Genomic DNA, 113,860 nt, shown 5'->3' with positions numbered 1-113,860 from the left:
GCCACCCGCTCGGCCGCCTCCGCGTCGTCCGGGTAGTCGATCTGGATCCCGATGACGTACGGCCCCCACGGCTGATCCCGCAGATGCGTGCGCACGCGCGTGAGCGGGGAGATCGATATGCCGACGTACAGAAGGCCTTCGGGGCCGTACAGCCGGTACAGTGCGGTCCGGCCCGCGGTGTGCAGACTGCCCTCCTCGTCGAACAGACCACGCAGGAACTGCGAGTCGACGTTGGTCATGACGCGGCCTCCCTGGGACCGGCGACGATCGCGGTGCGTTGTTCCGCTCCCACACTCCCACTCGGGTATGACATCGCCCCCGGGGACCGATGGCTGCCAGGCCCTCACCACGCGCCCGCGAGCGACTCATCCGGACATTCGGCGCCGGTCGCGCGCTCAGGCGTCCCGCACGTGCGTGACACGACCTGTCCGGGTACTCGGGTGAGCCACCACCACCGGCCGGAGGCCGCTCGCCGATCCGGGGCCCGCCACCGGCCACCAGCCGAAGGAGCCCGCGATCATGACGGACGTATCCGGTACCGGCGCCGCCCCGGGCGACGACCGCAGGGTACTCACCAACCGCCAGGGCCACCCCGTCCACGACAACCAGAACCAGCGCAGCGTCGGCGCCCGTGGCCCCGCCACGCTGGAGAACTACCAGTTCCTGGAGAAGATCAGCCACTTCGACCGGGAACGCATCCCGGAACGTGTCGTCCACGCACGCGGCGTGACCGCCTACGGCTTCTTCGAGGCCTACGGCACCTGGGGCGACGAGCCGATCAGCCGCTACACCAGGGCCAAGCTGTTCCAGGAGCGCGGCAAGCGCACCGACCTGGCCGTCCGCTTCTCCACGGTCATCGGGGGCCGGGACTCCTCCGAGGCCGCCCGCGACCCCCGCGGTTTCGCCGTGAAGTTCTACACCGAGGACGGCAACTGGGACCTGGTGGGCAACAACCTGGGCGTCTTCTTCATCCGGGACGCGATCAAGTTCCCGGACGTCATCCACGCCCTCAAGCCCGACCCGGTCACCTTCGAGCAGCAGCCGCGCCGCATCTTCGACTTCATGTCGCAGACACCGGAGTCGATGCACATGCTGGTCAACCTGTTCAGCCCGCGCGGCATCCCCGCCGACTACCGCCATATGCAGGGCTTCGGCGTCAACACCTACAAGTGGGTGAACGCCGAGGGAAACACCGTCCTCGTCAAGTACCACTGGATGCCCAAGCAGGGCGTACGCAGCATGACCGAGGAGGACGCCGCCAACGTGCAGGCCGACGGCCTGGGGCACGCCACCAAGGACCTGTACGAGGCGGTCGCCCGCGGTGACCATCCGGAGTGGGAGCTGCTCATCCAGATTATGGAGGACCACGACCACCCGGAGCTGGACTTCGACCCGCTCGACGACACCAAGACCTGGCCCGAGCAGGAGTTCCCGCCCAAGCCGGTGGGCCGGATGGTGCTCGACCGGATGCCGGACAACTTCTTCGCCGAGAACGAGCAGATCTCCTTCGGCACCGGCGTCCTCGTCGACGGCCTCGACTTCTCCGACGACAAGATGCTCGTCGGCCGGACCTTCTCCTACAGCGACACCCAGCGCCACCGGGTCGGACCGAACTACCTCCAGATCCCCGTCAACCAGGCCAAGAACGCCGAGGTCCGCACCAACCAGCGCGACGGGCAGATGACGTACCACGTGGACGGCGGTGGCGAGAACCCGCACGTCAACTACGAACCGTCCATCACCGGCGGACTGCGCGAAGGCCAGTACCCGACGCACGACGAACAGGGCCCGGAGATCCGTGGCCGGCTCACCCGCAAGCGGATCCCCCGCACCAACGACTACCTGCAGGCGGGCCAGCGCTATCTGCTCCTGGAGGAGTGGGAGCGCGACGACCTCGTGAAGAACTTCACCGACCTGCTCGCCCAGTGCGACCGGCCCGTGCAGGAGCGGATGGTGTGGCACTTCCTGCTGGTCGAGAACGACCTGGGCCTCCGGGTCGGCGAGGGCCTCGGCATCAGCCCCGAGGACGTCGCGGGCCTCGAACCGCTGGCGTCCCAGGACCTCACCGACGAGGACCGCACCCGGCTGTCCGACCTCGGCAAGAACCCGCCCCGCGACGTCGAGGGACTCACCATGACCCACTGCGTCCCGGACGAGCGGCACGTCGTGACCCGCTGAGGACGGCGGGGGCCCGGTGCGGGGGCGTCCCGCCGGTGCTGCCCCGGGCGTGAGATCGTTGGGTCACCATGCCGCCTGGATCATGAAGGGGAGAGGCGGGGCAGGTTCCGGAGCATGGGGGCGAGAGCGTCACGCGCGCGGGACACGCCTCCTCGGGGACCGCCCGACGCATCATGAACACGACGAGAGCGAAGGACGAGGCCGTACCCGACGGCTCCCGCGCCCAGGCGCGGAACCTGGCCCGGCTCGCCCTGCTCTGTGTGGTGGGCGTGGTCGTGGCGGTGGTGGCGGCGGGCCAGTGGCTGCTGCTGTTGCTGGGCCTCGCCGGGATCGGGCTGGCCGGCGCCGGACTCTGGTGGGCCGTGGCGCACCGAGGCATCGCGCGTGCGTCCGGCGCGCTGCTGGCCTTGGCCGCGCCGGTCGCCGTACTGGTTCTGTACGCGGTCTCCGGCCTGTGGCCGTACGCGGCGACGGCGCTGGGACTGTGGGGTGCGGCGCTGGCCTGTGCCAGGAGCGCGCTGCGCCGGTTGCGCGCACCGAGAGGCAGGCATTCCCGTTCGGTCCGGCCACCGCGCAGACCGGTACTGATCATGAACCCGCGGTCGGGCGGCGGCAAGGTCGGTGAGCACGGGCTGGTGGAGCGGGCCGAGGCGTTGGGGGCCCGGGTGATCCTGCTCGACCTCGACAGCGGCCCGGATCCGGCGGCCCTGGCCCGCCAGGCGGTCGCGCAGGGAGCGGACCTTCTCGGCGTGGCGGGCGGCGACGGCACCCAGGCCCTGGTGGCCGCGGTGGCCGCCGAGCACGGGCTGCCGTTCATGGTGCTGTCCGCCGGAACCCGCAACCACTTCGCGATGGACCTGGGCCTGGACCGCGACGATCCGGTGAGCGGCCTTGACGCCCTCACGCACGGGGTGGAGATCCGAGTCGACCTGGGCGACGTGGCCGGGCGGCCCTTCGTCAACACGGTCTCGTTCGGGACGTACGCGGAGATCGTGCAGAGCCCCGAGTACCGGGACGCCAAGACGTTCACCGCTCTCGACCGACTGCCCGACCTGCTGGTGGGCGGGGCGGGCGCGCGCCTGTCGGCCAGGGTGGACGAGCAGCGGATCGAGGAGCCGCAGGCGCTGCTGGTGAGCAACAACCCCTACGCGCTGGCCGACCCCCTGGGCGCCGCGCGCAGACCACGCCTCGACGGAGGCGAACTCGGCGTGATCGCCGTACGGATAGAGGGCGCCGCACAGGCCGCCGAACTGGTGTTGCGGGGTGAACGGGCCAGCGGCATCACCGCGTTGACCTCACGACGCGTGATCGTCGAGGCGGACGCGGAGTCCATCCCGGTGGCCGTGGACGGGGAGGCGTTGACGCTGCCTCCACCCGTCGTGTGCACCGTACGGCCGGGAGCACTGCGGATGCGGGTACCACGGCACCGTCCGGGCGCGCCGTACACCGCCCCGTCGGTGGACTGGCGCCGTGTCGTCCGGCTCGCCCTCGGCCGCACTTCCCATTCGACCGACAAGAACCAGGAGCAGAGCGATGCTTGACCGACCCCAGTGGGACCAGCGGGCCGCCCAGGACCTGTTGCGCGACCTCGCCGCCCTCGACCAGGCGCTGTACGAGGCCGTGACGGTCACCCGGACCCCGACCCTGGACTACGCCCTGCGGCAACTGTCCGCGGCGGCGGATCACTCCAAGATCTCCTTCACGGTCGCCGGACTGCTCGCACTGTTCCCCGGCAGGCCCCGGCGTGCCGCCGCCCTCGGGGTCGCCGCCATCGGGGTCGCCTCGGCGAGCGCGAACCTGCTCGGCAAGCGCCTGGTGCGTCGGCCGCGTCCGCACCGGGCCGTGGACTCGCCGTTCCCCGGACGCCATGTCCCCATGCCGGAGTCGGCGTCCTTCCCCTCGGGGCACACCGCGTCCGCCGTCGCCTTCGCCGCGGCGGTGGGTCCCGCCCTGCCCGTCGTCACGGTTCCGCTCGGCCTGCTGGCCTGTGCGGTGGGCTACTCACGGATCCACACCGGGGTGCACTATCCGGGCGATGTGGTCGCCGGCGCCCTCCTGGGCACCGGCGCGGCGGCCGCGGTCCTCGCCGCGGCCGGGGGACGGGGGTTGAACAGGCGCGGCTGAACATCGGCGGGAGCACGGTCGGTCGTGAGGGGGTAGCCGTGGCGGTGGTCCGGTCGCGGGTGAGCGGGAAGCCGAGGGCGGACGCCGAGCAGTTCGGCACCCGCAACGGGAGCTCGACGAGTCGCTTTTCGAGGGGATGACGCATGAGGATCGTCGTGACGGGGGCGTCCGGTTTCCTCGGACGCCTGCTGGCCGGGGCACTGTCGCAGGCGGGGGTGTTCGCAGGTGTGCCGATCAGCCGGCTGGTGCTGGTCGACAGGGTCGCCTCGCCCGGTGAGCCGTGGGCGGACGACGACCGGGTGGAGACGCTGCCCGGTGATCTGGTCGAGCGCCTCGACGCGGTGTTCGCCGAACCGGTGGACGTACTGTTCCATCTCGCCGCCGCGGTGTCGGCCGAGTGCGAGGCCGACTTCGATCTGGGGATGCGCACCAACGTGGACGCCACGCGCGCGGTGTTGGAGGCGGCCCGAGCACAGTCGGCGGCGGGCGGACCGGTGACGCGGGTGGTGTTCGCCAGCAGCCTCGCCGTCTACGGCTCCCCACCGGAGCTGCCCCTGCCGCCCGTGGTCAGCGAGACGACCCTGCCGGTACCGCGGTCGAGTTACGGCACGCAGAAGCTGATGTGCGAGCAGTTGATCGCGGACTGCACCCGGCGCGGGTTCGTCGACGGCCGCGTGGCCCGACTGATGACCGTCGCGGTGCGGCCGGGCAAGCCGAACGCGGCCGCCTCCGGCTTCCTGTCCGGCATCATCCGGGAACCGCTCGCGGGCCTGTCGGCCATCTGCCCCGTCCACCCCGACCTGCGGGTGGCCCTCGCCTCACCACGCCGCACCGTCGAGGGAATCCTCCGCGTCGCCGAAGCCGAGCGCGGCACCGGCCCGGGACACCTGAACGGCCCGCTGCCCGTCAACCTGCCGGCCCTCACCACCTCGGTGGGCGAGATGCTGACCACCCTGCGGCAGGTGGCCGGCAACGCGGCCGCCGATCGGGTCACCATCGCACCCGACCCGTCGATCGAGGCCATCGTCGGCTCGTGGCCGGCCGACTTCGACCATCGGCGCGCAGCCGCCCTCGGCCTGAAGCCCGACGACAGCTTCCTGTCGGTACTGCGGGACTACCTCGCCGACCATCCGGATGCGGTCACCGCTGCCACCGACTGACCCGGTCGGCCGACCGTGATCGCGGACCGGATCGCCACGTACCGGCTCGCGTCCTTCTTGAGGAGGTGTCACTGGTTGGGCCCGCCCCATACGGGCACTCGGGGCGCGGTCGACGGACCACCCGGTCCAGGCAGCCCTTTGGAGGTATCCGTGGCCGTTCGCCATCGTCTGATCAAAGCCGGCCCGAGCGACGTCTGGGCCGTTCTCGCCGACGGCCACCGTTACGCGGAGTGGGTGGTGGGAACCTCCGAGTCCGAGCCGGTCCGCGGGAAGTGGCCGCAGACGGACGCGGCGATCCGCTTCCAGGTCCCCCTCGGCCCGCTCCGGCTGGTCAACGAGACAGTGGTGCGGCGCTGCGAGGAAGGCGTCGCACTGGAACTGGAGGCCTACGCCGGCATCCTGGGCACGGCGCGCATCGCGATCGAGCTGCGGCCGTGGGGCGAGCACTGCCTGGCGATCGTGGACGAGCACCCCCTCCAGGGAGCGGGTGGCCGACTGCACAACGCCGGCTTCGAGGCGCTGATCCAGCTGCGCCACCGCACCATGCTGGCCCGGCTCGCCCGGCTGTGCGAGAACGAGGTGGGGGAGGCCCGCCAGGCCTCGCACCGGCAGCCGACACAGTCTTCGGCCCAGGGCGTGGCGGGAGCCGGCCATGCCTGACGCCGTGGTGATCGGAGCGGGCCCCAACGGTCTGGTGGCCGCCAACATGCTGGCCGACGCCGGGTGGAGCGTGGAGGTGCTGGAGGAGCAGCCGGAGCCGGGCGGCGCGGTACGCCACGATCAGGGAGTCGATCCCGCCTACGTCAACGACCTCTTCAGCTCCTTCTACCCGCTCGCGGCCGCCTCGCCCGTCCTCTCCGCGCTGCGTCTGGACCAGTACGGGCTGCGGTGGAACCACGCACCCAGTGTGCTCGCCCACCCCCTCACCGACGGCAGCTGCGCCCTCCTGGACCGGAACATCGACACCACCGCCGCGTCCCTCGACGCCTTCGCGCCGGGCGACGGGGCGGCATGGCGGCGACTGCACGAGGTGTGGCAGTCCCTGCGCCCCGATCTCCTGGACGCCCTGTTCACCCCTTTCCCGCCCGTCCGCGCGACGGCACGGCTCGCGCTGCGCCTACGGGCCGCTGGCGGCCTGCGCATGGCACGCACCCTGGTCCTGCCGGTGCGCCGCCTGGGGGAGGAGGAGTTCCACGGCCAGGGCGGCCGGCTCCTGCTGGCCGGCAACGCCCTGCACGCCGACCTGGCCCCCGAGTCCGCGGGCAGCGGCGGCTTCGGCTGGCTCATGGCCATGCTGGGACAGACGTACGGCTTCCCGGTCCCCGTCGGCGGCTCCGGCGCCCTGACCCGGGCGCTGACGCTACGCCTCGAAGCCCGGGGCGGGCGGATCCGCTGCGGGCAGCGCGTCGAGCGGATCGTCGTGCGGGGCGGGCGGGCCGTCGGCGTGCGGACGGCTGCCGGAGACCCGGTGGTGGCGCGCCGCGCGGTGCTGGCCGACGTGTCCGTCCCCGCCCTGTACGGCGACCTCCTCGACCCCGAGCACCTGCCCGCGCAGGTCCAGGAGGACCTGCGCCGGTTCCAGTGGGACTTCGCCACCTTCAAGATGGACTGGGCGCTGAACGGACCGGTGCCCTGGGAGGCCGAGCAGGCCTCCCGGGCCGGCACCGTGCACCTCGCCGACGGCATGGACGAGCTCACCCGCTTCGCCGCGCAGATCGCCATGCGGGAGGTCCCCGACCGGCCCTTCCTGCTGTTCGGCCAGATGACCACCGCCGACGTCACCCGCTCCCCACAGGGCACCGAATCGGCCTGGGCCTACACCCACGTCCCCCACGAGATCCGCGCCGACGCTGCGGACGAGGGCATCACCGGCAGCTGGGACACCAAGGACCAGGAACTCATGGCCGACCGGGTCGAACGCCAGGTGGAACGCTTCGCGCCCGGCTTCCGCTCCCAGATCCGCGCCCGCCGCATCCTGGCACCCCCGGCCCTCGAGTCCCTGGACGCCAATCTGCACGGCGGCGCCATCAACGGGGGTACGACCGCCATGCACCAGCAGCTCGTCTTCCGCCCCGTCCCCGGCGCCGGACGCCCCGAGACACCCGTCCCCGGCCTCTTCCTGGCCTCCTCCGGCGCCCACCCGGGCGGCGGTGTGCACGGCGCGCCGGGTGCCAACGCCGCCCGGGTCGCACTGCACCGCCACCGGTCTCCCGGCCTGGCCCGCGCCCAACGGCTGCTGACCCGCCGCGACCGCACCGGAAGCAGACGCTGACCTCAGGCACCGAAGACCTGAAACGCATCCGAACACGACTCTTGCGAGGAAGTAGCCGACAGGACGCGCATCCGAAATCGAAAGGAAGGTCAGCCCGTGCGCAGCAGCCCGCTCGCCGGCCGTACGGTCGTCGTCACCGGCGCCGCCCGCGGCCTGGGCGCGGCCATGGCCCGCGAGGTCGCCCGCCGCGGCGCGCGGGTCGCGCTGCTGGGCCACGAGAAGGCCGCCCTGGAGGCGGTGGCCGCGACCCTGCCGGGCCCGGCGCTGGCCATCGAGGTCGACATCACCGACCCCGGCGCGATCGAGGCGGCCGCCCGCGCAGTACGGAGAGGTCTCGGCCGTCCCTCCGCCGTCGTGGCGAACGCCGGCATCGCGGAAGGGGGCCCGTTCCTCGACTCGGACCCGGCCGCCTGGGGTCGTGTCGTCGACGTCAACCTCACCGGCAGCGCCCACACGGCCCGGGCCTTCCTGCCGGACCTTCTCGACTCGGCGGGCTACTTCCTCCAGATCGGCTCGCTGGCGTCGCTCGGTGCCGTCCCCCTGATGAGCGCCTACTGCGCTTCCAAGGCAGGCGCCGAGGCCTTCGCGCACGCCCTGCGGGCCGAGGTCGCGCACCGGGGCGTCGCCGTGGGCATCGCCTACATCAACTGGACGGACACCGACATGATCCGCGACGGGGACCGGCACGTCGCGCTGCGCGAACTGCGCGCCCACATGCCTGCCCCGGTCCGCCGGGTGCACCCGGCGGACACGGTCGCAGCACAGGTGGTCAAAGGCCTGGAGCGCCGCCGTACGACCGTCTACGCGCCGGCGTGGCTGCGGATGGTCCAACCGGTGCGCACGGCCCTGCCGCCCGTGGTGCTGCGCGTGTCGCGTCACGCGCTGTCCCGCATGGCGGCCGGGCCGCCCGTCGAGTACACGGGGCCACTCGGCGCGGGCGGCCTCGCCGACCTCGCCGCACGCACCGTGGACGCCTCACCCGACGACCCGCGGTACAGGAGGTGAGCCGTCCCCGATGCAGACGTTCCTGCCCCAGCCCGACTTCCGGCAGTCCGCGCTGCTGCTGGACCGGCGACGCCTGGGCAAGCAGCGGGTCGAGGCCCTGCAGATCCTGCGCGGTCTGACCGTCCCCGGATACGGCTGGCGCCATCACCCGGCCGTACGGATGTGGACGGGGTACGAGGAGGCACTCGTACGGTACGGCCTGGAGATCTGCCGGGTCTGGTGCGAACAGGAGCACCAGGACACCTGCGCCGCCTCTCTGATCGCTGGGCTGTCCGCGCACCGGCCCGGCGCCGAGGTGCGCGAGCAACCGGAGCTGACCGCCGACGGCGAACTGCCGCCCTGGCTCGGCGACGAAGCCTTCCACGAAAGCCACCGCTCGGCACTGGTCCGCAAGGACCCGCAGACGTACGCCGCTCTGTTTCCCGGCACGCCCGACGACCTGCCCTATGTGTGGCCCGCCTCGGACCGTGACCCGCGGCCCGCGCCTGCCGAGCGGTAGAGCGAGAGGAGGCCGACCATGCTGACCGCGGTCCGTGAACAGATGGGACAGGCCCTGTTCCGCCGCGTCGCGGGCCCCGACGGACCGGCGACCCGCGCCCGCATCCACGACACCCCAGGGCCGCGCTGGTTCGCACCGGACCGCCCGATCCGCACGGTCCACGGCGACGCCTCGATGTTCATCGGCGGGCTCGGCGCACTGCTCCTGCAGTCCCTGCACCCGCTCGCGATGGCGGCGGTGGCCGGTCACTCCGGTTTCCGGGGCGACCCGTGGGGCCGGCTCCAGCGCACCAGCACCTTCCTGGCCGTGACGACGTACGGCACCGCAGAGGACGCGCAACGGGCCGTCGACCAGGTCCGGGCCATTCACGACCGCATCCGCGGGACGACGTCCGAGGGAGTGCCCTACCACGCGGCCGACCCGCACCTGCTGGCCTGGGTCCACGCCGCCGAGACGGACAGTTTCCTGCGCGCCCACGAACGGTACGGAGCCCATCCGCTGGACGCCGCCGGCTACGACGACTACGTCGCCGACACCGCCCGCGTGGCCGAGGCGCTGGGCGTCATCGACCCACCGCGTGATCGCCGTGCACTGTCCGAACGCCTGACCGCCTACCTTCCCGAGCTGCGAGCCACCCCCGAGGCCCGATCCGCGGCCCGTTTCCTCCTCTTCCGGCCCCCACTGCCGCTCGCGGTGCGCCCGTTCTACGGCGGCCTGGCCGCCAACGCCGTGGCCCTGCTCCCCGCTTGGGCCCGCCGCATGCTGTGGCTGCCCCGCCTCCCCCTCGTCGAGAGCATCGCCGTGTTCCCCACCGGCCAGGCCCTGACCCGGACCATCCGCTGGGCCATGACCCGACCCGGAGGTCCGTGACGTAGGGCGTGTACGGCGTCTTGCCGGACGAGGTCGAAGCGGCCCGGGAGCAGTGCGGGATCCTCTTCGCCGACTTCCCTGCCCGAGCCGACGCCGAGCGGGCTCTCCGCCGAGATGGTGCGCGAGTGGACCGAGTACGACACGGTCGGCTTCGCGGGCGGCAGCCCCGTCGCCGCCGCCACAGTGGACCGGGCGGAGTCCAGCGCGTCCACCCGTGAGGCCGTGGCCTCGGCGTTCGCCACCTGGACGGGACCGGTGGCCCGGGCCCTTGCCGACATGGGCGTGCCCGAGGAACGAGCCGGTGCACTGGCGACCCTCATGGTCAGCGCCCTGGAGGGAGCGATCCGCCTGGCCCGCGCCGAACGGGACGTACGGCCGCTGACCGCCGCGGCGAGGAGGGGGCAACCCCGCCCGCGCGGCCGGGCACGACGGGGTGGCACCCATGTGACTGCTTGAACGGCTGTGAACGGAATCCGTCCACTCGGTCGGTTCAGTCCTGGCGGGCGGCCGCCGGGATCTCCCCCGAGCCCCGCTCGATCAGCCGGGTCGGCACGGTGACGGTCCGGGTGGGTGCCTCGTCGCCGTCCAGCCTGCGGAAGAGCATCTCGGCGGCCTGCTTGCCCATCTGTTCGACGTCCTGGGCGATGACGGAGACACCCGGGCTGAGGATGTCGGCCAGCGGGAAGTCGTCGAAGCCCACGTGGGCGACGGAGTCCTGGAGCCCCAGCGCGCGCAGAGCCCGAACGGCCCCGATGGTCACCAGGTTCTGACTGGTGAACAGTGCCGTCGGTGGGTTCGGCAGCGACAGGAACTCCTCGGTCGCGGCCATGGCGGCAGCCTCACTGGCCTCCACATGACGCACGATCTCGTCGTCGCACTTGACGTGCGCGACCTCCAGCGCGTGCCGGTACCCCTCGAAGCGCAGCGCGGCGGTCGGGATGGAGGCCCGGTCGCCGAGGTAGGCGATACGGCGGTGGCCCGCCCGCAGCAGATGTTCGACGGCGGTGACGGCGCCCTGGCGGTTGTCGGAGACCACGGCGTCCGCGTCGAGCAGACCGGCCTCACGGTCCACGAAGACCATGCAGGTGCCCGACCGCTGCTCGCTGATCAGATAGCTCTGGTCGCGCCCCGCCGGCACGATCACCAGCCCGTCGACCCGGCGGTCGACGAGCGCCTGCGCCAACTCCCTTTCCCGGGCCGGGTCCTCGTCGAGACTGCCGACCAGCACCAGCACACCGCGCTCCCGCGCCACGTTCTCGACGGTGCGGGTCAGAGCGGCGGAGAAGGGGTTCGCCGCGTCCTCCACGAGCATGCCGATGGTGGCCGTACGACCGTCCCCGCGCCGCAGGCTGCTGGCCGTCAGGTTGGGCCGGTAGCCCAGTTGGTCGGCGGCCGCACGGACCCGGGCGACGATCGCTGGGTCGACGGTGGGAACGCCGTTGACCACGCGCGAGACCGTCTTGATGGCCACGCCGGCCAGGGCCGCCACTTCACGCATCGTGGGGCGGCTGCGGGGGGACCGCGGCGGAGGTTCGCCCTGAGTCATCGTTGTCTCCAGCCGGGTCGCGCGTTACTCACTCGTTGCCGACGTATGTCTACCAGCCCCTTGACGCCCTCGTCCATATGGGTCCAGCATCCCCGTCAGTCAACGTTGTCTCAGCGTCGGCCAAGGGACGGCTCCGAAAGGGATCAGTTATGAACTTCTCCAGCAGCCAGGTGTCGGGCCGCCGCAGTCCGCGCGTCCGTGCGGCAGCGATCGGCGTCACCATGTGCCTCGGCGTCACGCTGGCGGCCTGCGGTTCCTCCGACAGCGGCTCCACGGCGGGCAGCGGCGACAAGGTCGGGGTCTCGCTGATCCTGAAGACGCTCACCAACCCCTACTTCGTGAGCATGCAGAAGGACGCCAAGGCCCAGGCCGCCAAGGACAACGTGAACCTGACGGTGGCCGCCGGCAGCTCCGACGGCGACACCCAGACCCAGATCACGGCCGTCGACAACGCCATATCGCGCGGCGACAAGGGCATCCTCATCACCACCAACGGCGACGCCGTGAACGCCGCCCTCAACCGCGCCAAGCAGGCCGGCCTCTTCGTGATCGCGCTGGACACCGCGCTCAACCCGGCGAGCACCGCCGACATCACCTACGCGACCGACAACGAGCAGGCGGGCAAGCTCGACGGCCAGTACGCGGCGGCGGCCCTGGACGGCAAGCCCGCGGTCATCGCCATGCTCGACCTGTTCAACAACCAGGTGGTCTCCGTCGACATCCAGCGCGACCACGGCTTCCTCAAGGGCATGGGCATCGACCCGGGCAGCGAGACCGAGAACGGCAAGGAGGCCAAGTCCGGCAAGTACACCGGCGGCAAGGGCGGCACGTACACCATCGCCTGCCACCAGCCCACCCAGGGCGCCATCGACGGCGGACGCACCGCGATGGAGAACTGCCTGTCGGCCAACCCGGACATCAACGTCGTCTACGCGATCAACGAGCCCGCCGGTGAGGGCGCGTACAACGCGCTGAAGGCCGCGGGCAAGGAGAAGAACGTCGCGATCTACGCCATCGACGGCAGCTGCTCCGGCCTGAAGAACGTCACCAGCGGCAAGTTCGCCGCCGACGCGGTGCAGTACCCCGGCAAGATGGCGGCCCTCGGCGTCAGTTCGATCGCGAAGCTGGCCCGCGGCGGCAGCAAGCCCAGCGTGACCAACGGCAAGTCGTTCTACGACACCGGAACCGCGCTCGTCGCGAACAAGGCCCTGGGCGGCCTGACCGTGCAGTCCCCGGAGCAGGCCGCGTCCGCCTGCTGGGGCAGCTGACACCCGACACCGGTGCGACGCCGGAGGCCGTCAGCGCGCCGGCGTCGCACCCGCACCACCCGAACCATGAGCCGTACCGGGGAAGACAGCGGAAGGACCCCCTGTGACCACTCACGTGGACAGTCAAGCCACACCGGCACCGGCGGAGGAGTTCCTCAACCGGCCCGCCACCCTCAGCCAGCGCGTCCACTCGGTGCTGCACCGCCAGCCGGCGCTCAGCCCGGCGATCGTGCTGGTGCTCGCAGCCATCGTGTTCTCCCTGGTGAACGACCGCTTCTACGCGCTGCAGAACCTCTCGCTGGTGGCCCAACAGGTGGCCGTCATCGGCACGCTCGCCGTCGGCCAGACGGTGATCATCCTGACCGCGGGCATCGACCTGTCGATCGGCGCCGTCATGGTGCTGGCCTCGCTGCTGATGTCGAAGCTGGTCGCCGACAGCGGCTGGCCCGGCGGACTCGCCCTGCTGGCCGGAGCCGTCGTCGCGGTCGCCGCACAGGCCGTCAACGGTCTGCTGGTGACCAAGGTCAAACTGCCGCCGTTCATCGTCACCCTCGGCACCCTCAGCGTCTTCACCGCGATCACCCTGATCTACGCCAAGGGCCAGACCATCTCCCTCCAGCCGGGCAACCTCCTGATGTGGAGCGGCCAGACCATCGCCATCGGCCAACTGAACCTGACGTACGGCGTCCTCCTCATGATCGCCCTGTACGCGGTGGTCGGCTACGCCCTGCGCTACACCGCCTGGGGCCGTCACCTGTACGCCGTGGGCGACGACATCGAGGCCGCCCGGCTCGCCGGCATCTCCGTCAACCGGGTGCTGCTGAGCGCCTACATGCTGGCCGGCGTCACCATCGCGGTGGCGGCCTGGGTCCTGGTCGGCCGGGTCGGCGGCGGTGACCCCAACAGCGGTCTCAACGCCAACCTCCAGTCCATCACCGCCGTGGTCATCGGCGGCACCAGCCTGTTCGGCGGACGTGGAGTGGTGTTCGGGTCGCTGATCGGCGCGCTCATCGTGCAGGTGTTCGTCAACGGCCTCGCGCTGGCCGGGATCGACCCGAACTACCAAGTCCTCGCAGTCGGCCTCCTGGTGATCGCCGCTGTCTCCGTCGACCAGTGGATCCGGAGTGTGAAGTCGTGACGACCGCCACCGCCCCCGTTCTCGAGGCCAAGGGCCTGGTCAAGGTCTTCGGCCGGGTCGTCGGCCTGAACGACGTCGACCTCACCCTCCACCCCGGCGAGGTCCTCGCCGTCATCGGCGACAACGGCGCCGGCAAGTCCACCCTGATCAAGTGCCTCTCCGGGGCCCTCGTCCCGGACCGGGGCAGCATTCGCGTCGAGGGCAAGGAGGTCACCTTCAAGCGGCCGCAGGACGCCCGGGACGCCGGCATCGAGACCGTCTACCAGACCCTCGCCGTGGCCCCCGCCCTGGACATCGCCAGCAACCTCTTCCTCGCCCGCGAGATCCGCCGCAAGGGCATCCTCGGCTCGGTGTTCCGCATGCTCGACACCGGCGAGATGAAGAAGCAGGCCGCCGACCACATCAAGCGGCTCGGCATCGGCACGCTCCAGAACATCAACCAGGCGGTGGAGACACTCTCCGGCGGCCAGCGGCAGTCCGTGGCCGTCGCCCGGACCGCGGTGTTCGGCGGCCGGGTGGTCATTCTCGACGAACCCACCGCCGCCCTCGGCGTCCGCGAGACCGGCCAGGTCCTCAAGCTCGTCCGCGACCTGCGCGACCAGGGCCTCGGCGTCATCCTCATCAGCCACAACATGCCGAACGTCTTCGAGGTCGCCGACCGCATCCATATCCAGCGCCTCGGCGGCTGCGCGGGTGTCATCACCCCCGACGCGTACTCGATGGAGGACGCGGTCGCCATCATGACCGGCGCGAAGAAGATCACCCGTGAGGGCGCGGCGTCATGACGAAGACCTTGTACGCAGAGTTCACCGCCCGCGAGGGAGCGGCGGCCGAAGTCGCCCGCCTGCTGCGGGACTACGCCCTGAAGGTCCGTGCGGAGGAGGGCAACCTGGCCTTCGACGTCTACACCAAGGCGGATGCGCCGCGCGCCTTCTGGATCTTCGAGGTGTACCGGGACGAGGACGCCTTCCGGACCCATGTGAAGGCCCCGTACGGCGTCCCCTTCAACGCCGCCCTCGCCCCGCTCATCGAGGAGGACGCCTCCGTCCTGACACACCTCGATCCAGTGGGCTGACTGTCCTGTTACTGCTCGTCGCGCGCGGTGGAGTGTTCGGCGACCGCGGCCCTGACCGTCTCGTGCAACTCGTCCGGCGTGAAGCCGAGGTTGCGCAGGATGTCGGCGGCCGTGCTGTTGTCGGTGCGGATCAGGCCCAGCAGGGTGTGTTCCGTGCCGACCCAGTCGTGGCCGAGGCCGGCCGAGGCGCGGTGTGCCTGTTCGATGGCCTTCTTGCTCTCCTCCCGGAACGCGATGTGGCCTCGCAGCGCCTTCGCCCCGGCCGGCGGCAGCGCTTCCTCGATCGCCTCGCGGACGCGTTGCTCCGACCCGGTCTTCGCGACCAGCAACTCGTACGCCAGGCCCTGTGGTTCGCCGAGCAGGCCGAGCAGGAGGTGTTCGGTGCCGATGGAGTCGTGTTTGTGCGTGCGGGCGGCCTCCTGCGCCAGCACGATGCTGTGCCGGTTCAGCTTGGTGAACCGTTCGAAGGGGGCGGGGGTGTGGCGTTGCTGGGCGGCCTGCTTGGAGACGCCGATGGCGTCGCCGATCTCGGTCCACGACGCCCCGGCCTGCTTGGCCTTGATGACGTAGTGGTCGATGAGCTGGTCACCGAGCACGTTCAGGGTCTGTGCGCGGACGTGGGCTTCGCTGATGCGGGCCAGGTTGTCGGCGCCGGGGAGTTCCTCGTCGAGACGGGCGATCAGGTCGGCAAGGCTGATGTCGAGTGGGCTCATGCGTCAATCGTAGGTTGACGATTGGCGTGCGTCAACCTGTAATTGACGCTCGTTTCTGCGATGGCTCTTCCGCGGTCTCCTGGCACTACGGCGTCCCGGTGCGCGACCGGTCGGGCCGGTCAGGGGAGAATGAGGGCCGTACGCGACGGTTGACTCTTGCGGAGGAGCGGGGAGATGCAGGACGCACGAGCGGGGCAGGTCGCCGGGCCCGAGGACCTCATCGATGTGGCACGTCTGGTGACGGCGTACTACGCGCTGCACCCCGACCCGGCCGAGCCAGGGCAGCGGGTGGCGTTCGGCACCTCGGGCCACCGCGGTTCTTCGCTCGCGGCGGCGTTCAACGAGGACCACATCGCGGCCACCAGCCAGGCGATCTGCGAGTACCGCACCGCCCAGGGCACCGACGGCCCCCTCTTCCTCGGCGCCGACACCCACGCCCTGTCCGAGCCCGCACGGATCACCGCGCTGGAGGTCTTCGCGGCCAACGACGTGACGGTCCTCATCGACCAGGCCGACGGCTACACGCCCACCCCCGCCGTGTCGCTGGCCATCCTCACCCACAACCGCAACCGAACCTCCGGTCTCGCGGACGGCGTGGTGGTCACCCCCTCGCACAACCCGCCCGCCGACGGCGGCTTCAAGTACAACCCGCCGAGCGGCGGCCCCGCCGGTTCCGAGGCGACCTCCTGGATCCAGGACCGCGCCAACGAGATCATCACCGGCGGCCTGAAGGACGTACGGCGCATCCCCTACACCCGCGCCCTGGCCGCACCCGGCACCGGCCGCCACGACTTCCTCGGCGCGTACGTGGCCGACCTCCCGAACGTCCTCGACCTGGAGGCGATCCGCTCCGCCGGCGTGCGCATCGGCGCCGATCCGCTGGGCGGCGCCTCGGTCGCGTACTGGGGCCGCATCGCCGAGCAGCACCGGCTCGATCTCACGGTGGTGAACCCTCTCGCCGATCCCACCTGGCGCTTCATGACGCTCGACTGGGACGGCAAGATCCGCATGGACTGCTCCTCGCCGTACGCCATGGCCTCGCTCATCGAGCGGCGCGACCGGTTCGACATCGCCACCGGCAACGACGCGGACGCCGACCGGCACGGCATCGTCACGCCGGACGCGGGCCTCATGAACCCCAACCACTATCTGGCCGTGGCGATTTCATACCTCTTCTCACACCGGGAGCAGTGGCCGGCGGGTGCCGGGATCGGCAAGACCCTGGTGTCGTCGAGCATGATCGACCGGGTCGCGGCGGACGTCGGCCGGCCGTTGGTCGAAGTCCCGGTCGGCTTCAAGTGGTTCGTGGACGGCCTGTCCGACGGCTCGCTCGGCTTCGGCGGCGAGGAGTCGGCGGGCGCGTCCTTCCTGCGCCGGGACGGCTCGGTGTGGACCACGGACAAGGACGGCATCATCCTGGCCCTGCTGGCCTCCGAGATCACCGCGGTCACGGGCAAGACCCCCTCCCAGCACTACGCGCAGCTGACCGACCGCTTCGGCGCCCCCGCCTACGCGCGCGTCGACGCCCCGGCCACCCGCGAGGAGAAGGCCCTGCTCGCCAAGCTGTCCCCGAGCCAGGTCACCGCCGACACACTCGCCGGTGAGCCGGTCACCAAGGTCCTCACCGAGGCCCCGGGCAACGGCGCCGCTCTGGGCGGGATCAAGGTGGCCACCGCCAACGCCTGGTTCGCGGCCCGTCCTTCGGGCACGGAGGACGTCTACAAGATCTACGGGGAGTCGTTCCTCGGCGCGGACCATCTGCGCCAGGTCCAGGAAGAGGCCAGGTCAGTGGTGCTGGCGGCGCTCGACGCCTGACGCGAAGCGGAACTGCTCGCCCGCGCAACGGCGTAGGTTGGCCGGGGCCCGGCGAGGGCCCCGGCCGCAGACGGCGTCAGCCGTTCAGCGGTGCGACCGTGATCCGGTCGATGTCCGGCGCGTACGCCGAGTCGTTGCCGAAGGAGACGGTGTTGACGCCGGCCTTGAGAGTGACCGGAACCGGCAGGTACCAGAAGTTGGACCAGCTGTAGCTGTTGCGGAACATCACTGTCCGGGTGGTGCCGTTGACGGTGATGTCGGCCGCGCGGGAGACGACGTTGGTGTTGTAGTTCCCGGAGCCGGAGACCTGGTTGTTGGCGTAGCGGACGCTCATCACGTACCGCCCGGCCTTGTCGGCCTTCACCGGGAAGCTGAGGGTGTTGCCGGGGCCGTTGCCGATGTCACCGACGTACTTCCCGCCCGAGGTCCAGGAGTTGGCGGCGACGGCCGCACGCCCGGCGAGGGTGCCGTCCTCGGCCTCGTAGGCGGTCACGCCCTGCGTGCTCGGCGCTCCGGTGACGCGAAGATCGCTCAGTGAGAGCCGGTTGTGCCCCTGGGCGGCCGCGGTGATGCGGTTGTTGCCGGCCGACAGGTACAGCCTGAGGGTCCGGCCCTTGCCCTTGGCGGGTGTCAACTCGGCCGCGGTGGCGCCGTCCAGGCTCAGGGTTCCGCTGCCGCTGTAGTCGGCCCGCACCGAGTAGTAGCCGTCCGCCGGCGCGTTGACGTCGAGGACGGCCTTGTCGCCCTTGCCCAGCACCAGGGCACCGGCGCCGCTGACACCCGAGGCGGAGTAGTCGTACGACGGTGATCCGGTGATGTCGGCGTACGTCGCCGGGTAGACGGCCTGCGGGGTGGCCGACGCGGTGAGGTCGATCTTGTCGAGGGTGACCTCGCTGATGCCCTTGGCCAGGGACAGGGTGTGGGTGCCCGCCGTCAGGGTGACCGGGGTGCGCACGATCGAGCGGTACGTCCAGTTCAGGGTGGACCCGTAGGTGAGGGTCACCGGTGAGCCGCCGTCCACGGTGAGCGTCTGGGTGGAGGGGGTGCCGGACTGGTTGCCGTAGAAGACGTCCAGGTCGTAGGTGCCGGTCTTCGGGACCTCGACGGTGAAGTCGACCTTGCTGGTCGGCTGGTTGAGGCTGCCGACGTCCTTGGTGCCGGAGGTGGCGAAGCCGTAGGGGTTGGAGCGCGAGCCCTGGGAGTAGACCGTCCCCGCGGTGATCGCGGCGTTCTCGGCCTCGTACGACGCGGACCAGGGCAGGCTCGCCGCGGCGGGCGTGCCGTCGCCGGCCGGGTTGACGGTCACACGGTAGGCGGACATGGGGTCGAGGCCGGTCAGCGGCACGGTGACCGCGCGGTCCTTGCCGACGGTACGGGTGGTGCGGGAGACCGCGCTCGGCGTGGCGGCGGCGCCCTCGTAGCCGCTCCAACCGACGCGCTCCACGGTCACGTTGACCTTGCCGCCGAAGGAGGAGGGGATGTGCCGGAGCACGGTGTCGACGGCGCCGGAGGTCCCGCCGCCCAGGAGCACCTGGGCCTGCTTGCGGCTCGTGTCCAGTGACCCGATGCCCTGCAGGGTGTCGGTGGTGTTGGCCTGCGGCGGGGTCGTCTCGACGGTCTTGCCGGTCAGGCCCGCGTACCAACGCAGCAGCCACCAGGTGCCGTTGGGGATGTTCGTCTGGACGGCGTTGTCGTTGAGGTTGCCCGCGATGTTCCAGTACGCCTGGTCGGCGTAGACCTTGTTGCGTTCGAACATCGACAGCCACTGGACCATCTGCCCGGGCACGGACTGGTCGCGCCGGTTGGCGTACTCGTTGATGCTGACCGGGCGTGGGGAGATGCCGGCGTTCTTCTCGATCGTCCGGTAGGCGGCGAGGTTGGACTCGAAGTCCGCGAGCGAGCCCGGGTCCAGCTCGTGCCACGTGGTGACGTCGGGGAGGACGTCGTTGGCCTTGGCCCACGGGTAGAAGTCGCGCATGAGGCGGGCGTCGTAGTGGGTCTCGTTGGGGCCGGCTATCCGGGCGTTCGGGATGATCGAGCGGATCTTCTTGAAGACGGTGGCCCAGTCGCTCTCGAACCTGTCACGCGTGCTGGTGTACGTGGCGGTGTCGGAGCTGCCCAGGCCCTGGTACCAGATGCCGTCCGGCTCGTTGAACGGCACCCACACGAAGTCGTCCACGTCGGGGCGGGCGGCGACCTTGCGGACCATGGTGTCGACCTTGGCCAGGTAGTCGTCCAGGCCGAGGTTCTCGTAGGGCCACTGGGTGTAGTAGTCCTGCATGTAGATCTGGACCTCGCCGCCGCCGGCGCGGTCGTAGGCGGGCTTGACCGTCAAGGCGTCCCCGTTGGGATGCTGGAGTCCGTCGGGTGCCTTCTGCACGATCGAGGTCTGGTGCAGCGGGACCAACAGGTTGTCGCCGGGGACGCCGTCGTCGCTGAGGCCGTAGAGCGTTCCGTTGGCGCCGTGCAGAACGGCGCCGGTGGTCCGGCCGAGGTCCACGGTCAGCTGGGGCGTCGCCGCCTGCGCGGCGGGGACGGTCAGAGCCGTGCCCACGAGGGCCGCGGTGACGGCGCCCGCGCCCATGAGGGTGCGGAAGCGTCTGGACGTGCTGGATGTGCCAGGCATGGAGGTCCTCCTCCTCCCGCGTCGTTGCGGGAGGCCTACGGGGTCTGGGTGGACCGGATGACGCCAAATGGTGTGACCGGTCACATGCATGCCAGGATTGTGAGCGGTCACAACGTGGGCGTCAAGAGACCGACTCATGGAATTCACTTTTCGCGCCTTCGTGGTCGGCGAGGTGGTTGCCCGGCCTGACGCCAATTCATGGGATGTGTTCTGCGGGAGAGTTGGAGTTCTTCCGAGTGGGGTCGCGAAGTCGGTGTGGCTGGTCCACCGGTGAACCCCTCACCGGAGGAGCCGACCACATGGAAGTCGCCGTAGCCCGGGAATCCCGCCAGAGAAGCGGAACTTGAGCACGTGGGCGTGCTCGTCCGAGGGCGCCGACAACGGAAGCGTCACCACCGGCAGTGGCGGCAATGTCGCCTCGGGAGTGAATCCCAAGCCAATGGCAAGGTCAGGTACGCGAGCAGAGCCGCGGAGACGGTGAGGGGCGTCAAGGAAGCGCGGGCGTGCATGGGGTGGTTCTCCTGTCGAGGTGGCGCCCCGGCGGCTCAGGGGGCGACGATCTTGATCGCGCTCGCCCAGCCGTGGCCCGCCCCGCGGGTCTGCAGGGCCATGTGCGGCAGCTGGAAACCTTCGGGTTCAGTCCGCCGGAGGGGACCAGGTCCGTGACCTGCTTGCGGGCGGCCTCGTCGGCGCCGGCGACCCGGCCACCACGGTCGTGGCGAACGTGGTGTTGTCTCTTCGGCCCCGCGGCCTCCGTGATTTGCTCGGCGGCAGCTGTCCGAGATGGTGACCGAGTGTCTGTCGGCCCGGGCGCGGGTGGCGAGGGCGCGGGCCATGTTGCCGACGCCGACGATGGTGATCTGCGTGGGAGGGTGTCTGTTCTGGTGCTGTGCCTGGTGGCTGTCAGGGGTGGATCAGCCCGACGGCGTTCAGTTGCCGACCGGGCCTGCTGGGAACAGGGACCGGTTGGCGATGTCGATGATGAACGGGCCGACGTGGGCCGGGTACTTGTCGACGATCGCCCTTCTTGTACTCGTCGCCGTCGCCGTCGTCGCCGAGCAGCGCGCGGCGTCGGTGAGGTAGCGGCGCACGTCCGCGTAGACGTCCGGGCCGGAGGGCAGTCCGTGGCCGGCGGGGATCGTGTCGTATACGGGCTCGGCGGCCAGGGCGTCGACGGCCTGCTGCCAGCCGGTGATGTCGTTGTTGCCCAGGTAGAGGTGGACGTCGTTGTAGACGAGGTCCTGGGCGATCAGGACGCGCTGCTCGGGCAGCCTGATGAGCAGTTCGTCGGCGGCCTCGCCGCCGGAGACGGCCTCGAAGACGAACGGGACGCTGTCGATGACCTCGGTGCCGGGGTTGACGGCCACGGCTGGGGTGAGGTCGGTCAGGGGGATGACCTGTTCGGTGGGCAGGTTGCTGTCGCCGCGGGCGATGATCTGCTCACGCACCTGGGCCAGTGCGTGGACGGGGACACCGAAGCCGGCGGCGCCGTTGTAGTGGTCCGGGTGGGCGTGGGTGACGATGAGCCGGTCGATCGGCTTGCCGAGGCCCTTGGCGTAGGCGATGGCTTCGTCGGCGTAGGCGGGGAGCAGTTGGGCGTCGATCGCGATGAGGCGGGCCGGGGTCTCGATCAGCTGGGTGGTGGGTGGAAGGTGTCCGCCGGTGACATGTAGCTGTGGATGCGCACCGCGCCCTTGTTCACCGTCAAGACCCTCACCCGCGCCTGCACGGCCGCCACCGGGCAGTCCGCCAAGCACGTCATCGACGGCCGCAATCGGCAAGTTCTTCGCCCGTCACGCCGGCGTGACTCCGGGCGCCTTTCGGCAGACGCACCAGGTGCGCCAGTGACCGGAGGCGCCGGGCGCCCGGTGCTCAGAGCAGTCGTCCAGAGGAATGCAGTACGTCGAACACCATCCGGTCCACCGGTGAGACCCGCACACGATCGCCGTAGCCGAACCAGTCCGACTCGGCGATCTCTCTGGAGGCGACCAGCGGTCCGGTGTGCTCGGCGGTGTAACAGATCATCCGGAACTCGACGGATCCGTCGGACTCCCTGTGCGTCTCGAAGGTGCCGACGTGCACCATGGTCGCGGTGTCGATCCGGGACCTGAGCTCCTCCATGATCTCGCGCGCAAGGGTCTCGGCATCGGACTCACGCGGTTCCCTCTTCCCGCCCGGGAAGTAGAAGACATCCAGACCGCGGTTGCGTGTCACCAGCACCCGCCCGTCGCGCACCAGAACCCAGGCCACCTTCTCCGGAACGTGCCCGCCCATGCCCATGCCGGGACCTTACCCAGGCGCTTCGGGGTCGATGAGGCGAAACCGCTGACGGCTGCCGGGCAGTGCCTGCTCGGTCCTTCGCCGATGTGTCTCCGAGACAACCTCAGGGCTCCTGACTGCTGGGTCTCTTTATCGGATGGACTCGTATGCTGGCGTCATGAGACGGACGTCGTTCGCGAACTGGCCCTGTTCGATCGCTCGCACGATGGACCTGCTGGGTGACTGGTGGACACCGCTGGTGCTGCGGGAGGCCGGGTACGGCATCAAGCGTTTCGACGAGTTCCAGGAGTCCCTCGGGATCGCCCGCAACACCTTGACCGACCGGTTGCGGCGGCTCGTGGACGAGGGACTGATGGAGAAGCGCCCCTACCAGACCGAGCCGGTCCGGTACGACTACGTCCTCACCGAGAAGGGCCGCGACTTCCATACCGTGCTGCTGGCGATGAGCAGCTGGGGAGATCGCTGGCTGGCCGGTGAGGAAGGACCGCCGGTCGTGATCCACCACGACGTGTGCGGACAGGAGAGCCACGCCGAGGTGGTGTGCGCCGCCTGTGGTGAGCCGATGACCGCCGACAACACCCGATCCAGGATGGGGCCGGGTTATCCGCCGCGCCTGGCCGAGCGCCCCGACATCCGGCAGCGGTTCTCCGCCTGAGGAAGGGACCGGCGGAATGTGCCGCTACCGCGTTCCCGAGGGCGCCAAGGAGGCATGCGCTGCGCGCGATGGCCGGCGGCCGCAGGAAGGAACCGGCCTTCAGGCTCGGCGGGATGGGCTCGAAGAACGACGGATCACACCTCGTCGTCCGTGCCGGAGTGCCGGGTGACGGCGCTGTCAGCGCCGCCGTGCCACGACCAGCCAGGCGCGCGAGTCGAACCACACGCCGTCGCCGGTGTCGTGTGCTGCGAGTGTCGTCCGAAGCCGATCAAGTGTGGCTTCGGCCGACGCGGCATCCAGATCGGTGACCGCTTCTCTCGTCATGCGCAGCTGGAGCACGGCAGCGAGGGCGCTCTCGGCGTCCGGGCCGTAGCAGACGGGCTCGCGCACATCGGTGACGTGCACCGCTGTGAAGCCGGCCGAATTCAAGTGGCTGACCACGACCCGCGGATCGGCCAGCGCGAAGGCGTCTTCGGCCGCCGGAGCCGACGCTGTCGGCGCGTGCCCGCGAGAGAGCGCCGCGCGGATCGAGACATGCCATTCCTGAAGGTCGGCGGCCTGCCAGACAAGTTGTACGAAGCGTGCGCCAGGACGCAGGGCGCGTGCGATGTTGGCGAACGCGGCGACCGGGTCGGAGAAGAACATCGTGCCGAACCGACTGACGGCCAGGCTGAAGTGCTCCGGAGGGAAGACATGGTCCTGGGCGTCGGCCTGCACGAACCCGACATTGCGGAGCCCTTCCCCCTCTGCCTGTTCGCGGGCCCGCGCCAGCATCGGCCCCGAGACGTCGATGCCGAGCGCGGTACCCGGCGAGGCGGCCCGGGCCGCGTCCCGGGTGGTCCGGCCGGTGCCGCACCCGATGTCCAGGACATGATCGCCGGGCTGGACGCCGAGCGCCTCCCACAGCCGCTCGTGATAGCGAGCGAGCTCCGCGTCGTAGTCGAACAAGGTGGCCGCCTCCTCACGCCGCCGGGCCGTCGCGCAGCACGCCCCGCACGGTGTCGAGCCGTACGCCCGGGTCCACCTCCGGCAGCCACCAGGTCGCGCCCGCCCTCGCGTACGGTCCGGGGTCGACGCCGACCGGCAGCCCGACGGTGATGTCGTACGACGCCATCTCACCCCGGCGCAGTTCGGTGAGAGTACTGACGACCTCGGCGAGCTGGTCCGGGTGCTCCAGATTGGCCGGGAAGAAGCCGTCGAGCCGGGCGGCACGCCGGATCGGCCTGGCGTGGCCCGGGAATCCCGCGGCCCACACCGGCACGCCCGGCCGCTGGACCGGCCGCGGCAGGAAGGTGATGTCGTCGACGGTGTAGTGCTCGCCCCGATGGCGCACCGGCTCTCCCGACCAGGCGGCGGCCAGGACGGCCAGGGACTCGTCGAGCATCCTCCCGCGCCGCCGGTCGTCGAGCTCCTCGCCGGTCCTGGACAGTTCACCGGCGAACCGGTCGCTGCCCAGACCGACGCCGAGGGTCAGACGTCCGTCGCTGAGCAGGTCCAGCGCGGCCGTCTCCCGAGCGACCTTGGCCGGTCGTCTGCGGGCAGGCACGCACACCATGGGGCCGAGCCGGATCCGCTCGGTCGCCGTCGCGACGGCCGCCAACGCGATCCACGGGTCGCCGACCTGCCGGACGGGCGCACGCCAGCACAGCTGATCCCACACGAAGCAGCCGTCCCACCCGGCTTCCTCCGCGTCGGCGGCGAGCTGTGCGACCACCCGCGGATCGGCGAGTTCGTCGAAGAGCGGCAGCCACAGCGCCGAGCGCAGCCGGTTCATGAGAGGCCTTCTTCCGTGTGCCGCACCAGCGCCGACACGAAGTCGTCCCACACCGGCCTCGGCAGGTCATGTCCCGCCCCCTTGAGGACGAGCAGGTTTGCACCGGGGATCGCGTCGCGCAGCGCCTCTCCGTGCGGCAGCGGCAGCAGGGGGTCGTGGTCGCCGTGGACGACGAGCGTCGGCGTCACGATGTCACCGAAGCCCCCTCGCGCCGGACCGTCGAGCTCGATGGAGTAGTGGTTGACGAGGGTCGACGCGTAGTTCCTGGCGCGCGCCACGTCCTGTTCGACCAACGCGCGGATCGTGCCCTCGTCGAAGTGGGGGGAGCCACCGGCGTAGGCCCTTGCGCCGGCGACCACATGGTCGACGACCTCGGCCGCGTCGGAGGTGTCCGGCTGGGGCGTCATGGCCAGGTCGCTCGACGGCGGCGGCAGGTCGTCCGCACCGGTGGAGGTCGACACGAACGTCAGCGACGCGACTCGCTCGGGATGGTCGACGCCGAGGACGAGCCCGATCCCGCCGAACATCGACTGACAGACCAGATGGGCGCGTTCGACGCCCAGGGCGTCCTGGATGCCGAGCACGTCCCGGGCCAGGTCCGTGAGGGAGTAGCCCGGCTGTCCCGCCGGGTAGCAGGTGGACCGGCCGGTGTCGCGGTGGTCGTAGCGGATCACGAACCGCCCACGGGCGGCGATCCGTTCGCACAGGTCCGCTTCCCACCACAGCATCGAGGCAGCCGCTCCGGCGATCAGCACGATCGCCGGGTTCGTGCGGTCCCCGAAGGCCTCGGTGCACAGCTCGACGCCGTTGATCTCCAGTAGCCGTTCGCCCTGAGGCTGATGTGAGGTCATGTCGCCACGCTAGATTCGCCACTCCATTGTGAAAAGCGATGATTTCCGATCGCCTCGATCGTTCATGCAAATGGACCTCGCTACTCTGGAACGCGTGAGCAATGTCGAACTGCGCCATGTGGCGGCGATGGCCGCCATCGCCGAGGAGGGCTCGTTCGGGCGGGCGGCCGCGCGCCTCGGGTACACCCAGTCGACGGTGAGCCAGCAGATCGCCGCGCTGGAAAGGGCCGTCGACGGCCCGGTGTTCGAGCGACCGGGAGGCCCCCGACCCGTGCGGCTCACTCCGCTCGGCAGCGTGGTGCTGGAGCACGGGCGCGCACTGCTGGCCAAGGCGCAGGCCCTGGCCGACGCCGTGGACCGGTTCAAGGCGGGCGACGGCCGGATCGACATCGGCACGTTCCAGAGCGTGTCCAACGTGATCCTGCCGTTTGTCGTAAGCCGGCTGCGCGACGAGCACCCCGGCTGCGACATCAGGCTGTCCGAGGCAGAGCCCGAGCAGCCGCAGATCGGCGACCTCGACCTGCTCTTCTACGACGGCCGTATCGAAGGAGACGTCGAGCACCGCAAGCTGCTCGACGACCCCTACCTGCTGGTGGCCAGGGCCGACACCTTCCCCGAGGGACCGGTCCCGCTGGAACGGCTGGACGGGGTACCGATGGTGGCCTGGCCGCTGACCTGCGATCAGCCCTTGATGGAGCAGGCGATCGCCCGAGGCGGCGCCCGTCCACGGGTCGTGTTCCGAACCGCGGTCAACGACACCCTGTTGTCGATGGTGCGGGCCGGCCTCGGATCGGCGGTGCTGCCGTGGCTCGCCGTCCGCGGCGCCGAGATCGCGTCCGACGACCGGCTCCGCATCCACGAGCTGCGCCCGGCCCTGCCGGCGCGGGAGGTCTACCTGCACTGGCGGGCCGGCCGGATCCACTCGCCACTTGCCGCCCGCGCCGTCCAGATCGCCGTGCAGGTCGCGGCGGACCTCGTGCCGCCGACGTCCGGTGCAGGAGCCAGATGAGACCTGGGTTCCGGCACCTCGCCCCCGGGGCGACCTGTACGACCATGGCGGCGCTCACGACCGACAGGCCGACGGCGACACCCTCCACGGCGGACGAGGGCCCCTTTGGAGGACCCGCAGCCCAGTACACATAGGGCATCCGGCCATGGACAGCCGTGTCCGAGCCGGTGACCGTCAACCCGTTCAAGCCTCCCGGTCGCCTGCGAGAAGCCGGACCGAGCCCGATTCCAGGGCGACGCCGAGGCGCCGGCCTCCTACGAGCACCCGCACTTGGGGCGCTGGCCCGCCGTCGCCACCCGCGAAGACGGCGCCGGCCGCGTCACCTGCGTGGCCAATGTCCCCGGTCGTGGCCTCGCCCGGTCACTGGCCGCCTGGATGGCGCCCGGCCCCCGAGGCGGCTGGCGGGACCTGCCCGAGTCCGTGAGGTCACGACCGGAACCTCACTGGAAAGGCGTCACGTCCACGTCGTCCACAACTGGAGCTAGGAGCCCCGACGGGTCCCGTCCCCGGTGCACCTGTCCGACGTCCTGAGCGGCGACGGCATCCCGGCCGGTGCGGAGGTGGACCTGGGCCCGTGGGACGTCCGGGTCCTCGTCGTCGAGGGCGACGGCACCGCCCCGGACGCCTGAGCGGGCGTCTGTTTCTGACCGGGTCGCCGGACGGCCCTACGGCGCAGTGCACCGCTCCGGCGACCGAAGCCCCCGCGCACCACGGTGATCGTTCTTGAAGGAGGAGTTATGCAGAGAAGAACCCTGGGAAGGGCCCTGGGCACCTTCGGCGCGGCGGCCGCGCTGCCGGCCATCCCCGCGTCCGGCGCACAGGCGTACGACCCGACCGGCGGGATCCGGCACACCTTCGAGCACTGGGGCGGCGGGGCCAACACCCGCTACGCCATCGCCGACGACCCGCTGAAGTTCTTCCGCGGCACGCAGACCGGCATGTCCGTCGGCTCACTCCCGGTCGTCGCCGGGTCCCGTCCGCTCGTGGGCGGCGGCAGCCCGGTCCTGGTCCGGCTGCCCGACGGGCGTCTCGTCTGCAACGCGGCGAACAGCGGCGACGTGTGGGGCAACGAGAGCGGCCGCAGCGACGGTGTGTGGACGGAGTACCAGACGACCTCGCCGGCCGGCTACAGCCGCAACCTCCAGTACGTCGACAGCACCGGCCGCGTGGCGATCCTCAACAACCAGGGCACCTTCACGATCGCCTGTGCCGAGGTCGACCTCGGGGACTCGGCCGGTACCTACTACCGGCTCGTCAACCGCAGGACCGGCCAGGTGATCGGCACCGGGAACAAGACCAACGAGGGCAGACCTCGGCAACGGGAACACGCCGGACGTGGTCCTGGAGGACACCGGCGCCGCGGCCGACCCGGAGACCCAGTACTGGCACGTGGTGACCGAGCCGAACAGCGGAACGACCCTGCTGAACAGGTCGGGCGGACGCGCGGCGGCCATCTGGACGGGCAACGCCACGGTCGGTCAGCGCATCGGCCAGTGGGTCGACGACAGTGCGACGGGAAGCTGGAACCTCGTGAAGACGTCCGACGGCTACTACAAGCTGCAGGCCGTCAAGAACACGAGTGTCTACCTGACCGGGGCGTCCGCGGGAGCGCCGCTGACCCTCCAGAAGCGGCCGACGACGGCTCACAGGAGTGGAAGCTCGTCTGCTAGGCCTGCTGCCTTCCAGATTCCGACGGGGGCAGCGGTCAGGGTCGGGCGATGACGCCGGACCCCCACCGGGCCCGGTCCCGGGGGAACTCCGTTCGCCCGCCCGTCGACCCGAACGGCGCAGGTCGACCGGATCACGGAGCTGGCCGCGGCGCGCACGAGGCGGCCGACGGGATCGGGGGGCGGCTGTGCGGGACGTACGTCCGCAACGCGTGCACGGCCGGTTGGGCTTCGTCGCTTCGTGAGGCAGTCATTCCTGAGTGACCGCGTAACCGGCCACAGACGGCCATCGAACCGTCAACAGGACGGATTCCTCTTCCGCAAACCACGAATGGTCGACTCCGCGACCCCAGACGACATAATCTCCCTGCTTTTCGAGAACAATGCTGCGGCCTGGAAAGTCCACACGAAACCGGCCGCTGATGAGGACCAGGAGGGCAGTGCGCTCTTCCCCTCGCACCCATTCCAGCCGCTCATCGCCACGTGGATGAATACCCCATTTGACCTCCACCGCCTGGGTGTGCCGAGGGTCACTGACCTCCTTGAAGTGGCCTAGTATCCATCCTCGGTCCAACGGGGCGTCGTGGCCCGCATTCCCTACGTAAATGCCGTCGTTCATGAAAGAGAATCTTACAGGCGGCTCGCTGAATCACGGTGCGAAAAATGTCTCGGTCAATTACGTACCAAAATGTCTGCGAGTATCCCGGGCATGACCTAATGAGCTCGTGCATGATTGGTCTTCATGCGGGCAATGCCGTGCTCGACGCGGATGCGGCGTGAGGAGTGCGCTGTGCGCTGGTGTCATCACGCGTCCGCCAGTCTGAGCCCGCGCAGCTTCCGGGTTCGGTCGGGCTGCAGAACAGTACCCGGCCGTCCTCGTCCGTGACCACCATGGATTTGACCCAGCAGGTCTTCGGCATGGCGGAGGGCCTGCTGAACTACACCGAGACGGACGCGCCGGAGCAGGTCGTCCTGCACACACAGGGCCGTCCGTTGTCCCCCGACGACGAACTGCGCATCGTCGACGAGGACGACCGGGACGTCCCGCCCGGCACCCCCGGACTGCTCCTCACCCGCGGCCCCTGCACCCTGCGCGGCTACTACAAGGCAGCCGCCCACAACGCCACCGCGTTCACCGCCGACGGCCACTACCGCACCGGCGACCTCGTCAGGCGCACCCCCACCGGCCACCTTGTCGTCGAGGGGCGGGTGAAGGAGCAGATCAACCGGGGCGGCGACAAGGTGGCCGCCGCCGAGGTCGAGGAACAACTCGTCCACCACCCGGCAGTCCTGGACACCGCCGTCGTACCCGTCCCGGACGACCTGCTCGGCGAGCGCACCTGTGCCTTCGTCGTCCCCAGGCCCGGAACCGCCGCCCCCGACAGGAACGAGGCGGCCGTCTTCCTCCGCGAACGCGGACTGGCCCCCTACAAGATCCCCGACCGGGTCGAGAGCGTCGACGCCCTCCCGGTGACGGCCGTCGGCAAGCCCGACAAGAAGGCACTGACGGCGCTGGCGCGCGAATTCGCGACCGAGGGCGCGCGGCGCAACGAAGGGAACTCCCGTTCATGACCGGCATGACCGACCCTCGACGGACCGCCCTGCTGTCGGACCCGGCTCGTACGTCCGGGCCTCCGTCCGAGTCCGGGACCTCCCGGATTCCCCTCACTTCCCGGACCCCTTGGGCCTCCTGGGCCGACGCCCTGCCCGCACACGGTCCTGAGCACACCGTCGAGTCCCCTGGGGACCCTGCGGAGGCAGCGGTCCGGCTCGCGCGCGCCGGGCTCGGCGACGAGTACGTCGTCTACGAGCGCGCCGGCGTCTGGCACTACGCCTGCGGACCCGCGGCGACCGTCACCCTGGACGCCGAAGGGATCACCGCACGCTGCGGCGACCGCTCCGTGACCCGGCCCCTCGACGCGGCACCGATGTGGCAGATCGCGGAAGCTCTGGCCCAAGTGCCGTACCGGGACTGGCGGGTGTACGGCTGGGCGGCCTTCGAACTGGCCCACCTGCTGCACCCAGACACAGGGGACACGGGACGAGACCCGCTGCTCCACCTCATGCTGGCCACGACAGAGGTCGCCCTCCCCCCCGGGCACGGCACGCATCCGGACAGCGGATCCGGAACACCTGCGCCTCATGGCCAAGGCCCTGGCCGGTCCGACCGGGCCGGTCGGCGACGGCCCGGACGACGTGGAGGGGCTGCTGGGGTCAGGGGAGGGAACGTACCGGCACGCCGTCACCCGCACCGTGGCGGACATCCGGGCCGGCCTCCTCCAGAAGGCCGTACTGTCCCGGCCCCTGCCGCTGCCCGCGCACACGGCTCACGACCTGCCCGCCACCTACCTGGCGGGCCGCCGCGCCAACACCCCCGCGCGGTCCTTCCTGTTGGACCTGGGCGGCTGGCGGACGGCGGGTTTCAGCCCCGAGACCGTGGTGGAGGTCGAGGGGGGGTACCCGCCGCGTCTCCACCCAGCCGCTCGCCGGTACCCGCGCCCTCGCCTCCCACCCCGAGGAGACCGCGCGGCTCCGCGCCGACCTGCTCGCCGACCCCAAGGAGATCCATGAACACGCCCTCTCCGTCCGCCTCGCTGTCGACGAACTCACCGGCATCTGCCGGCCGGGCACAGTCGTGGTCGAGGAGTTCATGACGGTCCGGGAACGCGGTTCGGTGCAGCACCTCGCCTCGCGCGCCACGGGACGCCTGGGCGACGACCAAGGCCCCTGGGACGCGTTCGCGGCGCTGTTCCCCGCGATCACCGCGACCGGCTGCCCGAAGCCGGAGGCCCTGCGCACGATCAGCCGGTACGAGAACGAACCTCGCGGCCTGTACGCCGGAGCCGTGTTCACCGCCGACGACCAGGGCTCTCTCGACGCGGCGCTCGTCCTGCGCACCGTGTTCCAGCGCGACGGCCGCACCTGGCTGCGGGCGGGAGCCGGAGTGATGGGCCAGTCGACGCCGGAACGGGAATGGGAGGAGACCTGCGAGAAGCTCCGCAGCGTGGCTCCGCATCTGCGCCCCGGCTCCGGCATGGGGGCTTCGGAGCCACGATGAGCGATCAGGTGACGGTGGGCGATGCCGGCCTGGCGGCCTTCGCGGCGGACCAACAGCGGCGGACCGCGCCTCACAGACCGGACCAGCCCGCCCGGATGGTCGAGCACGGCGACCTGGGCGACCATTCCGCCGACGCCGATCCCCGCGAGGTGCGCGGGCCTCCCGCCGAGCGCGTCGGCAAGGGCTGCCGCGTCGGCGGCGAGGTCGCGCAGATGTAGCCGGGCGCCTCAGGGTCCCTCGTGGTCGACTCCCCGCTGTCGCGCAGGTCGCGTAGCGCACCACACGGCGCCCGCCGGCGGCGAGCCGCTCGCACAGCGCGTCGGGCCAGGAGAGCATCGTCGTCCCGCCCGCGAGCAGGACGAGCGGGGCGTCCTCCGCACCGAACGACTCGATACCCAAGTCGATCCCATTGACATTGCTGTGGTCATCGGGTCACCCCAGCACCTCGTAGGTCAGGTGGGTCGCGGTCGACGTCGGGATCACGCTTCGCTGCACCAGCGTGCGCGGTGCTCCACCGGTGAACAGTGGTGTCCCGGCGCCCAGCACGACGGGCGCGAGGTGCAGCGTCAGCACGTCGACCAGCCCGGCCTCCAGCGCCGAGCGGACCGTGGCGCCGCCGCCCATGAGGATGACGTCGAGGTCCTTGCCGCTGTCCGAGGACGCCGTCTCGGCTCGCTCGCGCGCGACGGTGACGGCGTCGGGCAGACCGGTGGTGACGAACGTCCAATCGAGGTTCGCTGTCCGCACCGACCCGGGGAGCGAGCTCGTCACGACGACGAACGCGGGCTTACCGACCTCCCCTGCGCCGTAGCCGACGGTGTCGTCCCAGCCGTTCGGCCCGTCGACCACGTCGAAAAGGTGCCGGCCGAGGACGACGGCGCCCGAGCGGACGGTCCCCTCGCGCAGAAGTCGACGGTCGTCGGGGTCGTCGGAGAACGCCCACGTGTGCAGGGCCTCGCCGCCGGTGCCCAGGCCGTTGTCCGGGCCGGGGTCGGGTCCGGTGACGAAGCCGTCGAGAGAGACCGAGATGTCGGCGATGATGCGAGTCATGCCAAGGTAGACCCGATCCACCGCCCGAACTCATCGCTCGGTCCCGTGATGGCGCCGCGGCCGCACCCACAGCCCGTGCGCGTGTGGCCGAGGGTCACAAGACCCGCCGAGCCATGAAGGCGCTCCTCAAGCCCTGACCCGAAAGCCTTCAGCGGCTGAGCCGCGCCAGGCACCATCGACAAGCCGGCGGATCCATCCCGTCGCCGCGGCGGTGGTGCGGCGCGGAACCAGGGTGGGGGAGGGCTTGACCTGGGCGGACGGCCTACGGCGGTCCGCGATCCGTTCCAGCAACAGGCGCGCGGCGTTGTCGCCCATCGCGCGGCCCACCTGGTCGACGCTGGTGAGCGAGATGGGTCCGAGCGCGACGAACGTCGTGTTGTCGTAGCCGGCCACCGAGATGTCCCCGGGGACGGTGAGCCCGGCTTCGGCGACCGCCTCCAGCACGCCCATGGCGACGACGTCCTCTCCGGCGAACACGGCGGTGGGCCGCTTGGGGCGTGCGAGCGGTTCCTGAGCGCCCCGGTATCCGCCCTCCGGGGTGTAGCTGGTGGAGACGATGTCGATCTCCTCCGCGAGGGCGTGGTCCCGCATCGCGCGCCGATACCCTTCGGCGCGCTGCGCGTTGGGCATCTCCTGGATGCGTGTCGGGTCGGTCTCGTGGTGCTCGATGTGGGGCGATCCGACGGTGCCCGAGGGCGGCGAGGTGGCCGACGACCAGGGCGGCCCCGGTCAGATCGTCGTCCGTGACGGTGTCGTACGCCGCGGAGGCCCCGGGCCGGACCACCACCACGGTCGGCACGCGCGAGGCGACGTGTTCCAGATGGGAGCGCGGTGAGACGGGCGCGACCAGGACGAGGCCGTCCATGCCGCGGTCGATCAGCGCCTCGGTGACCCGGCTGGTGACGCCGTCGAGGATCTCGGGGAAGAAGGGGTTGCGGATGCCGGGCAGCATCACACCGATGGTGTACGTCTGCCCGCGCAGCCCTCGCGGGTGACCTCTGGCAGAGGCCGTTGCCTGGAGGGGAGGGGCGAGCCGGGGCCGGTTTCGCCGTCATGTGCGAGCAACCGGCCCACTGCTGGATGACCCGGCACATGGTCGCCGCCTCACCGGCGTAGCCACCGGCAGCCGCGTGCAGCGGTTTGTCCCCCGCCCCGTGCACACCGCGAGGCACACTGTTTCAGCCCTCAACGCCCCACCCGTACAGGGAAGATGGCCCCTCACAGGCTTCGGTACAGGCTTTACGGACTGGCAGGCGTGCCCCCACGCGCCCAGTACCCCCTACACCGCCGCCGACCAGCCATTGCGCCGTGACACCGAGCGCAACCGGGAGCGGAGCATCGCCGCCGCGCACCGTATTCGCGCGGGACGGCCAACGCCGGCGTCGTCAACGCCACCGGCGACGCCGCACCGGTCGCCTGGCGCCGCATCGTCGCCCTGCTCGTCCAGTCCCTCGAGACCCCGGTCGCACGCCCCCTGCCCGCCTCGCCCGAACATGGCGCTGTAGGTAGAGCCATGGTCCACGCCAGCCCGACGGGCCTCGCCGCACGCGGAACCGCGTCCGCGGTAACCACTGACCTCCAACTCCGGAACCACACACCGCAGCGCACTGAGACGCGACACACAACAGCAGCAAGTGCCTGCTCCTGATCCTCGTGGGGGGCGTTCCGCGAGCGCGCCAAAATCTGTCGACAAGCACATGTGCGATGGAGAGAATCCGGGGCCATGGTCTCTGTCATCGAACCCGCGCTTCCGGAGCTCAGGGCACGTCGCCCCGATCTGGCGGCAAGCCGGTGAGAGGCGCTGGGTTCCCCGTGCTGTGGCTCTGCGGTCCGCCAGGAGTCGGTAAGACCACGGTTGCCTGGGAGGTGTACTCCCACCTCATACGGGCGGGGATCGAGAGCGGTTTCGTCGACATCGACCAGTTGGGGATCTGCTACCCCGAGCCTGCGGGGGATCCAGGGCGGCACCGTATGAAGGCACGCAATGTTGATGCGGTGGTGACCGGTTTCCGGGCGGCAGGCGCCCGGTGTCTCGTGGTTTCGGGTGTCGTCGATCCCGCCTGCGGAGTGCACGTCGACCAGATTCCGCAGGCCGCGGTGACGGTCTGCCGCCTGCGTGCCGACCGGGAGGTGCTTCGGCAGCGGTTCACCGGTCGCGGCGGTCCTGCCGAGTTGGTCGACGAGGTGCTGCGGGAGGCCGACGCCCTGGACGCGAGCACCTTCGCGGATGCCTGCGTCGACACCAGCGGATTGCTGGTGAACGAGGTGGTGCGGCATGTTGGGGAGCGAACCGGTGGATGGCCGGCCTCGGCTCTCGGCCGGTCAGCTGACGGGCCCGAACCGGCAGTGGTCAGCGCTGCGGGCAGGAGCTCAGCCTTGGCGCAGGCGGCGCCTTCCGCTGATCTTCCGGTTCTGTGGCTGTGCGGCGCCACCGGCGTCGGCAAGTCGACGGTCGGCTTCGAGGTCTACCGAAGAGTCCTGGGCGCTGGTGTAACCGCCGCGTATCTCGACCTCGACCAGCTCGGCTTCTACCGCTCGGTTCCGGACGATCCCGCCAACCACCGAGTCAAGGCCCGCAACCTGGCCGCGGTGTGGCGGACTTATCGTGAGGCCGGGGCCCAGTGTTTGATCATGTCCGGCCCGGTCGAGGACGAGGCCACGGTCACGGCGTACTCCGACGCGCTGCCTGCGGCCGAGCTCACGCTGTGCCGACTGCACGCCGGACGGCAGCACCTGACGGAACGCATCATGTCCCGTGGACAAGGCGGAAGTTGGGCCCAACCGGGCGACCCCTTGCGGGGGCAGTCCGTCACACGCCTGCTCCACGTCGCCGATCAGGCGGTGGCATCGGCCGCCAGTCTGGAAGATGCCGGGATGGGTGATCTGCGCATCGACACCGACGGATATACAGTCCAACAGGTAGCCGATGCGATCACTGCCGATGCCGTCTTGCCAGAGCTGTGAACCTGGTGATTTCGCCCTGGAGAACGCCCGGCATAGCCGCCGCCCCGCTGAGGGTTGCGGGCCATACCGTTGGTGACGCCCACGAGATCAGGGGACGACCGCCGGCCTGCTCGGAGCGCGTCCGTGGGCCCGCCACCCGCCGCCGTCGGGGTCGAGGAACCGGCGGTGGTCGATGCCCGGGCGCGCCGGCCACCGGCCCACGGCGCGCTTGCTGATCCGACTCCCTGGTCTGCGAGTTCGAGGGTGATCCGGCGGGCGGACCTTGCCCCGCGTCGTGCGTGTCGTACCGGTTGTTCCATCGGGACAGGCATGCCCGGGAAGGACCGGCGTCCCCGGTGGGGTTGTGCGCGGGACGGGTGAGTCAGGGCTCCACGAGCCTTCGGTGTCCCTCGATGTTCAAGGGAGGGTTCGCATCTGTCACCGGAGCACCTCGGTGCTGAGGGTGGTCGCAGCGAGGACGGGGCCGACGGCGGCGCCCACGTTGAGCGCCGCTGTCGCGTACGAGCCGGCCATGGTGGGGGGCTCCCGCGGCCTCGTAGGGGACCCGCGTGATCAGCGTGCTGCCCAGCGCGAACGACAGGGCGCCCTGAACGAACACGAGGATGAACAGGGCGACCGGCTCGTTGGCCAGCATCGCCAGGGCCGGCCAGCCAATGAGCAGCAACGGACCGCCGACTGCGATGACCGGACCGGGACGCCGGTCGGACAGCCGCCCGGCGAGGGTGACGCCCACGAAGGAACCGGCCCCGAAGAGCACAAGAGCGGCAGAGATCCACAACTTGCCCAGCCCCGCGCTGTCGGTCACCACGGGGGCGAGGAAGGTGAGGCTTCCGAACGTCGCCGTGTTCACCAGCGCACCGAGCATCATCACCAGGATCAGCTTTGGCCTGGTGAGCTGAGCGAGCTCGGCTCGCAAGGCTGGCCTGCCCGTGGCCTCATCCTCAGCACGTCCTGCTGGGATTCCCTTCAGGACGGAGAACGTGGTGACCCAACCCGGTAGGGGGCTGCACGGCCAGGCGGTGGAGGAGCTGGGCCGGCGCATCATCCGCGGCGACTACCCGCCGGGTTCCGTCGTGGACCCGGTCAAGTTCGAGACCGAACTCGGCGTCAGCAAGACCGTCGTGCGCGAGGCGATGCGTGTGCTGGCCGCCAAGGGTCTGCTGGAGTCGAAGCAGAAACGCGGTACGACCATCCGGCCCCGCGTCGACTGGAACCGGCTCGACAGCGACCTGCTGCGCCGGCAGGGCAGCAGCGCCCCCACCGACGGGTTCCTGGAGGACCTCGCCGAGGTCCGCGCGATCGTCGAACCCGCCGGAGCCCGGCTCGCCGCGGCCCGCCGCACGCCCGCCGACCTGGACGCGCTGCGGCAGGCGCTCGACGCGAGGGCGGCGGCCGGCACGGACGCGGAGGCGATGGTCGAGGCCGACCTGGCCTTCCACCGCGCCCTGCTGGAGGGGCACACAACGAACTGCTCAGCCGGATGGAGGTCGTCATCGAGGCCGGTCTGCGCGTGCGCGACCGGATCGTGCACGGCGCCCGGCACTTCTCCGACTCCATCCCCGTGCACCAGGAACTGCTCGACGCGGTCGAGGCGGGCGATCCGGACGCGGCGGCGGTCGCCGTGGACTCCCTGCTCGCCCGGGCGTCCCACGACCTGGCCGCCGTACAGGCCCGGCAAGACCGCGACGACATCGCGACCGCCCCGCTCCCCGAGGAAACTCCTTGAAGATAGCCGGACTTGAGACGTTCCTGGTGGCTCCGCGCTGGCTGTTCCTGCGCATCGCCTCCGACGAGGGAGTCACCGGATGGGGCGAGCCCGTGATCGAGGGCCGCGCCGAGACCGTACGCGCAGCCGTTCACGAACTGGCCGACTACCTTGTCGGCCGGGACCCGCTGCGCATCGAGGACCACTGGCAGGCGCTCACCAAGGGCGGGTTCTACCGCGGCGGGCCCATCCTCTCCAGCGCCGTCGCCCGCATTGACCAGGACCTGTGGGACATCGCCGGCAAGACCTACGGCGTCCCCGTGCACCGCCTCCTCGGCGGCCCCGTACGGGACCGCGTCCGGATGTATGCCTGGATCGGCGGGGACCGGCCCAGCGAGGTCGCGGAGCTGGCCGAGGAACAGATGAAGGCGGGTTTCACCGCCGTGAAGATGAACGGCTCGGCCGAACTCGCGCCGATCGACACCCCGGCCCGCACCGCCGAGGTCGTCGCCCGTGTTGCCGCCGTCCGTGAGGTGCTGGGAGACAAGCGGGACATCGCCGTCGACTTCCACGGCCGGGCCTCCACCGCCATGTCACGCCGACTGCTGCCCCAACTGGAGCCGCTGCACCCGCTGTTCGTCGAGGAACCCGTCGCACCGGAACATGAGGAAGTAGGCCGCCATGTAGCGGCCCTTGGGCAGCTCGATGCGCTGACCGAGCGCGACGATGTTGTTCTTGGTACCAGCGGCCGAGGACGGGAAGACGTAGGGAACGCCGTCCACCACGACCTGGCCTGCCGGGAGTCCCTCGCCGGGGAACGTGTAGCCGGAACCGTCGTAGTCACCGCCGCGCGCGGAGGCGGTGTCGATGCCGTCGTTGTCGTAGAGGCTGTCGAGCGGGACAGGAACAGGAGCGCCCGGCAGCCCACACGCCGCTCCGCTGTTCGACTTCCTGAGCAGCTTGGGCGTGGGTCGCGGAGGCGAATGAAACAGCGGCCGAGGCAGCAACTCCCGCCGTCACACCGAGGACATGACGTCTTGGATACGTACTCATGGCGGCTCCTGGTCATCGGATGTCTTGATGATTTGAGAGGCACAGAGGAGTGTCAAATTGGAGCGCATGCTTATGAGTTGCATCAGAGGTCGGATGGCTGAGCTGTTCGCCGTCGCAGCGTGAAGTGGCGGACGGGTTGTCCACGGCCGATCTGGTGGGGCCGGTGTGGCCGCAACGTCTGGGAGGCACCGCCGCGGGGGGCGGCGGACCCGGTGGCGACCCGGACATCGGGAAGCGAGGTGAACGCACAGGCCGGGGCGTCAGCCGCGTCGGCGGGCCACCGCCCGGACAACAACTGCCCGAACCTGCCCCCGTCCTGCACCGCGACCGGGTGCAGCCCACTTCCCCGGGACCGCGCGGTGGGCCCGCCCCGTCGATCCCCGTCACGGAGACCGGCGACGTGCCCGGCAGCCCCACATACGTCCGCTGCGGCACCCGGCGAACACCCGCTCCGCGGCGGCCCGCACATCTCGATCGGCAACGGCCATTCCTCCCGCCCGGAACGACGCGCTGATGCTCACCTGCGCGTTCGAGGTCGGCAGCCGGCCGCCGCACGGCCCCCCGGCCTGGGCCGAACTCCCCGCAGGCGCCGCGAGCGCGGCCAACGCCGGCGCACACAGCAGCACGGTCACCGCGACAGCGGCCAACACCAGCCCGTGCTGCGTGGCCCGCCCGACAACGACGGGAAGCCGCTGCCGGGCCGGGCGCGGCGCCTCAGGGCGTCGCCGCGGCGAAGACGTGAAGGCCGTTGCGATCACATGAACCCCCGCAGAATCGAACATGTGAGGGTACGGCGCGGCACAGTCCTACCGGCCGGCCGGCGGCACAAGAATTGCTGATCTCCGACCCGCCGTACGAAGGCACTCCCAGGTGCGAAATACTCACCCGATGAGTCCACGCACTTCCCCGATCAGCCAGCCCATCACGATACGGAGGGCAATCGCGCGGGATGCCAAACGGCTCACGCGGATCGTGCGTGGCTCATCCGCCTACGAGGGCAAGTACGCAGCCGCGGTCGCGGGCTACCGGGTCGGCCCTGATTACATCGAGGCCCACCGCGCCTTCGTGGCCGTCGGTGCCGACGAGCACGGAGGCCGGGTCCTCGGGTTCTACTCGCTCGTCCTCGCTCCGCCGGAGCTCGACCTGCTGTTCGTCGCCGACGACGTGCAAGGACGGGGTATCGGACGGCTCCTCGTCGCGCACATGCAGTCCGAGGCTCGTGCCGCCGGGATCGACCGTCTCAAAGTTGTGTCGCACGTTCCCGCCGAGGACTTCTATCACCGTGTCGGCGCGGTGCGGACCGGGACCGTGCTCGCGAACCCGCCCGCCGTGCCGTGGGACCGTCCTGAATTCGAGTTTTGCATTTCCTCGGGATGACGTGGTGCCACCGGGCGCTCCGCTGAGCTCATGCGCCTGTGGATCGGGCTCGCCGCGGCCGTGTCCTCAACCCTTGCCCGGGCACACGTCCCGGTACGACGCGTCCGGAATGTACGTGTGCCACTCGGCCACTGACAGCGTCCTGTTCGTGTGGGCGCAGATCCAGGTGGCGGCGTAAGCGGGGGTCACCGGGTAGCGCTGCACCGGCGCGTGGCGGCTGGTGGCGTAGAGCGAGGTGCCGTCCGTCGAAAAGGCGAGGGAGGCGATGGCGTCGCCCGGTGTGGTGAGGCCGCTGCCGAGGGGCTGCCGGTTCGCGGTGTCCCAGAGCTGGAGGGTTCCGGAGTCTCCCGCGACGGCGAGGGTGGCGCCGTCGGGGCTGAAGGCGAGCGCGGCCACGGCTTCCGGGGCACCGCCTCCGACGGGGTCCGGGAAGGTGTTGGGCAGGACGCCGAGCCGGTGGTCGAGACTGCCGTCCCACAGGGCGACCCGGCCGGAGGCGTCACCGACCGCCACCCGGGAGCCGTCCGCGCTGAACGCCACCGCCTCCGTCTCCTGCCCGAGCCCCAGGGTCCGGGACGTGCTGCGGCCGGAGGGCGGGGCCGCCACCCGGTCGCCGCCGACGAGCAGGCCGCCGTCGGGGCGCAGTGCGAGGGCCGTGGTGCTGAGGTCTCCGAGATGGGCGGGTCTGCGGTGGCCCGACGTGTCCCACACCTCGGCGTCCGTCGTGCCGTCGGGGGTGTCGCGGACGGCCACGACTCGGCGTCCGCCGGGGCCCAGGGCGAGTTCCTCGACGGCGGCGGACGGTGAGGAGGGGGCCCCGAGGTCCAGCGTCGTCCGTATGCGGGCGCGGCGGACGTCCCACAGCGTCAGCGGCTGTGCCGAGGTGCCGCGGCCCAGCGCGGAGAGGCCGTAGGCGAGGGTCGTGCCGTCCGTGCCGAACGCCATCAGCGGCTGGGTGTCCGCGGCCGTCACCGGCCCGGCGCCGTCGGCGGGCACGGGGAACGCGGCGGTGGGAAGGGTGTGCAGGGTATGGCCGGTGGCGGGGTCCAGGAGCCGGAAGACGTAGCCGTCGGGCCGCTGTTCGGCGGTGGCGAGCGTACGGCCGTCGGGGCTGAGCAGTGTGTCGGCCAGTGCCGTGTCCCGCCAGGCGGCGGTGACGGCCGGACCCAGGTCGAGGGTGTGGACCGTGCCCCCTTCCAGATAGCGCAGTGCGGATCCGTGCGGGTCCCAGGCGAGGTCGCCCCGTATGCGGCGGCCGTCGAGGGAGTGGCGGAAGACGGGGGTGTCGGGTGCGGACAGGCGCCAGACGGTGAGTTGTGCCGGGCCGGCGGCGGCGAGGAAGGTGCCGTCCGCGCTGAACGCGACGGACTCGGAGTCAGGGGCGTCGAGGGTGGCGGCCTCCCGGCCGGACGCGATGTCCCACACCCGCACGTCCGCGCCGGAGACCACCGCGAGCCGGTGTCCGCCGGAGTCGAACATGAGACGGGAGGTGTCGTCGCCGCAGCTGCCCGCCCCCGGGTTGTTCGTCCAATCGCCGGACAGCGTACGGTCATTGGCCGTGTCGTGGATCTGGACGGCGCCGCGGGTGGGGCAGACGGCGACCAGGCGGCCGTCCGCCGTGGTGGCCACGTTCGTCTCGGCTCCCGCCGACGCCCGGAACAGTGGCCGGCCGTCCGCGAGGGCGCGCAGCTCGACGCGCGGTTCGTCGACGGAAGTGAGCAGATAGGCGTCGGCAGCGGCGTCGAAGGTGGCGATCTCCGCACCCGCGTCCATCTCCGCCCCCGCGTCCATCTCCGCCCCCGCGTCCATCTCCGCCCCGGCGTCACTCTCCACACCCGCGTCACTCTCCACACCCGCGTCACTCTCCGCACCCGCGTCATTCGCCGCGGTTCCGGTCCACCGGCCGGTGGCCAGGTTCCACAGCCGTACGCCCTGGTCGTCGTCGAGGGCCAGGACCTTCCCGTCGCGGCTCGCCGCCTCGATGCTCAGGCTGCCGACGGGCAGCCGACCGGAGGCGATCGCCCGGTGGGTGACGGTGTTCCAGGTGTGCCAGGTGCGGCCGCTGACGCTCAGCAGGACCCGTCCCGAGCGGACGAGGAACCGTTGGGCACTGCCGCCCCCGGGCCCGGGATCCGTGAACGCGTCGCGCTCGGGCTGGGTCGGTGCGGCGAGCAGTGCCGCCCGGCTCTCGGGGAGCGCGGCGATCCGCCAGGCGGCCAGACCCAGCAGCATGGCGGTGCGGGGATCGGTGGTGCGCATGCTGTCGGCCACCTCGGCGACCCGCTGGGCGGCCGCGGCCCGCTCCTGCTGCAGCTCGGTGTCGTGCTGCTGCCAGGCGACCAGCCCGATCACCAGCGCGACCGCGAGCAGCGCGGCGGCGGCGGTGACCAGCCGCCGGGTTCTTCGCCGGGTACGGCTCACCGCGTGCCGCTCTTCGTCGCGGGACCGCACGGCAGCGGTCAGGAACGCGCGTTCGGGAGCGGTGAGGGCCTGACGCCATCCGGTTCCCGGCGTCCCGAACAGCTCCACCGCCCGCTCCAGCCGCACCCCGCGGTACAGAGCCCCTCCGTCACGTCCCAGGTCCAGCCATGCCCGAACGTCCTCGCCGAGGCGCCGATGGGCGATCAGCCGCCCCCGGTTCTCGTCGATCCACCGGCCGAGCCGCGGCCAGCCGCTGATGAGCGCCTCATGGGCGAGTTCGACCGTGTCGCCGTCGAGGGCGAGCAGCCGGGCGGCGGCCAGCCGCTCGACGACGGCCGGGAGTTCGGGGTCGCCCCAGTCGTCCAGTTCCGCGCGCGTGACCGAGCGCCGGGTGTCGGGTACCCCCTCGCCGGGCGTGATCAACCGCAGCAGCAGTCTCTGCGCGATGTCCGCCTGGCCGGGTGACAGCGCTCCGTACGCGTTTTCCGCGGTCGCGGCGATCGCGCCCTGGACACCGCCGGCCGCCTCGTACGCGGCGAGGGTGAGGATACGGCCGCGCCGGCGCCGCCAGGTCTCCAGCAGGGCGTGCGAGAGCATGGGCAGCGCGCCGGGCCGGCCGACGACTTCCTCGACGATCCGGGCGGTCAGCTCACGTTCGACGACGAGCCCTGCGACGGTGGCGGGCCCGGTGACCGCCTCCCGCAGTTCGGTCGCGGACATCGGCCCGATCAGCAGCCCGCAGTGGCGCAGCACGTCGGCGAGCCCGGGGTGGTCGGCGCACTGCCCGTAGAAGTCGGCCCGCATGGCGATCACCACGTGCAGCCGGGAGTCCGGCTCCGTGGCCGCCAGCAGCAGGTCGATGAACCGGGTGCGCTCGGCGCGGTCCCGGCAGATCGTGAAGACCTCCTCGAACTGGTCGACGATCAGCCAGCTGTCGGGGTCGCCGTCCCCGGGCGTCAGCAGGTGGCCGTAGGTGGCGGCGGGCGTCTCACCCGGTGTGAGGATCCGTACGACCGCGGGGCGCCCGCGCTCCCCGGCGGCCTCCTGGACGGCGGGGATCAGGCCCGCCCGCAGCAGCGACGACTTGCCGCTGCCGGACCCGCCGAACACGGCGGCGAACCGGCGCTCGCACACGAGGCCGAGCAGCTCGGTGACGAGCCGCTCGCGCCCGAAGAAGAGCTTGCGGTCGTCGGGTTCGAAGCGGGCGAGGCCGCGGTACGGCGAGGTGGCGTCACCGTGGGGTTCGGTGGGGGACGCTTCCCGCGTCTCTGCGGCCTCCTCGGCAGCCGCGCTGCGGCGCGGTTCCCACACCTCCGGGTCGCCGTCGCACGCCTCCACGTAGGCGCGGACCACAGCGGCCGAGGGCAGCCGCTCACCCGCGGCGGCGCGGGAGAGCGCGGACACCGACAGGCCCGTGCGCTGGGCCATCGCGCGGTATGAGGGACTGCCCGCCTTTTGCCGCAGCAGGCGCAGTTCATGGGCGAACAGCTGCACCGGACCGGCGCCTGGATCGACCGGACGTTCTGGACGACCCAATGGAACTCCCGGGAAATCCCCTTAAAAACAATCTTGGTCACGAACTATGACCGACCGAGCGAGGAGACGACAATGCCCGGCCCGGTGACGTTGGTCACCGGGCCGGGCACCGAACCGCGGGGGCTTACGCGTGCTCGTACACCGAGATGTGGCTCTTCCAGTTGAAGACCGTGTCCGGGATGTAGGTGCCGCCGGGCGGGGTGATCAGGAACTGGTCGTCCTTGTTGCCCGGGTTCGCGGCGTAGGTGAGTCCGTCGCAGGAGACCGCCCACCGCTGCTGGTGGGTGCCGTCCTCGGACAGGCACTTGCCGTTGGAGGACATGAGCTCGTCGCCGTCGGCGTACCACCACTGGCGGGAGTCGTTGTAGTTGCAGGGCTTGAGGGCGACGTTGTAGCTGGTGTTGGTCAGGCAGTTGCTGCCCTGGCCGATCAGGTAGCCGATGGCGCCGTCACGGTTGATGTGCGGGGTCTCGGCGACGGTCCAGTTGTAGTACGGCCGGTTGTAGCTGCCGGAGTACAGGTCGTCGTGCACGTCGCTGCCGGAGGCGTGGGAGGGGACGCGGAACTGCACTCCGCCGGCGATCGGCTGGCCGCGCTTCTCGGCGATGACCGGCTCGATCGAACCGCCGCCGTTGTAGGCGACCGGGAAGGCGCCCCAGTTGTGGATCATGATGTAGTTCAGCGCGTTCTTGATGCTGCCGACCATGCCCGGGCCCGCGCTGCCGATGCGGGCGCCGACGGACTTCAGGGCCTGCCCGGCGCTCTGCAGGGTGGCCCGGACGCCCTTGCCGACGTAGGACTCGTCCAGCTTGTCGAGTCCGGAGAAGGTCAGCATGGAGACGGTCGCGTCGAAGAAGGCACCGCCGACGCTCTTCCAGTTGAGGTAGCCGTCGGTCAGGTACTGGAAGGCCAGCGCGCCGACGAACCCGCCGACGAAGGACGCGAACCGCACGCCCCACTTGCAGCCGACCGGACCGGTGAGCGAACAGATCAGCGTGGAGCCGAGGATGGTGATGACCGCGTCCGCGGCGATCTCCACCGCCCGCGCCGACAGGTACGACCACTTGGCCTGTGCCACGTTGTGCAGCTTGCCCTTGCAGTCGATGACGGCCTCGTTCTTCTTGGCGGCGAGGACCGTCACCTGGTGCGGGGTGAGCGCGTACGAGGTGGCGGAGACCGTGGCCGTGGAGGAGCCGGAGTCGTAGGCCGCGCTCTGGATGACGGGCCCGTTCGCCACCGGTCGTGCCTGTGCGCGGTAGGCGGCCTCGACCGCGTCGACCGTCCCCTCGCAGAGCTGCGTGACCGAGGTGGACGTCTTCCGGGCCGCGTCGGACAGGCGGCTGCCGAAGGAGGCGTCGAGGAGGGTGGCGGCCAGAGCGGTGACGAGCACCGTGATGATCAGTGTGCGTATCGGCACCCGTTGAAGCGGACGCCCGGTGAACCAGGTCAGCACGAATAAGCTCCTTATGTTTGCTTTGTCCGGATCGGGGGCGAGGCGGTGTGTGCGGGTGCCGCGCGGGGAACCGTCACTGCCGGGGCCGGCGCACTGGGGACGCCGGATCGCCGGGTGGGGACGGAACACTCCTGATCCTGAGGCGCCCGATGTTGGTGCTCAATCCCCCTTCCGGGGCGGCAACAACTCGGTGACCTGGTCGAATGTCGAGCGTCACGGGTCCGATCCGCAGCACGGTCGCCAAACCGGCGGGCGGTGTCCGAGGGCGGAGCTGCCGGTTTCCTGCGGCATCGGCGGACGCAGCCGGCACCGTCCGGCGGTGGCATGTTCGTCGGCCGACGTGACCGTCGGACTGCCGATCCCCGTCGAGGGGTATGTCTGGGAAGGCCCGTCCACGCCCGTCCTGAGCCGCTGGAGTTGAGCCTCACCGGGAGCGGACCGAGCCACCGGCACCGTGGGAGGGGGACCAATGGCGCGCGGCGACAGGGCGGGTCCGCACCCGCCCGGTGTGGAGAACCGGCTCGACGGACGGGCAGGCGCCGTAGTACAGACGGGAGTGATCCGCGGCGACGTGCACATCCATGCCGAGCGCACCGTGGCTCCGGTACCCCGACAGCTCCCCATGGGGACGGGGAACTTCACCGGCCGGACAGCGGAGTCGGCATGGCTCGACGCCGTCGTGGCGGACGCTTCCGCACTGCCCGCCCTGGCCGTGCTGTCGGGCACCGCGGGCGTGGGCAAGACGGCGCTCGTCGTCGACTGGGCCCACCGGGTGGTCGACGCGTTCCCCGACGGACAGCTGTACGTCGATCTGCGCGGATACGGTCCTGAAGAACCGGTGTCGGCCCACGCGGCGTTGGCCGGGTTCCTCCGGGCGCTGGACGAGACGGGATCCGAGAGCGAGACGACGCTCGAGGACCGTGCGGCGCGCTACCGGACCGCCGTCAGCGGTCGCCGACTGCTGATCGTGCTGGACAACGCGGCGTCCGAGGAGCAGGTGCGCCCCCTGCTGCCGGGGGCGTCCGCCTCGGTCGTGGTCGTCACCGGCCGCCGGCCTCTGACGGGTCTGGCGGTGCAGTACGCGGCGAAACTCCTCTCCGTGGGCCGGCTGCCGGCCCACGACGCGCTCGAGTTGCTGGAGAAGAGCCTGGGCGAGCGGGTCTCCCGGGAGCGCCGGGCCGCGGAGTCACTGGCGCGCCGCTGCACTGGCCTTCCCCTGGCCCTGCGGATCGCGGCGGAGCACGCCGCCGACCGGCCGACGCTCCCCCTGACCGCGCTCGCCGCGGAACTCGACGACGAACGGACCCGGCTGGACGTGCTCGATTCCGGCGACGACCCACGCTCCGCCGTGCGGACGGTCTTCTCCTGGTCCTATCACCGGCTGGGGGACGAGGCCGGTGGCCTCTTCCGCGCGCTGGGACTCCATCCCGGGTACGGCGTCGACGTGTACGCGGCGGCGGCCCTTATGGGCATCGGCACAGACACCGGCCACGGTGCGGGCACCGGCCACCGCACGGCCGTAGCCCTGCTCATGCGGCTGACGCGGGCCCAGCTGATCGCGGAGTCCGCCTGCGGCCGTTTCGACATCCATGACCTGCTGCGCGTCTACGCCCGTGAACTCGGCGAGGCCCTCGACGACGACACCGCCCGGCAGGCCGCGCTGTGCCGCCTGTTCGACTACTACCTGCACACCGCCGACCGGGCCGACCGCGTCCTGAACAGACATCGGTACCGAATGCCACTCGACGGCGTGCCCTCACCGGGGCCCCGGATCGACGACTACGGCGACGCGTTGAACTGGCTCGACGAGGAGCGGCCCAACCTGGTGGCCCTGTGCCGCCTGGACCGACCGGAGCTGGACGCACGGCGCTGGCAGCTGGCCTATGTTCTGCGCGGCTACTTCTTCCTGACGAAGCGCTGGGACGACTGGATCGAGACGCACTCGCTCGCCCTGGCCGCCTGCCGGCGTTCCGAAGACCGGGGCGCGGAGGCCACCACCCACAACAACCTCGGACGAGCGATGCTGGAGAGGGGCCGGCACGACGAGGCGGCCGAGCACTACGCGTGCGCCCTGCGGCTGTACGAGGAAGTGGGGGACCGGCACGGACTCAGCGACATGCTGGCCAACCGGGCCGTCATGCTGCGGGGGCAGGGGAAGTACGCGGAAGCCCTGCGGGACAACCACCGGGCGCTGGACTTCTACCGGCAGGAGGCGGCAGCCCGGAAGATTGCCATCACCTTGCGGGCCATCGCGCTCAACGAGTTGGGACTGGGCCGCTTCGCCGACGCCGTACGCCATGTCGAGGAGGCACTGGACGGCTTCCTCGATCTGGACCTCCACCAGGAGGCGGCCAAGGGCTTCAGCACTCTGGGTCTCATCCTGCACCGGGCGGGCGAGGACGACCGGGCTCGGGAGGCATACCTACGGGCACTCGACGTCGCCCGACGCTGCGGCAGCACCTACGAGGAGGCCCGGGCACTGCACCGGCTCGGTGCCGTGGCCGCCGCCCGCCACGACACCGAGGCGGCACGCAGTCACTGGACGCAGTCCCTGGCCCTGTACCAAGGGCTCGGCACGGCGAAGGCCGACAGGGTCGCGGCGGACCTGGCGACGCTGGACCAGTAGGGGGACGGGTCACTCGTCGGATTCATCGGATTCGTCGCCGTCCTCGATCCGTCCGTGGATCCACCGGTGCAGCGCCTCGGCGATCCGCACGGCGTCGGGGTCGACGGCTCCCGGGGACATCGCGAGTTCGACCAGTCCGTCATGGGCATCGTCGATCAGCACCTGTGCCGCTTCCAGCTGTCCGTCCAACTGATCCGCGGCGGCGAGCGCGTGCGCGAGCAGACAGGTCGCCAGCAGCGCCCGCGGGTGATCGGGCCCATGGCTCGCCGTCTCCTCCTCCTGCAGCGCTACGGCCCGTTCGAGCGCCTCCGCCAGCAGGTCGACGTGATCCCCCTCCAGCCTGACCCCCTCCGGGCCGGTTCCCGGCGGTAGTTCGCTCGGCACCGGTCGGTCCGCCGCTGTCGCGTCCTGGCCGGCGGAGTGGGACAGCCCATGTCCCAGCACGTTCAGCAGCGTCGCCACGGTGCCGGGATGTTCGGCGCCCTGCACATCGAGCCGTCGTGCGTAGACGGCCACAAAGGGGTTCCCGCTCCCGGCGACACCGTTCTGTTCCGATGTCACGACAGACCTTCCTCCGCGATGATCGTGTTCTCCCAGGCGTCGAGGGTGTCCGGGTGGTGTTCCCCCAGAACCGCTCGCCGCCCCTCCCACACCGTGCGGAAGGCGTCACGCGCCTCGTCCTTCTCACCCAGCGCCAGAAGGTTCTTCCCGAGGGTGTTCATGATGTCGAGCGCGCCCAGTGCCTCCCAGGACTCCGGCCCCTTGGCCTTCGCGGCGCGCCGCCACAGGACGTGGGCCCCACGGGCGTACCGGACGGCGGTCAGCCGCATCCGCCGGCGTGCCGCGTCGGTGTCGCCGCACCTTCCGACGGCGATGACCAGGTTCCCCAGGACCCGCAGCGTGTCGAGGTCTGTCGGTCCCGTCCCGTCCCGCAGCGCCCGGTAGGCCTCGGTGTGCAGCAGGCGCGACGCCTCGTGCTCGCCGAGGGCGCCGAGGGTGTTCGCCAGGTTGTCCTGAGCGGTGAGGGTCTCCCGTGCCGCGGGCCCGAGCAGGTCTCGCATCCGGGACACGACGTCCTCCTGGAGACTGCGCGCCGCCGAGAACTGCCCGTACCGGAAGTGGGCCGACGCGAGATGGAGCCGTACGACGAGCCGGGTGTACTCGTCGCACTCCGGTGCTTCCTCGCAGGCCTCGGCCAGCGGGGCGTAGAGCCGCAACGAGGCTTCCCCGTCGCCCAGTTGCTCGTACGCCCGACCGGCCTCGTCGAGCAGATACGTCTCGTCGGAGCCGATACCCCACTGGTCCGAGCCCGCCAGCAGTCCCGTCACCGCTCGTACGTGCGGCAGACTGCGCGCGACCGCACGGTGGGTGAACGAGTGCCGCGTGGCACTGAGGGCCTGCGTCAGCGCCACCACGGCCGCGTCGCGAAGCTTTCGCCGTGTCGGCGGTGGATTCAGCACCCGGGTCGCGCGGGCGACCAACGGGTGCACCGTGCAGGCACGGGAGTCCGGTGTGGCGTCCGGACCGGCCGTCCGTTCCGGCGATTCCGTCAGTTCTGCCAGTCCGTGGCGCACCGCGTGTGCGAGGCCGTCGGCCACGCTCGCCGGTCCGCCGGAGGTGCCGGCCCCGGCGATGATCTCGTCGAGCAGCGGGAGCGGCACCGGTTCGGCCGCCAGGACACCGGCGGCGGACAGCACGTCGCGGCCCGCGTCGGTGAGTCCCCGGAAACTGCGCAGCATGGTCGCCGCGAACGGCCGCGCGTACCCGGCGGGGAGTTCCGCCCTCAGGTACTGGACGAGCTCAAGAAGGTCGTCCTCCGGATCCGGCGTCGCGAGCTGTCGGTACAGCTCGGCGTATCCCTCGAAGTCGTCCCGCGTCGTCAGCCCCGCCGCCAGCGTCAGGCCGAGGGGGTGCCCGTGCAGGAGTTCGGTCAGGAGCCTCGCGGCCCTCGTCTCCGCACGTGCCGCCGGCGGACGGTGACCGGTCAGCAGGGACAGTCCGTCGCGCGGATCGAGGCCGCCGAGCACGATCTCCGCCGACACTTCCTTGAAGAACCGTCCGCGGGTGGTCAGCAGCGTCCTGCCGTCCCCGGTCGGCGCGCACAACTCGGGGAGCAGTTCCTCGTCGAAGCCGGAGGGGATGTCGTCCACGATCCACAGATACGGCTGAGCGAGCTTCTTCAACCTGGATCGCAGCGCCCCGGGCAGACGGTCCGCCCCCAGTTCGTCGGCGCTCAGCCCGAGCTTGAGCCCGATGGCACGAAGCCCTTCCGTGAACTGGGCGCGCACCGCGTCCGGCGAGGCCCGAACGCGCCGGTCGCTGCCGGAGAGCCGGACGAGGAACACACCGCCAGGGTGGTCCAGGGCGAACAGCCGGGCGTACTGAGCGCACAGGGCGGTCTTGCCCTGCCCGCCCACACCGCTGACCGACACCACGGGATGGCCCATGTTCCGGGCCTTTTCCTTTGCCCGCAGCCCCTCGTGGATCTCCCACAGTTCGGCGTGCCGGCCGTGGAAGTGCCGGCTGCCCGGCAGGTGTTCGGGGAACCAGTCGGGGGACGGCGGCAGGGGAGCGTCGCCGAAGGTGCGGTCGTCCTCGGCCGCCAGCGCGCGCACCCGCTCGGCGATGCCGACGGCCAGTTCCCGGGCGCTCCTGCCCTGGAGCGGAGTGCGGTACCGGCTGACTTCACTGGGCCGGATGTCGTCCGGCCGGACCCCGGACGTCACGGCCATGACCCGGTCCGTACGCCCCAGCCGGAAGGCGCAGTCCAGCGCGAGGTGCACTTCCTGCCGGCAGTGCGGGCTGCGCGGAAAACCCGGACTGACCAACGGGAGCAGCGTGCGCGAGGAGAGGAGCGCGGCCCGGATCTCGGCGGCCATCTCGTCCCAGTCGTCCATGCTCGGTTGGTCCTGGAAGACGTTGAGACCGACCTCGGTCAGCGCCTGGTGAAGCTCGTCGGCCAAGTGCTTGGAGTCGTCCCACGCGTAACAGATGAAGACGTCGTACGGCGGTTCGCCGGCGCCCGGCGACGAGATGCTCATGGCGCGGGCCGGGGCGGGTCGGTGAACCGGATCGAGCCGCCGACCGACAGGGACAACACCTCGGCGGCGGTCGCGACCGCGGTGGCGAACTCGGCGTAGTCGCCGGGGTGGACGTCATGGGCCAGGTGGTCCGGCAGCGGGCTCGCGTCGTGCCGTTCGAGGACGAAGTACAGCCCGGTCGACGCGCTCTCGCTGATCGATTGGACGGAGAGTACGCCGGTGAGGACGCGGGCCACCCAGGCGGTGCTGCGGGGGAGTCCGAGGGCGTCCACCAGCGCGGCCGCCGTCACGGCGTGGAGCAGTCCGCGCCGGTTCTCGGCCCCGGACGTGTCGATCCACCAGTTCTGGCCGTGGATCTCGAAGTAGCCCGGGGGTCTGGTGCGTTCGTCGTCCCACGACAGGGCGCAGACCTGCGTGGCGGCGTCGATGAACTCGTCCGGGTCGAGTCCGCTGACGGTTCGCCCGACCGCTTCCAGCTCGGCGCGCCGCAGCAGCTGCGCGTCGACGTCCGCACCCTTGAGGATCGGGTCGAGCGGATCAGACATGGCCGCTCCCCGCGTCGAAGCTGACGAACGATTCGGTGGCGAGCAGATGGCCGATCACCGCGGTGGCGGCGGCACGCACCGGTGTGAACGGTGCGAGGTCGCTACTCAGCCGGGGACCGAGCCGCCTGCCCAGGTACTCGACCATGAGCGCCACGGTGACGTCCTCGGCCAGCACCAGCCACCAGGCGGTGCCCGCGGTGAACAGGAGTGCGGCGCGGCGGCGGCCGGAATCCTCGACGGTGATCGTGAGGGCGTTGACCTGTCTGTCGTCCCTGACCCAGGCCGGGACGTACCGGTCGGGCTCCACGTCGGCCAGTACGAACAGCGGGCCGAAGGCGCCGAGCGGTTCCACCCAGCGCCGCGTCCAAGCGGTGTCGAGCAGACAGCTCGCGCTCACACAGGCGGCGAGGAGGCCGCGACCACCCCAGCGCTCGGCCAGTTCGGGCAGCGCGTCGGGCTCCGGCACGAGCGCGTGTCCGACGACCCTGTCCGGACCTGTGCCGTCTTCTGTGCCGTCCTCTGTGTCGTCTTCTGTGTGGCCGACGACAGCGCGTACGGCGACCAGCGGCTCGCCCGAGGGGTCCGGCAGGGTGTCGTCCGGCCACCGGTAGAGAGCCGCGAGCCGTCGGACCGGTCGGGCGTCCACGATCAGCGCCGGCCGGTCGCCGTGGACGGGCCGCCGCGCGAGTACGTCCACCAGGTCGGCCGGCGCCCGTTTCAGCAGCAGCGCTCGGTGCCGGTCACCCGCGGAGAGGTCGTGCCGTACTTGTTGGAGCACCGAACTGGCCACGGCGGCGTCGTCCTGCCGTTGCTCGTCGCTCATCGGGACGCGCAACCCGATGTCGCCGTGGACCGCCTCGACCGAGCTGACCAGCGCCTCAGAGCTCTCCCGATGGCCGTTCAGGTCCAGCGTGCGGGCCCCCGTCGCGCCGATCAGGGACCGGAGATGTTCGTACGCCGCTTCTTCCCAGGCGTCCCACGCGGCATCGTGGACGCTTGCCGTCGACTCGTACAGGTCGCCGTCGGGCCCGTCGGTGGCGAGCGCGGCCGGGCCGAAGCGCTCGGCAAGCATGCGATCGGCGGCCTCGGCCGCAGCGGCGAGCGCGGCCGGGCCCTGGCGGACGAACCATCTCCAGCGGCTGTCGGGCCGGTCCGCGTCGGGTACGTCGGCAAGGCGGAACGCGTCGAGACCAACCTCGTCGACGGTGTCGAGCACCGGGGTCTGCATGCACAGCCGCGCCAGGGCGCTCACCGCCAGTTGCTGGCGACCGGGCCCCGGAATCTGCCGGACCAGACGCGTGGCCGTGTCGTACAGCCCCACATAGTCCGGATACGCGGCCAGCACGCCGTCCAGCACGCCGTGCCGGGCGGCGGCGAGGCGCACGCTTGCGAACGTGGCCAGCGATTCGTGGGTGGTGCGGCAGGCGTCCAGCAGATGGACGAAGGCATGTCCCGTGGCTGCGGGGAGGCGTGCGTAGACGTGTAGCGCGCTGCCCCAGGCGGTGACGTCGTTCAGCGTCGCGTGATGCACCTCGTGCAGGTAGACCACGTGGTCGGTGGACTGCTCGACACCCTGGAGCCGCAGGGTGTAGGCGTGCGGGGTGTAGCGGCCGGTGCTGCCCAGCCCCTCGAAGCACAGCCGGGCCAGATGGTCAGTCATCGTGGTCCGCCTTCCGACGGTGGAGGTGGGCGCGGACACGGTCACGCGGCTCGTCGTAGTGCCCCGGCCGACGAACGGACAGAGCATCGTAGATCGAGAGCGACTCGTCCCACAGTTGTCTCGCTTCCGCCCCTTTTCGCTCGTTCTCGGTGAGGAGGAGACCGAGATTGAACAGCGTGCCCGCCAACTGTGATCGGTAGGCATCCGGCCGGGCTGCTTCCAACGCGCGGCGCAGGGCGAGGGTTTCGCGACCGAGCCGTTCAGCTTTTCGGGGGTCGCCCGTCAGATGGGTGACGATCGACAGGTTGTCCAGGACATCCGCGTACAGCGACCGGAATCGCGTCGGCCGTTGCGCGTGCAGGGGCTCGACGAGTCGGCGGGCCTCGGTCGCGGCCGCGAGGGCCGCCGGCATCGCGCGGGCCCGGCGGAGCCGGATCGACTGGTTGTGCAGGGCCGTTGCCAGCGCCGCGTCGTGCCGGTCCCCGCCCGGCAGCGCGCGATACAGGGTGACGGCCGTCTCACCGACCGCGACAGCCTCCTCCCTGGACGACGGATCGAGATCGAGCGCCAGCGCCAACGCGGCGTGCGCCTCGGCCAGTTCGGCGTCGACCGATCCCGCGGTCCCGAAATCCGCGTGTGCGGACTTGCTGACCGTCAGCGCGCTCAGGGCTTCTACGGCCGAACGAGCCGCTTCCACTGCGTCCGAGGGGCGCTCCCCGAGGTAGGTCAGCCGCACCGAGAGCCGACGGGCCAGCCGGGCGGTGGTGAAGTCGCCCGCGTCGGCGTCCCGTGCGCCGAGGGCGCGCTCGGTCGCGTCCACGGCGAACCTGGCGAGGGTGTCGCTGCGCAGTGGCAACGCATCGACCACGGCGGGCAGTTCGCCCTGAGGGGTGCGGTCCAGGGCGCCGGACAGGGCCGAGACCAGGAGCTCGGGTTGAGGTACGGAGGGCAGCACCGTCAACGCCAGGGGCAGCAGTCGGCCCGGGGCCGCGGCGAGGAAGTCCTCGACGGGACCACTGATCCGCGGATGACGCTCCAGACACCGGCCCAGGCTCCGCAGCGCCCGCCGTGCCTGCTCGTCGGAGACACCGTCCAGGACGTCCGCGAGCCGGTGGTCGGAGTCAAGGAACTCCGCCACGAACTCCTGAGCCAACTGCTCCGGCTGCAGCGGATTCAGCGGAGCCGGCCCCGGCAGCACCGTACGCAGGAGGTCGCGGCAGGAGTCGACGGCATGCACCGGCCCGCCCCGGAACGCCCGCAGGGAGGCCAGCAGGCCATCCGCCTCCGGCTCGGAGTCCGCACCGAACAGCGTCACCGCCGCCATGACCTCCGCCAGGACGCGATCGCTCGACACCGGCAGCCCGAACGCTGTCCCAGCCCTGCGCCAGTACGCCCGCTCCAACCCCAGAATCCGGCGCAGAGGCCGGTCCAACGGCGTGTCGGGGGACAGGACATGGGTGAGGGCGGCGGCCTGCAGTTCGAGCAGGGTGGATGTCTCCGGCCGATCGGAGGGGAGGGGCGGGAGGGGCAGTCCGAGATACCGGGCGAACGCGCCGCAGGCTGTGGCGAAGTCCTCCTCGGCCGGCCGCAGCGGTGCCAGCGACAGCGGCACGATGCTGTCCACGAGGTCCGCGACCGCGTCGTCGGCGTCGTTGCGCAGGTCGTCCAGCCAGTCACCGCCGGAGCGCGCCAACAGCAGCAGCCGCGCTGGGGCTTCGGGCGCGGCGGCGAGCGAGCGCAGCGCCGCGCGGACCTGTGCCGGACGCGCCTCGGCATCGTCGAGGACGACCAGGCAGGGACTGCCGATCTCGCCCAGCCGATCGAGACTCTCCGCCGGAGCGGTCACCGACAGCAGCCCGCCGGGTCGGCCCGACCCGCGTACCTGTGCGGCCAGGCGGAGCCCGAGCCGGGTCTTGCCCGCGCCCAGGGCACCCACGACCAGCTTGACCGGGGGCCCGGCCGACGCCGAGCACCACTCGGCCAGGAGGTCGAGTTCGCCGCGGTGCCGGAACGGGAGAACCTGGTGCTCGGCGCGGAGCAGGGCAGGCCCGCCGACGCTCTTGGGCGGGGCCGGGTCCATGAGGGTCACCAGGACGAGTTCGGGTACCAGCCGCTCCACCTCACCGATCAGCCGCAGCAGATCGGTGTCGACGGTACGCGGACGCATTCGCAGGGCGATTCTCCGCGTCAGGGCCGCGATGTCGGCGGGCAGCTCGGCCGTCCTGGGCATCTCAGCCCCGTCCAGCAGCACGGGCAGCACCTGCTTGCCCTGCGCCAGCGCGCGGGCGATTTCCCTTCGGACCCAGTCGCCGGGCTCCCGCAGCAGATGCAGGTCCTCGCCCACCCACGGCCGGTCGATGAGGGCGATCAGCAGGTCGCACTCGTCGACTCGGCGATCGATCTCGGTCGGGAAGTGGACGGCCGGCAGATTGGACCGACCGGCCTGGAACACGTTCTGCGGGCCGAACCGGCGGGAGAGTTCACGATCGACCAGCATCGGCGCGTACGACCGCTCGATGTTGCGGTAACTGAGGAAGATTCCCGGCATGATCCCGTCAGTTCCCGTGGTCCACCAGGGCGCGCAGATCGACGTACGACTCGGTCCGCAGCAGGTCGTGCAGGACCAGTCGGAGGGCGGGCACCGCGCCCGTCCAGTCGGCGCCCGTCATCCGCAGATCGATGCCCGGCAGATCCGCCAACTGCCCGGTCAGCAACTGGATGCCGACGTCATCGGCCACCGCGAGCCACGCCCCGGTCTGCCCGGTCACCTTGAAGGCCACCGCCCGTCGCGCACCGGTCGGGTTGGCCCCGAGATCCAGGTAGATGCCGTGCACGGTCCGGCCCCCGGTGAACTCATCGGCCAGGGACGCCACGGGGACGTCGATCAGCCAGATCAGGGGTGCCGCGTCCTGGAGGACGGGCAGCCACCGTGCGCGCCACTGCTCGTCGGAGAGACAGCTCGCGGCCACGCAGCACGTCACATCCGCGCCGCCGTCCCAGGCGGCGGTGAGCTCCGCGACATCCACAGGATCGGTGAGCCGGACGTGCCAGACGGCGTCGGTGTCGCGGTCGGTGCCGTCGTCGGCGAGGGTACGGATGGCGAGTACCGGCCCGTCGAGACCGGCGAGGCGCGCGCGGTCGTCCTCCGGAAAGGCATAGCCGGCCAGCAGCCGGGTCGGCAGGCGCGCCCCGAGCACGACGTTCGGACGCCCGGCTACCCGGGTGGTGGCGTCCACGACCCGCACCACCTCTTCCGGATCGACGTCCTGCCTGAACGTGATCAGACGCGCAGGCCGCGGTTCCGTCGTCAGCCACAGTCGGGCCTGGCGCAGCACCTGGGCGACCATGCGCCTGTCCGGCGGGTCCGGATCAAGTTCGACAGCCAGCCGTAGCCCGGGAACGGTCACGGCGACGCGTGCCACCAACTCGGCCACGGAGGGCAGATGTTCGTGACTGCCGAGCACCGTTGCTCCCGCCTCGGTCAGCCGGTCCGCGAGCCCGGCGAACACGGTGTCCTCCCACCGGGCCCATGCCGCGTCGAAGCGGTCGTCGAGCGCGGTCGCCCCGGCACCGGGCAGGTCGGCGGACAGGGGCTGCGGCCCGAACTCGGCCACCACCGCTTCGTCGGCAGCCGCCACCACGTCGGCGGGCAGCCCGACCGGGTCCCGGTACAGGGTGCGAAGACGCCCGTCCGGCACGTCGATCTCGCGCAGCTCGCCCGGTGTCAACGCCCGCGGCCACGCCGCGGCCATCTGTCCGATCACCGGCGTCTGCATACAGGCCCGCGCCAGGGCCGTCGCCGCGAGGGAGCGCCGGTGTTCTCCCGGAATGGCGGCGAGGTAGCGGTCGAGCCGATCCACCAGACCCACGTAGTCAGGGTACGAGGCGAGCGCCACCTCGGGTGTACCGGTGCTCGCCGCGACCACGCTGCAACTCATGTACGTCGCGAACGACTCGTGCGTGGCGCGGCACAGCTCCAGCAACTGGTTGAACAACTGCGCCCATTGAGGCACCCGCGAGGTGAGGACGAGAGCGGCACCCCACGCGGTGGTGTCGGTCAACAGCACGTGCTGTGCTTCGTGTTGATGGACCAGTCGCTCGGAGTCGTCGCCCCGGCCGCGCAGATGGAGGTCGAAGCCACCCGGCAGATACGCCCCACGACTGCCCCCGTGGAGCGGACCGAGGAACAACCTCGCCAGGTGTCCCGCTGCCTGACCGTCCGCTGCCGGATGCTCCGATCGCCGCTGCTCCACGACCCGCCCCTTTGTGCCCGTGTCCCCGTCAACAGTGCGTGCCTCGTGGCCTGTTGTGGCGATCAGCCGAAGTGCAGATCACCGGTGATGGTGTGGGCCTGGATCACCGGGCCTCGCACCTTGGCGCCGGTGATGACGTTGTGCACGGAGCCCGGCTGCTCGGTCGCGTCGGCCACCAGTGCCCGCAACTCCTCGGCCAGCGCCGGTTCCTGTTGCAGCAGCACGAGCAACCGCTCCCGCCAGTCGGAGGTGAGCGCGACCAGGCGGGGATCGTCGTCGCGGCCGCCGCTCGACGCGACAATGATCCGCGCCTCGTCGAGCGCGGCACTGACCGACTCCGTGCTGTCCGGCGCCCCACGGCCGAAGAGCGCCAACACCCGCTCCCTGACGGTCGTCCAGGCGTCCTGAGCCATCAACTGCACGACCGTAGTGGCCCCCGACGCGGCCAGCGCGGCCAACTCCGCATCCATACGGCCCCCTTCGCCACTCGCACGCTCCGTGACCAACAGAGTACGTGGCAACGCGACACACGGCTGTGCGTTTCGTCAACCGGTAGGGGACCCTCGCTGGCTGTCTCGGTACTGTGACGTCGCATGACCGACATCGAGATCGCGATCACGGCTGACCTGGTCCGCGACCTGCTGCGGGAGCAGCATCCAGATCTTGCAGGGCTGGCCATCCGGGAGGTGGCGGGCGGCTGGGGCAACCAGATGTGGCGCCTGGGGGACGAGTTGGCCGTGCGCATGCAGCGCATGGACCCCACCCCTGAGCTCCAGCTGAAGGAGCGGCGGTGGCTACCCGTACTGGCCCCGCGCCTGCCGCTGCCGGTCCCGACCCCGGTGCGGTTCGGTGAACCGTCCGAGCGCTTTCCCAAGCACTGGACCGTGATGACGTGGGTTCCCGGCGAGCCGCTGGACCACGGCTCGATCAGCCGTGGCGCCCACGCGGCCGACACGCTGGCGGGCTTCCTGCGGGCGCTCCATGTGGAAGCGCCCGCCGAGGCGCCGATCGCCACGGACCGCGGTGCCCACCCCAGGAACTGTACGGACGGCTTCGAGAACTTCCTGCAGGCCGTTGCCTGCGCCGACGTCGCCGCCGACGTCCGGGCCGTCTGGGACGACGCCGCTGCGGCCCCTGGGTGGGAGGGCCCTCCGGTGTGGGTGCACGGCGACCTCCATCCCGCGAACGTCGTCGTCTCGGACGGAACGCTCTCGGGCATCGTCGACTTCGGTGACATGTTCGCCGGCGATCCGGCATGGGACCTGGCCGCCGCATGGGTGCTGCTGCCCGCAGGCACAGCCTCACGGTTCTTCGATCTGTACGCGTACGCCGACGAGGCGACCATCCGGCGTGCCCGCGGACTGGCCGCCATGAAGAGCCTCTTCCTGATGCTCATGGGGCAGAACGGAGAGCGGGGAATTCCCGGTGGCAAGCCCCACTGGGGGCCTGCGGGCCGGGCGGCACTCGATCGTGTACTGAGAGACAGTGCGAGGTGACGCGTGTGGGGCGGCGCGATCGCGGGGCTGATGCGGGCGTGCGCGAGGTGTCGGGGTGAGGTGTGATGCAGAACACGCTGAGTGTGCGCAGGGGTGTTCGGCGCGCACTTCGGGTGGGTTACGCCTGGCCAGAGGGCTACAGAGGGTGACTAGCGACGCTTGTTGAAGGTTGCACAGCACCGGTGTGCGGGCCTGTCGGGCGTCTTTTTCAAACGGGCGTGAGTGTTCCGGCGGGCAAGTCACTTAGCTAGGTCACAGGCCCAACGGCCTTTCGGCGCGAGCGAGTTGGCGCCGGGTCCCTGATTGCCTCGATGGAGAGGATCTTTGCTCATGTCCCCTGCCGACAGGAGCCGGTCGTGAGGTACGACGACGCCCCGGAGGGCGCCTCGCCGGCGGAACACAGTGCCGCCGGGCTCTCGCAGTCCATGTTCGTCCCCCTGGACCTGGAAGTGGACTTCGAGGCCTTCTACCTCGGGCACCACGAGGTCTTCCACGCGTACGCGGAAGTCCACTTCGGTAACCGGGAGACCGCGGAGGAGGTCATCCACGAGGTCTTCCTGGAGATCCACGCCGGCTGGTCGCAGCTGCTGAGCGCGGGCAACCTCGAACAGGGCGCGTGGGCGATCGTGCGGCGGATCGTCCACAACCGCCTCGATGCGGAGGGGCGCGGTCCGGCGTTCGTCATCAACGGCCCCATCGCCCAGGCCCTGGACACGGCGCTGGTCACGGCCCGCGACAAACTCCAGAAGATGGAGTCCACCAGCGGCCTGTACGAGGCGATCGCCGAACTCCCGGACCGCCAGTTCGAGGTGATCGTGCTGCGCTACGTCCTCGGCTACCCGACCGCCAAGGTCGCCTGGTACATCGGCATCGACGACCGCACCGTCGGCCACCACCTGCGCCGCGCCAAGGAACGCCTGCGCCTCAAACTCGGTCTGCCCGAGACCCCGAAGAAGCCCAAGCACAAGGGAGTGGGAGCGTGAGCACCACCGTCAACGATCTCCTGGAAGGCGTCCGTCTGCCGGTCGCCCCGCGAAGCGGCGCCGACGTCGCCGCGGGCCTGCGCCGGCTGGCCGCCGACGCCTCCCGGCGCACCCCCACCACCGAGGTGACCCGTGCCGCCCAGGCCGGACAGCGCCTCGCGGTGGTGTGCCGGTGGGTCCTCAACGAACCCGACGCCGCCGCCCATGTCGCGAAGATCGCCGAAGGCCCGGACCGCGGACCACTGACCGAGGAGGAACTCGACGTCGACGGCGCCCTCGTCTACGCCTGCCTGCTCTCCCTGACCGGGCACCCCGAGTCCGCGCAGTTCTGGTGGCAGCTTGCCGCCGGTGCCGGCAGCCGCGCCGCCGCCTACTGCCTTCACCTGCACCACCTGTGCCTGGGCGAATCACGGCGGGCACGGCACTGGTTCCACCAACTCACCCACTCCATGGCCGACACCGCCCCGCCGGACGCCGCCTTCCTGGACGGCCTGGAGATCTTCGCCCGTTACGTGCGCGCCAACGGCTCCGGTGCCCACGCGCCCACCGCCCGCCTGGAGAGCGAGGTCGACCGGCTCGCCGCCCGCACCCCCCACTCCTCCGTGATTGTCGCCCGGCCCGACCGGCAACTCGTGGCCCGGCTCCAGGAGTTCACCGAAGCCCGCTGACCCGAAGCCCTGCACGACACAGAGAGGGGGAGTCCTTGACCGGCCACCGGTTCCGAGGCCCCGGCCGGACGGACTCCCCATCGGACGCCATCCAGAAGGGACGTCTGCCATGGACCCTAGCCTCCCCACGCCCCGTACGGGCCGGGAACGGCTGATCGCCGCCTGTAAGTGGATCGCGCGACGGCGTGCCACCGCCCTCGCACACCTGCTGCGGGGCGCCTGCTACGGCGCCGGCACCGGAGCGGTCGGCCTCATCTTCATGTGGATGGAACACCAACTCTGAGCGATACGGCCCTTGTTTCCGCCGAGGGGAGGTCACCGCAGTCCGGTCGAAGCCGTCCGTCGGCCCGCGCTGACCGCGCCCGACGAGGAAGACCTAGCCCGGACCGCGCACAACGCCTTCCTCGGTCTCCTGCAGCGACTGCAGGATGTGGTCATGGAGATCGAAGTGCGGTTGTCCGGCGGACGCATCACCCCCGGCGTGGTCAGGGTTGGCCGTACCGTCCGGCGGCCGGCCACCACATCGTCATCGTTCGTTGCCGAGCTGCTCGGTGACCTCCAGCGGCAGGGTTTCACCGGCGCTCCGAGCCACCTCGGGTTCGAACCCGCCGGCCGTGAGACCCTCAGTTACCTCCCCGGCTGGGTACCCGCCCGATTCCAGCGCTGGACCGACCCCCAGGTGGCCGCCGCCGGCTCCCTGCTGCGCTCTTTCCACGACGCCACCCGCGGCAGCTGCCTGGCCGGTCGGCATCCCGTGGTCTGCCACCACGACCCCGGGCCCAACAACACGGTCTTCGCAGACGATGTCCCGGTCGCTTTCATCGACTTCGACACCGCCGCACCCGGCGATCCCCTCGAAGACCTCGGCTACATGGCGTGGACCTGGTGCATCTCCTCCAAAGCCACCGCTCCACCCGCCACCGTCCAGGCCGCACAGGTACGCATCCTCGCCGATGCATACGGGCTCGACGCCACCTCCCGATCCCGCCTCACCGATGCCGCGCTCGACCGCCAGACCCGCAACGCCATGTGGTGGCACAGCCACCTCGCGCGCCCGTCCCCGCGCGTCGCCGGGGACCACGAGATCGCCGGACGCATCAAGTGGTCCGAGCAGGAGCACGCCTACACCCTGGCCAACCGAAAGACCTTCGACGCAGCCCTGGAGTGACAAGAAGAGCGATCGCCCGACCACCGACCATTCCGGCCCCAGGCTTCCTGGAACTCCAGGAACCGCTCCGTCGCGTCTTCGCTGGGGGCCGTGTAGACGGGCTTGAGGGCTTTGGCGACCTTGTCCCAGTCCTGGCGGGCCGCGTATCGGAACGAATTACGCAGGAGGTGAACCACACATGTCTGGACAATCGTGCGAGGCCAGACGGTCTCCACCGCTTCGGGTAGGCCCTTGAGCCCGTCGCAGACCAGCATGAGCGCATCGTCCAGGCCGCGGTTCTTGAGTTCGGTGAAGACGTGCAGCCAGTACTTGGCGCCCTCGCCGCCGTCGCCGGCCCAGATGCCGAGGATGTCGCGGGTGCCGTCCACGGTCACCACCGTCACCACGTAGATGGGACGGTTCGCGACCTGCCCGTCCCTGACCTTGACGTTGATGGCGTCCACGAACAGGACCGGACAGACGCGGTCGAGGGGACGGTTCTGCCATTCGGCCATGCCTTCCATCACGGTGTCGGTGATCGTGGAGATCGTCTGCTTGGACACCTCGGCGCCGTAGACCTCGGCCAGATGAGCCGAGATCTCGCCGTGCGTGAGCCCCTTCGCCGACAGCGACAGCACCATCTCGTCGAAGCCGGTCAGGCGTCGCTGCCGCTTCTTGACGATCTGCGGCTCGAACGTGCCCGAGGTGTCCCGTGGGACCTTGACCTCGACCGGCCCGACATCGGTCAGCACGGTCTTGGCCCGGCCCCCGTTGCGGGAGTTGCCGCTGCCCCGGCCAGCAGCTTCGTGCTTCTCGTAGCCGAGGTGATCGGTCATCTCACCTTCCAGGGCAGACTCCAGGACCCGCTTGGTCAGCTGCTGCAGCAGCCCGCCCTGCCCGGTCAGCTGCAGCCCCTCCGACCGGGCCCGCTCCACCAGCATCCCGACCAGCTGCTCGTCGGACACGGGTACAGGCTGCCCAGGCTGGGCAGCCTCGACAGGCTCCACGGTCTCCAACTCCACGGCGGTGTCAGTCACTTGACGTCTCTCCCATGATCGTCGGATCCGCCGTTAGATCTACACTCCCTTCACAGGCTCTGAGCTTGTTCTTGCAGGTCCGGCCTGCTTCGAAGGTTGGCCGTATTGGATCTCGTCTCCGGAGGCTCGTTCGGCACAATGATCGTGTGGCGAACAACGAGGGCGTCGGGGCGCCATCCATTGGTACCGGGTTCGTTGTCGGCATGCTGATCGGCATCGCAGTTGGGCTCGTGCTTGGGCTGGCTGTCTTCGACAACATGGCGATCGGCCTGGCGCTCGGCGGTGGCGCAGGCGGAGTCCTCGGTGTCACTCTCCCAGCGGCGCGGCGCTCGCTGCGCGAGTTTTCATAACGCCTTCGCGCGGGTGGTTCAGCCAGGGCCTGTCTCTTCGATCTACGGGGATCTCTCGTGATCGAGGACGTGCAACCCCTACGCTGCGGGAATGCGGGAGTTGACGTTGCGTATCCGGGTGGCTGCCTACGTCCTGCGCCGACAGGCGGGACGCTCGGTGGAATTGCTCGTGTTCGACCACGACGCGGACCTGCCGCCCGGCACGCACATCCCGGCGGGTGGTGTGGCCCCGGAGGAGCCACTGGAAGAGGCAGTGTTGCGGGAAGTCGCGGAGGAGTGCGGGCTGACCTGTGTGCGGGTGCTGCGCCCTCTCGCGGAGGAGCACACCCCGCACCCGATCCGCCGCTTCCCCCGCCACACCACCTTCTTCGAACTGGAGGTGGACGACGACGCAGACGTCCCGGATGCGTGGGACCACCACGTGACGGGCGCGGGGCGCGACAACGGCATGACGTTCCACTGCCGTTTCGAGCCGCTGCCGCTGGCCTTCCCGTTGGCGGACGGCCAGGACGCCTGGCTGGATCGTCTGGAAGCATGAGCGCCGTCGCCTGGTGCATGCCGCCCCGGCGCGAAGGTCTCTCTATGGCCAGCGACTCGTCGATCTGGTCATGCTCAGCAGGGGGGACCTCACAGATGGTGCACGGCCCCACCGAAGCCAGAGCCCACCTCCGTGCCCTCGCCCACCACTACGCGCCCTCACCCACGCCCTGACCCGCAACAACTTGAATCCGTTGTCGACGAGGCAGACGCTGCGTCGATCATCTGCCGGTGACAGTAGCCCTCCGGGTCCCCGCCCCGGACCCGCCAGCCATTCCGGCGCCGGCAGCAGACCCCACAACCGTGCCCACTTGGCATCGTTCATGTCCGAGCCATACCGAGGCCCACGCTCTGGCTGGTCGGTCGCGTTCCCGAACCTGTGCGCCAGGCAGTCACACGCAGGAGCGACCGTAGGCCCTTTTCCTCATGCCTTCGCACCGGCCAACTCACCCGAAAAGCCGGGTGCTTTGCGGACCTAGGTCAGCTGACGCCTCGCCCGCCAGGCGCCATCCAGTGCTGGATGGCCCGACGCACTGCTGGTCGGCGGGCGTCAACTCGCTGGCCGTGAGGCCCCACTCCTGCGACAGCCGCCCAGGCTCAGGACTCGAGGAATTCAAGCGCCCGGCGCACGAAGTCGTCGTGGCACTGGAAGACACCCCCGTGCCCGGCATCCGGGTACAGGGGGACGAGTTCGCTGTGGGGCAGACGGGCGGCCAGGTCGAGTGTGTTGTGGCTGGGCACCATCCGGTCGTTGCCGCCGTTTGCCACCAGGACCGGTTGGCGAATGGCAGACAGGTCCGACGGCGCCTGGCGGCCCCACCGCTTCACGGCCTTGAACTGGGCGCGGAGCGACGACAGCGAGATGTCCTTGTCGCGGTCGTGCGTGCGCTCCTTCAGCCGTTCCAGGAAGTCACGTCCGGCCTGCCGGCCGCCTGCGGTGTCGGTGAAGAAGAGGGAGAGCTTGGGGTCCTGGCGGGTCAGGGCGCCCTTGAGTGTGGCCCGGATGGTGAGTGCCGGGACCTTGTCGATGCCGGGGCCCCCGGCTGGTCCGGTGCCGGCGAGGATGACCTTGCGGACGAGGTGCGGCTCTTGCGCCGCGATGACCTGCGCGACGAAGCCGCCCATCGACAGGCCGAACAGATCGACCTGGTCGAACCCGAGAGCCCGGATGAACAGCACGGCGTCGCGGGCCATCGCCTCGATCGTGTCGGGTGTGGAGCCGCTCGATCCGCCCACTCCGCGGTTGTCGAAGGTGATGACCCGACGCCGTGCGGCGAGTCCGTCGACGACGCGCGGGTCCCAGTTGTCCAGCACACCGGCCAGGTGAACCAGAAGGATGAGCGGTACGCCGTCCTCGGGGCCGAGTTCCCGGTAGGCGAAGTCCTCGCCGCGGACGGACACGGAGCGGGTTGCCGCGTTCGCGTACGACGCCGTCGAGGGGGAGGGGGAGTTCCGCGGTGTGCTCATGTCCGGATCCTTCTGTGACGGGTTTCAGGGTGCTTTTCGTGCCGCGGAGGGTGTCGTGTCGTTCCGGTGTGCGGGAGGGCCCTGACGATCCGGCAGGGCTGTTCCCTCACGTCATCTTGACGACGACCTTGCCCGCCTTTGCACGGCCCGCTTCGAGGTACTCCAGTGCTTCCCGGGCCGACTCCAAGGGAAAGACAGTGTCGACGACGGGGCGGATCTTGCCGGCCTCGACGAGAGTGGTGAGTTCGCGCAGCTGGTCGCCACTGGCCTTCATGAACAGGAACGAGTACGTGACATTGCGGCGCCGGGCGGCTCGTCGGATGCGGAAGCTCAGGGCGGACATCACCAGCCGGATGACGGGATTGGCTCCCAGCTCCCTGGCGAGAGCGGCGTCAGGGGGACCCGCGACACTGATGACCTTTCCACCGGGTTTGAGTACGTCCAGGGATTTCAGAAGCGTATCGCCGCCGAGCGAGTCCAGCACGACGTCGTAGTCGTGCAGCACTGTCTCGAACGCCTGCTTCTTGTAGTCGACGACGACGTCGGCGCCCAGGCTCTTCACGAGGTCGACGTTGGCGGTGCTCGCGGTGGTCGCCACATGCGCGCCCAGCTGCTTCGCCAACTGGATGGCGATGGTGCCCAGGCCGCCGGAACCGGCGTGGATGAGAACCTTCTGACCCGGCTGGACGCGTGCTCGCTCGACCAGCGCCTGCCATGAGGTCAGGGCGACCAGGGGAAGGGACGCGGCCTCCTCCATGGTCAGCGTGGCCGGTTTGACCGCCACGTCGTCCTGGTGCACCGCGATGAGCTCGGCGAACGTGCCGATCCGGTTCTTGTCGGGCCGTGCGAAGACCTCGTCGCCCACCACGAACCGCGTGACGGCCGACCCCACCTCGGTCACCACTCCGGCCAGGTCGTTGCCCAGCACGAACGGGACCTTGTACGGCAGGATCGTCTTCAGCTCCCCGTCCCGGATCATGCGGTCGAGCGGGTTGACGCTCGAGGCCTCGATACGTACCAGGACGTCGTCCGCGCCCACCTCCGGGTCCGGCACTTCGCCGACACGCACGCCGGCCTTGTCCCCGTAACGTTCTACGGTCAGGGCCCTCATCGTCGTCTCCGTATCTCGTCCGCGAGCGGACGGGGTGCTGCATCCCAGGCATTCATAGAAGTACGTTCATAATCCTAACGTGCCGTCTCGACGGGCCGCAAGTGAAACCTTCGTCGGGGCTGTCGTGGTGTGGCCGTGTGATCTGCGGCGCGGATGTGTGCGCTCTGCGGACGGTCAGGTCGCGGCCCTGGTGTGCTCATGCTCGACGCCCAGCAGGGCGAAGGCGTTGCGGATGCCCTGTTCGAGCAGTTCGTCGGCGAGTTGCCTGTCGGCAAGGGCCCGGGAGAGCTGGAGAGCCCGGCCATCATGGCGTAGGTGCTGAGTGCTGAGTGCTGAGTGCTGTGGTGCGGGCCGAGCGGGGATCGTCGGGTGTCAGGTGGGCGGCGATGCCGTCGATGACCATCAGCACGCCGTCCGTGTAGGCCTGCTTGGTCGGATCTGCGCAGCGCCGGATTTCGTCGAGCAGGGCGGCGGAGGGGCACCCGTCGTCGGTGCTGTCGCGATGCTGGGCGGACAGGTGTCACCGTACGGTCTGTTCGAGCCCGGGGCGGCCTGGTGCCGCCTGCGTGACGATGCTCGCGTTCTGTGCCTGCAACTGGTCGGCGACCGCGTGGGCCACGAGGTCGTCCTTTGAGGTGAAGTGAGTGTAGAAGGCGCCGTTGGTCAGCCCTGCGTCCTTCATGAGGGCCGAGATGCCCGAGCCGTCGATGCCGTCCCGCTTGAACCGGCGTCCGGCCGCTTCGATGATCCGCTGCTTGGTTGCCTGCTTGTGCTCTTTCCCGTAGCGCACCGTACGCTCCTTCGTTCGTCTGGGGTGCCTGTCTGGTAGGGCTCCTCTCTGCATTGTATTGCGAACGTAATGCAATGATTGTGAGAGGTCGGTGACTGTCCGTCGGCGGCAAGCTGTGGTGCCGGTTGGTCGGCGAAGGGCTGCCCGCGGCCCTCGCGGCGGCCTACGCCGACTTGAAGACCCAGGTGGACGGAGTTCGCGAGCGGCGTCGTACTGGCTCTGCCGGGCAGGGGGGTGAGGGTGCGCATGGGCTCCGGTGTCGGTCCCGTCGCTGCCCCGGCAGGCGTTCGCCCATGGCGTCCAGGGTCGGCCTACGGTCGCCGGACCGAGAGCAGTTGCTCTGCGGATGGAGTGGCGAGACCGTTGGCGGCGCCGGTTCGCGATCTCGAACTGTCCCGACACAGAACACGCATGACCTGGCCCGGCGACTGCCGAACAGCGAGTTGGTGGCCTATCCCAATGCCCGGCCATGGCGGCATCTTCCAGTTTCATGACCAGTTCGTGGAGACGACGCTCGAGTTCCTCGAGCGACAGTGGGCGTGAGATGCGCCGAGGGCGACGGCTCAGCCCTCGGCGCATCTCAGCGCAGCAAGGCGAGGCCGTTCTCGATGCCCTGCTCAAGGATCTCGTCGGCGAACTTCCGGTCGGAGAGAGCGCGGGACAGCTGCAACGTGCCCACCATCATGGTGTAAAGCCCTATGGCCTTCCCACGAGCCGACTTCGGATCCTCGGGTGACAGGCGCGCGGCGATCTCGTCCAGGATGTCCCGTGCGCCCTCGGTGTAGGCCTGCTTGGTTCCGTCCTCGCAGCGGCCGATCTCGTCGAGCAGGGCGGCGGAGGGGCATCCGGTGCCCGGGTGGTCCCGGTGCTCGGGCGACAGGTATGCGCGGACGAGGTCCTCGAGTCCAGGGCGGCCGGGCCGCAAAGTGTCGTAGTTCGCTACCTGGGTGCGCAGTTGGTCGGCCACGACGTGGGCGACGAGATCGTCCTTGGAGGCGAAGTGCGCGTAGAAGGCTCCGTTGGTGAGTCCGGCATCCGACATCAGCGTGGAGATGCCCGAGCCGTCTATACCGTCCTGCTTGAACCGCTGGCCGGCCTTCTCGATGATCCGTTGCCGGGTCACCTGCTTGTGCTCCTTGGCGTAGCGCACCACGAGCTTCCTCCGTTCGCTTCGCGAGGCCATTGCCTCGCAGCAAGCCTAAGGTATGGCCTGATGTACGTAATATTATGACCGCATTTCGCCTGGTCTGCGAGTCTCGATCGATGGCTCACGACCGGCGGCGGGCGCCGGGTCCCAGCCGGGCGGTGACGTCCCCGGGGGTGAGGGCGGCGTGGTCCGCGGAGCATTCGACGACGACGCGGAGCGGAGCGTCGCAGTCGGTGTGGCGAACGTCCAGGACGGGCCCCTCGGGGCCGAGGGCGTACGCCTCGCCCCACTGGCTCAGCGCCATCAGGACGGGCCACAGGTCCCAGCCCTTGCGGGTCAGTCGGTACTCGTTGCGGGAGCGACTGCCCGCTTCCTGATAGGGGACGGCCTTCAGGACGCCGGACGAGACCAGTTTGCGGAGGCGGTCACTGAGGACGGCTTCCGACAGGCCGATGTGGCGGTGGAAGTCGTCGAAGCGGCGGACCCCGTTGACGGCGTCGCGCAGGATCAACAACGTCCATTTCTCTCCGACCACGTCGAGCGTGCGCTGGACGGGGCAGTTCTCCGTGCTCGCCTCAAGCCACTCCATCCCGCCATCGTAAGGGCCTGGCTTCGTCATTGACAGTCAGGTGAGCCCGCAGCTAGCTTCATTCGTAAAAGTCAGATGGGAAGGCGCTCGGTCGTGGGACGAACACGGACGTATCAATGGGAAGACCCCGCGATCCTGGCGGAAGCAGCCGGGCGCATGTCCGGCATCGACTTCCTGCGCGAGCTGCAGGCGGGGCGACTGCCGGCGCCGCCCATCAATTACTCCATCGACTTCAACCTGGACGAGGTGGAGCCCGGCAGGGCGGTCTTCTCGCTGACGCCGGGGGAGGAGCACTACAACCCGATCGGCAGCGTGCACGGCGGCATCTTCGCCACCCTGCTCGATTCGGCTGCGGGCTGCGCCGTTCAGTCCACCCTGCCGCAAGGCATGGCGTACACCTCGCTGGACCTGACGGTGAAGTTCCTCCGGCGGATCACCGTCGACACGGGTACGGTGCGGGCGATCGGCACGGTTGTCAGCAAGGGACGTCAAACCGCGCTCGCCCAGGCGCAGTTGGTTGACGGGACGGACCGGCTGCTCGCCCATGCCACCAGTAGCTGCATGCTCTTCCCCGTGCCTCCCGCTCAAGGGTGACCCTGAACGGCGACCGGTGAATCGGGCCTTGCCCCAGTCGTACCGATGCCTCACCCCTCTGCCGGACTCCCTCGACCGCGGCGCAGAACGCCGGAGTACGAGGTGAAACGGCTGTGGCGCGCGTCGGCTGCGGCCCGTGACTTCTCGGGTCGCCGGGCGGCCGTGCGCCACAGCCGTGTTGAGGCGCCCGAAGGTCGGTGTTCCCTCGGGCTGCCGAGTCATGCCTCGTCAGGCTGCGTGAGTGGGGTAGTCGGTGTAGCCGGCCGCGTCACCGCCGTAGAAGGTGGCGGGGTCGGGGGTGTTCAGGGGCGCGCCGGAGCGTACGCGTTCCACGAGGTCGGGGTTGGCGAGGGCCATGGTGCCGACGGTGATGACGTCGGCCAGGCCGTCTTCGATGTCCTTGGTGCGGGTGGCGATGTCGGTGCCTGCCCGGTTGAGGACGAGGGTGGTCGGCCACAACTTGCGCAGCGTGTGCAGCAGTTCGTCGTCGCCGCCGTGGGCGATGTGCAGGTAGGCGAGGTTGAGAGGGGCGAGGGCGCGTACGAGTGCCGGGTACAGCTCGTGGGTGTCGCTCTCCGCTATGTCGTTGAAGGGGTTGCCGGGGGAGATCCGGATGCCGGTGCGGCCGGCGCCGATCTCGTCGGCGACGGCGGTGGCGACCTCCACCGCGAAGCGGATGCGGTTGTCGATGAAACCGCCGTACTGGTCGGTGCGCTGGTTGGTGTTGTCGGCGAGGAACTGGTGCACCAGGTACCCGTTGGCCGCGTGGATCTCGACGCCGTCGGCGCCGGCCGCGATGGCGGCCGCGGCGGCCCGCCGGAAGTCGTCGACCGTCTCGGCGACCTCGTCGGTGGACAGTTCGCGGGGCAGGGGCATGGGCTTGAGACCGGTCGCGGTGAACATCTCGCCTGCCGGCTGGACGGCGGAGGGGGCTACCGCCTGCCGGTGGTGGGGGGTGTTGTCGGGGTGGGAGATGCGCCCGGCGTGCATGAGCTGGATGACGATGCGTCCGTCGGCCTTGTGCACGGCGTCGGTGACCTTGCGCCAGCCGGCGATGTGCTCAACCGTGAAGATGCCCGGAGTCATCGGGTAGCCCTGGCCGTCGGCGGAGGGCTGGGTGCCCTCGGTGATGATGAGGGCGTGCGAGGCGCGCTGGGCGTAGTACTCGGCGTTCAGCTCGGTCGGCACACCGTCCGGGGTGGACCGGTTCCGCGTCAGGGGTGCCATCGCCAGCCGGTGCGGCAGGGGGATCTCTCCGACGACGGTCGGGTTCCACAGGGCGTTGAGCATGGGTGATTCCTCAGGTAAATGGACGATGGATCGCCAAGGGGCGGGTGCGGGCGTCATGGGGGACGAAGTCACCGGGATGCTCCGCTTCTGAGCCCGGTGAGGCACCTGTCGCGCCTTCTGCCGGTCGGGCTGTCATTGGCCCGACCTATAAAGTATGAGCGTAATTCTATAGAGGCGAGTGGGCGGTGGGCAAGTCGAACCCCCGGGATGAGTGAGGCAGTTCATGCCCGGGTCGGACATGGTGCTGGGGTGGCCGCCGTCAACAACGGCAGCGCATCGCGGGTGTCCGTGCGGAGGTGGCCGCAGTCATGGCGGTGAACTGGGCGGCGAGGCTCCAGAGCGTCGGGCTCTCCACGCTGATCGTGCTGGGCTGCGTCCTCTTGCACCCCCTGGCTGATGCCGACGCGTTCACCGTGGTTCCGATCCTGGGGCACCCGTTCGCGGCGTGTGACCGGCGCGTCGTAGGACCGGGCGCAGGGTTTCGATGACGCCAGGGTCGTCCACCGTGGAGGGGATGGGTTCGTCGTGGCCGTCGGCGATGCCGCGCATCGTCTTGCGCAGGATCTTTCCCGAACGGGTCTTGGGCAGGGCTGCCACGACCGCGACGTCCTTGAGGGAGGCGACGGCGCCGATGCGCTCGCGTACGAGCTGGACGAGTTCGGCCTCGACCTCGGTCGCGTCGCGGCTGATGCCGGCTTTCAGGACGACGAAGCCGCGCGGGATCTGGCCCTTGAGTGCGTCGGCCACGCCAATGACGGCGCATTCGGCGACGTCGGGATGGGCGGCCAGGGCCTCTTCCATGCTGCCGGTGGACAGCCGGTGTCCGGCGACGTTGATGACGTCGTCGGTGCGGCCCATGACGAAGACGTAGCCGTCGTCGTCGATGTGGCCGCTGTCGCCGGTGAGGTAGTAGCCGTCGTAGGCGGAGAGGTAGGAGGCGACGTAGCGGTCGTCGTCGTTCCAGAGGGTGGGCAGTGCGCCGGGCGGCAGGGGAAGCTTCACGACGATCGCGCCGTCGACGCCGGCGGGCACGGGCTCGCCCGAGGGATCGAGGACACGGACGTCCCAGCCCGGGAGCGGACGGGTGGGGGAGCCGGGTTTGAGGGGAGCGGCCTCGATGCCGACCGGGTTGGCGACGATGGGCCAGCCGGTCTCGGTCTGCCACCAGTGGTCGATCACCGGGATGCCCAGGAGGGTGCTCGCCCAGTGGTAGGTCTCGGGGTCGAGGCGCTCACCGGCGAGAAAGAGGTAGCGCAGGCGGGAAAGGTCGTAGTCCGCGGTGAGGGTGCCCTTCGGGTCCTCCTTCCTGATGGCGCGGAAGGCGGTGGGGGCGGTGAACATGGTCTTGGCCCGGTGCTCGGCGGCCACGCGCCAGAACTGGCCGGCGTCCGGTGTGCCGACCGGCTTGCCCTCGTACAGGATGGTCGTGGCGCCGGCCAGCAGGGGCGCGTAGACGATGTACGAGTGCCCGACGACCCAGCCGACGTCGGAGCCGGTGAACATGGTCTCGCCCGGGCCCACGTCGTAGACCGCGCCCATCGACCAGTGCAGGGCGACCGCGTAGCCGCCGCAGTCGCGGACAACTCCCTTGGGCTTTCCGGTCGTTCCGGACGTGTAGAGGACGTAGAGCGGATCGGTGGCGGGGACGGAAACGCAGTCCGCCGGGGATGCGGCGGCGACCAGATCCGTCCAGTCGAGATCGTCGGGCCCCAACTCGGCGGGTTCCTGCGGGCGTTGAAGGATCACGCTCTTCTGGGGTTTGTGGGCCGCGAGTTCGATCGCCTGGTCGAGCAGGGGCTTGTACGCGATCACACGCTTGCCCTCGATGCCGCAGGAGGCGGAGACCACGACCTTGGGGGCCGCGTCGTCGATGCGCAGGGCCAGTTCGCGCGGGGCGAACCCGCCGAAGACGACCGAGTGCACCGCGCCGATCCGAGCGCAGGCCAACATCGCGACGACGGCCTCGGGGACCATCGGCATGTAGATCACCACCCGGTCGCCGTGCCCCACGCCGAGCCCCGCCAGTGCTCCGGCAAAGGCCGCCACCTCGTCCCTCAACTGCGCGTAGCTGTAGGTGCGTCGGGTGTCGGTCACGGGTGAGTCGTAGACGAGCGCGGGCTGTTCACCCCGGCCGGCCTCGACATGCCGGTCGAGCGCGTTGAAACAGACGTTGAGCCGTCCGTCGGGAAACCAGCGGTAGAAGGGCGCGCCCGAGGAGTCCAGGGCGCGGTGCGGAGCGACATCCCAGTCGATCCCCTCCGCCGCCTGCAGCCAGAAGCGCTCCGGGTCCTCGGTACTGGCGCGGAAGACATCCTCGTACGTTCCCATCGCGCACTCCCTTGTGGCATCGGGACGGTGGTGTGGTTGCATGCGGCACGTTTCGGACACAAGTACCGCACGGCCGGTCGGGCTTGGTCGAGCGGGATGCCGATGACCGGTGGACCGGTCACCGGCATCGCGGTGGTGCGGCGGCCTGGCGGGCAGACCTGACGTCAGGCTAGGCCTTGCTCACGCGCCCAGGTGCTTGCGGAGCCACTGGCCCATCTGCCCGATGGCCTGGTCCACCTCGGGTACGCGTCCGGCGCCCAGGATGAACGAATGCTGCCCTTCGGGCATCGCGTGGGTCTCGGTGATGACCTTGAAGTCCGCGAGGCGGCGGCCGAGCTGGGCACCGTCGTCGGCGAGGGTCTCGTACTCGCCGTAGTGGACGAGCGTAGGCGGCAGACCGGTCAGGTCGGCGTGCACGAGGCTGATCTGCGGGTCGGTGAAGGCCACGGCGGGGTCCTGCAGCCAGGCGCCCCGGAAGAGCTCCAGCGTGCCCCGGCTGAGCATCTTGTCGTTCGTCTCGTTGGCGTCCACTGCCGGGTACCCGAGCGTGAGGTCGGTCCAGGGGGAGACGCTGACGATCGCGCCGGGCGTGGCCTCGCCCTTGGCAAGCAGGCGCAGCGGCAGCATCACCGCGAGGGTGCCACCGATCGAGTGGCCCGTGCTGCCGATGTTCTGCGGCTCGTAGCCCTGCGCGAGCAGCCACCGGTAGGCGGTCTCGGCGTCGTCGAGCTGCGCCGGATAGGGGTGCTCCGGCGCCAGGCGGAAGTCCACGACCAGCGAGCGGGCGCCGGCCGCCTTCGCGATGTGGCCAGAGGCCTTGCGGTCGGAGTGCATCGAGGCGGCCACGGACCCGCCGAAGTGGAAGTGGAGCAGCGCGCGGTCGGGGTCGGCGCCCGCAGGGATGGCCCACAGGGCGGGGACGCCGTTCGCGTCGACCTCGGCGTAGGTGACGCCTTCCGGCTCCGTCGACGCCTTGTGGTTCGAGTCGACGATGTCACGGATGACGGCCAGGTCGAGGCCCGGAGTCGCCGACTTCGCACTCACACTCGCGAGGAACTCCGCGAACTGGTGTGCCTCGGGGCTTACTCCCATGGTGGTGCTCCTTCTCGGACGGGTGCCGCGCTGGGTTCCCCTGCGGCAGCCGGGTCGATGTGCTGGCCATGACGCTACTAACTGAGTATGGAAAAGTAAACCCAGGAGGCTTCTCGACCCACTCGCGAAGCGATCAACGCAGACCGGCGGCCTGGGAACCGCGTTCCTTCCCTGTTAGGACCCGGTATTGCATGTCGCGAAACTCGAGTTCGGAATCCTGGGATGAGCTGACGCTGCCGAGCCACCCGAGAAAGAACGCCGCGGGTACCGAAACAAGGCCTGGCGTCTGGAACGGATACCAGTCGAAGTGCGCTTCCGGCCACAGTGCGAACACGGTTCCCGAGACGACGGGCGAGAAGGCCGTGAGGACGGTGCAGAACACTAGACCGCCGTAAACGGACCACAGCAGTCCTCTGCGGTTGAACCGGCGCCAGAAGAACGAGTAGAGCAACGCGGGGAAGATGCATGACGCCGCAACACTGATCGAGAACGTGACCAGGAAATCAGTCGGATACCGGTGGATGGCAGCGGCCAGTGAAAGGCCCACCGCGCACACGATGACGGCGGCCGCGCGCAGCGCTCGTACCTCCGCGGCTTCGGTACGGCGACGCCTGCCTCGCGCGAACACGTCGTGGGCGAACGAGACGGCGGCGGCGAACGTCACACTGGTCACCGTGGTGAGCACGGCGAGGAAGATGACGCACGCCATGAGGGTGATGAGCACGACACGTCCTGTCGAACCGTCACGGAGCACGCCCGAGGCCAGCAGGATCGGGGACGACTGCCCGCTGGCATCGACTGCACCGATACCGGCGGCGCCCACCACGGCCGCTGACGCGAAGCCCGTGGTGATCAGGAGGATGATGAAGGCACCGACGAGCCCTGTGGCGATGCCCATGGAACGCCGCGCCGCCCGCCCGGTCCGAGACGCGCCGATCCTTAGGAGCAAGTGAGGCATCACGGCCGTACCGAGGATGAAGACCATGTGGTTGCCGAACGTGTTGAGCGGCCCGAAGCTCGCCGTGTACGGCCACAGCCCCGGACTCAGATAGTCGTCCGGTGCCACGCTTTTCTCCACCGCGGCCGAGAGCATGGATCCCGGATCCCAGTCGAACTTCCTGAGGGCCAGCAGGGTGACCACCGCTAGCGTTGCCAGGGTGATGGGTACCTTGGCGACGTGCATGAAACTGTTGCCCCGCAGACCCGCCACCACGGTGAAGCAGGCGACGAGACAGCCCATCAGCACGGTGCAGAGCACCTCGGCCTCATCGGACGAGGCACCGATCAGCAGGGCCGTGCTGGTGCCGGCGGCACGTAGTTGGATCATGAGGAGGGGGATCGTGATGGCCAGTGTCACCGTGGTCGCGGCGATCCGGGGCCCGGGACCTGGCGCCCGCAAGGAGAAGAGGCCGCCGAGCGTGTAGCGACCGCTGTTGCGTATCTTCTGCGCGAAGAGCAGCAGCACGCCGAGCGTGAGAAGGCCGTCGAGGGCGAAAGTGAAGCCGTCGTAACCGAACACGGCAATGCCCCCGGAAACCGTCAGCAGAGTGACGACCGATATCTGCTCGCCGGCCAGCGCGAATCCGTTGAAGACGGGGGAGAGGGCCCGGTCGGCGACATAGAGCCTTTCCGGGTTGTCATCCTCCGCCGTGGCCAGTGTGAAGAGCCACAGCAGAGATACTCCGATGAAGGTCAGGAAGGCGAGGATCACGGGCCGTCTTGCGTCCGACCCGATGGGGTCGAGTACGCCCGAGGCCAGGATGTCCATGGTCATCGCTTCACCGCCAGGCCCTGTTGGCGGTGGCGGCATCCGGCGTCTGGGTGTGGAGCATGCCGGTCAGGGACTGTTCGATGGGATCGGACGACCGCGTACTTCGGTTCTCGTACAGCCAGGCGGTGGCGACGAAGAGTCCGCACTGCACGAGGCCCCATGCCATGCCCAGGGTGAAGTTCCCGTGCACCGGCACCGCGGGAACGTCGGTGAAGCAGGACAGCACGCTGCCGACGGCGAAGGGAACCGCGTTGACGACGAGGAAGGCGCGCTGCACACGATGCGCGCTCTGGCGGAGGCTGTCCAGGCTTTGGCGTTGCGTGGCAGTGAGCGGAGGGCGATCCGCCGGTGGGCCACCGAACGGAGTCGGGGGGATGTGAGGGTGCACGGAACCTCCGGGCGATGAGGGTGGATAAGGGCGCGAGCGCGCAGTGTTCCGGCGCCGGGGCAGGGATCGGGGCGGCGACGGAAAGATGGGATGAGCCAGGGCAACGGGTGTGGGCGCCCTGGCGGAAGCACGGAACGCGGCACGGGACGTGCTGCTCGCATCTGTCGCCAACCCGATGCACAGGGTGCTGTGTCGGGTATCTGGCGAATGAACGTGGACGAAGTGCTGGGCACAGACTTCGAAGCCCCGCGACAGGACGTCGGAAAGCGTGCGCGTGCTCAAGCCGCCGTTGTCGTGATGCGCCGTATCGCGCTCAGAGGATCACGGATCCTGTGACGGCCTGTCAACAATCTGTGAGCTATGTGCGGCATGTCACCGTGGCAAGGAGGCACCCGGCTGCCGCTCATGCCGGGTGAGGTGGTCGGCGGACGCGAACAGCACCGCACACAACCTCGGCCCGGCGCTTTCGGTGATCGCGGTCCCCACAACCGCGGGCAGCGGCTCGGAGGCGACCCAGTTCACCATCATCACCGACAGCGACACGGACCGGCGTTCCTACCGGTCGTCGCCGTCGTCGACTACCAACTGACCCTGTCGATGCCGTCCCGGCTGACTGCGGACACCGGTGCCGACGCGCTCACCCACGCCGTCGAGGTATATGTGAGCCGCAGGGCCAACCCGTTCTCCGACGGCCTCGCCCTGAACGCGATCCAGACCATCGGCTGCCACCTCCGTCGTGTCCACTCCGACGGGGAGGGCATGGAGGCTCGCGAGGCGATGATGCTCTTCCCTGCGGTGACAGCGTTCTCCGTGCCCGGCGCCGAGAACCGGTACGCCGTCTGCGCCCGCGCAGTGGGAGCCGCCACGGACAGCGACAGCAACGCCGTGGCCGCCGGCAGGCTCGTCGAGGCGCTCCGCGCCATGTGCAAGGATCTTGAGGTGCCCACCCCTCAAGACCACGGCATCGACAAGGCCGAGTGGTTCCGCCTCTCGCCCCTCATGGCCGAGCAGGCACTCGCATCCGGATCCCCGGCCAACAACCCCGTCGTACCCACCGCAGACGAGATCCAGGATCTCTACGCGCAGATCTACGCCTGACACCCGGCGAGTGAGGAACATGATGGCCACGACCACCAGGTCCGCGCGGACGGCGATGACGAGCCATGACTGACACCGCCGCGGCCGCGATTCTCGCCTACATTCACGGGGGCGTCGGGCACATCCGGTTGAACCGGCCCAAGGCTCTCAACGCCCTGACCACCGACATGGTCTCCGCCATCGACCGTGCGCTCGCCTCATGGGAGCACGCACCGCCGTCCGCTGTGGTGCTCGCCAGTACCAGCACGAAGGCGTTCTGCGCCGGCGGGGACATCCGCACGATCCGCGAGCACAGCCTCGCCGACGATGCCGAGGCCAGTGAACGGTTCTTCGCCTCCGAGTACCGGCTCAACGCCCGGATCGCCGAGTATCCCGTGCCGGTCGTGTCGCTCATCGACGGCCTGTGCATGGGCGGCGGTCTGGGGTTGTCCGTCCACGGCGGCTTCCGCGTCGTCACGGAACGCGCGGTGCTGGCGATGCCCGAGACCGGGATCGGGTTCTTCCCGGACATCGGGGCGAGCTACTTCCTGCCGAGGCTGCCGGGTGCGATCGGCATGTACCTGGGACTGACCGGGCAGCGGATCGACGCGGCCGATGCCCTGTACACGGGGCTGGCCACGCACTTCGTTCCCGCGGACCTGCTGGACACGGTGGGGGACGCCCTGGCCGACAGCCCCGATGAGCCGGTGGACGTCGTCCTGAACCGCCTGGCCGGCCGTTCCCCGGTCGCGGAGAGCAGGCTGGCGGAGGTACGCGGCGAGGTGGACTGGGCTTTCGGAGCGTCGACCCTCGGTGAGATCGAGAAACGCCTGTGCCACCTCGACACCCCTTGGGCGGCAGCCGCGTTGGGCGCCCTGGAGTCCGCCTCGCCGCAGAGCCTGGAGATCACCCATTCCCTGCTGGCCCGGGGCAGACAGCGCACTTTGCGCGAGTGTCTGGACGCCGAACTCGCCCTCACACGCACGACCATCCGCACGCCGGACTTCCTGGAGGGCGTCCGTGCCGCCCTGGTCGACAAGGACCGCACGCCCACCTGGCAACGTGCGTCGCTCGGCGGTGGGACGCCGCCGTCCTGAGCATGTCCGCCGTGAGAGGACATCGCCTTGCGCGGGTATCCAGACCCGCGCGGCGCGCTGTGCTGCGGGCATGCGGCGTGCGGAATGGCACCGAACGTCAGTCGTTGCCGGGCGCCATCGAGACCACGACCTTGCCGGCCTTCGTGCGGCCCTGCTCGACGTACGCCATCGCCTCGAGTGTCTGGTCGAAGGGGAAGGTGTTGTCCATGACCGGGCGGAGCTTCCCGCTGTCGTAGAGGGCACCGAGTTTGCGCAGCTGAGAGCCGTTGGCCTTCATGAAGAGGAACTCGTAGCGCACGCCCAGCGCCTTGGCCTGCTTGCGGATCTTGCGGCTGAGGGTGTTCATGACCAGGCCCATGACGGCGGGGGCGCCGACCTGCTTGGCGAAGCCGGCGTCCGGCGGGCCCACGACGCTGACGGCCAGGCCGCCGGGCTTCAGTACGGTGAGCGACTTCTCGAGGTTCGCCCCGCCCACGGCGTCCAGCACCAGGTCGTAGCCGGAGAGCACCTTGGAGAAGTCCTCCTTGGTGTAGTCGATGACGAGGTCGGCGCCGAGGTTCTTGACCAGTTCCTCGGTCTCGGTGTTCGTGGTCGTCGCCACCGTGGCGCCCAGGTGCTTGGCGAGCTGGATGACCGTCGACCCGAGGCCGCCGGCTCCGGCGTGGATGAGCACCTTCTGCCCCGGCTTCACGTGGGCACGGTCGACGAGGACCTGCCAGGCGGCCAGGGCCACCAGCGGCACCGCGGCTGCCTCCTCCAGGGAGAGTGAGGCCGGCTTGGGCGCGACATCGTCCACATCGATCGCGATGAACTCCGCGAAGCCCCCGACCCGCAGGTCGCGCGGACGGGCGTAGACCTCGTCGCCGACCTCGAAGCCGCGTACGGCGGAACCGACCCGCGTCACCACGCCCGCCACGTCGTGGCCGAGCACGAACGGACGCCTGTACTTCAGGAGCTGCTTGAAGTCCCCGTTGCGGACCATCTTGTCCAGCGGGTTGATGCTGGCGGCGCTCACTCTGACCAGGACGTCCCGGTCTCCGACGGTGGGCTCGGGTACCTCTGCGGCGCGTACGCCGTCCTTGCCGTACTTCTCGACGACGAACGCCTTCATGCCGGCGGCCTTTCTGTCCGGGTGGTTGATGCGATTCTTCCGGCAGGTCCCCCTGCGCGCCCGTTCTCGCGTGCGGCCGGGTTGATGTGCCGACTACGACGCTACTAGCTGGGTATGGATAAGTAAACTCAGAGGGGGTTAGAATCATCCTCATGGATGCAACGACCGAAGCTCTGCAGAACGCCGGCATGGACCCCCGACTCGACCGGGACGCGTCGAACTGCTCGATCGCCCGGACCCTTGAGGTCGTGGGCGAGAAGTGGACGATCCTGATCCTGCGTGAGGTCATGTACGGCTCGTCCCGCTTCGGCGAGTTCGAACGCGTCCTCGGCTGTCCTCGCAACCTCCTCGCGGCGCGACTTCGGATGCTCGTGGAGGAAGGGATCCTGGCCACGGAGACCTACAAGGAGCCGGGCTCGCGGAGTCGGCCGAAGTACGTGATCACACCCAAGGGCGTGGATCTGGTGCCGGCCGTGATGGGGCTCCTGCAGTGGGGCGACCGCTACCGCGCCGACCCGGAGGGCCCGGCCATGCTGTCCAGGCACCGTGGATGCGGAGCGCCCGTCGACGCCCAGATCCGCTGCGACCACGGCCACACCGTGCAGCCGGAAGACATCGAGAGCATCCCTGGCCCCGCGTTTCGTCTGCGGCCCGCCGAGTGAACTGAGCGCGGTCGCGCCAGGAGCTCCAGGGGCTCAGTCTGCCAGGGTGTGCTCACTCCGTCTGGCCCGGGCCTGGTGGAGGCGGACCTTTGTGCGGTTGCCGCAGCGGGACATGGAGCACCAGCGGCGGTTGCGGGCAGGGGAGCGGTCCACGAAGCGCAGAGCGCATTCGTCCGCGCCGCAGACGCGTACCCGCCGGATCTCGGCGGACAGGAGCAGATCGACGGCGTCCTGGGCGATCAGCGCCAGCGCGGCTGAGGCATCGGTGGCGATGCTCGCGCTTCCGGCGGCCTCCAGGCGCCCGTCCGTGACGGTGATCTGCAGGGCGGGCCGGGGAGCCTCCGCCGCTGATCGGTTGAGCATGGTGATGTCGCCGGACAAGGGCAGCAGGCCGTCGGTGACCGCGAGTACGGCCCGGTCGACCGTCTCGCGCAGTCGTCGACCCGACGCCAGGACGGCGGCAGCGCCGGGGTCCTGGCTGCCCGGTGCCAGCAGGCCGGCCCGCTGAAGCCAGAGAGCCAGGTCGCCCGGATTCCGGAGAGTCTCCTCCGGCGCGGTCCGCCACCGGTAGCGGAGGGTGTTGGTGAAGTCCAGGCAGACCCGCCCGCCGTCCCAGATCCACATGTCGTCCGTTGCCACGCCTCCATTCTGCACGTTAGCTTAACCGTCTAAGACGGTTAGTCGTGCCGAGGAGGCGCATCCATGGGGCAGCCGACAGTGACGACCGGAGTCACACAAGTGGACGGGGTCCGCCTGCATTACGTCCGAGCGGGATCCGGCCCCCTGCTCGTGCTGCTCCACGGCTGGCCGCAGACCTCCGACTGCTGGCGGCCGGTGCTGGCGGATCTCGCGGCCGACCACACTGTCGTGGCGCCCGACCTGCGCGGCTACGGCCTGAGCGACAAGCCCACGGCCGGTTACGACAAGCGGCGGATGGCTGCCGACATCGCCGGTCTCGTTGAAGCGCTCGGCTTCGACAAGGCCGCGGTCGTGGGGCACGACCGCGGCGCCCGGGTGGCGCACCGTTGGGCGCTGGATCGCCCGGAGCAGGTGGAGCGGCTGGCCGTACTCGACATCGTGCCCACCCGGGAGATGTTCCGTCGCTTGGATGCCTCCCTCGCCTCCGGGTACTGGCACTGGCTGTTCCAGATGCAACCCGACCTGCCGGAGCGCCTTGTGGGACGCGACATCCGCGGATATCTCGAGTACTTCTTCGAGCGGTGGACCTACAACCGCCACGGCCTGACATCCGAAGCAGTCGACGCCTACGTCCGGGCGTTCTCCCGTCCGGGGGCCATGCGCGCGAGTTTCGACGACTACCGCGCCATGGAGCAGGACGTCGCCCTCGACGACATCGACGCCGCCGAGGGCCGACGCCTCACCATGCCGGTACTGGCGCTGTGGGGTTCCGTGGGGCTGCCCTCCCGCCTGCCGACGCTGGAGATCTGGCGCGAGTACGCGGACGACGTCATCGGTGCCGAGATCCCGGAGTGCGGCCATTTCATCCCGGAGGAGCAGCCGACAGCGATGCTGGCGCATCTGCGGCCATTCCTGGCTGGCGGGAGGGCTGTTTAGCGCGGGGTCGGTCCATGGCGCATCGAGGATCTCCTTGCGCCGGCGAGGGGCGCCCGAAGAACGCGGCGGCGATAAAGAACCTCGGCGTACGTCGCCGGGGCGAGCCCCCAGCCCAGCGCCCACCCGGTCTGTACGACCCGTAGGGCTCCGGCCACCCACTCACCACCGCAACCGAAGCCCTGAGTGCCGCGCGGCACCACCAGCTGGGGCGTGTCCGTGACCGTCGGAGGCCGACCCCGCGAGTCGGCCTCCGCACGCGATGAAGATCAGGGTGACGCCGGCGAGGGTGCCGGAGGCTCGGCGTGGCCGGCACGCAACGAGGTTTTGTCGATCTTGCCGACCGCGTTCTTCGGGATGGCGTCCACCACGAAGTACGCGGTTGGGCGCTTGTAACCGGTGAGGCTGCGCGCGCAAAGGGCTTTCAGCGCCTCGGAGTCGACTGCCGAACCCGGCCGGGGCTGGACGTAGGCGACCACCACCTCTCCCCACTTCTCGTCGGGTACGCCGATCACCGCGGCTTCGAGCACCGACGGGTCGCCTGCGAGGACGTCCTCGATCTCCTTGGGGTAGATGTTCTCCCCACCCCGGATGATCATGTCCTTCGAGCGCCCGACCAGGGTCAGATAGCCGTCGGCGTCGAGATGGCCCACGTCACCTGTGTGCAACCAGCCGTCGACGATGACCTTGGCCGTCTCGTCCGGACGGCCCAGATAGCCACGCATGACATTGGCCCCCCGTACGACGACCTCACCGTCACCGCCCGGTGCCACTTCGACACCCTCGGCATCGACGATCCGGATCTCCTGGCCGGGGAAGGGCAGTCCCACCGTCCCGGCGCGTCGAGGGCCGGCGACGGGGTTGATGGTGGAGCCGCAGGTTCCTTCGGACAGCCCGTACCCCTCGACGAGCGGAAACCCGTACCGGGCCTCGAACCGGGTCAGCAGCTCGGCGGAGGCGGGGGCCGCGCCGCAGACTCCGAAGCGCAGGGACGAGGTGTCGGGGCGGACGTCGTCCGGGAGCGCCGCGAGCATGCTGTAGATCGTCGGGACGGCGCTGAAGTAGGTGGGGCGCTCGCGCTCGACCACGTCGAAGAAGGTGTCGGGAGCGAATCGGTCGGCGATGGCCATGCTCGCGCCCGCCAGCAACGGTACGAGGGTGCTGACCACGATGCCGTTGACGTGGAACAGCGGAAGGATCAGCAGGCACCGGTCGGCCGGCCCGACCTCCAGCGCCCGACGTCCCATGTCCGCCATGGCGTCGATGTTGGCGTGGTCGAGCATGACGCCTTTGGGAACGCCGGTCGTGCCGCTGGTGTAGATGAGCAGGGCCAGCGCGGACGGGTCCGGAAGGGGCGCTTGATCCGGCTCCGCTGCTCCGTCGTGCAGTTCGCCGACGGCGAGAACGGCAGTCCCGTCCGCCACGGGGACCTCACCGTCTTCGCTCACCAGGAGGCGTGCGCCGGAGTCCTTGAGCTGTCGGGCCACTTCCATGTCGGTCATGCTCGGGTTGACCGGGGTGATGGTGGCGCCGAGCCGCCAGGCGGCGAACAGCAGGAGCACGAACTCGACGCGATTGGTCAGCTTGAGCGCCACGACATCGCCGGGGCCGATCCCGAGGTCCCGGAGATGTCGTGCAGCCGCCTGGACGCGACGCAGCAACTGAACGTTGGAGAGGGTCTGGCGGCTGTCCGAGACCGCGGCCCCGTCGGGTGCGAGGGCCGCGCGGCGGTCGGGCAGAGATGCGAAATTCATGGCGAGGGTGTACCTGTCTCGGTGTGATGCGATCCGGTCACGGAGCTGACGCGGCGGCTGCCGGGGCCAGCTGGCGGGTGAGGAACTCGATCTGGTCGCGCACCAGAACTTCGAAGGTCTCGCCGGTGTAGAAGTCGAAGTGGCCGGCGTCGTACCTCTTGATCTCTCCCTTGGGTGCGGTGCGCGCGTAGCGGAGGGTCTGGGCGGGGGGCGTGACGGAGTCGGTGTCGCTGACGCAGAAGAGGATCGGGACGGTGATCTTCTTGGCCGCACGGCCGGGCCGGTAGGTAAGTATGGTCGGGATGACCCTCGCCGCCACCTCGTTGCGGAACGTCGTTCCCGGGGGCTGCAGCGCCTGGTACCCGGGCAGGGCGTCCGGGGCGTTCATGAGGGCCGACGAGCCGGGGTCGGCGGCGATCGGAACCATCACGGGCGGCTTTCCGCGACCTCTGGCCGCCAGATCGCGGGCCACCACCGGGACGACCTTGAGCGAGGCGGCAGGGCCCAGCGCGAGCGCCGAGGCGAGGCCGTCGGTGAAGGGGCACTGGGCCACGGCCGCACGCAGTTCGGGATGGCGTGAGGCGACGGTGATGGCGTGACCGCCGCCGAACGAGCTGCCCCATACGGCGATGCGGGCGCGGTCGACGTCCGTGCGTGCCTTGACGTAGGCGATGGCGGCGTCCCAGTCGGCGAGCTGACGCTTGATCGACAGGAGCTGGCGGGGGTGGCCGCCGCTGTCGCCGAAGTGCCGGTAGGTGAAGGCCACCGCGGCGATGCCGGCCTGTGCGAAGCGCTCGGCGAACGCGTCCAGGCGCATCTCGCGGACGGCGCCGAGGCCGTGGCCGAGGATGACGACGGGCGGTGACGTGACGCCCGTGGGGAGGTAGAGCCAACCGGCACAGGTGCTGTCGCCGGAAGGGAACGTGATGTCGTGACGGGTGAAGGACTGCGGAGAGGTCATCGTCGGTTCACCGCCCGTCCGTAGGGCGACGGCCCGGCACGCTGCCCGACGCGAGGGACCGCGCGTAGGTGCCGGGTGTGTAGAGCGGGAGTTCGCCGGTGGCGTCCGTCGTCTCCATGTAGTCCAGCATGAGTTCCTGACTTTCCTTCGACATGACCCTGGCGAAGAACTCGGTGCGTTCGACATGCAGACCGTCCTCCAGCGACAGGGAGCCGCCGAAGTACACCGCCCTCTTGGCGGCCTCGACCGTGCCCTTCGACCGCTTTCCGAAGTGCTCGGCGAGTTCGACCGCCTGCGCGACCACCTTGTCCTGCGCGACGACCGTGTCCACCGCCCCGTTGGCGAGGGCCTCCGCGGGCGTGAACGGCTTGCCTTCGAGAATCGCGGCCAGGGACCGGTGGGTGCCGATCAGGCGGGTCAGCCGCTGTGTGCCGCCTCCGCCCGGGATGATGCCGAGGAGGATCTCCGGCTGGCCGATGAAGAAGTCCCCGTCCGCCATGACCCGCAGATCGCACGCCCAGGCGAACTCCGCGCCGAGGCCCAGAGCCGAACCGTTGAGGGCGGCCACGAAGAGGACGCCACTGCGGTTCATCCGGAGGAAGGTCGAGTGCAGACGCTCCAGCTGGAGGGCGCCCCGCATCGGGGTCCTGCGCAGCACAGGTCCGAGGAGACGGGACCGGTCCACGTGCTTCGCCATGCGTACGACGGCGGCGGCACCGCGCCGGCCGACCGTGGGGCTGCTGGCGCCCCCTTCCTGGAGCCACCGGACCGCGGCATGGCTGACGAATCGCTCGGGATGTGCCCCGGTGAAGACGACGGCACGAACGTTCGGATCACGGTCGGCTCGGGTGACCAGCTTTTCCAGCTGCTGGGAGATGTCGAGGCCGAACTCCTGGAGCGGGCCGCCGTCGACCCGGACGACCAGGACGGACCCGCGGTCCTCGATCGCCAGATGGCCCTTGTCTTTGTATGGCATGAGTTCTGCTCCCGTGCTGAGTTCATGGGATGGAAGGCGCATGGAGGACAGCCGCGGATGCGTGTCGCGGCGATGAGGTCGAATCCGCCCCGACAAGCTGCGCCGCACAGGCGGCGGGAGACGAGACTGGACCAGCACGTGATGACGTGTTCCAGGACGGATGCGTGTATCCGAGACGGCACGGCACGTGCGATGTGTACTATTGCCGTGAAGAATTACATAACCAAGTTATTTCGGGTGTGTCAACGGTGGAGGCGCGCGGAACATGGCAGGGCGGGCGAGAGTCGATGACGCACCGGAACGACTTGTGCGGGCGGCCATCGGTCTGCTGGCCGAACAGGGTCCGTCGGCTCTGAAGGTGCGCGCGGTGGCGTCCGCGAGCGGACTGTCGACGATGGTGGTGTACAGCCACTTCGGTGGGATTCCCGAGCTGATGAGTGCTGTTGCCGACCACGGGTTCAAGGAACTCGGCAGAGCGTTCGCCCAGGTGCCGGTGACGGAGGACCCGATCGCCGAACTCCTGGCCATGAACTTGAGCTGCCGTCGGATGGCCCGCGAGAACCCTCACCTCTATGACCTGATGTTCGGGCTGTCCACTCGGGCGACGTACCGGCCTCTGCCGGACACGGACCTTCGCCTGAGCGGGCATTCTCCGGCCTTTCGGGAAGCCCACGCTCATGTCGTCGCGGCGTGCGCGCGGCTCGTGGACTCCGGACGGGTCGAGCCGCAGGAACCCGAAGTCATCGCCGCCCAGCTGTGGAGTTTCGTGCACGGTTACATCACCCTCGAACTGGCTGAGCACTTCGTCGAGTTCGACGACGCCGTGGTGCAGGTGCTCCTGCCGATGGGCGTGAACTTCTGCGTCGGGCTGGGTGACGAGCGGGAACGTGCCGAGGCCTCCCACGAGGCCGGCGTGCGCTTGTACGACTCGATCGTCCAAGGCCGGTGAGAACCCGCGCGGTCGGGCGCCGCCCGGCGTGCGGCTAGGACGCCTTGGTCTCCGCGGCAGAGGTGTCGGCGCTCGGCGTGCGCTGGTCGTTCCGGCCCAGGGCTGCGACCTCCCGTTCGAGGGAGGGAGCCGCCCGGGCGGCGAAGCGCCTCATCCAAGGCCACGCCAATGGCGAATTCAGCGCCGCCTTGGCCCAGTTGGCCACGACGACCGCACGCGGAACGTACACACGGCTGCGTCGGCGCACGAGCCCGTCGACGATCGCGGCGGCAGCCCGGTCGGGGCTCGTGGTGACGTTGCCCGGATAGGGCAGTCGAGCGCGCAGGCCCTGGAACGAGGGGAGGTCCGCCTCGGCGCCCCGGACGAGGTCCGTGTTGATCCAGGAGGGGTGCACCACGCCGACCGTGATCCCGAGGTGTGCCACTTCCTGGCGGTAGGTCAGGGCCAGCAGTTCGGCCCCCGCCTTGCTCGCGCCGTAGGAGGCCATCGCGGCCAGCGGCATGAACGACAGCGCGGACGCCACGACCAGCACGTGGCCACGGCTGCGCTCCAGATGGGGCGTCGCGTACTTCAGAGTGCGGAACACGCCGTTCAGGTTGATGTCCAGGACCCGTTCGAACGACGCGTCGTCCGTCTGCCGCACCGTGCCGTACGCCACGACGCCGGCGTTGGCGACGACGAGGTCGATGCCGCCCATGACGTCAGCGGCCGCGTCGATCGCCGACCGTAGAGCAGCTCCGTCGCGCACGTCGGCCTCACGCCAAGCAGCGGCGGGACCCAGCTCGGCGGCGAGGGCGCGCAACCGATCGGCTTCCAGGCCGATCACGGTCACCCGGGCCCCTCGGGCGGCGGCCAGGCGGGCCACCTTCTCACCGATGCCGCGTGCCGCTCCTGTAACAACCAGCTTCTTGCCCAGCAAGTCACGTTTCATGGCGGCAACATAACTTCGTTATTGAGGGAACACAAGAGACCGCGCACCGCTCGCTGCCCGGCTGGTGTGACGCTCGTGGCCATGACCGCGTACTCACCGGGAAAGGGCGTGACTTCTTCGGCGTGCCGCTTGCGACGGACCGGTGGGAGGCGGCTGGCCGGTCAAGCAGGGCCCTTGACAAGTGGGTCTATCTACGCAACTTTAATGGCCAGGAGCTCATGAATGTTCTTGGCGAGCAAGGAGGCTGCCGGGTCATGGAGTGGACGGGCGCGTGCTATGCGGACAAGCCGACGGTCGAGGTCCATACCTGGATCGCCGCCAGTCCGACCCAGGTGTGGACGCTGGTGTCCGACATCGAGCTGATGCCGCGCATGAGTTCCGAGCTGCAGTCGGTGGAATGGCTGGACGGCGAGAGCGGCCCTGCTCTGGGTGCCCGGTTCGTCGGCCGGAGCAAGCATGAAGCGCTCGGGGAGTGGGCCACCACCTCCCACATCGTCGAGTACGAGCCGCCGAGGAGGCTCGCCTGGGCGGTCGAGGATCCGCAGCACCCGACGGCGATCTGGCGGTTCACGTTGGAGCCGCAGGACGGCGGCACTCTGCTGCGGGAGTGGATGCAGATGGGACCGGCCCGCTCGGGTCTCTCCTTCGCCATCGACCGCATGCCGGAGAAGGAGCAGAAGATCGTCTTCGTGCGGATGCGGGAGTTCGAGGCCAACATGGCCGTCACCGTCGAAGGGGTCAAGAAGCTGGCCGAGAGCGGCCGAACCCCGGGCGAGGCGAGTCTGTGATGCGTACCTCGACCACGATCGAGGCCTCCGGTGGCGACTGGCGGGAGATCGTCGACTACGTCACCGAGGCGGAGAGGCTCGGCCTGGACATCTGCTGGGTCGCGGAGGCATGGGGCTCCGAAGCGCCCTCGCCGCTGGGCTATCTCGCCGCGAAGACGCAGCGCATGCTTCTCGGGTCGGGCATCATCCAGCTCGCCACCCGCACTCCGATGGCCATCGCCCGTGCCGCGATCACGCTCTCGCAGATCTCCCAGGGGCGCTTCCTCCTGGGGCTGGGCCCTTCCGGACCACAAGTGATCGAAGGGCTGCACGGTGTGCCGTTCGATCGGCCGTTGTCGCGGATGCGCGAGACCGTCGAGATCGTGCGACAGGCCGCCTCGGGGGAGAAGGTCTCCCACTCCGGCAGTGCATTCCAGATCCCGGTGCCGGGCGGGGAGGGCAGGCCCATGCGCCTGTCCATGCGCGCCGAGTACGACATCCCCGTCTACCTGGCGACCCTCTCGCCCAAGATGCTGCACCTGACCGGCGAGATCGCCGACGGCTGGCTGGGCACCAGTTTCGTACCCGAGGGCGCCGAGGAGGCGTACTTCGACCACCTGGACGCGGGTCTTGCCGCATCAGGGAGGTCGCGCGCCGACCTCGACATCTGCCAGGGCGCCGAGGTTGCCTTCGCGCGGGACGAGGACGCGCTGCGCGCCATGGTGGCGGGACGCAAGAAAGAGCTGGCCTTCAGCCTCGGCGGCATGGGGTCGGCGACCACGAACTTCTACAACAACGCCTACAGCCGCCAGGGTTGGGCCGAGGTCGCGGCCGAGGTCCGGACCCGCTGGCAGTCCGGAGACCGGGACGGCGCGGCCGCTCTCGTGACCGACGACATGGTGCTGGCCACCACGCTCATCGGAACCGAGGACATGGTGCGCGAGCGGCTGCGCGTGTGGCGCGCGGCCGGAGTCGACACCGTCCGTCTCTACCCCGCGGGTGAGAGCCTCGACGCCCGACTCGCCACCCTGGGCCGGGCCATCGACCTGGTCCGCGACATCGAGGACGAGGCGGCACGGTAGCGAGAGGCCACCGCGGCCGAGGCAGGTCGCCGTACGCCGACGCCGCCCGCCGGGCTCCGCCTCAGATCAACCGCGGGCGCTGATGCCGTCGGCCGCCAGGCCCGACATCAGCAGGTTGATCGCATGGAACGTCCTGGTCAGGGCTTCCTCCCGGTCCGTCGCGGCGGCAATGATCTGGTTGCCCTCACACAGGCCGGCCAGCAGCAGCCGGGCGACGGTGGCGACGGGAACGTCGGGTTGCAGTTCACCGCGTTCGGCCAGAACGGTCAGCAGCCGCTCGATGGGCGGCTGGCCGACGCTGTCGTTGATGTGCCGGTACTGCCCTCCCAGGACCGACGGCGCCTGGGCCATCAGCTCCCGGTGCAGGGGGTCGTCGATGGTCCGCCGCAGGAAGGCGTGCGTGAGGTCGGCGACCGCGGCCATGGCGGGCTGGTCCGACCCTGTCGTACGAAGCGCCTCGCACGTCGCGTCGGCCAGAGCACGGACCTGCTCAAGCAGCTCGGTGTAGAGCTCGGCGAACATCGCCTTCTTGTCCGGGAAGTGGCTGTAGAAGGTGCCCTTGCTGACCCGTGCCGCCCCGGTGATGGCCTCGACCGACGTGTGCGCGAACCCGTTGTCCACGAAAAGTTTCCGTGCGGCCGTCACCAGGTCCGCCCGGGTCTGCTCCGCGTACATCTGTCGTCGGTTTGGCCCTCGCATGCGCACCATCGTATATTCAATGACCTGAGGTCAGTGAATGACCAACGGTCAGTCAAATCGTGACAGTGCCCTCCGGAAGGCAGGCGGAGCCGTGGAAAAGCGCAGGATCGTGTTGCTGGGTGCGACCGGGTACACCGGGCAGCGCGTGCTCCGGGAACTGCTCGCACGAGGGGAGAAACCGACCCTGGTCGGGCGGAGCCGGACCAGGATGCTGGCCCTGGCCGACCGCTTCGAGACGGACCTGCCGGTGACCGAGGCCGACGTCACCTCGACGGCCGAGCTCACGCGCCTCGTGGAGCCCAGCGATGTCGTCGTCTCCACGATCGGTCCGTTCATGCGGCTCGGTATGGCCGCGGTCACGGCTGCCGCGCGGGCGGGGGCCCACTACCTCGACTCGACGGGGGAGGGAACCTTCGCCCGCCGCGTCCTCCTTGAGCTGGACGCCGTCGCGGCCGTCCGGGGAGCGACCCTCGTGCCCGCGTTCGGCTACGACTACGTGCCGGGCAACCTCGCCGGCGCGCTCGCCCTGACGCGGGCGGGGGAGCGGGCACGTCACGTGGAGGCCGGCTACTTCATCACCCGTGCCGGGCAGGGCGACGAGCTGCTCTACCGGAGCACCCTGCGCGACGCGTACACCCTCACCACGGGAGGCACACGTCAGACCCTGGTCGCTGCGGCAGCCGAGGACGGGTTCGCCTACCGCAGCCCGCGCCCCTGGGCCACCGCCCGTGTGGTCGACGAGCGCGTAGGCAAGCGGGTGCGTACTTTCCACTACGGCGGCGTGAAACGAACGACCATGACCGTCCCGGGCACGGAGCATCTCGGACTGCCCGAGGTCTTCCCCCAGTTGGAGAGCGTCGAGGTGGGCCTGGGGTGGTTCGGACGGTGGACGCGCCCGGTGCAGATCGCCGCCACGCTCCAGGCGCCCTTGCTGCGCTCGGCGAAGGTGCGGGCCGCCCTGGAGCGGTGGTCCGAGCGGCTCCCGGGGTCCCAGCGTGAGCCGGACCCCGACGGCCGATCCCTGGTGATCGCCGTTGCCCGCGACAGTCAGGGCCGCCCGTTGGCCACGACTGCCCTCACCGGACCCGATCCGTACGAGATGACGGGATCCCTCCTGGCGTGGGGCGCCGTCCACGCGGCACAGCCGGATGCCGTCCTCAAGCCCGGCGCGCACGGCCCGGTCGCCGCCTTCGGCCTCGACACCCTCAGGCTCGGTGCCGCCGAGGCCGGAGTACACGAAGTCGACGGGGCGTCGGCCCGCCGTAGATGATGACCGGGCGGGCATAGATCACGGCGCCGCGGCGCTGAAGCAGGCGTACGGTAAACCGCTGCCGAGGTGGTGAACCATGTGTTCGCCTCCCTTGTCCGCGAGTTGATGAACAGGTTGTTCGATCGGGAGCGAGTCGGCCCCTCGTGGGGGCAGGCCGCCCCAGCGGAAAGGAAGCCGTCCATGGACGAGCAGGGTGACCACTTCGACGTCGTCGTACTCGGCGCGGGCCCCGGAGGATACGTAGCCGCCATCCGGGCCGCCCAACTGGGCAAGCGCGTCGCGGTCGTCGAGGAGAAGTACTGGGGCGGCGTCTGCCTGAACGTGGGCTGTATCCCCACCAAGGCCCTGCTGCGCAACGCCGAGCTCGCACACATCTTCACGCGCGAGGCGAAGACCTTCGGCATCAAGGTGGACGGGGAGGTCTCCTTCGACTACGGCGAGGCCTTCCGCCGCAGTCGGAAGGTCGCGGACGGCCGGGTCAAGGGCGTCCACTACCTGATGAAGAAGAACAAGATCACGGAAATCAGCGGTCGCGGCACCTTCCTCGACCCGCACACGCTCCAAGTGGCCGACTACGACGGCAACACCCGCACCGTCGGCTTCGATCACTGCATCATCGCCGCCGGGGCGAGCCCCAAGCTGCTGCCCGGCACCCGTCGTACGTCGCGCGTGGTGACGTTCGAGGAGCAGATCCTCGCCGAGGACCTGCCGCAGTCGATCGTGATCGCGGGCGCCGGGGCCATCGGCGTCGAGTTCGCCTACGTTCTGCACAACTACGGCGTCAAGGTCACCATCGTCGAGTTCCTGGACCGGATCGCCCCGCTGGAGGACGCCGAGGTCTCCGCCGAACTGGCCAAGCAGTACCGGAAGTTGGGCATCGACGTCCTCACCTCGACCCGCGTCGAGTCGATCGACGAGTCCGGCCCGCAGGTCCGCGTCACGGTCACCGGCAAGGACGGCGCCCAGCAGGTTCTGGAGGCCGACAAGGTCCTGCAGGCGATCGGCTTCGCGCCGAACGTCACCGGGTACGGCCTGGAGAACACCGGCGTGCGGGTCACCGAGCGTGGCGCGATCGACGTCGACGGCCGTTGCCGTACCTCCGTCCCGCACATCTACGCCATCGGCGACGTCACCGCGAAGCTGATGCTCGCGCACGCCGCCGAGGCCATGGGCGTGGTCGCCGCCGAGACGATCGGGGACGCGGAGACCATGGAGCTGGACTACGTGATGATCCCGCGATCCACCTTCTGCCAGCCGCAGATCGCCAGCTTCGGCTACACCGAGGCGCAGGCGCGGGAGAGGGGCTACGACGTCCAGGTCGCCAAGTTCCCGTTCACCGCGAACGCCAAGGCCCATGGCCTGGGCGACGCGAGCGGGTTCGTGAAGCTGATCAGCGACGCCAAGTACGGCGAGCTCCTCGGCGGTCACCTCATCGGCCCCGACGTCACCGAACTCCTCCCCGAGCTGACCCTGGCCCAGCAGTGGGACCTCACGGTCCACGAGGTCGCTCGCAACGTCCACGCCCACCCGACCCTCGGCGAAGCGGTCAAGGAAGCCGTCCACGGCCTCGCCGGCCACATGATCAACATGTAGCGGGATGCTGACAGGCATCCGTGACGTCGCCGAGATCTGCGACCTGGCCGCGCCCCCGGCCGGGTCGCGATCCGGTTGGCTGCGGCGCTGAGGGCGTCGTATGCGATGCGGTCGTAGCCGACGAGGTTCGCGGTGTGCTCCGGGGAGGAGGCGGGCGGAACCCGGCGGCAGCCGTGACACGCGGCGGGGGCCGGTGGTGTGCGCAGCCTTCCTGGTCCCCGGGCCGGGCGGTCAGATTCAGGCCAGGGCCGGAGGCGGTACGAAGCCGTCCACTTCCCGGCCGAGCAGTGCGGCGAACTCGATGGTGGTGAGATCGCCTCCGCTCGGGCCCATGGCCTGCAGACCGACGGGCAGTCCGTTCCTGCCCTTGCGCACCGGGATGGTCGTGGCCGGCCCTCCGGAGACGTTGGCGACGGCGCTCCACTTGACCTGGTCCCAGTAAGGGCGTCGTACACCGTCGACCTCGAAGGGCCGCCCGAACCAGTCGATCAGCTTGTTGTGATGAGCGGGGGCGGCCGTCGGGGTGACCGGCATGAGCACGACGTCGAAGTCCTGGAAGAACTCGAACCAGCGCTGCCGGAGCTCGTTGCGCACCATGTTGGCCTGCAACCAGTGGAAGTGGGACTGGAAGGTTCCGCGCAGGGCAGGACCGGCGTCGCCCCGCGGATTCTGGACGAACCGGGCCAGCGTCGCGGCACTGGGGGCAGGAGCGAGACCGGTGCGGTCGCCCGCGCCGAAGAGCAGAGGCGAAAAGGCCTTCTGGTGATTCGTCCCTATGTCGACAGGGAGACTCGCGGGTTGGACGGTGATCTTTGCGCCGGCTCTACGCAGCACGGTGACCGCATCGTCCATGGCTTCCCTGATGTCGCCGTCGACCGGACACGAGGGATCCTCACTCCAGACGGCGACCCGGAAATCGGCGAGCCTGGTCGCGCGCGGCGGTGCGAGCGTGTAGCTGAAACCACCGTCGTAGTCGGCCGGTCCGACCGTCGCCCGCAGGATCGGGACGAGATCACGGGCGTCTCGGACCTGGGCGCCGCCGCAGGCCATGTCGGCTTCCGTCCATCGTCCCGCGCCCGGGCCGTAGGGAACATGTCCGATGAGCGGGATCGACCGCCAGGTCGACTTGTGGCCGTACAGGCCGTTGAAGTGGGCCGGGATCCTGGTCGATCCGCCGATTTCCGAGCCGAAGTCGAACGCGGTGAGGCCCGCGGCGGTGGCGACGGCGCCGCCTCCGGCGGATCCGCCCGAGGTGCGGGTGGTGTCCCACGGGTTGGATGAGGGGCCGAATACCGGGTTGTCGGCCTGGACGTCCTGGTTGCCCGGAGGCATGTTGCTCTTGCCCATGATCACCGCACCGGCCGCGCGCAGCCGCTTGACCGCCTCGGCGTCCTGGTCGGGCACGTAGTCCTTAAGATCCATGCGCCCGCAGACGGTGCGCATGCCCGCGGTCTCGTAGCTGTCCTTCACCGTGATCGGCACGCCGTGCAGCGGACCGCGGGCCTGCCCCGCCGCCCGCTCGGCGTCGGCTTTCCCCGCCTCGCGGCGGGCACGCTCGGGGTCCAGGGTCACCACCGCGTTCAGTGCGGTGTTGTGGACGGCGATCCGCTCGAGATAGATCTCGACGAGTTCCCGGCTTGAGATCTCACCCGCGGCCAGCGCGCGTGACTGCTGCACGGCGGACTGGAAGGGGACGTCACTCACGGCATGCCTCATCTCTGACTCTGACGGCGCCGAGTGGAATGGCGGTCGTAATATTACATTCGGCAGACCATAGGTCGAGGTCGGGGGGGAAGGGCAATGGCCCTGCGGAAGGGGATCCTGCGGCGCGGCACGAGCGGACGGCGCGGAGCGGAGCCGAGCTTCGAGAGGCCCAGCCGACCTCCTCGCCGAGGAACGGCGCACGCGGGCCGCGTCGACACCAGGATTCCGGGGACTTGAGGAGCCTCGTCCGCGACTGCCGGCACCGGGGCAAGCGCGGCGTCGGATGCCACGCAAGGTGGTCCGAGTGCGATGGGAGAGCCCGCATGCCCGAACCCAGTGCGCAACTACGGCGCCCCCTGGGCGTCTCTGGCCCGCCACGTGACCCAGCCCGGGACGCCCAGATCCTTCGCGCGGCCACGGAGCTGCTCACCGAGGGCGGATATCCGGCACTGACCATGGACAAGGCCGCGACACGAGCCGGGGTGGGCAAGGCGACCGTGTACCGGCGCTGGAAGTCCCGCGCGGAACTCGCCGCGGAGGCGCTGGACCAAGTCGGTCTCACCGACGATCTCGTGCCGGTCACTATCGGGCCGGGCGACTTCGCGAGGAACTCATTGCGACGATGAACCGCGCCACGGCCTGGTCCGGCAACTACGTCGACTCCCTGCACCCGGCCATCGAGGGCGTGCTGGCCCAGGCGGTGGAGCGCGGCGATCTGCCCCCGCGCAGGGCCACTCCCTCAGAAGGTCACTCGAAGGCGTCCCCGCCGCCCTCACTCCTGTTCCGCTGGGGCTCGTCCGCGGCCGGCAGATCGGCGACGACGGCATCGCGACGATCGTCGACACCGTCCTCATGCCCTTGCTCTGACGACCATGCGTGCAGCGTCACCGACAGGCGGTTGATCAGAAGCGTCCGCTCTCTGTACCCCGACCCACAGCCGTCCCTCATCGCCATGCTCCGACGTCGCTACCCGTGACGGGGCGTCACCGGCGCACGGTGGCACACCCCAGCTTCTCGGAAATCTCGTCGGGCCACGTTCACTTGTACGCGGACACCGGTCAGCCCGTCGCGTTCGCCCGTATCGACCTCGGCCTCGCGGAGGCATGCCATCGGTTCGCCGCGTGGAGCTAGCTAGATGATGCTGTTCTGGCGCGCGCCCGGCTGTTGGGCGCGGCCAGGCAACGTGGTCTAGATCCACGGCAGTTGCCCCGCCGGGTCGGTGACCACCTGCACTGCTCACTGATCTCGCTGGGTTGGTGGCCTCTCAGCGGGTGTTGCGCTCCGCCACCGCCCTGGCCGTGTCGCTGAGTACTTGTGGCAGATCGTGCTTACCAACGATCACTTCGAGGAACCGGATGCGATCGGTATGCGCCGAGAGCCGGGCGAGTGCGTCGTGGAGTTCGCCGAGGGTGCGGGCCTGCGCGGTGACGGCGTCGGCGCCGAGAGCTCCGGGGACGGCCTGCCAGTCCCACCGGCTGATGTCGTTGTAGGCCGCGTTCCATCCGTGGATCGCTCGTTCGACCGTGTAGCCGTCGTTGTTGACGAGAACGATGATCGGGGCGAGGCCCTCGCGGGCGATGGTGCCGATCTCCTGCACCGTCAGCTGAGCCGCGCCGTCCCCGATGATGAGGACGGCGCGCCGGTCCGGCGATGCCGCGAGCTGAGCGCCCGCCACGGCGGGCAGGCTGTAGCCGATGGAGGACCAGCCGGGCTGCGCGACGACCTCGACGTCGGTCGGCAGTCGCTGACCGAGGAGGCCGTAGAACGCCGTTCCCTGGTCGGCGGCGATGATGTCGCCCCGTTGGAAGAAGCGGCCGAGCCGGTCCCAGAGCAGATCCTGGTTGAGCGGAGTGGAGGGGGCGTCGGCTGTGGGGCCGGCGGGCAGGGCGGCGTCGGTTGCGGGTGCGACTGTGTCGAGGGCGGCCGGGACCAGGCGGGCGAGCTCGTCGAGTGCCTGGTGGATGGTGACGCCCTCGAACAACTGCGCACCGACGGTGGCGTACGAGGGCTGGATGCCGATCAGGCGGGACGCTTCGATGCCGGTGGTGAACCCGCCCGTGTTGAGGTCGTGTTCGACCAGGCCGACACCGATGGTCACGTCCACCCGTTCGACCTTGTGCCGGACCTCCGGCGCGGATATCGCCCCGTTGTAGACGCCGACGAACCCAGGAAGGGATTCGTCGACAACCCCCTTGCCGCTGGGGGTGACGGCCACCGCCAGCGGCCCCTTGCGCAGAAGTGCGTCGAGCTCCGGCCGGACCCCGTGGCGCGCGGCGAGGGAGTCCACCAGCACGGTGACCTCGGCGTCGTCGGTCAGGAGCCGGTCCGCGGCTTCGGTGAAGTCACGCACCCTGTCCCTCGCGCTTCCACGCACCGAACCGGTAGCGGGCATAGGGTCGACGGTTCCCGGGAGCGGCATGCCGACCAGGTCGGAGGGCAACGCCAGGTACCCCGGCTTCTTCTCCCGCAGGACGGTGGCGACGACCCGGTCGATCTCCTGCACCGCCATCTCCTCGGTGACAGTCGCGGCGGCGCAGGTGACCTCCTGTGCCGCGCGCAGGAAGTGGCGGTGGTCGCCGTCGAGCAGACTGTGATGGACGGGCAAGCCCCGGCGCTGGATCTCTCGGGTAGGGACGCCGACGACATGCAGGACGGGCACGCTTTCGGCGTAGGATCCGGCGATGCCGTTGATCGCGGACAGTTCGCCGACGCCGTAGGTGGTGACGAGGGCGGCGAAACCGTTGAGCCGGGCGTAACCGTCGGCCATGTAGGCCGCGTTGAGCTCGTTCGCGTTGCCGATCCAGCGCAGGAGGGGGTGGGCGTCGATCTCGTCGAGGAGTGCGAGATTGTAGTCGCCGGGCACGCCGAAGACATGGCGCACGCCGGCGGCGGCGATTCGGTCCAGCAGATATCCGCTGATGGTGGACAGGGATTCCTGGCTCATGAGGTCCTTGCCTTCTCGAAGCGCTCAGCCCAGCAGGGGCAGCTTTCCGACGATCTTGGAAACTCGGTTGCGGGGGCCGACGATGCTGACCGCGCAGTAGTCCAACTCCGCGCTGTCGGTGTTCTCCACGGATGCGGCGTAGTCGGTGTAGACGAGGGTGTGCTGGGCGACGACGGGCATGTCGGCGACGAAGGTGTCCGCGTACGAGGCCGCTTTCTCGCGGATGGCGCGCAACGCGGCCGGATCGGCGGCGAGCACCGAGCAGCCCACCCAGGGCAGCGCCGGGTGGAGGGACCCCGTGGAGTCGGAGACGTCGGCCCCGAGCAGGCCGGGAACCCGAGCGACGGTAGGAGCCGCAGCGCAGACCGCGGCGTTCGCGGCGCGGCCCGGAGGTAGCTCGCTGTTGACGACGATCACCCATTTCAGGCGAGCCGAGCGGGTCGACAGGCTGAGGTCGACCTCGCTGGGGGAGAAGCCGACCACGGCGCCGTCGGACTGGTTGACCGTAGCCACACTCATGGCCTGTCTCCTCATCTCGTACGGAAGATGTGCGAGATGCTAGATACAACTACGGAAGTAATCCAACGAGTCCGTACTTATGACGGAGGGATGGTTCCTGTGACGGCCATCGACGAACTTGATACGGCGATCTTGCGGGAATTGCAGTCGGATGCACGGAAGACCAACCGGGAGGTTGCCGCAGCAGTCGGGGTGTCCCCGACTACGGCGCTCGACCGTACGCGGGCCCTGCGCCGACGAGGGATCATCCGTGGCGCGATCCTCGACGTGGACCTCCCCGCGATCGGGCGCCCCGTGCAGGCACTCATCGCCGTGCGCGTCCGGCCACCGTCCCGCCCGGTGATCGAGAGCTTCCGCAACTGGGCCATGGGCCTGCCGGACATTCTCGGCGTCTTCGTCACCACGGGCACCGAGGACTTCATCCTTCACGTCGCCGTTCCTGACAACTCCAGTCTTTATGCCTTCATCATCGACCGCCTCACCGAACGACCGGAGGTCGCCGATGTGCGCACCTCGATCGTCTTCGAGCACCTCACCAACAACCACATCAGCCCGGCGCACGGCACCGCCTGATCGTCAGAGACTGTCTGAGCAACGGCGTCCCCAGCGGAGTCCGGCATCGGTGGCGATCGCGGCGGCGCAGGCTTTTTCAGAGGCCCTCCAGGTCGTGTTTCACAGAGGGCTGGTCTGTCGGGTTGGCCGTTCGGGGAAGTCGCGGGCGGCCGGCCGCTGCCGCCCCTGGAGGAGAAGAGAGCAGGCACGGTGGGGGAGGGTGTGGTCCCGCGGGGGATAGGGTCGGGGAATGCAGGCGGGGGAGTTACTCGGATCCGGCCGCAGCGCGGATGTCTTTGCCGTCGATGACCAGTGGGTTCTTCGGCGGTATCGGGAGGGCGGCGACGCCAGGGCCGAAGCGGCGGTAATGGGTTACCTGGCGGAGCGCGGGTATCCGGTGCTCAGGGTCCTGGACCGGGCGGGTGCCGGGTCGGCGGAGCTGCCTCGAACCGATCTGGTGATGCAGCGGCTGCACGGCCCGTCCATGCTGGGGGCGCTGCAGCGTGGCATGATCACGGCCGGCGAAGCGGGATCGGTGCTCGCCGATCTGCTGCGCCGTTTGCACGCTGTCCCGGCCCGGATCTGTGCCGATCCCGCCGACCGTATCCTCCACCTGGACCTGCATCCGGACAACGTGATGCTCACAGCGCAAGGGCCGATGGTGATCGACTGGTGCAACACCGAGGAAGGGCCACCCGGACTGGACTGGGCCATGTCGTCCCTGATCCTGGCGCAGGCCGCCGTCGGCACCACGGCTGTGGCGGAGCCGGCCCGCGCGGTGCTCGCTTCCTTGCTGACCCGCCCTGGCCCCGCGGTCGCCCTGTGGAACACCAACTCCGGATGCCTGTCGGAAGCCAGGAGGAGGCGGGCAGCCGACCCGTCCATGAGCCGGAGCGAGACGCGTCTCCTCGCTGACGCCACGGAGTTGATACTCGAACTGACGCCTGCCCGGTCTTGAACAAGAAGCTCCGGCGTCGCCGAGCACTGCGTGAGTGGCGGGGTGGTTCGGTAGCTGGTGGGGTGTGGGTTTCAACTCTCCATGAGTGCCGAGGCGTCCAGCATGGGTCAACGTCCCCTGCCGCGTGAACAGGGTCAGCTGCTGCGCCTGGCGTGCTCTGCCCCCCTGCTTCGGGATATCGAGGTCGACCGCCCACGGCAGATTCCTGATCTGGTCGAAAGCCGGTGTCTGGGGCTCCTCCGTGAAGCCGTAATACACCGGCTCGACGATCTCCACCGTCGTCCTCGACATCGCCCACGTCCGCGCCATAAACGAGCCACGATCCTCAGCGCAGCCCGTACTTCAAGCCCCAGCGACTCCACCTGGGCGTTCTCGGACGCGCCGCAGCCTTGTGCCGTTACAAGAGACTCGTCCGCCTCACCACGTAGGACACGGTCAGAGATCATGTGAAGACGTCGTCAAGCAGCCTGTTTAGACACTGTCCACGAACGAGTCGATGTTGATCGAGTAGCTGGCCCCGGTGGTGAGGTCGGGGCGGCTTCCGTAGCCGTCCTCCGCGAGGTCCTCGGCGGAGAGAAAGACGATCCGTAGGGTCATGTCTTCTTTGGTGAAGTACAAGTCGTCGGACCGGGCTTCGGGGTCGGGAGCCCATCCGTTGCGTGCTGCTGCCGTCCGGTAGTGCGCGGCCACTTCGGCCCGTGTGCCGTGAAAGGCGTATGTCCGGTTGGCGTACACCGAGACGTCGCCGCTGTCCGCCCAGCAGCCGGCGTCGACCTTTTCGAAGCCGCGGGCGACGGCGGCCTCGGCGGGGCGGGAGTCGAGGATTTCGAGCGCCGCCACTTGCTTCACTCGGTTGTCGGTGCCCTGGCAGTCCCTGGCGAGTTCCTGCAGTGTGCAGCCGGTGAGCGTCCCCATCGCGAGCGCGGTCGACAGATGCAGGCATATCGAGCGGGTGGCACCTATCCGTAGAGGCAAGGTGGTCTCCAGGAGAAAGGCCAGGGCGAAGCGAGTCCGCCAGGCAGCAGAGTCATCCGTGCCGCTGCGGAGCGGCACCGGCCAGTTCTATCAAGAAGATGTCCACTTCGTATCGCTGCTGATGCGAGCGTGACTTCTTTGCCAGTACCGCCGGGAGGCTGGTGGCGAGGCCTTCGACATCACCCAGTCCACTCGGTTCCCTGAACACCTGCAAAGTCCAGCGCTCGTCAGTGCTGCTCGTGGGTGGGATTGGGGAGTTCGACGTGAGTGCGCGTGCCGTGGGCATCGGTGATGTCGATGACTACACCCTTCCACTCTTCCGCGGGAATCTCGACGATGCCGATTGAGTAAGTGCTGTTTTCCAGCACGTCCGGGGTCACCCGGACTCCTGTGAGTTCTTCGGCGAGTGCGATGTAGTTCTCGACACTGCAGCCGCCGTCCTCGAAGTCGAACCCCACTTGGTGCATGAGGTCGACGAGCTCGTCAGGGGTGCTCCCGTCGCGGTGGAGTGGACCTTCGAATCGGGTGCGTAGCTCGCCGTCCTCCCACCAGGAGAAGAGGCTCATGGCGTTAGGGCTGCGGAAATGCGAGACGGCCCTGGTGCCGGCAGTGGCGTGCGATATGGCGTCGGTCTGGAGCTCGATGCCGCCGTTGATCTCCAAGGCCAGGACCCAGTCAGCGTCCTTGCCCGGGACGAGGGTGGCTCCGACGAGCATGTATTCACCCCAGTCAGCCTGATCATCCTGGAAGTCACGGTCTCGGGTCACGAACGCATCAAAGCCGGCGACGTCTCCTTGCAGGTCTGCGCTGAGGCGGTCGAGGAACGTTTGCGGCGAGAGTCCACGCACCAGCGTCAGGGTGTACCCCTCAAGCAGGAAGCCACCGTGGAAGTTTCGGAACCAGGAGTGATCTGACGGTTCAACGCTCATGAGTGGTCATGCTGTCAGGTGCGGGTGACAGCGCACCACCTGAGGTCGGATGCCCGGATCTCCGTGTCATACGCCGTCGACCGGGAGGCGGCCTTGGCGCTCCCGGCTTCGCCCGTTCTGGCCGGTCGGGCACAGGCGTTGAGGCGGGCGGAGGGATCACCGGCAGGTGATGGCAGGGATCCTGCGCCGACGGCGGACCGGGGTGGAGCGGCGTGACCTGTCCGACCGGTTCGGGCCGTGGAAGACGGTTGACGAACGGCACCAGTCGCCGCCAGCAGCGTTTACTGGGCCTGCGGGATTGCTGGTGGCACGCCCGCGTCGGCGAGTCTGCAGGTCGTAGGAGGCGTCGGCAACCTCCGAGCGGGCGGCCAGCCGCAGCCAGGGCTGCATGTCAGTCCTGGCGACCGGAGTGTCAGGACGTCGGGTCGGCATTCTGGCTGCTGCCGGCGGAAGGCTCTTCCGGGTCGGGCGCGGTGTAGAACACCGATGAGCCCTGCTTGTTGCGCTGGGCGTGGTTCTTGGCCACCAATCCCTCAAGGGTGGTGCGTACGACAGTTGTCTTGATGGCGCGTTCGGGGTGCTGCTGCGCCAGGGCCTCGGCGACTTCGGCGGCGGAGCGGGGTTCGGCCTGACTGGTCAGGAACTCGCGTGCCAGGGAGACCAGTGAGGGCTGCTTCGGTTCGGTGGTCTTCGCACTTGCCCTCTTGCTGGTGCCTGATGCCTTGCGCGGCGTCGGCACCGATTTCCTGGCCCGCTCCTTGCTGCTCTTGGCCGGTGCCGCGGTTTCCTGCCCGCCGACGGCAGTCGGGGCGGGGGTTTGGTCGGCCTCCGGCGCAGCGGACACGGAGGCCGTGCCGAGGGCTTCCTGAAGGCTCAACAGCACCGTACGGTCCCTCTCGAGGTCCGCCAACTGGCTCTGCAGAGCGGCGATCTCGGCGCCGAGACGCTCCTGCTCCTTGAGGTTCCCCTCAAGGTCGCCGGCCACCCGCGCCACATACTGGGAGGTAACCCCGCTTCTTGCGGCCGTAATGTCAGACATGGTCCTCGTGCTCCTTCACAGTTCGTGTGGAATGGAGTGCCAAGGCCCCATCCCACACAGGGGATCAGGCGCGTTCAGTGACTGCCGTCATGTGCACCACTGTCCCAGTGATACTACGGAAGCGAAGCGGACCTGACTCATCCCCAAGTGGATGGCGTAGGTCGACAGTGACTTGTGCGGAGCCGTGTCGCTGGGTTTCACGCTGCAGGTGGTTGCTGCAGCTCGCGCTTGGCCGGAGTGAGCAAAGCCAACCTGGCCTGCTGGACTTGGCGTGCTCGGCGACATCCCTGGACCGCCGAGCTCCGGAGAGTCCGGATCACGCGTCGGCTCCGTTGGCGGGGTTCGATCACCTCGACGACGCCGCTTGTCGGCTTACACAGGAAATGCTCAGTCGGGTACCGCCGTAGGTGCTCGCCTGCCCATGTCGGCCGGGCCTGTCCTGAGACGGCCGCGGTGGCCCGACACCGGCGATCGGTGGCCGGATCAGCACGGTGATCAGTACCGCAGGACAGCTGGGGTGTCGTGCCGGGCGGCGATCTTGGGCGTCACATTCATCCTCACCGCGCCGGCCATCGAACTGAACCGCCGCATAGAGGCGCCCGCGATCAGGCGACTGGTTCCAGCCGGACACAGCACCGACCCGGGTTGGGCGACAGACGGGCCGTATATCCGCGCTCGCCCAGCCCGTGAAGGGCGCCGCGCAGCAGATGCAGGTTCATGGCGCACACCGTCTGCGTGTACTCACGGGCCAGGGCGTGGAAAGGGCAGTTGCCGAGCACAATGGCGCCTTCCTCATGCTGCGGCTCGAACCCGTAGCGCTCCAGCAGGTCGAAAACACTTCCGCCGCCTGGCTCGCCCAACACCGTGCCGAGTTCTTCGGCCTTGCGATGCAGCACCTCCTGCACGGGCTCACCGGTGGCGCCAGACCCCTCCACGGACTGTGCGAGGAGCCGTCCGGCGAGCTCGTAGCGCCGGTCCGGCAGGCTGACCGCGAACTGTTTCGCCGAACGCCGGTACAGCTTGGCGGGCCGACCCGCACCCGGACCTGCCCGTCCGGTGCGCCGCTCGTAGACCACGTCGAGCAGGGATTCTTCGGCCAGCCGATCCAGGTGGAATGCCGCGGTCTGGCGGGCCAGGCCGAGCGCGGCGGCTGCTTCGTCCCGGCTGACAGGGCAGGGCTGCCGCGCCACATGGTCGTACAGCCTCCTGCGCGTCGGCTCGTCCAGAGCGGCGATGGCGGAGACGTCGGCGTCGCGTACTTCCTTCGGGTCGTCCACGAACACCAGTGTAAAACCAACAGCCATTGACTAAAGAAGGGATCCGCGCTTCTATAAGTAATGAGAGTTGCCGATAGAAGGAAGAGTCACCATGTCCTCCGCAACTACGAATCCCACCTCCGCTGCAGCTCCGCGGCGCGCACTGCTCGCAGATCCCGGCTATCAGGCGTTCGCGATCCTGCGCACCGCCTTCACGGTGGCGCCGATCCTGTTCGGACTGGACAAGTTCACCAACCTGCTCGTGGACTGGCCCGCCTACCTCGCGCCCTGGGTCAACGACCTCGTTCCCGGCAGCGCCCAGGGCGCCATGTACGCCGTCGGGGCGATCGAAATCGTGGCTGGTGTCGCCGTCGCCCTCGCACCCCGCTTCGGCGCCTGGCTGGTGGCCGGCTGGCTGGCCGGCATCATCGTCAACCTCCTGACCATCCCTGACTACTACGACATCGCCCTACGCGACTTCGGCCTCCTCCTCGCCGCCGTCGCCCTCGCCCGCCTGGCCGAGCGCTACCACGGCAAGCGGCAGCACTGAACCGGTGCGACCCGTCAAGTGGCGGCAGGCGCCTGCGATCGGGCCGGTGGCGATGGGCCGGCCCACAGCGAGGACGGTGTCGTAGCGGAGGAGGCGAGGCGGCCGTTGAGGTAGCGGACGCGGGCGCCGGCTCCCTCGCGCCGGGTTCCGTGCAGCGCTGTCTGATCGAACTGGGTCGTGATCTTGGTTGCGGCGCGCGCAGCTTGGCCGTGGAGGATCGTGGTGAGGTGGGCGGCGACCCACGCTTCCACCTCAGGAGGCCGGGCTTGTGGAAGCAGTGCGCCGAGAAGACGGCGACGCACCCGCACACCTCGTGGGCATCGCCGTCGCCGAGCTGGTGGCGCCTGTCGATCCGGTTCTGTCTGTGCGGACCATCCGTTCTGTCTGTGCGGACCATCCGCGGGGCTGCCACCGCTGAGCGCCGTGACCTTGGCGGCGGTCTTCCAGATCTGCTTGCGGGACGCGACGCAGGCGGACCGCTTCCGCTTCGTCGCTGATCTTGGTGACGAGCTGACTCGCCGCACGTCAACTCAGAGGATTCCGCGCACCGCCAGCTATGCCCAAAGGGGCCTGAGCCGTCGCAAGGGGGTATGACCGTGGCTAGGGCGGCGCCATTTGGGCTCTGGCACAGATCTTGGGGAGCGGTCGCGGAGCGTCACCATCGTGTTCGATTGCGGCGGGTTGTTTTCGTGTGAGACCGCGTACGTCATCCCGTCCGACGAGAGAGGTGACGCTCCATCAGGTCGGCCTCGGAGCGGCGAGTTCGTCGGCTCGGGCCGGTGACGATACGGGACATGCACACGCACACATCACACTGGGAGTCGCTGGTGTTCGCCGGGATCGGCGGCGTGGTCGTCGAGGCCATGAGCGCCGCCTTCGGCACGGTCGAGGTCGTGGCGAGAGGCTGCTCGGCTGATGCCGTCTGCCCGGACTGCGGCGCGTGCTCGTCTCGCGTGCACGCCTCCTACCTGCGCAAGCTGAAGGACCTCCCGCTGGGCGGGCAGGGCGTCGTCATCTTGCTGAAGGTCCGGTGCTTCGTCTGTGGCACACAGCGGTGTCGTCGACGCACGTTCGCCGAACCGTTCATGCAGCTGACCAATCCGTACGCGCGTTTCACCACCCGCCTCAACCAGGCGCTGGAGCGCATCGGGCTCGCGCTGGCCGGCCGGGCCGGTGCCCGCCTGGCTGCTCAACTCGGCCTCGGCGCGGGGAGGATGACGCTGCTGCGTCGGGTAGTGGCCCTGCCCGATGCGCAGTTCAGCACGCCGCGAGTGCTCGGTGTGGACGACTTCGCCACACGCAAGTGGCACTCGTACTCCACCCTGATCACGGACGCCGAACGCCACCGCCCCATCGACGTCCTGCCCGGACGTGAAGCCGCACCGCTGACCGCCTGGCTCAAGGCCCACCCGGGGATCGCAGTAGCCTGCCGTGATCGCGCCGGGGCCTACGCAGAGGGCATCGCGCTCGGCGCCCCGGGCGCCCTCCAGGTGGCCGACAGGTATCACCTGCTGCAGAACCTCGGACAAGCCGTCGAGAAATGTGTCGCCGCGCACCGCGACTGCCTGCGTGCCGTGCCCAAGAAGCCGGACTCAGCCGCCGCCTCCAACAACCGCGACGCGCATGCCGAGTCAACGCCGGCGCCTCTCCCGGCAGGCCGCCGGGCCGAGCGCATGCGCGCCCATCACGCCGTGGTCCACGGCCTGTTGAGCGAAGGAATGGGGCTGCGTGCGATCGCTCGGCATCTGGGCTGGGGGCGGCACACCGTGCAGCGGTACGCACGCGCCACCCGCTGGCTAGACATGGTCACCGGCCGCCGCACCCGCACCAGCCGCCTAGACATTCACCAGCCCTACCTGCAGCGACGCATCAACGAGACTGACGGCCGGATCACCATCTGGCGATTACGAGACGAACTTGCGGACCGCGGCCATCTCGTGCCCTGCTCCAGCCTGCGCGACTGGGCATGCAACCGCCTGCAGTGGCCTGCCGCACCCGTCCCCGCCGCCGCTGCCCCCTCCGTCCGCACCGTCGTCGGCTGGATCACCCGCCACCCCGACACCCTCACCGAGGATGAGCACCAGCAGCTCAAATCCGTCCTCGATGCCTGCCCGGAGCTCGAGCGCACCCACCAACTGGTCCGGGGCTTCTCCCGGATGCTCACTCAGCGGACATCTGCCGACCTCCCAGACTGGATCAACACCGCGTCCACCAGTCAGTTGCCCGGGATTAACGGCTTCGCCCGCGGGTTAACCAGCGATCTCGAAGCCGTGACTGCCGGACTGACCGCGTGCACTGGAGCTCGGGGAGCGTCGAGGGCGCCGTGACACGCGCGAAAAAGATCAAGAGGCAGCTGTACGGACGGGCCGGATTCGAACTGCTCCGCAAGCTGATCCTGCGCCAGTGACCGTGCATGACCGCTCCTCCAAGAACTCTGTCATATCGAGCTTTTGACGCCACTCCGGGACGACCGCCTCCGCGGAGGCACTGTCTTGCCACGGAAAATTGAAAATGCAAGGGTCCGCGCATGACACCTGCATTCAGGGGTTCGTCCCCCTACTGCTATTCCAACTCGCTGGCGATGGTCCTGGGGACCTACGCGCCTGCGACTTCGGCAATCGAGGTATTGTCCGGATCTCCGTTCGGCGCCCAGTTGGCCGAGAGCGGACTGCCCCACTTCGATCCGCTCGGGTGGGATCCCGACCTCGGGCTGGACCAAGCCATCGACCTGCTCGGCTGGACATGTCAGCGCACCAGCGGCGGCGGGGCGACGGAGGCCATCGACCGCCTGCGTCAAGCCAGCAAGTCGGAACCAGTGCTGGCTGGCCCTGTCGATATCGGGTTGCTCCTGCACCAGCCATGGTCTGCGGGGGAGCCCAACGGCAGTGACCACTGGGTCGTGGTACTCGCCGTTGACGATGAGCAGGTCCTTTTCCACGATCCCGACGGCTTTCCTTTCGCCACGTTGCCCATCGGCGCCTTTGCTGCTGCGTGGAACAGCCGGCTGGTGGAGTGTGCGGGCCCCTTCGCCATGCGCAGCAATTTCCGGCGCGTGCGTCAGGTCGATGTCCTTGCCGCGCTACGGAATTCGCTCCCGGCAGCGCAACGATGGCTTGCTGGTGGCCGACAAGACGAATGCCAGACCCCACCCTGTGCCCTGGGCCAAGGGGCCGCAGTGGAACGTCTCGCTGCCCAGATACTGGCTGGCTTGGATGACCGTACTCATCGCCATCTGGCTGGCTTCGCCGTCCGGGTCGGCACTCGTCGCCTCACCGATGCATCACTGTGGCTGGGCCAGGTGGGTGCGCGTAATGCCGCTGAGGTCGCCGGCTTCCAAGCCCGGCTGCTGGGAAGCGTGCAATACGACCTTGTTGCGGGTGAGACGGAAGCAGCGGCAGCGACGCTCCGACAACTCGCGCATACCTACGGCGACTTGCGCAATGCGCTTGAGGCGACTTTCGGGAATTGATGCCTGCAGAGCAGGCATCGGCGGAACTACTCCTCAAGCTGGTCCTGCTTCAGTGACCCTCCGCAACTGCTCCCCAAGATCTGTGCCAGAGCCCGTTGAACGCCGCCCTAGCCATATGACCGCGTCCAGCGACGTTCAAGGGCCGCAAACGCCAACTCCCCAGCAAACTCGCGAATCAGGAGTACCTGGACAGCGATCTGATCGACGAGTTCTCGATCGCTCTTGCGCCTGTGCTGCTCGGCACCTGGGCATCCGCCTGTTCGACTACGTGGACCCCGACCGCCTCGCCCTCGACGGACCCGCATGGACACGTCATCCAGCGTGCCCGCCTGACCTGCACCGTCGGTACACGCCAGCCGGCGTTCCCGCAGCGAGCGGAGCCGGTAAGTGCCCGGCCTCGCGACGGAGCGAGTTACTTCAGGGTGTGCAGCAGCAGTGGCAGAGACCGGTGCAACTCCCGCTCCCAGTAAGGCCAGTCATGCGTGCCGGGTCCGTAGAAGTCGGTGGTGAGGCGGGCTCCTGCGGCCTTCAGACGGTCGGCCACGGCGTGGTTCATCTCGTTGAGGAGCGCCTCCAGGTCGTCGTAGCTGCCGGGCGGATCGAAGGGACCGGCCGTGCCGTCGCCGCTCGACAGGAAGACGGGGAGCGTGCGCAGCCGTTTCACGAGGTAGTACGGGTCATGGGCCTCCCAGATCGCCCGCTGGGCCACGGGGTCGCCCCACAGGCCGAGTGGGTCCTCGCCGAACTCGCGAAGATGCTCCATGAGCCCGGACGGGAAGTCGCCGTAGAGCGGGTGCACCACGCCGCTGTAGCTCGCCGCCGCCCGGAACATGCCGGGACGGTGCGCCGCGTAGAGCAGGGCGCCGAGGCCGCCCATGGACAGTCCGGCGATCGCCCGCCGGTTCCCGGCGCCGTAACCGTGCTCCAGCAACGGGCGCAGTTCGCCCAGGTGGAAGGTCTCCCAGGCCGGCGGCCCGCCCTTGCCGTGGTTCCACCAGTCGCTGTACCAGCCGGCCGGGCCGCCTTCAGGCATGACGACCAGGACGTTCCGGAGCTGGGGAAGCTCCTCGATGTCGGTCTCGCGAGTCCAGCTGTCGTACGTGTCGCAGCACCCGTGCAGCAGAAACAGGACCGGCCAGCGCTGGTCCTTCCGGCGCTCGTTCCAGCCGTGCGGAGTCAGCAGCCGTACTTTCGCGGTGCGGCCCAGAGCGGGTGACGAGACGGTCAGGTCCACCAGACGGGGACCCACCCTCTCCTGCGCCACGACCCGGGCGCCGCCTCCTCGGTCCGTGCCGCCGACGGCGGCGGTCGCGGTCCCGGGCAGGAGGGCCATGGCGAGCGCGACCAGAACTGCCCAGATCAACAGGTGAACGCGTCCAAGAAGCACAGGGGATCTCCCCTCTCGGAGAAGCCGGACGGCTGCCAGAGGGAGCGTATGGACGGCAGGGGGCCGGGTCACTACGCCGAAGAGGTGAGGTTCACCGTTGCCACAGGCACCGGCCTGTCCTGCGGGGAGTGGGCGAGGGCCGTCCAGGCCTGTTCGAGGACCTGGCGGCCCGCGCACGCCAGTCCGGAATCCCGCGACCTTGAGTACAGGTCACCACGAGACCACACGGCAGAGATGCCCGGGGCGCGCGTGACTGGTGCCGGACCTGGCGACCGTGGGCTTCGTGGCGCTGGCCGTGCGGTAGGAGGCTGGGCAGCTCTCGACCTCGGTGTCGAACTTCGACGCTGACCCGTCCCTCGGCTCCGCTCACAGGCGGATGACGACAAGAGCGGTGTCGTCGGCGTTGCCGGTGGGCGGGAGCAGCTCCGTCAGCAGTGCGTCGGCCAGGTCCTCGGGCTGGGCGTGGCGGTGGCGGGTGAGCGCGTCGGTGAGACGGGCCAGGCCGGTGTCGATGTCCTCGGTGCGGCGCTCGATCAGACCGTCGGTGTAGAGGACCAGCGTGGCGCCCTCGTCGAAGGGCGAGGTGGCCTCCGGACGGCTGGCGTGTTCGGGGCTGGCGCCGAGCGGCGGGTCGGTGGCCTGGTCGAGGAAGGACACCGTGCCGTCGGGGTGCAGCAGGGCGGGCGGGAGGTGACCCGCGCTGCTGTAGGTGAGGGTGTGGCTGTCCCAGTCGATGAAGGTCGTCGCCGCCGTGGTCGACTCGGCGCCGTCGACGGAGCGGGCGTACAGTCCGAGGGCTTCCAGAGCCCGGGCAGGGCCGTCGGCGACACGCGTGGCGGCGCTCAGCGCGCTGCGCAGCTGGCCCATGACACAGGCGGCCGCGAGACCGTGGCCCACGACGTCACCGACGGCGACGGCGAGGCGCTCGCCCGGCAGGTCGACGAGGTCGTACCAGTCACCGCACACGTTCAGGGCGCCGACCGCGGGCCGATAGCGGACGGCCGCCTGATGGTGGCCCAGGGGTCTGGGGGCCGGCAGCAGGGCCTCCTGCAGAGCCAGGGCGACCTCGCGTTCGCGGGCGTGGGCCGTGCGCAGGCGCTCGTTCACCTCCTGGAGTTCGCGGGCCCGGGTGTACAGCTCGGCCTCCAGTACGCGTGCCCGGCTGTCGCCGCCGGGTCCGCCGCGGGCACGGATGAGTTCGGTGACCTCCTCCACCCGGTGCACGAGCAGCGTCACCTTGCCGTCGGCGCCGAGGACGGGGGCGTTGACCGGGCTCCAGAAGTGTTCCTCCCAGTGGCCTGGCCGCTCGGCGTCCTCGATGTCGTAGCGGAGCACCGCCATGGTGTCGCGCTCGCCGGTGGCCACCGCGCGCAGCATCGATTCCCGTGTCTCCCGCATGCCGGCCGCGGCCGAGTCATGGGGGTTCTCGGGGAAGACGTCGAAGATGTAGCGGCCCAGCAGCTGCTCGCGGGCCCGACCGGTGAGGCGTACGAAGTCGTCGTTGACGTCGACGTACACCAATTCGGGCGTCAGGAGCGCCACCATGCCGGGCAGGGCCCGGAAGACCGCCGCGTGGTCGATCTGCGGTTTCCTCATGTGCAGCCTGCCTCGACACGAGCCATCATGATGTGATTTTCCACGATAGATGCGAACAGGCCGACGTCTCGACAGCTACCGTCATCATGCGGTTGCGAACGACCTGGTTCGGATTTGTCGTGGGCGCGGCCTCCGGCCGATCGCCCGAGTCCCGGAAGGACCCTCTCGCATGCGTTACGCAGTCCTCGGTACCGGCATCGTCGGCCGGACGATAGCCGGCAAGCTCGCCTCCCTCGGTCATGATGTCGTCATCGGCACCCGCGATCCGGGGGCCACTCTTGCACGTACCGAAGCCGACGGCATGGGGAATCCGCCGTTCGCCCAGTGGCACGCGGATCACGGCCAGGTACGTCTGGAGACCTTCAAGGGGGCGGCGGCCTTCGCTGAGACGGTCGTCAACACCACCGCCGGCATGCAGAGCCTCGATGCGCTCGACGCGGCGGGCGCGGCCAACCTGAGCGGCAAGATCCTCATCGATGTCGCCAACCCGCTCGACTTCTCCGCCGGGATGCCGCCGACGCTGGACCCGGTCAACACCGACAGTCTCGGCGAACGCATCCAGCGGGCTTTTCCCGACGCCAAGGTCGTCAAGACCCTCAACACCATGAACTGCTTCGTCATGGTGGAGCCGGCCAGGGTCGCGGGGCAGCACACCGTGTTCGTCAGCGGCGACGACACCGGGGCCAAGAAGGCCGTCACCGCGCTCCTGGCCTCCTTCGGCTGGCCCGAATCGAGCGTCATCGACCTGGGCGACATCACCACCGCTCGCGGCACCGAGATGCTCCTGCCGATCTGGCTGCGCCTGTACGGCACGCTCGGCCATGGCGACTTCAACTTCCATGTCCAGGGAGCCCGCCCCGGCGCGTGATCGCGGAGCGGCGTCTCGGGTGCGGATCTGCTGGGGCGGCCAGGTGGCGGGGGTCTACCTCGGGCACCCCGGTGCGGTGTACGTCGGCGTCGGCCTTCGGTGAGGCCGTGCATCCCCGCTCGACAGGTGGCGGCGCCGACCCGGCCGTACGCTGTCGTCTCCGTCGCCTCTTTGCTCCACCCTCACGTGCGACAGCCCGACGGCGCCAGGCTCTTTCGGGTGTTTCTTCGCGGTGCGGGGTGCCGCCTGAGCCTCATGTGGCGTTCCGCCTGTCTCTTTGGACGACGTACGCAGTGCGGGCAGCGTGGCAATGCCTGGGCGAGAGGGTCCTCGAGCTCGCGGATCTTGGGAACGAGCTGCCGTACGCGCTCCTGGGCCTCTGCCCGGTTGATGTCGCGGTCCTCCTGGCCGGGGACCGGCCTCGAAGCCTCCGATGACAGGGCTCCCAGCCCCGACAGCCAGGCATGCGGAGGAACTGTCACCTCGTTGGCACCCGACAGAGCATGCAGGAACGCCGCCGCCACGGGATCAGCATCCAGGTGGCATCCTCCAGGGCATTTGAGGCGACACACACCGCCTCCCTCCATGGAGCCAGGTGTGCCTCCCCGCCGTCATGGCTGCGATCCGTCCGGTGATCGAATACATGCCGGTGATCGAATACATGGTGGAGGCGCACAACGGGCACGCCTGTCAGCAGCAGGCGAAGGGCGCTCTGCTGGAGGGCAGTAGACCGCCTTTCGTGGCTTCAGTCGGTCACGTCAACAGCGCGCTGCGGTCGGCGTGAACGCCGCTGCCACTGTCTGCCGCCTGGATACACTGCCCCGTCGGGAGAAGCTTTTCCTCTGCCCGTGCCGGGACGGTCGGCAGTCGGCTTGATGGGAAGGAGTCCGAGCGTGGATGCCCCACATGCGGTGGGCGGGCCCGCCCCGGCGAAGCCCGGGAGGGCCGCGTTGGAGGTGAGCCTGTTGCCCGGTCGTTCCGGGATACGAGCCCGCGGTGAGATCAGCGTCGTCACTCGTCCGTCTTGGGAACAGGCTCTGTCCGAGCTGGCCCGGCGGCACGCGGGCGTCTCGTACGTGGAGCTGTCGGATGTGGCGTTCATCGATGTAGCGGGGGTAACCGCTCTGGCGGTCACCGCCATGAACCTGCCCGACGGGAGGGTTGTGGTGGAGAAGCCCCCGCCGCAGCTGCCGCGGGTTTTGGAGATGTTCTGGCCTGACCTGGACCGGATCGAGGTGGCTCTGTGATGAGCACGGTGACCACCCACGAGGCGTTCGTGCACCCTGCCCTTTTCTACCGCACCGAGCAGGAGTACACGCAGCAGACGGTGGCCTTCCTGCGCGAGGGCCTGACCAACGGCGAGCCGATGGCCGTGGCGGTGCCCGGCCCCAACCTGGAGCTGATCAAGGGAGCTCTGGGCGGGGACGGCGAAGGCATCTTGTTCCTGGACATGACCGAGGCCGGCCGCAATCCGGGGCGGATCATCCCCAAGGTGCTGCGTGGATTCGCCGATGCCCATCCGGAGGGGCGTGTGCGGATCATCGGTGAGCCGATCTGGGCCGAGCGCAGCGCGGTGGAGTACCCGGCGTGCGCGCAGCACGAGGCGTTGATCAACGCCGCGTTCGAGGGCCGGGCGGTGACGATCCTGTGCCCCTACGACGAGGTGCGGCTGGATCCGCAGGTGATCGCTGATGCACGGGTCACCCACCCGACCCTCATCAGCGGGGAGGGCCGTGAGCGGGTCAGCGGCGTCTACGACTGGCAGGCGGTCGTTGATCGGTACAACCAGGCGCTTGTGCCTGCGCCGGACGCCGAGGCCTTCTCCTACGGTGGTGAGGACCTTCCGGCGGTCCGCCAGTTCGCTCTCGCCGAGGCGATGCGGCTGGGGATGGCGGGGGAGCGACTGATGGATGTGGAACTGGCGGTCGCGGAGCTGACGACCAACAGCGTGGTCCACGGCGGAGGCCGCGGGACACTCGCGGTCTGGGCCGAGCAGGGGCAGTTGGTGTGCGAGGTCCGCGATGCGGGCCGACTGGCCGACCCGCTGGCCGGCCGCCGCCCGCCGGAGCACGGCCAGTTGGGCGGCCGTGGCCTGATGTTGGTCCACTACCTGGCCGACCTGGTGCGTGTGCACACCAGCGACGAAGGCACGACCGTGCGCTTCTACCTCAGCTTGTGACACCACGCGGGCGGCCACCTGTCCGGGGTGACCGCCCGCCCCGCTCGTCTATTTCTGCCAACCCGGCGACGGGTGTCGATCTTCCGTGTAGTTGCGGCATGAGAATGTTGTTGACCTGCTGTGCTTAGTGGACGTTAAGTCCGTTTCTGGTAGCGGCCGCGTCCGGGTTGTTCGAGGAGTCCCTGGCGGACGAGTCGTCCCAGGCGGGAGAGGGTGACGTTGGTCGAGGGCTCGTCGGTGGGCAGGCCGAGGTGCTCGTGCAGATCGCGGACGCGGAACACCGTCCTGGGGTGCTCGTTGAACGTGGTCACGATGCGCTGGTAGACGGTGGCGGTGGCGGTCTCTGCGGGGGCGGTTGCGTGGTCGGGAAGGGTGAGGCCGT

The 113,860-nt window shown here is 69.8% G+C and carries 94 protein-coding genes and 13 pseudogenes (1 of these 107 cut by a window edge); 56 read left to right on the top strand and 51 right to left on the bottom strand.

The genetic code is table 11. The annotated features are described in order from the left end of the window. Window positions 1-239: the start of a GIY-YIG nuclease family protein gene (locus tag AB0D34_RS28185; RefSeq protein ID WP_362666105.1), read on the bottom strand. It extends 253 nt beyond the left edge of the window; 239 of the gene's 492 nt are visible here — the first part of the coding sequence; it begins with the start codon at window positions 237-239; its stop codon lies beyond the left edge, outside the window. 280 nt (window positions 240-519) lie between these two features. Here AB0D34_RS28185 and AB0D34_RS28180 point away from each other — a divergent pair, with 280 nt between their 5' ends. From AB0D34_RS28180 to AB0D34_RS28135, 10 genes and pseudogenes are all read left to right on the top strand, one after another. Beyond that, entirely contained in the window at window positions 520-2,178 is a 1,659-nt protein-coding gene (locus AB0D34_RS28180) for a catalase (protein WP_362666103.1), read from the top strand. Between the two features lie 173 nt (window positions 2,179-2,351). Further along, window positions 2,352-3,719, top strand: a complete 1,368-nt coding sequence (locus AB0D34_RS28175) for a diacylglycerol kinase family protein (RefSeq protein WP_362666101.1) — start codon at window positions 2,352-2,354, stop codon at window positions 3,717-3,719. Beyond that, window positions 3,712-4,302, top strand: coding sequence for a phosphatase PAP2 family protein (locus AB0D34_RS28170; protein WP_362666099.1), 591 nt, complete (start codon window positions 3,712-3,714; stop codon window positions 4,300-4,302). The genes AB0D34_RS28175 and AB0D34_RS28170 overlap by 8 nt, the downstream gene beginning before the upstream one ends. Before the next feature lie 143 nt (window positions 4,303-4,445). Next, window positions 4,446-5,462 carry a D-erythronate dehydrogenase gene (denD, locus tag AB0D34_RS28165; protein WP_362666096.1) on the top strand — a complete coding sequence of 339 codons (1,017 nt, stop codon included), beginning with the start codon at window positions 4,446-4,448 and terminating at the stop codon, window positions 5,460-5,462. A gap of 150 nt (window positions 5,463-5,612) precedes the next feature. Beyond that, on the top strand, window positions 5,613-6,122 hold the full coding sequence (locus AB0D34_RS28160) for an SRPBCC family protein (protein WP_362666094.1): 510 nt from the start codon (window positions 5,613-5,615) through the stop codon (window positions 6,120-6,122). Beyond that, complete coding sequence (locus AB0D34_RS28155; protein ID WP_362666091.1) at window positions 6,115-7,734, top strand: NAD(P)/FAD-dependent oxidoreductase; 1,620 nt, start codon at window positions 6,115-6,117, stop codon at window positions 7,732-7,734. Before AB0D34_RS28160 ends, AB0D34_RS28155 begins: the two co-directional genes overlap by 8 nt. A gap of 96 nt (window positions 7,735-7,830) precedes the next feature. Next, complete coding sequence (locus AB0D34_RS28150; protein ID WP_362666088.1) at window positions 7,831-8,739, top strand: SDR family oxidoreductase; 909 nt, start codon at window positions 7,831-7,833, stop codon at window positions 8,737-8,739. 10 nt (window positions 8,740-8,749) lie between these two features. After that, window positions 8,750-9,238, top strand: coding sequence for an MSMEG_6728 family protein (locus AB0D34_RS28145; RefSeq protein WP_362666086.1), 489 nt, complete (start codon window positions 8,750-8,752; stop codon window positions 9,236-9,238). Window positions 9,239-9,256: 18 nt separating this feature from the next. Continuing rightward, window positions 9,257-10,108 carry an oxygenase MpaB family protein gene (locus tag AB0D34_RS28140; protein ID WP_362666084.1) on the top strand — a complete coding sequence of 284 codons (852 nt, stop codon included), beginning with the start codon at window positions 9,257-9,259 and terminating at the stop codon, window positions 10,106-10,108. Between the two features lie 75 nt (window positions 10,109-10,183). Further along, a pseudogene (locus AB0D34_RS28135) lies at window positions 10,184-10,564 on the top strand (TetR/AcrR family transcriptional regulator); the annotation flags it as partial. A 34-nt stretch (window positions 10,565-10,598) separates the two neighbouring features. Here AB0D34_RS28135 and AB0D34_RS28130 read toward each other — a convergent pair. After that, the gene (locus AB0D34_RS28130; protein ID WP_362666082.1) at window positions 10,599-11,654 is read right to left on the bottom strand and encodes a LacI family DNA-binding transcriptional regulator; all 1,056 of its coding nucleotides are present in this window, start codon (window positions 11,652-11,654) and stop codon (window positions 10,599-10,601) included. A 149-nt stretch (window positions 11,655-11,803) separates the two neighbouring features. Between AB0D34_RS28130 and AB0D34_RS28125 the strand changes: the two genes are divergently transcribed. The 4 genes from AB0D34_RS28125 to AB0D34_RS28110 all read left to right on the top strand — a co-directional run bounded on the left by AB0D34_RS28125 (window position 11,804) and on the right by AB0D34_RS28110 (window position 15,135). Continuing rightward, complete coding sequence (locus tag AB0D34_RS28125) at window positions 11,804-12,922, top strand: substrate-binding domain-containing protein (protein WP_362666079.1); 1,119 nt, start codon at window positions 11,804-11,806, stop codon at window positions 12,920-12,922. A 103-nt stretch (window positions 12,923-13,025) separates the two neighbouring features. Then, on the top strand, window positions 13,026-14,060 hold the full coding sequence (locus tag AB0D34_RS28120) for an ABC transporter permease (protein WP_362666077.1): 1,035 nt from the start codon (window positions 13,026-13,028) through the stop codon (window positions 14,058-14,060). After that, window positions 14,057-14,845, top strand: coding sequence for an ATP-binding cassette domain-containing protein (locus tag AB0D34_RS28115; protein WP_362666075.1), 789 nt, complete (start codon window positions 14,057-14,059; stop codon window positions 14,843-14,845). The genes AB0D34_RS28120 and AB0D34_RS28115 overlap by 4 nt, the downstream gene beginning before the upstream one ends. Next, window positions 14,842-15,135: a putative quinol monooxygenase gene (locus AB0D34_RS28110; protein WP_362666073.1), complete on the top strand. Its 294-nt coding sequence runs from the start codon at window positions 14,842-14,844 to the stop codon at window positions 15,133-15,135. Before AB0D34_RS28115 ends, AB0D34_RS28110 begins: the two co-directional genes overlap by 4 nt. Window positions 15,136-15,143: 8 nt before the next feature. Here AB0D34_RS28110 and AB0D34_RS28105 read toward each other — a convergent pair whose 3' ends face one another. Further along, on the bottom strand, window positions 15,144-15,848 hold the full coding sequence (locus AB0D34_RS28105; protein ID WP_362666071.1) for a Clp protease N-terminal domain-containing protein: 705 nt from the start codon (window positions 15,846-15,848) through the stop codon (window positions 15,144-15,146). A 174-nt stretch (window positions 15,849-16,022) separates the two neighbouring features. Between AB0D34_RS28105 and pgm the strand changes: the two genes are divergently transcribed. Beyond that, window positions 16,023-17,663 (top strand): phosphoglucomutase (alpha-D-glucose-1,6-bisphosphate-dependent), encoded by a 1,641-nt coding sequence (pgm, locus tag AB0D34_RS28100; protein ID WP_362666069.1) that lies wholly within the window; start codon window positions 16,023-16,025, stop codon window positions 17,661-17,663. Window positions 17,664-17,739: 76 nt separating this feature from the next. On the opposite strand, the gene AB0D34_RS28095 is transcribed toward pgm, so the two are convergent. Both AB0D34_RS28095 and AB0D34_RS28090 read right to left on the bottom strand, forming a co-directional pair. Then, entirely contained in the window at window positions 17,740-20,289 is a 2,550-nt protein-coding gene (locus AB0D34_RS28095; RefSeq protein ID WP_362666067.1) for a CBM35 domain-containing protein, read from the bottom strand. A 929-nt stretch (window positions 20,290-21,218) separates the two neighbouring features. Beyond that, window positions 21,219-22,051 (bottom strand): annotated as a pseudogene (locus AB0D34_RS28090) (MBL fold metallo-hydrolase). Here AB0D34_RS28090 and AB0D34_RS28085 point away from each other — a divergent pair. Next, window positions 21,987-22,137, top strand: a pseudogene (locus AB0D34_RS28085) (AraC family transcriptional regulator); the annotation flags it as partial. The pseudogenes AB0D34_RS28090 and AB0D34_RS28085 sit on opposite strands and share 65 nt — an antisense overlap. A gap of 24 nt (window positions 22,138-22,161) precedes the next feature. Here AB0D34_RS28085 and AB0D34_RS28080 read toward each other — a convergent pair. Then, the gene (locus tag AB0D34_RS28080) at window positions 22,162-22,563 is read right to left on the bottom strand and encodes an NUDIX domain-containing protein (protein WP_362666379.1); all 402 of its coding nucleotides are present in this window, start codon (window positions 22,561-22,563) and stop codon (window positions 22,162-22,164) included. A gap of 163 nt (window positions 22,564-22,726) precedes the next feature. Here AB0D34_RS28080 and AB0D34_RS28075 point away from each other — a divergent pair, with 163 nt between their 5' ends. Continuing rightward, window positions 22,727-23,224 carry a helix-turn-helix domain-containing protein gene (locus AB0D34_RS28075; protein WP_362666065.1) on the top strand — a complete coding sequence of 166 codons (498 nt, stop codon included), beginning with the start codon at window positions 22,727-22,729 and terminating at the stop codon, window positions 23,222-23,224. Window positions 23,225-23,401: 177 nt separating this feature from the next. Here AB0D34_RS28075 and AB0D34_RS28070 read toward each other — a convergent pair whose 3' ends face one another. The 3 genes from AB0D34_RS28070 to AB0D34_RS28060 are packed head-to-tail and all read right to left on the bottom strand — an operon-like array spanning window position 23,402 to window position 25,849. Further along, window positions 23,402-24,172, bottom strand: a complete 771-nt coding sequence (locus AB0D34_RS28070; protein WP_362666063.1) for a methyltransferase domain-containing protein — start codon at window positions 24,170-24,172, stop codon at window positions 23,402-23,404. A 13-nt stretch (window positions 24,173-24,185) separates the two neighbouring features. Next, complete coding sequence (locus AB0D34_RS28065; protein WP_362666060.1) at window positions 24,186-24,998, bottom strand: LLM class flavin-dependent oxidoreductase; 813 nt, start codon at window positions 24,996-24,998, stop codon at window positions 24,186-24,188. Further along, window positions 24,995-25,849, bottom strand: a complete 855-nt coding sequence (locus tag AB0D34_RS28060) for an alpha/beta fold hydrolase (RefSeq protein ID WP_362666058.1) — start codon at window positions 25,847-25,849, stop codon at window positions 24,995-24,997. The genes AB0D34_RS28065 and AB0D34_RS28060 overlap by 4 nt, the downstream gene beginning before the upstream one ends. A gap of 70 nt (window positions 25,850-25,919) precedes the next feature. Here AB0D34_RS28060 and AB0D34_RS28055 point away from each other — a divergent pair, with 70 nt between their 5' ends. After that, window positions 25,920-26,858: a LysR family transcriptional regulator gene (locus AB0D34_RS28055; RefSeq protein WP_362666055.1), complete on the top strand. Its 939-nt coding sequence runs from the start codon at window positions 25,920-25,922 to the stop codon at window positions 26,856-26,858. An 851-nt stretch (window positions 26,859-27,709) separates the two neighbouring features. After that, window positions 27,710-28,528, top strand: a pseudogene (locus AB0D34_RS28050) (RICIN domain-containing protein); the annotation flags it as partial. 247 nt (window positions 28,529-28,775) lie between these two features. Here the strand turns inward: AB0D34_RS28050 and AB0D34_RS28045 are convergent. Next, window positions 28,776-29,144: a signal peptidase I gene (locus tag AB0D34_RS28045; RefSeq protein WP_362666052.1), complete on the bottom strand. Its 369-nt coding sequence runs from the start codon at window positions 29,142-29,144 to the stop codon at window positions 28,776-28,778. Window positions 29,145-29,428: 284 nt separating this feature from the next. Here AB0D34_RS28045 and AB0D34_RS28040 point away from each other — a divergent pair. The 3 genes and pseudogenes from AB0D34_RS28040 to AB0D34_RS28030 all read left to right on the top strand — a co-directional run. After that, window positions 29,429-30,097 (top strand): annotated as a pseudogene (locus tag AB0D34_RS28040) (AMP-binding protein); the annotation flags it as partial. A gap of 570 nt (window positions 30,098-30,667) precedes the next feature. After that, on the top strand, window positions 30,668-31,096 hold the full coding sequence (locus AB0D34_RS28035; RefSeq protein WP_362666050.1) for a chorismate-binding protein: 429 nt from the start codon (window positions 30,668-30,670) through the stop codon (window positions 31,094-31,096). After that, a pseudogene (locus AB0D34_RS28030) lies at window positions 31,044-31,583 on the top strand (chorismate-binding protein); the annotation flags it as partial. The gene AB0D34_RS28035 and the pseudogene AB0D34_RS28030, both read left to right, overlap by 53 nt. Before the next feature lie 89 nt (window positions 31,584-31,672). Here AB0D34_RS28030 and AB0D34_RS28025 read toward each other — a convergent pair. The 3 genes and pseudogenes from AB0D34_RS28025 to AB0D34_RS28015 all read right to left on the bottom strand — a co-directional run. Beyond that, window positions 31,673-31,988: pseudogene (locus AB0D34_RS28025) on the bottom strand (alpha/beta hydrolase); the annotation flags it as partial. A gap of 27 nt (window positions 31,989-32,015) precedes the next feature. Further along, on the bottom strand, window positions 32,016-32,633 hold the full coding sequence (locus AB0D34_RS28020) for a dihydrofolate reductase family protein (protein ID WP_362666048.1): 618 nt from the start codon (window positions 32,631-32,633) through the stop codon (window positions 32,016-32,018). A 126-nt stretch (window positions 32,634-32,759) separates the two neighbouring features. Further along, the gene (locus AB0D34_RS28015; RefSeq protein WP_362666046.1) at window positions 32,760-33,263 is read right to left on the bottom strand and encodes a substrate-binding domain-containing protein; all 504 of its coding nucleotides are present in this window, start codon (window positions 33,261-33,263) and stop codon (window positions 32,760-32,762) included. 7 nt (window positions 33,264-33,270) lie between these two features. Between AB0D34_RS28015 and AB0D34_RS28010 the strand changes: the two genes are divergently transcribed. Together AB0D34_RS28010 and AB0D34_RS28005 are read left to right on the top strand one after the other, a co-directional pair. Continuing rightward, window positions 33,271-33,468, top strand: coding sequence for a hypothetical protein (locus AB0D34_RS28010; RefSeq protein WP_362666044.1), 198 nt, complete (start codon window positions 33,271-33,273; stop codon window positions 33,466-33,468). A 956-nt stretch (window positions 33,469-34,424) separates the two neighbouring features. Next, complete coding sequence (locus tag AB0D34_RS28005) at window positions 34,425-35,597, top strand: AAA family ATPase (RefSeq protein WP_362666377.1); 1,173 nt, start codon at window positions 34,425-34,427, stop codon at window positions 35,595-35,597. Window positions 35,598-36,035: 438 nt separating this feature from the next. On the opposite strand, the pseudogene AB0D34_RS28000 reads toward AB0D34_RS28005, so the two are convergent. Next, a pseudogene (locus AB0D34_RS28000) lies at window positions 36,036-36,576 on the bottom strand (MFS transporter); the annotation flags it as partial. Window position 36,577: 1 nt separating this feature from the next. Here AB0D34_RS28000 and AB0D34_RS27995 point away from each other — a divergent pair. The 3 genes and pseudogenes from AB0D34_RS27995 (at window position 36,578) to AB0D34_RS27985 (ending at window position 39,732) form a co-directional block, all read left to right on the top strand. Then, window positions 36,578-37,323, top strand: a pseudogene (locus AB0D34_RS27995) (FadR/GntR family transcriptional regulator). Continuing rightward, entirely contained in the window at window positions 37,320-38,456 is a 1,137-nt protein-coding gene (gene dgoD / locus AB0D34_RS27990) for a galactonate dehydratase (protein ID WP_362666041.1), read from the top strand. Before AB0D34_RS27995 ends, dgoD begins: the two are co-directional and overlap by 4 nt. A gap of 787 nt (window positions 38,457-39,243) precedes the next feature. Continuing rightward, complete coding sequence (locus tag AB0D34_RS27985; RefSeq protein ID WP_362666039.1) at window positions 39,244-39,732, top strand: GNAT family N-acetyltransferase; 489 nt, start codon at window positions 39,244-39,246, stop codon at window positions 39,730-39,732. 66 nt (window positions 39,733-39,798) lie between these two features. On the opposite strand, the gene AB0D34_RS27980 is transcribed toward AB0D34_RS27985, so the two are convergent. Together AB0D34_RS27980 and AB0D34_RS27975 are read right to left on the bottom strand one after the other, a co-directional pair. Further along, window positions 39,799-43,647 carry a hypothetical protein gene (locus AB0D34_RS27980; protein WP_362666036.1) on the bottom strand — a complete coding sequence of 1,283 codons (3,849 nt, stop codon included), beginning with the start codon at window positions 43,645-43,647 and terminating at the stop codon, window positions 39,799-39,801. A gap of 166 nt (window positions 43,648-43,813) precedes the next feature. Continuing rightward, complete coding sequence (locus tag AB0D34_RS27975) at window positions 43,814-45,106, bottom strand: hypothetical protein (protein ID WP_362666033.1); 1,293 nt, start codon at window positions 45,104-45,106, stop codon at window positions 43,814-43,816. Between the two features lie 505 nt (window positions 45,107-45,611). Here AB0D34_RS27975 and AB0D34_RS27970 point away from each other — a divergent pair. Continuing rightward, window positions 45,612-47,768, top strand: coding sequence for a tetratricopeptide repeat protein (locus AB0D34_RS27970; protein WP_362666031.1), 2,157 nt, complete (start codon window positions 45,612-45,614; stop codon window positions 47,766-47,768). 9 nt (window positions 47,769-47,777) lie between these two features. Here the strand turns inward: AB0D34_RS27970 and AB0D34_RS27965 are convergent, their stop codons facing one another. From AB0D34_RS27965 to AB0D34_RS27935, 7 genes are all read right to left on the bottom strand, one after another. Beyond that, window positions 47,778-48,329 carry a hypothetical protein gene (locus tag AB0D34_RS27965; protein ID WP_362666029.1) on the bottom strand — a complete coding sequence of 184 codons (552 nt, stop codon included), beginning with the start codon at window positions 48,327-48,329 and terminating at the stop codon, window positions 47,778-47,780. Beyond that, complete coding sequence (locus tag AB0D34_RS27960; protein ID WP_362666026.1) at window positions 48,326-50,809, bottom strand: tetratricopeptide repeat protein; 2,484 nt, start codon at window positions 50,807-50,809, stop codon at window positions 48,326-48,328. Before AB0D34_RS27960 ends, AB0D34_RS27965 begins: the two co-directional genes overlap by 4 nt. Continuing rightward, window positions 50,806-51,354, bottom strand: coding sequence for a hypothetical protein (locus tag AB0D34_RS27955; RefSeq protein WP_362666023.1), 549 nt, complete (start codon window positions 51,352-51,354; stop codon window positions 50,806-50,808). The genes AB0D34_RS27960 and AB0D34_RS27955 overlap by 4 nt, the downstream gene beginning before the upstream one ends. After that, window positions 51,347-53,014 carry a hypothetical protein gene (locus tag AB0D34_RS27950; protein ID WP_362666021.1) on the bottom strand — a complete coding sequence of 556 codons (1,668 nt, stop codon included), beginning with the start codon at window positions 53,012-53,014 and terminating at the stop codon, window positions 51,347-51,349. Before AB0D34_RS27950 ends, AB0D34_RS27955 begins: the two co-directional genes overlap by 8 nt. Continuing rightward, window positions 53,007-55,562: a hypothetical protein gene (locus AB0D34_RS27945; RefSeq protein ID WP_362666019.1), complete on the bottom strand. Its 2,556-nt coding sequence runs from the start codon at window positions 55,560-55,562 to the stop codon at window positions 53,007-53,009. The genes AB0D34_RS27950 and AB0D34_RS27945 overlap by 8 nt, the downstream gene beginning before the upstream one ends. Window positions 55,563-55,569: 7 nt before the next feature. After that, complete coding sequence (locus AB0D34_RS27940; protein ID WP_362666017.1) at window positions 55,570-57,267, bottom strand: hypothetical protein; 1,698 nt, start codon at window positions 57,265-57,267, stop codon at window positions 55,570-55,572. A 62-nt stretch (window positions 57,268-57,329) separates the two neighbouring features. Beyond that, the gene (locus tag AB0D34_RS27935; protein ID WP_362666014.1) at window positions 57,330-57,737 is read right to left on the bottom strand and encodes a hypothetical protein; all 408 of its coding nucleotides are present in this window, start codon (window positions 57,735-57,737) and stop codon (window positions 57,330-57,332) included. Window positions 57,738-57,860: 123 nt separating this feature from the next. Between AB0D34_RS27935 and AB0D34_RS27930 the strand changes: the two genes are divergently transcribed. The 4 genes from AB0D34_RS27930 (at window position 57,861) to AB0D34_RS27915 (ending at window position 61,582) form a co-directional block, all read left to right on the top strand. Continuing rightward, complete coding sequence (locus tag AB0D34_RS27930; protein ID WP_362666012.1) at window positions 57,861-58,763, top strand: aminoglycoside phosphotransferase family protein; 903 nt, start codon at window positions 57,861-57,863, stop codon at window positions 58,761-58,763. A gap of 356 nt (window positions 58,764-59,119) precedes the next feature. Beyond that, entirely contained in the window at window positions 59,120-59,746 is a 627-nt protein-coding gene (locus AB0D34_RS27925; protein WP_362666010.1) for a sigma-70 family RNA polymerase sigma factor, read from the top strand. After that, entirely contained in the window at window positions 59,743-60,414 is a 672-nt protein-coding gene (locus AB0D34_RS27920; RefSeq protein WP_362666007.1) for a hypothetical protein, read from the top strand. Before AB0D34_RS27925 ends, AB0D34_RS27920 begins: the two co-directional genes overlap by 4 nt. A gap of 436 nt (window positions 60,415-60,850) precedes the next feature. Further along, complete coding sequence (locus AB0D34_RS27915; protein WP_362666004.1) at window positions 60,851-61,582, top strand: aminoglycoside phosphotransferase family protein; 732 nt, start codon at window positions 60,851-60,853, stop codon at window positions 61,580-61,582. 35 nt (window positions 61,583-61,617) lie between these two features. On the opposite strand, the pseudogene AB0D34_RS27910 reads toward AB0D34_RS27915, so the two are convergent. Continuing rightward, window positions 61,618-62,502, bottom strand: a pseudogene (locus tag AB0D34_RS27910) (IS256 family transposase); the annotation flags it as partial. 242 nt (window positions 62,503-62,744) lie between these two features. Between AB0D34_RS27910 and AB0D34_RS27905 the strand changes: the two are divergent. Beyond that, on the top strand, window positions 62,745-62,948 hold the full coding sequence (locus tag AB0D34_RS27905; protein ID WP_362666002.1) for a hypothetical protein: 204 nt from the start codon (window positions 62,745-62,747) through the stop codon (window positions 62,946-62,948). Window positions 62,949-63,039: 91 nt separating this feature from the next. Beyond that, window positions 63,040-63,486: an NUDIX domain-containing protein gene (locus tag AB0D34_RS27900; RefSeq protein ID WP_362666000.1), complete on the top strand. Its 447-nt coding sequence runs from the start codon at window positions 63,040-63,042 to the stop codon at window positions 63,484-63,486. Window positions 63,487-64,082: 596 nt separating this feature from the next. On the opposite strand, the gene AB0D34_RS27895 is transcribed toward AB0D34_RS27900, so the two are convergent. From AB0D34_RS27895 to AB0D34_RS27875, 5 genes are all read right to left on the bottom strand, one after another. Next, window positions 64,083-64,952, bottom strand: coding sequence for an alpha/beta hydrolase (locus AB0D34_RS27895; RefSeq protein WP_362665998.1), 870 nt, complete (start codon window positions 64,950-64,952; stop codon window positions 64,083-64,085). Window positions 64,953-65,058: 106 nt separating this feature from the next. Next, window positions 65,059-66,063 (bottom strand): NADP-dependent oxidoreductase, encoded by a 1,005-nt coding sequence (locus AB0D34_RS27890; protein WP_362665995.1) that lies wholly within the window; start codon window positions 66,061-66,063, stop codon window positions 65,059-65,061. 520 nt (window positions 66,064-66,583) lie between these two features. Next, the gene (locus AB0D34_RS27885; RefSeq protein WP_362665992.1) at window positions 66,584-66,853 is read right to left on the bottom strand and encodes a TetR/AcrR family transcriptional regulator; all 270 of its coding nucleotides are present in this window, start codon (window positions 66,851-66,853) and stop codon (window positions 66,584-66,586) included. A gap of 580 nt (window positions 66,854-67,433) precedes the next feature. Then, complete coding sequence (locus AB0D34_RS27880) at window positions 67,434-68,006, bottom strand: TetR/AcrR family transcriptional regulator (RefSeq protein WP_362665990.1); 573 nt, start codon at window positions 68,004-68,006, stop codon at window positions 67,434-67,436. Between the two features lie 115 nt (window positions 68,007-68,121). Then, window positions 68,122-68,589: a helix-turn-helix domain-containing protein gene (locus AB0D34_RS27875; protein ID WP_362665988.1), complete on the bottom strand. Its 468-nt coding sequence runs from the start codon at window positions 68,587-68,589 to the stop codon at window positions 68,122-68,124. Window positions 68,590-68,682: 93 nt separating this feature from the next. Here AB0D34_RS27875 and AB0D34_RS27870 point away from each other — a divergent pair, with 93 nt between their 5' ends. Further along, window positions 68,683-69,183: a PaaI family thioesterase gene (locus AB0D34_RS27870; RefSeq protein WP_362665986.1), complete on the top strand. Its 501-nt coding sequence runs from the start codon at window positions 68,683-68,685 to the stop codon at window positions 69,181-69,183. A gap of 228 nt (window positions 69,184-69,411) precedes the next feature. Here the strand turns inward: AB0D34_RS27870 and AB0D34_RS27865 are convergent, their stop codons facing one another. From AB0D34_RS27865 to AB0D34_RS27845, 5 genes are all read right to left on the bottom strand, one after another. Beyond that, window positions 69,412-70,473 carry an alkene reductase gene (locus AB0D34_RS27865; protein ID WP_362665983.1) on the bottom strand — a complete coding sequence of 354 codons (1,062 nt, stop codon included), beginning with the start codon at window positions 70,471-70,473 and terminating at the stop codon, window positions 69,412-69,414. A 408-nt stretch (window positions 70,474-70,881) separates the two neighbouring features. Beyond that, complete coding sequence (locus tag AB0D34_RS27860; protein WP_362665981.1) at window positions 70,882-72,801, bottom strand: propionyl-CoA synthetase; 1,920 nt, start codon at window positions 72,799-72,801, stop codon at window positions 70,882-70,884. A 180-nt stretch (window positions 72,802-72,981) separates the two neighbouring features. Beyond that, the gene (locus AB0D34_RS27855) at window positions 72,982-73,893 is read right to left on the bottom strand and encodes an alpha/beta hydrolase (protein ID WP_362665979.1); all 912 of its coding nucleotides are present in this window, start codon (window positions 73,891-73,893) and stop codon (window positions 72,982-72,984) included. A gap of 133 nt (window positions 73,894-74,026) precedes the next feature. Then, entirely contained in the window at window positions 74,027-75,667 is a 1,641-nt protein-coding gene (locus AB0D34_RS27850) for a cation acetate symporter (RefSeq protein ID WP_362665977.1), read from the bottom strand. 4 nt (window positions 75,668-75,671) lie between these two features. After that, window positions 75,672-75,941, bottom strand: coding sequence for a hypothetical protein (locus AB0D34_RS27845; RefSeq protein ID WP_362665975.1), 270 nt, complete (start codon window positions 75,939-75,941; stop codon window positions 75,672-75,674). 523 nt (window positions 75,942-76,464) lie between these two features. Here AB0D34_RS27845 and AB0D34_RS27840 point away from each other — a divergent pair. Together AB0D34_RS27840 and AB0D34_RS27835 are read left to right on the top strand one after the other, a co-directional pair. Next, window positions 76,465-77,150 (top strand): annotated as a pseudogene (locus AB0D34_RS27840) (iron-containing alcohol dehydrogenase). Window positions 77,151-77,215: 65 nt separating this feature from the next. Next, window positions 77,216-78,226 (top strand): enoyl-CoA hydratase/isomerase family protein, encoded by a 1,011-nt coding sequence (locus tag AB0D34_RS27835; protein WP_362665972.1) that lies wholly within the window; start codon window positions 77,216-77,218, stop codon window positions 78,224-78,226. A 97-nt stretch (window positions 78,227-78,323) separates the two neighbouring features. On the opposite strand, the gene AB0D34_RS27830 is transcribed toward AB0D34_RS27835, so the two are convergent. Further along, complete coding sequence (locus AB0D34_RS27830; RefSeq protein WP_362665970.1) at window positions 78,324-79,337, bottom strand: NADP-dependent oxidoreductase; 1,014 nt, start codon at window positions 79,335-79,337, stop codon at window positions 78,324-78,326. A gap of 188 nt (window positions 79,338-79,525) precedes the next feature. On the opposite strand from AB0D34_RS27830, the gene AB0D34_RS27825 reads away from it, so the two are divergent. Further along, a complete protein-coding gene (locus AB0D34_RS27825; protein ID WP_362666375.1) occupies window positions 79,526-79,999 on the top strand; it encodes a helix-turn-helix domain-containing protein in 474 nt (157 codons plus the stop codon). A 33-nt stretch (window positions 80,000-80,032) separates the two neighbouring features. Here the strand turns inward: AB0D34_RS27825 and AB0D34_RS27820 are convergent, their stop codons facing one another. Beyond that, window positions 80,033-80,638, bottom strand: a complete 606-nt coding sequence (locus tag AB0D34_RS27820) for an ABATE domain-containing protein (protein ID WP_362665967.1) — start codon at window positions 80,636-80,638, stop codon at window positions 80,033-80,035. A gap of 63 nt (window positions 80,639-80,701) precedes the next feature. Here AB0D34_RS27820 and AB0D34_RS27815 point away from each other — a divergent pair, with 63 nt between their 5' ends. Next, a complete protein-coding gene (locus AB0D34_RS27815) occupies window positions 80,702-81,574 on the top strand; it encodes an alpha/beta hydrolase (RefSeq protein WP_362665965.1) in 873 nt (290 codons plus the stop codon). Between the two features lie 266 nt (window positions 81,575-81,840). Here AB0D34_RS27815 and AB0D34_RS27810 read toward each other — a convergent pair whose 3' ends face one another. Genes AB0D34_RS27810 through AB0D34_RS27800 form a run of 3 tightly spaced genes read right to left on the bottom strand, consistent with a single transcriptional unit; the run spans window position 81,841 to window position 85,262 of the window. Then, window positions 81,841-83,325, bottom strand: coding sequence for an AMP-binding protein (locus AB0D34_RS27810; protein WP_362665963.1), 1,485 nt, complete (start codon window positions 83,323-83,325; stop codon window positions 81,841-81,843). Window positions 83,326-83,362: 37 nt separating this feature from the next. Continuing rightward, the gene (locus tag AB0D34_RS27805; RefSeq protein WP_362665961.1) at window positions 83,363-84,286 is read right to left on the bottom strand and encodes an alpha/beta fold hydrolase; all 924 of its coding nucleotides are present in this window, start codon (window positions 84,284-84,286) and stop codon (window positions 83,363-83,365) included. A gap of 7 nt (window positions 84,287-84,293) precedes the next feature. Beyond that, window positions 84,294-85,262, bottom strand: a complete 969-nt coding sequence (locus AB0D34_RS27800; RefSeq protein ID WP_362665958.1) for an enoyl-CoA hydratase/isomerase family protein — start codon at window positions 85,260-85,262, stop codon at window positions 84,294-84,296. A gap of 265 nt (window positions 85,263-85,527) precedes the next feature. Between AB0D34_RS27800 and AB0D34_RS27795 the strand changes: the two genes are divergently transcribed. Further along, window positions 85,528-86,211, top strand: a complete 684-nt coding sequence (locus AB0D34_RS27795; RefSeq protein ID WP_362665956.1) for a TetR/AcrR family transcriptional regulator — start codon at window positions 85,528-85,530, stop codon at window positions 86,209-86,211. Window positions 86,212-86,245: 34 nt separating this feature from the next. Here AB0D34_RS27795 and AB0D34_RS27790 read toward each other — a convergent pair whose 3' ends face one another. After that, on the bottom strand, window positions 86,246-87,142 hold the full coding sequence (locus tag AB0D34_RS27790; RefSeq protein WP_362665954.1) for a short-chain dehydrogenase/reductase: 897 nt from the start codon (window positions 87,140-87,142) through the stop codon (window positions 86,246-86,248). A gap of 254 nt (window positions 87,143-87,396) precedes the next feature. Here AB0D34_RS27790 and AB0D34_RS27785 point away from each other — a divergent pair, with 254 nt between their 5' ends. Both AB0D34_RS27785 and AB0D34_RS27780 read left to right on the top strand, forming a co-directional pair. Next, entirely contained in the window at window positions 87,397-87,930 is a 534-nt protein-coding gene (locus AB0D34_RS27785; protein ID WP_362665951.1) for an SRPBCC family protein, read from the top strand. After that, complete coding sequence (locus AB0D34_RS27780; protein ID WP_362665949.1) at window positions 87,930-88,991, top strand: LLM class flavin-dependent oxidoreductase; 1,062 nt, start codon at window positions 87,930-87,932, stop codon at window positions 88,989-88,991. Before AB0D34_RS27785 ends, AB0D34_RS27780 begins: the two co-directional genes overlap by 1 nt. A 66-nt stretch (window positions 88,992-89,057) precedes the next feature. Here AB0D34_RS27780 and AB0D34_RS27775 read toward each other — a convergent pair whose 3' ends face one another. Then, a complete protein-coding gene (locus AB0D34_RS27775) occupies window positions 89,058-89,690 on the bottom strand; it encodes a TetR/AcrR family transcriptional regulator (protein WP_362665946.1) in 633 nt (210 codons plus the stop codon). Between the two features lie 91 nt (window positions 89,691-89,781). Between AB0D34_RS27775 and AB0D34_RS27770 the strand changes: the two genes are divergently transcribed. Both AB0D34_RS27770 and lpdA read left to right on the top strand, forming a co-directional pair. Further along, window positions 89,782-90,960, top strand: a complete 1,179-nt coding sequence (locus AB0D34_RS27770; RefSeq protein ID WP_362665943.1) for a saccharopine dehydrogenase NADP-binding domain-containing protein — start codon at window positions 89,782-89,784, stop codon at window positions 90,958-90,960. Between the two features lie 180 nt (window positions 90,961-91,140). Then, a complete protein-coding gene (lpdA, locus tag AB0D34_RS27765) occupies window positions 91,141-92,553 on the top strand; it encodes a dihydrolipoyl dehydrogenase (protein ID WP_362665941.1) in 1,413 nt (470 codons plus the stop codon). A 237-nt stretch (window positions 92,554-92,790) separates the two neighbouring features. On the opposite strand, the gene AB0D34_RS27760 is transcribed toward lpdA, so the two are convergent. Next, window positions 92,791-94,257, bottom strand: a complete 1,467-nt coding sequence (locus AB0D34_RS27760) for an amidase (protein WP_362665938.1) — start codon at window positions 94,255-94,257, stop codon at window positions 92,791-92,793. A 323-nt stretch (window positions 94,258-94,580) separates the two neighbouring features. On the opposite strand from AB0D34_RS27760, the gene AB0D34_RS27755 reads away from it, so the two are divergent. Continuing rightward, window positions 94,581-94,883 carry a helix-turn-helix domain-containing protein gene (locus AB0D34_RS27755; RefSeq protein WP_362665936.1) on the top strand — a complete coding sequence of 101 codons (303 nt, stop codon included), beginning with the start codon at window positions 94,581-94,583 and terminating at the stop codon, window positions 94,881-94,883. A 638-nt stretch (window positions 94,884-95,521) separates the two neighbouring features. Here AB0D34_RS27755 and AB0D34_RS27750 read toward each other — a convergent pair. Together AB0D34_RS27750 and AB0D34_RS27745 are read right to left on the bottom strand one after the other, a co-directional pair. After that, window positions 95,522-97,201, bottom strand: a complete 1,680-nt coding sequence (locus tag AB0D34_RS27750; RefSeq protein ID WP_362665933.1) for a thiamine pyrophosphate-binding protein — start codon at window positions 97,199-97,201, stop codon at window positions 95,522-95,524. 24 nt (window positions 97,202-97,225) lie between these two features. Next, window positions 97,226-97,720, bottom strand: coding sequence for a DUF2000 domain-containing protein (locus AB0D34_RS27745; RefSeq protein ID WP_362665931.1), 495 nt, complete (start codon window positions 97,718-97,720; stop codon window positions 97,226-97,228). A 90-nt stretch (window positions 97,721-97,810) separates the two neighbouring features. Between AB0D34_RS27745 and AB0D34_RS27740 the strand changes: the two genes are divergently transcribed. The 3 genes and pseudogenes from AB0D34_RS27740 to AB0D34_RS27730 all read left to right on the top strand — a co-directional run. Next, window positions 97,811-98,293, top strand: coding sequence for an Lrp/AsnC family transcriptional regulator (locus tag AB0D34_RS27740; protein ID WP_362665928.1), 483 nt, complete (start codon window positions 97,811-97,813; stop codon window positions 98,291-98,293). A 229-nt stretch (window positions 98,294-98,522) separates the two neighbouring features. After that, window positions 98,523-99,230 carry an aminoglycoside phosphotransferase family protein gene (locus AB0D34_RS27735; protein ID WP_362665926.1) on the top strand — a complete coding sequence of 236 codons (708 nt, stop codon included), beginning with the start codon at window positions 98,523-98,525 and terminating at the stop codon, window positions 99,228-99,230. Between the two features lie 133 nt (window positions 99,231-99,363). Continuing rightward, window positions 99,364-99,537 (top strand): annotated as a pseudogene (locus tag AB0D34_RS27730) (IS5/IS1182 family transposase); the annotation flags it as partial. Between the two features lie 164 nt (window positions 99,538-99,701). Here AB0D34_RS27730 and AB0D34_RS27725 read toward each other — a convergent pair. Both AB0D34_RS27725 and AB0D34_RS27720 read right to left on the bottom strand, forming a co-directional pair. Continuing rightward, on the bottom strand, window positions 99,702-100,283 hold the full coding sequence (locus AB0D34_RS27725; RefSeq protein WP_362665924.1) for a hypothetical protein: 582 nt from the start codon (window positions 100,281-100,283) through the stop codon (window positions 99,702-99,704). 149 nt (window positions 100,284-100,432) lie between these two features. Next, window positions 100,433-101,134, bottom strand: coding sequence for a DUF6461 domain-containing protein (locus AB0D34_RS27720; RefSeq protein ID WP_362665922.1), 702 nt, complete (start codon window positions 101,132-101,134; stop codon window positions 100,433-100,435). A 151-nt stretch (window positions 101,135-101,285) separates the two neighbouring features. Here AB0D34_RS27720 and AB0D34_RS27715 point away from each other — a divergent pair. Further along, window positions 101,286-101,393, top strand: a pseudogene (locus tag AB0D34_RS27715) (IS5/IS1182 family transposase); the annotation flags it as partial. A 153-nt stretch (window positions 101,394-101,546) separates the two neighbouring features. Here AB0D34_RS27715 and AB0D34_RS27710 read toward each other — a convergent pair. Together AB0D34_RS27710 and AB0D34_RS27705 are read right to left on the bottom strand one after the other, a co-directional pair. Further along, window positions 101,547-102,173, bottom strand: coding sequence for a hypothetical protein (locus AB0D34_RS27710; protein WP_362665920.1), 627 nt, complete (start codon window positions 102,171-102,173; stop codon window positions 101,547-101,549). Between the two features lie 605 nt (window positions 102,174-102,778). Beyond that, complete coding sequence (locus AB0D34_RS27705; protein WP_362666373.1) at window positions 102,779-103,456, bottom strand: helix-turn-helix domain-containing protein; 678 nt, start codon at window positions 103,454-103,456, stop codon at window positions 102,779-102,781. Between the two features lie 85 nt (window positions 103,457-103,541). Here AB0D34_RS27705 and AB0D34_RS27700 point away from each other — a divergent pair, with 85 nt between their 5' ends. The 3 genes from AB0D34_RS27700 (at window position 103,542) to AB0D34_RS27690 (ending at window position 107,448) form a co-directional block, all read left to right on the top strand. Beyond that, window positions 103,542-103,979, top strand: coding sequence for a DoxX family membrane protein (locus tag AB0D34_RS27700; protein ID WP_362665918.1), 438 nt, complete (start codon window positions 103,542-103,544; stop codon window positions 103,977-103,979). 794 nt (window positions 103,980-104,773) lie between these two features. Next, entirely contained in the window at window positions 104,774-106,306 is a 1,533-nt protein-coding gene (locus tag AB0D34_RS27695) for an ISL3 family transposase (RefSeq protein WP_362665915.1), read from the top strand. 200 nt (window positions 106,307-106,506) lie between these two features. Further along, window positions 106,507-107,448: a hypothetical protein gene (locus tag AB0D34_RS27690; protein ID WP_362665913.1), complete on the top strand. Its 942-nt coding sequence runs from the start codon at window positions 106,507-106,509 to the stop codon at window positions 107,446-107,448. Between the two features lie 412 nt (window positions 107,449-107,860). Here the strand turns inward: AB0D34_RS27690 and AB0D34_RS27685 are convergent, their stop codons facing one another. Both AB0D34_RS27685 and AB0D34_RS27680 read right to left on the bottom strand, forming a co-directional pair. After that, a complete protein-coding gene (locus tag AB0D34_RS27685) occupies window positions 107,861-108,781 on the bottom strand; it encodes an alpha/beta hydrolase family protein (RefSeq protein ID WP_362666371.1) in 921 nt (306 codons plus the stop codon). A gap of 420 nt (window positions 108,782-109,201) precedes the next feature. Beyond that, window positions 109,202-110,431: a SpoIIE family protein phosphatase gene (locus AB0D34_RS27680; RefSeq protein WP_362665911.1), complete on the bottom strand. Its 1,230-nt coding sequence runs from the start codon at window positions 110,429-110,431 to the stop codon at window positions 109,202-109,204. 169 nt (window positions 110,432-110,600) lie between these two features. Here AB0D34_RS27680 and AB0D34_RS27675 point away from each other — a divergent pair, with 169 nt between their 5' ends. The 4 genes from AB0D34_RS27675 (at window position 110,601) to AB0D34_RS27660 (ending at window position 113,478) form a co-directional block, all read left to right on the top strand. Beyond that, a complete protein-coding gene (locus tag AB0D34_RS27675) occupies window positions 110,601-111,299 on the top strand; it encodes an NAD(P)-binding domain-containing protein (protein WP_362665909.1) in 699 nt (232 codons plus the stop codon). Window positions 111,300-111,912: 613 nt separating this feature from the next. After that, a complete protein-coding gene (locus AB0D34_RS27670) occupies window positions 111,913-112,083 on the top strand; it encodes a hypothetical protein (protein WP_362665907.1) in 171 nt (56 codons plus the stop codon). A gap of 109 nt (window positions 112,084-112,192) precedes the next feature. Next, window positions 112,193-112,546 carry an STAS domain-containing protein gene (locus AB0D34_RS27665; protein ID WP_362665905.1) on the top strand — a complete coding sequence of 118 codons (354 nt, stop codon included), beginning with the start codon at window positions 112,193-112,195 and terminating at the stop codon, window positions 112,544-112,546. Next, entirely contained in the window at window positions 112,546-113,478 is a 933-nt protein-coding gene (locus AB0D34_RS27660; RefSeq protein WP_362665903.1) for a sensor histidine kinase, read from the top strand. Before AB0D34_RS27665 ends, AB0D34_RS27660 begins: the two co-directional genes overlap by 1 nt. A 134-nt stretch (window positions 113,479-113,612) precedes the next feature. Here AB0D34_RS27660 and AB0D34_RS27655 read toward each other — a convergent pair. Further along, on the bottom strand, window positions 113,613-113,860 hold a 248-nt coding region (locus AB0D34_RS27655), incomplete at its 5' end, for a type IV toxin-antitoxin system AbiEi family antitoxin domain-containing protein (RefSeq protein ID WP_362665900.1).

The organism is Streptomyces sp. NPDC048420, from assembly GCF_040651535.1.
Lineage (GTDB): Bacteria > Actinomycetota > Actinomycetes > Streptomycetales > Streptomycetaceae > Streptomyces.
Note: the sequence above shows the minus strand (reverse complement) of the source record. Positions and strands in the feature narration are given on the sequence as shown.

Bases quoted from the DNA above. Each gene is read 5' to 3' on its own strand.
- AB0D34_RS28180 (WP_362666103.1), top strand. From the start codon at position 520: ATGACGGACGTATCCGGTACCGGCGCCGCCCCGGGCGACGACCGCAGG.
- AB0D34_RS28175 (WP_362666101.1), top strand. From the start codon at position 2,352: ATGAACACGACGAGAGCGAAGGACGAGGCCGTACCCGACGGCTCCCGC.
- AB0D34_RS28170 (WP_362666099.1), top strand. From the start codon at position 3,712: ATGCTTGACCGACCCCAGTGGGACCAGCGGGCCGCCCAGGACCTGTTG.
- denD (WP_362666096.1), top strand. From the start codon at position 4,446: ATGAGGATCGTCGTGACGGGGGCGTCCGGTTTCCTCGGACGCCTGCTG.
- AB0D34_RS28155 (WP_362666091.1), top strand. From the start codon at position 6,115: ATGCCTGACGCCGTGGTGATCGGAGCGGGCCCCAACGGTCTGGTGGCC.
- AB0D34_RS28145 (WP_362666086.1), top strand. From the start codon at position 8,750: ATGCAGACGTTCCTGCCCCAGCCCGACTTCCGGCAGTCCGCGCTGCTG.
- AB0D34_RS28140 (WP_362666084.1), top strand. From the start codon at position 9,257: ATGCTGACCGCGGTCCGTGAACAGATGGGACAGGCCCTGTTCCGCCGC.
- AB0D34_RS28130 (WP_362666082.1), bottom strand. From the start codon at position 11,654: ATGACTCAGGGCGAACCTCCGCCGCGGTCCCCCCGCAGCCGCCCCACG.
- AB0D34_RS28125 (WP_362666079.1), top strand. From the start codon at position 11,804: ATGAACTTCTCCAGCAGCCAGGTGTCGGGCCGCCGCAGTCCGCGCGTC.
- AB0D34_RS28110 (WP_362666073.1), top strand. From the start codon at position 14,842: ATGACGAAGACCTTGTACGCAGAGTTCACCGCCCGCGAGGGAGCGGCG.
- AB0D34_RS28105 (WP_362666071.1), bottom strand. From the start codon at position 15,848: ATGAGCCCACTCGACATCAGCCTTGCCGACCTGATCGCCCGTCTCGAC.
- pgm (WP_362666069.1), top strand. From the start codon at position 16,023: ATGCAGGACGCACGAGCGGGGCAGGTCGCCGGGCCCGAGGACCTCATC.
- AB0D34_RS28095 (WP_362666067.1), bottom strand. From the start codon at position 20,289: ATGCCTGGCACATCCAGCACGTCCAGACGCTTCCGCACCCTCATGGGC.
- AB0D34_RS28080 (WP_362666379.1), bottom strand. From the start codon at position 22,563: ATGGGCGGGCACGTTCCGGAGAAGGTGGCCTGGGTTCTGGTGCGCGAC.
- AB0D34_RS28075 (WP_362666065.1), top strand. From the start codon at position 22,727: ATGAGACGGACGTCGTTCGCGAACTGGCCCTGTTCGATCGCTCGCACG.
- AB0D34_RS28065 (WP_362666060.1), bottom strand. From the start codon at position 24,998: ATGAACCGGCTGCGCTCGGCGCTGTGGCTGCCGCTCTTCGACGAACTC.
- AB0D34_RS28060 (WP_362666058.1), bottom strand. From the start codon at position 25,849: ATGACCTCACATCAGCCTCAGGGCGAACGGCTACTGGAGATCAACGGC.
- AB0D34_RS28055 (WP_362666055.1), top strand. From the start codon at position 25,920: ATGGACCTCGCTACTCTGGAACGCGTGAGCAATGTCGAACTGCGCCAT.
- AB0D34_RS28045 (WP_362666052.1), bottom strand. From the start codon at position 29,144: ATGAACGACGGCATTTACGTAGGGAATGCGGGCCACGACGCCCCGTTG.
- AB0D34_RS28035 (WP_362666050.1), top strand. From the start codon at position 30,668: ATGGCCAAGGCCCTGGCCGGTCCGACCGGGCCGGTCGGCGACGGCCCG.
- AB0D34_RS28020 (WP_362666048.1), bottom strand. From the start codon at position 32,633: ATGACTCGCATCATCGCCGACATCTCGGTCTCTCTCGACGGCTTCGTC.
- AB0D34_RS28015 (WP_362666046.1), bottom strand. From the start codon at position 33,263: ATGCCCAACGCGCAGCGCGCCGAAGGGTATCGGCGCGCGATGCGGGAC.
- AB0D34_RS28010 (WP_362666044.1), top strand. From the start codon at position 33,271: ATGCGTGTCGGGTCGGTCTCGTGGTGCTCGATGTGGGGCGATCCGACG.
- AB0D34_RS27985 (WP_362666039.1), top strand. From the start codon at position 39,244: ATGAGTCCACGCACTTCCCCGATCAGCCAGCCCATCACGATACGGAGG.
- AB0D34_RS27970 (WP_362666031.1), top strand. From the start codon at position 45,612: ATGGCGCGCGGCGACAGGGCGGGTCCGCACCCGCCCGGTGTGGAGAAC.
- AB0D34_RS27960 (WP_362666026.1), bottom strand. From the start codon at position 50,809: ATGAGCATCTCGTCGCCGGGCGCCGGCGAACCGCCGTACGACGTCTTC.
- AB0D34_RS27955 (WP_362666023.1), bottom strand. From the start codon at position 51,354: ATGTCTGATCCGCTCGACCCGATCCTCAAGGGTGCGGACGTCGACGCG.
- AB0D34_RS27950 (WP_362666021.1), bottom strand. From the start codon at position 53,014: ATGACTGACCATCTGGCCCGGCTGTGCTTCGAGGGGCTGGGCAGCACC.
- AB0D34_RS27945 (WP_362666019.1), bottom strand. From the start codon at position 55,562: ATGCCGGGAATCTTCCTCAGTTACCGCAACATCGAGCGGTCGTACGCG.
- AB0D34_RS27935 (WP_362666014.1), bottom strand. From the start codon at position 57,737: ATGGATGCGGAGTTGGCCGCGCTGGCCGCGTCGGGGGCCACTACGGTC.
- AB0D34_RS27930 (WP_362666012.1), top strand. From the start codon at position 57,861: ATGACCGACATCGAGATCGCGATCACGGCTGACCTGGTCCGCGACCTG.
- AB0D34_RS27915 (WP_362666004.1), top strand. From the start codon at position 60,851: ATGGAGATCGAAGTGCGGTTGTCCGGCGGACGCATCACCCCCGGCGTG.
- AB0D34_RS27900 (WP_362666000.1), top strand. From the start codon at position 63,040: ATGCGGGAGTTGACGTTGCGTATCCGGGTGGCTGCCTACGTCCTGCGC.
- AB0D34_RS27895 (WP_362665998.1), bottom strand. From the start codon at position 64,952: ATGAGCACACCGCGGAACTCCCCCTCCCCCTCGACGGCGTCGTACGCG.
- AB0D34_RS27890 (WP_362665995.1), bottom strand. From the start codon at position 66,063: ATGAGGGCCCTGACCGTAGAACGTTACGGGGACAAGGCCGGCGTGCGT.
- AB0D34_RS27875 (WP_362665988.1), bottom strand. From the start codon at position 68,589: ATGGAGTGGCTTGAGGCGAGCACGGAGAACTGCCCCGTCCAGCGCACG.
- AB0D34_RS27865 (WP_362665983.1), bottom strand. From the start codon at position 70,473: ATGCTCAACGCCCTGTGGAACCCGACCGTCGTCGGAGAGATCCCCCTG.
- AB0D34_RS27860 (WP_362665981.1), bottom strand. From the start codon at position 72,801: ATGGGAACGTACGAGGATGTCTTCCGCGCCAGTACCGAGGACCCGGAG.
- AB0D34_RS27855 (WP_362665979.1), bottom strand. From the start codon at position 73,893: ATGGGAGTAAGCCCCGAGGCACACCAGTTCGCGGAGTTCCTCGCGAGT.
- AB0D34_RS27850 (WP_362665977.1), bottom strand. From the start codon at position 75,667: ATGACCATGGACATCCTGGCCTCGGGCGTACTCGACCCCATCGGGTCG.
- AB0D34_RS27835 (WP_362665972.1), top strand. From the start codon at position 77,216: ATGACTGACACCGCCGCGGCCGCGATTCTCGCCTACATTCACGGGGGC.
- AB0D34_RS27830 (WP_362665970.1), bottom strand. From the start codon at position 79,337: ATGAAGGCGTTCGTCGTCGAGAAGTACGGCAAGGACGGCGTACGCGCC.
- AB0D34_RS27825 (WP_362666375.1), top strand. From the start codon at position 79,526: ATGGACCCCCGACTCGACCGGGACGCGTCGAACTGCTCGATCGCCCGG.
- AB0D34_RS27815 (WP_362665965.1), top strand. From the start codon at position 80,702: ATGGGGCAGCCGACAGTGACGACCGGAGTCACACAAGTGGACGGGGTC.
- AB0D34_RS27810 (WP_362665963.1), bottom strand. From the start codon at position 83,325: ATGAATTTCGCATCTCTGCCCGACCGCCGCGCGGCCCTCGCACCCGAC.
- AB0D34_RS27805 (WP_362665961.1), bottom strand. From the start codon at position 84,286: ATGACCTCTCCGCAGTCCTTCACCCGTCACGACATCACGTTCCCTTCC.
- AB0D34_RS27800 (WP_362665958.1), bottom strand. From the start codon at position 85,262: ATGCCATACAAAGACAAGGGCCATCTGGCGATCGAGGACCGCGGGTCC.
- AB0D34_RS27795 (WP_362665956.1), top strand. From the start codon at position 85,528: ATGGCAGGGCGGGCGAGAGTCGATGACGCACCGGAACGACTTGTGCGG.
- AB0D34_RS27790 (WP_362665954.1), bottom strand. From the start codon at position 87,142: ATGAAACGTGACTTGCTGGGCAAGAAGCTGGTTGTTACAGGAGCGGCA.
- AB0D34_RS27785 (WP_362665951.1), top strand. From the start codon at position 87,397: ATGGAGTGGACGGGCGCGTGCTATGCGGACAAGCCGACGGTCGAGGTC.
- AB0D34_RS27780 (WP_362665949.1), top strand. From the start codon at position 87,930: ATGCGTACCTCGACCACGATCGAGGCCTCCGGTGGCGACTGGCGGGAG.
- AB0D34_RS27775 (WP_362665946.1), bottom strand. From the start codon at position 89,690: ATGCGAGGGCCAAACCGACGACAGATGTACGCGGAGCAGACCCGGGCG.
- lpdA (WP_362665941.1), top strand. From the start codon at position 91,141: ATGGACGAGCAGGGTGACCACTTCGACGTCGTCGTACTCGGCGCGGGC.
- AB0D34_RS27755 (WP_362665936.1), top strand. From the start codon at position 94,581: ATGCCCGAACCCAGTGCGCAACTACGGCGCCCCCTGGGCGTCTCTGGC.
- AB0D34_RS27750 (WP_362665933.1), bottom strand. From the start codon at position 97,201: ATGAGCCAGGAATCCCTGTCCACCATCAGCGGATATCTGCTGGACCGA.
- AB0D34_RS27745 (WP_362665931.1), bottom strand. From the start codon at position 97,720: ATGAGTGTGGCTACGGTCAACCAGTCCGACGGCGCCGTGGTCGGCTTC.
- AB0D34_RS27740 (WP_362665928.1), top strand. From the start codon at position 97,811: ATGGTTCCTGTGACGGCCATCGACGAACTTGATACGGCGATCTTGCGG.
- AB0D34_RS27735 (WP_362665926.1), top strand. From the start codon at position 98,523: ATGCAGGCGGGGGAGTTACTCGGATCCGGCCGCAGCGCGGATGTCTTT.
- AB0D34_RS27720 (WP_362665922.1), bottom strand. From the start codon at position 101,134: ATGAGCGTTGAACCGTCAGATCACTCCTGGTTCCGAAACTTCCACGGT.
- AB0D34_RS27710 (WP_362665920.1), bottom strand. From the start codon at position 102,173: ATGTCTGACATTACGGCCGCAAGAAGCGGGGTTACCTCCCAGTATGTG.
- AB0D34_RS27700 (WP_362665918.1), top strand. From the start codon at position 103,542: ATGTCCTCCGCAACTACGAATCCCACCTCCGCTGCAGCTCCGCGGCGC.
- AB0D34_RS27695 (WP_362665915.1), top strand. From the start codon at position 104,774: ATGCACACGCACACATCACACTGGGAGTCGCTGGTGTTCGCCGGGATC.
- AB0D34_RS27690 (WP_362665913.1), top strand. From the start codon at position 106,507: ATGACACCTGCATTCAGGGGTTCGTCCCCCTACTGCTATTCCAACTCG.
- AB0D34_RS27685 (WP_362666371.1), bottom strand. From the start codon at position 108,781: ATGGCCCTCCTGCCCGGGACCGCGACCGCCGCCGTCGGCGGCACGGAC.
- AB0D34_RS27680 (WP_362665911.1), bottom strand. From the start codon at position 110,431: ATGAGGAAACCGCAGATCGACCACGCGGCGGTCTTCCGGGCCCTGCCC.
- AB0D34_RS27675 (WP_362665909.1), top strand. From the start codon at position 110,601: ATGCGTTACGCAGTCCTCGGTACCGGCATCGTCGGCCGGACGATAGCC.
- AB0D34_RS27670 (WP_362665907.1), top strand. From the start codon at position 111,913: ATGGCTGCGATCCGTCCGGTGATCGAATACATGCCGGTGATCGAATAC.
- AB0D34_RS27660 (WP_362665903.1), top strand. From the start codon at position 112,546: ATGAGCACGGTGACCACCCACGAGGCGTTCGTGCACCCTGCCCTTTTC.